We start from the raw sequence: 114,419 nt of genomic DNA, 5'->3' as shown, positions 1-114,419 counted from the left end.
GCAATTCGAACAGGCGCTTGCGCTCGCTGAAACTGCGGGCCGGATCGGGGTCCGGGTCGATGAAGATATGCATATGGTTGAACGCCGCCACCAACTGCAGCGTTTCGGACATCAGCATGCCGTTGCCGAAGACGTCGCCGGCCATGTCGCCGATGCCGATCACGCTGATGCTGTCGGTCTGCACGTCGATCCCGCGTTCGCGGAAATGCCGCTGCACCGAGACCCAGGCGCCGCGCGCGGTGATGCCCATCTTCTTGTGGTCGTAGCCGGCCGAGCCGCCCGAGGCGAAGGCATCGCCGAGCCAGAAGTCGTACTCGGCGGCGATGCCGTTGGCGATGTCCGAGAAGCTCGCGGTGCCCTTGTCCGCGGCGACCACCAGGTAGGGATCGTCATCGTCGTAGCACAGCACGTTGGCTGGCGGCACGACACGGCCTTCCTTGAGGTTGTCGGTCACGTCCAGCAGCGCGCTGATGAATATCCGGTAACAGGCGATGGCTTCGGCCTGGATGTCGTCGCGGCTCCCGTTGCCCGGCAATCGCCGCGGAATGAAGCCGCCCTTGGCGCCACCGGGCACGATCACCGCATTCTTCACCTGCTGGGCCTTGACCAGGCCGAGCACCTCGGTGCGGTAATCCTCCTCGCGGTCGGACCAGCGCAGGCCGCCGCGCGCCACCTTGCCGCCGCGCAGGTGCACCCCTTCCACGCGCGGCGAGTAGACGAAGATCTCGTACAGCGGCGCCGGCCGCGGCATTTCCGGGATTGCTCGCGGATCGAGCTTGAAGCTGAAGTAATCCTTGGCCCGGCCGCTCGCATCCGGCTGGTAGAAGTTGGTGCGCAGCGTCGCCTTGATCAGGTCCAGGTAGCGCCTGAGGATGCGGTCCTCGTTGAGCACTGCCACTTCGTCCAGTGCCCCGAGGATCGCCTGTTCGAGACGCTGCTGCTTGTCGGCGAGATCGTCGTCGCCGAGCTTGCGCGCCAGGTAGAAACGCATCTTGAACAACCGCACCAGTTCGCGGGCGATGTCGGTGTGGTTGAGCAAGGCACTGGCGATGTAGCCCAGGCCGAAGCCCATGCGGATCTGCTTGAGGTAGCGGGCATAGGCCCGCAGCAGCGCCACTTCGCGCCAGGTCAGCCCGGCGGTCAGCACCAGCCGGTTGAAGGCATCGTTCTCGGCGAGCCCGCCGTAGATGTGGATGAAGGCATCCTGCAGCGGCTCGTTGATTTCCAGCAGGTCGATTTCCAGGCCTTCGGCATAGGTGAAGGCGAAATCGTGCATCCAGTATTCGCGGCCGCTCTTGTTGCGCAGCCGGAAGGGGAACTCGCCGATCACCCGCAGCCCGAGGTTTTCCATGATCGGCAGGATGTCGGACAGCGGCAACGGCGTGTCCATGTGGTAGAGCTTGCAGTGCAGGCGGTTTTCATCGGCGGTGGTGATCGGCTGGTAGAAGCTCATCACCAGCGGGCGCTCCTCGTTCAACGCGAGCACGTGCTGCATGTCCACCGTGGCCGACTGCGGCGAGAAGCGCTCGCGATAACCAGCCGGGAACCCCTTGGGAAATTCGCCGAGCAGGTTGGTCCCCTGCGCCTCGCCGAAGCGCTCGACCATCAGGCAGGCATAGTCGTCCTGCCAACTGCGGCAGGCCTGCAGGACTTCCTGCTCGAGGCGCTCCGGGTCGACCTGTATCGGCTTGTTGGGATCCAGGCGCAGGATGAACTGCACCCGCGTCAGCACCGATTCGGAGAAATAGGTGGAGAATTCGCAACCGCTGGCTTCGAGCCGATCCACCAATACCTGCTGGATCTTCAGCCGGGTCTCGGTGGAATAGCTGTCGCGCGGTACGTACACCAGGCAATAGCAGAAACGCCGGTAGGGATCGAAGCGCAGGAACAGGCGCAGCCGGTTGCGCTCCTGAATCTGCACGATGGCGATGGCGTTCTCGAACAGCTCGTCGATCGGCGCCTGGAACAGCTCGTCGCGCGGCAGCACCTCGAGCACCTGCACCAACTCCTTGGCCAGGTGCGCCGAACTGCCGAAGTTGGCGCGCTGCACCACGGCCTCGACCTTGCGCCGGATGAACGGAATGCGCCGCACGCTCTGGGTGTATACCGACGAGGTGAACAGACCGAGGAAGCGGCATTCGCGAACCACCCGGCCCTCCTCGTCGAACTCGCGTACCGAAACGAAGTCCGGATAGGCCGGGCGATGCACGCGGCTGGGCATTGCCGCCTTGGCGAACGACAGCAGCAAGGGCTCGCGCAGGTAGCCGACGGACTGGCTGGTGAGCGACTGCTCCTCCCGCGACAGGCCGGTGCGCATGCTGCGCGACAGGCCCAGCAGCGACCCTTCGTCATAGACGATGCGCCCGCCGTCCGGCTGCTCGACGACGGAGAACTCCTCGTAGCCGAGGAAAGTGAAATGGTCGGCGGCCAGCCAGCGCATGAAGTCCCTGATTTCCTCCAGCTCATCGCCGTCGATGCGCAGGTTCACCCGCTCCAGCCGCGCCTGCAGCTCCTCGGCCTTGCCCTTCATCGCGGCGAAATCGGCGACCACCTGGCGCACGTCGGCCAGCACGCCCTGCAGCGACTGCTCCAGCTCGCGCAATGCAGCGGCACTGGCGCAGCGGTCGATCTCGACGAAAATCAGCGATTCGGCATGGCTGTCCGGCGCCCGACTGTCCTTGGGCAGCAGTTCGAGCAGCGTTCCGTCGGCATCGCGGCGCACCTGCAGCACGCTGGTCTGCAACGTATGGATGCTGTAGCCACGACGGGTCAGCTCGATGCGCACCGAGTCGACCAGGAACGGCATGTCCGGATGCAGCACCTCGACCACGCTATGGGTCGACTGCCAACCGTGCTTTTCGTAATCGGGGTTGAAGACCTGCACCTCGGGCATGGCCGGATCGAAGCGCTCGAGCAGTCGCCAGCTGGCCAGGGTCGAGCCGACCAGGTCGGTCATGCGCCGCTCGGTGAGTTCGCTCAGGGCGACGATGCCGAAGAACTGCTCGGCGAACAGGCCCAGCTGGGGCAGGAGTTGAGGGTCTATGTACTGTGCCAGTGCTGTCTGCAATTGCTGCTGAAAGTCGGCTTTGCTAGCCGCTGAGAAGAACGCCATGTATGGCTCCGCTTGGCTTGCTGAGAAAGGTTTGCCGGTAGTGACTGGCACCACAGGACGAAGGTTCAAGGTTAGTCTAGCCGAGGGCTAATACAGTAAAGTGGCGCATTCCCCTCCGGCCCTCTGCGACCGTTCGTTGCAGCAAGCGGGTCCGTCGACACGGCGGGCCGGGTCGCCGCCATCAGGAAGAAGCGAGACGATGGACCACCGTGAATCGATAATCGCGTTGCGACAGTTCCTTTCCAGCCAGATCCTGGGTCAGGAACGCTTGATCGAGCGCCTGCTGATCGCCCTGCTCGCCGACGGCCACATGCTCGTCGAGGGCGCCCCCGGGCTGGCCAAGACGCGCGCGATCAAGGAGCTGGCCGAAGGCCTGGAGGCCGAGTTCCATCGCATCCAGTTCACGCCGGACCTGCTACCGGCGGACATCACCGGGACCGAGATCTACCGCCCGGAAACCGGCAGCTTCGTCTTCCAGCAGGGGCCGATCTTCCACAACCTGGTGCTCGCCGACGAGATCAACCGCGCCCCGGCCAAGGTGCAGTCGGCGCTGCTGGAGGCCATGGCCGAACGCCAGGTCAGCATCGGGCGCAGCACCTATGACCTGTCGCCGCTGTTCCTGGTGATGGCCACGCAGAACCCCATCGAGCAGGAAGGCACCTACCCGTTGCCCGAGGCGCAGCTCGACCGTTTCCTGCTGCATGTGAAGATCGGTTTCCCGGACGCCTCGGTGGAACGGCGCATCCTGCAGCAGGCCCGTGGCGAGGCGATCAATGGCGAGGCGGCGCCGGAACATCGCGTCAGCCAGCAGGCGATCTTCGCCGCGCGCAAGGACATCCTCGGCCTGTACATGGCCGACGCGGTGGAGGAATACCTGGTGCAGCTGGTCATGGCCACGCGCACGCCGGCCAAGTTCGACGCCGAGCTGGCCGAATGGATCGCCTACGGCGCCAGCCCGCGCGGCTCCATCGCCCTGGATCGTTGCGCGCGGGCGCACGCCTGGCTCGCCGGGCGCGACTTCGTCAGCCCCGAGGACATCCAGGCGATGCTCTTCGACGTGTTGCGCCATCGCATCATCCTTTCGTTCGAGGCGGAGGCCGCCGGCATCGACCAGGACCGCGTCATCCAGCGCGTCCTCGACGTGGTGGCGGTGGCCTGATGCAGGCGCAGGCTCGCGACGCTGGACTGCCGCTGGAAAACGAGGCCGGCGTCCGCGTGACCCTGGCCGAGCTCATCGACATTCGCCACCGGGTCCGCGAAGTCCCGCTGTTCTCGACACCGCACCGGCGCAGCCCGCTGGTGGGCCTGCACCATTCCAAGCTGCGCGGCCGCGGCGTGGACTTCGACCAGGTGCGCATCTACCAGGCCGGCGATGATGTGCGCACCATCGACTGGCGGGTCACCGCGCGTACCCAGGAGCCGCATACCAAGCTCTTCCACGAGGAACGCGAGCGGCCGATCTACATCATCGCCGAACAGAGCCGGCGCCTGTTCTTCGGCAGTGGCCGCGCCTTCAAGTCGGTGCTCGCGGCGCGCGCCGCGAGCCTGATCGGTTGGGCGGCGCTGAGCCACAACGACCGGGTCGGCGGGTTGGTTTTCGGTAGCGCCGAACAGCAGGAAATCAAACCGCGGCGCAGCAAGCAGAGCCTGTTGCAGCTGCTGGACCGGCTGGCCAGGGCCAACCGCCAGCTGAACCCGCAAAGTCCCATCGACCCGGAGGCCTTCAGCCTCGCATTGCGCCGGGCACGCGAGGTGCTGCGCCCCGGCAGCCTCTCGGTGATTCTCTGCGACGAGCGGGCCCTGAGCGATGCCGCCGAGCAACAGCTGAGCCTGCTGGCGCGTCATGTCGACCTGTTACTGCTGCCGCTGTTCGACCCACTCGACCACGCCTTGCCCGCCGCCGGCCTGCTGCGTTTCAGCCAGGACGACGCCCATCTGGAGCTGGATACCCAGGATGCCGCCCTGCACCAGCGCTACCGCCAGCAAGGCGAAGCCCGCAGCGCCCGCTGGCAGCGACTGGCCGACCGCCTGCGGGTGCCCCTGATGCCGCTCGACACCCACTACGATCTGGTCGAACAGTTACGCGAGTATCTGAGCGTGCAGCACCCGAGCGCCCGGCCATGAACTCGCTCGACCAACTGGCGCCGCTGATCGAGCCGGCACCGATCTCCTGGTGGCCGCCGGCACCTGGCTGGTGGTTGCTGGGGCTGCTGCTGGCGCTCGCCCTCGGGGCGCTCTGGCAACTGCTCCGTCATCTGCCGCGACACAAGCCCCGCACGGCGAACGAACCGCCCTTGGACCCGCAGCGCCAGGAGGCCCTCGATGAGCTGGCGCGCCTGAGCAAGCCCTACGGCGGCCAGCCGGCCAGCCACTGGCTGCAACAGCTCAACGCCCTGCTCAAGCGGCTGTGTCGCATCCGCTACCCCGACGATCATCCGCATACGCTGAGCGGGCGCGCCTGGCTGGCATTCCTCGACAACCGCTGTCCGGCGGCCGGCCTGACCCGCTGGATGGTGCTCGTCGAAGGCGCCTACCGCGCCGAATGCCGGCTGGACGACAAGGCCATCGACGGCCTCGAGCAGGCCGTCGATACCTGGATCCGCAAGCATGTTTGAGCTGGCCTGGCCCTGGGTCTTCCTGCTGCTGCCGCTGCCCTGGCTGCTGCGCGGGCTGCTGCCGGCCGCCGACAGCGGCGAGGCGGCCCTGAAGGTGAGCTTCCTCGACGAGCTGCAAAGCCTTTCCGGCCGGCGCGCCCGCGTTGCCCTGCCCGCCTGGCGCCAGCAGTTGCCCTACCTGACCGTCTGGTTGCTGTTGCTGTTCGCCGCGGCCCGCCCGCAATGGCTCGGCGAACCCCTGCCGCTGCCCGTCAGCGGCCGCGACCTGCTGGTGGCGGTGGATGTCTCCGGCTCGATGGATTACCCCGACATGCACTGGGACGACGAGGAAATCACCCGCCTGGAACTGGTCAAGCGCCTGCTCGGCGACTTCATCGAGCAACGCCACGGCGATCGCGTCGGCCTGATCCTGTTCGGCAGCAAGGCCTACCTGCAGGCACCGCTGACCTTCGACCGGCGCACCGTACGCATCTGGCTCGACGAAGCGCTGGTGGGCATCGCCGGCAGCAATACCGCCATCGGCGACGCCATCGGCCTGGCGGTCAAGCGCCTGCGCGAGCGGCCGGCCGACAGCCGAGTACTGGTCCTGGTCACCGATGGCGCCAACAACGGTGGCGAAATCGAGCCCCTGCTGGCGGCGACCCTGGCCGCCGAGGAAGGCGTGCGCATCCACACCATCGGCATCGGCGCCGATGCCGAGGAAGGCGGCGTACTCAGCCGTTTCGGCTTCAACCCCGGGCTGGAGCTGGACGAACCGACGCTGCGCGCCATCGCCGAGCGCACCGGCGGCGAATACTTCCGGGCGCGCACCAGCGCCGAACTCGAAGCGATCGGCGAAACCCTCGATCGCCTCGAGCCGGCCGCCCAGCAACCGACCCAGGCACGCCTCGCCGAAGCGCTATACGTCTGGCCGCTCGCGGCGGCACTGCTGATCAGCCTGCTGCTGGTGGCCGCCAACCTGTGGAGCGCGCCGTTGCAGCACCTCGCCTGGCTTCGGGAGCAGCGTCGATGAGCGACTGGCTGCCGCATCTGCTGCGGCCTTCCTGGCTGCTGGTCGTTCCGCTGCTGCTCTGGCTGCTGTGGCGCCTCTGGCATCGGCAGCGACAGGTTGGCCGCTGGCAACGCCTACTGCCCGAGCCCTTCCATGCCGCCCTGCTGACCCGCGGCCGGCTGCGCAACAGCCGCCTGCCGTGGATCGCCCTGGGTCTGGCCTGGCTGCTGGCCGTACTGGCGCTGCTCGGGCCCAGTTGGCAGCGGCTCGAGCAGCCCAGCCTGAAACGCTCCGACCCGCTGGTCGTGCTGCTGGAACTGACCCCCGCCATGCTCGCCGGCGATGCCCCCCCGACGCGGCTGGACCAGGCCAAGCGCAAGCTGCTCGACCTGCTGGAAAGCCGGCGGGACGTGCAGACCGCCGTGGTGGTCTATGCCGGCAGCGCGCACACGCTGGTGCCGCTGTCGGACGACCTGGCTACCACGCGCAACCTGCTCGCGGCCCTTCGCCCGGCGCTGATGCCCGAGCCCGGGCAGCGCGCCGACCTGGCGGCCGCCCAGGGCCTTGCACTACTGGAGCAGGCCGGCCAGGGCCAGGGCCGACTGTTGCTGATCGGCAGCAGCCTGGACGAACAGGAACGCAGCGGCATCGCCACGCTCATGCGCGGCCAGGGCCAGCGTCTGCTGATCCTCGGCGTCGGCACCGAACAGGGGGCGCCGATCGCCGGAGAGAACGGCAGTTTCCTCAAGGACGAACAGGGCGCGATCCTGATTCCCCGCCTCGACCATGCCGGCCTGCGCCGCTTCGCCAGCGAGCTGGGCGGGCGCTACCAGCAGGCGCGCCTGGGCGACGCCGACCTGATGGCCCTCGGCCTGCTCGATGCAACCGGTGCGCTGCTGCAGCACGACGATGTCACCCGCCTCGAGGCCTGGCTGGATCAGGGCCACTGGCTGCTGCTGCCCCTGCTCCTGCTGGCCGCCTGTGCCGGCCGCCGCGGCTGGCTGTTCTGCCTGCCGCTGTTGCTGCTGCAGCCGCAGCCGGCCAGCGCCTTAGAGATCGAGGATTTCTGGTTGCGCCCCGACCAGCAGGGCCGGCGCCTGCTCGAGGCACAGCAACCGGAGCGAGCCGCCGAACGCTTCACCGATCGCCGCTGGCAGGCGATCGCCCGCTACCGGGCCGGCGACTATCCCGCCGCGGCCAAGCTGTTCGCCGAAGGCCGCAGCGCCGCCGACCATTACAACCGCGGCAATGCCCTGGCCCGTAGCGAAGCCTTCGAGGCGGCCATCGAGGCCTACGATCAAGCGCTGGAACTGCAACCCGACCTGCAGGTGGCGCAGCGCAACAAGGCACTGGTCGAAGAGCTGCTGCGGCAACGCCAGCAACAGCCGCAGGAAGATTCTCGAGCCGCCGAATCGCAAGCCAGTGCGCAGCAACCGCAAGGAAGCACCGAGACCAAGCCGCCGCCACCGGAAAATGCCAACGACGAACCGCCCCGCGAGAGCCGCGACGATGCCTCATCACCAAGCCCTGCCGGCGAGCAACCGGACGAGCCGCAGCCGGCTGCCGCACGACCCCGGGGGCAGGACGAGGCGCTGCCCGACATGGAGCGCCAGCAGGCCACGGAACAATGGTTGCGGCAGATCCCGGACGACCCCGGCGAGCTGCTGCGGCGCAAGTTCCTCTACGAACAACGCAAGCGCCAGGAAGTGAACCGATGATGCGCCTGATGATTCTTCTTCTGCTCAGCGTGCTCGCCGCCCAGGCCGGCGCATCAGGGCTGCTTGCCCGAGTGGACCGCACCCAGCTGAATATCGATGAAACCTTCGAGCTGAGCCTCGAATCCCAGGGCAATACGGTGTTCGGCCGGCCCGACCTGCAGCCCTTGGAACAGCTGTTCGAAATCTTCGACACACGCCAGGTCAACCAGTTGTCCAGCAGCAACGGCGAGACCCGGGCGATCACCCGCTGGCTGATCACGCTGCGCCCGCGACAGACCGGCTACGTCATCATCCCGCCGCTGCAACTCGGCGACTGGCGCAGCGAGCCGATCACCCTGCTGGTACAGGAATCGCGGGCCACGGATGCGAACGACCAGTTGGCGCCGATCTTCATCGATGCCAGCCTCGACCAGGACAGCGTCTACGTGCAGGCCCAGGTCACCCTCACCCTGCGCATCTATCACTCGGTCTCGCTGTACGACGACAGCAGCCTGTCGCCCCTGCAGATGCCCGACGCACTGGTGGAGCGCCTCGGCGAGCCACGCACCTACGAAAAGACCATCAATGGCATCCGCCATGGCGTCATCGAGGTGCGCTATGCGCTGTTCCCGCAGAAAAGCGGCGAGCTGGTCATCCCCGCCCAACTCTTCAGCGCCACCACCGTGGCGGCCGGCAACGACTCGCTGTTCGGCCCGCGCCCGGGCCGCTCGACCCAGGTCAGATCTCCGAGCATCCCGCTGCACGTCAAGGGCAAGCCCGCGGACTATCCCGCCGATGCCCCCTGGCTGCCTGCACGCAGCCTCACGCTGGTGGAAGCCTGGAGCCCCGAACCGGACCGGGCCCAGGCCGGCCAATCGCTGACTCGCAGCCTGCTGCTCAAGGCCGAGGGCCTGACCAGCACCCAGTTGCCAGCCATCGGCTCGCCGCAAAGCGCCGAACTGCGGCGCTATCCGGACCAGCCCAGCCTCGCCAACGAAGTGGCCCCGTCAGGCATCGTCGGCAGCCGGGAACAACGCGAAGCGCTGATTCCCACCCGTAGCGGCAGCCTGCAGCTACCGGCGCTGGAAGTGGTCTGGTGGAACACCGTCGAGGACCGGCTGGAGCGCACCGCCTTGGCCGAACGCAGGCTGCAGGTCGCCGACAATCCGGACCTGCTGCAGCCGCCAGCCGAGCACCCGATCATGGTCCAATCCAGCGCCGAGCCGCCACTGCTCTGGCCATGGCAGCTGAGCACGGCACTGCTCGCGGCCAGCACCCTGGCCGGCTTCGCACTGTGGCTGCATGCACGGCGGCAGCCGGCCGTGCAACGTGCCCTCCAGACCGGACCGACGCCGCGCAGCCTGCTCGACGACCTGCGCCGCGCCTGCCAAGCCAACGATCCCCAGGCCACGCGCCAGGCATTGGACGCCTGGGCACGCCAGCAACCGGAAACCCTCGCCGACATGGCCGCGCGCTTCGTGCCGCTGTCCGACGCACTGGACGGCCTCAACGGCGCGCTGTACAGCGAAACCGGCCAACGCTGGCAAGGCGAAGCGCTGTGGCAGGCGGTCCAGGCGCTGCCAGCGGCAGCCAACCCGGGCGGCGAACAGGAGCAAGGCGCCCTGCCACCGCTGTATCCGCGCTGACACGGCATATCAGCGTAGCCTTTCACCGTCCCGCAGGAACCAGCTTGCCGGCGATCCGGCGATCCGGCGATGCAGGAAGCAAAGCTCGCCAGCAAGCTGGCGCCTACGGAATGCCCACTAGCTGGATCCAGCCCTGGCATATCGCTTGCTACGTTCACGGCAACCCCTGCGCCGCCATCAACCCGCGGCGTATTCGCGCATTTCACAAGGCAGCCAGCATGACCGATTCCCCCACAGCGCCCCGCCACGATGCCCTGGCCTGGGTCGCCGGCAGCGACGCACCGGAAAAGAGCACGGTCAATCTCGGCTTCCTGCCCCTGACCGACGCCGCATCGCTGATCGTCGCCGCCACCCAGGGCTTCGCCCAGCCGTTCGGCCTGACCCTCAACCTGCACCGGCAGAATTCCTGGTCGGGCCTGCGCGACAAGCTGATTGGCGGCGAACTGGACGCGGCCCATGGGTTGTACGGGCTGATCTATGCGGTGCACCTGGGCATCGGCGGCAGCCCGGCGGTGGACATGGCCGTCCTCATGGGGCTGGCGCAGAACGGCCAGAGCATCAGCCTCTCTGCACCATTGAAGGCCGCCGGCGTGACCACTCCCGAGGCATTGCGCGCCTGCGTGCGCCAAAGCGGTGCACGTATCACCCTCGCCCAGACGTTTCCCACCGGCACCCACGCCCTCTGGCTGTATTACTGGCTGGCCGCCTACGGCATTCATCCGCTGGAAGATGTCCGGACCCTGGTGGTGCCGCCATCGCAGATGGTCGCCCACCTGCGCGCGGGACGCATCGACGGTTTCTGTGCCGGCGAACCCTGGGGCGCCCAGGCGATCGTCGAGAATGCCGGCTTTACCCTGGCGACCAGCCAATCGATCTGGCCGGATCACCCGGAAAAGGTCCTCGGCTGCACCCGCGCGTTCATCGAGCAGTACCCCAACACCGCGCGCGCATTGGTGATGGCGGTGCTCGAAGCCAGCCGCTTCATCGACCAGAACCAGGAAAACCGCCGCAGCACGGCCCAGTTGATCGCCGGGCACGAATATGTCGACGCTCCGCTGGCCTCCATCGAACCGCGCTTTCTCGGCCTGTACCAGGACGGCCTCGGCAATACCTGGCAGGACGCCCACCCCCTGCGCTTCTTCGCCGAAGGCACGGTGAACATGCCCTATCACTCCGATGGCCTCTGGTTCATGACCCAGCTGCGGCGCTGGGGCCTGCTGCGCGAGGATCCCGACTACCTCGCCGTCGCCCGCACCGTGCAACAGACCACCCTCTACCGGCAGGCCGCCAGCGCCCTGGGCATCGCCGTTCCCGAAAGCCCGATGCGTACCTCCACCCTGATGGATGGCAGCCACTGGGACGGCAGCGACCCCGCTGGCTACGCCCGCAGCTTCGCCCTGCACGCCATGGCCGACAGCGCCGTGGCGCCGGCACCCTGAAGGAGATCGGCATGTTGCGCATTCTCCTCATCGACGACACCCCGCGTAAGGTCGGCCGGCTGAAGAACGCCCTGATCGAGGCCGGCTTCGAGGTCATCGAAGAGTCCGGCCTGACCATCGATCTGCCCGAACGGGTGGAAGCGGTTCGCCCGGACGTGGTGCTGATCGACACCGACTCGCCCGGCCGCGACGTCATGGAGCAGGTGGTGCTGGTCACGCGCGACCAGCCGCGGCCCATCGTCATGTTCACCGACGACAGCGACCCGGCCGCCATGCGCCAGGCGATCCGCGCCGGCGTCAGCGCCTATATCGTCGAGGGCATCCAGGCCCAGCGCCTGAAGCCGATCCTCGAGGTGGCCATGGCCCGCTTCGAGAGCGACCAGGCCATCCGCGCGCAATTGCAGGCACGCGAGCAGCAACTGGCCGAGCGCAAGCGCATCGAACTGGCCAAGGGCATGCTGATGAAGATGCGCGACTGCAAGGAGGAAGAAGCCTATACCCTCATGCGCCGGCAGGCGATGAGCCGCCAGCAGAAGCTGATCCAGGTCGCCGAACAGATCATCGCAATGAACGAATTGCTCGGGCAGTGAAGGTGCCGGGCTGCAGGGCGTCCTGAAACCTGAAGCCCCCACAAATTTGTAGGTTGGGTTGAGCCTGCGAAGCCCAACGAGCGAGGCCCCAGGCGACACATTCGTAAAGATGGATTTTCCCCGGCGCGCGGGAACCGGCCTTGGCTCCGTGTGATCTCGGGCTTTGCCGCTGCGCGGCCCAACCCGACCTGCGGCTGCAGCACATGGCGCAAGCCCTACTAGCGGTCCGAGCAGCCGAGTCCGGCAAGCAGCCGCTGCACATCCTCGCGGTGGCAAAGCTCGGTCCCCGGGCGCATCACCGTTGCGGCGCCGGCGGCAACGCCGCAACGCACGGCATCGCCGAGTTCACGGCCTTCGGCCAGCGCCAGGACGATGGCCCCGAGCATGCTGTCGCCCGCGCCTACCGCGCTGGTCACCGGAACCTGTGGCGAAGCTATCCGCTGCAGATACCCGTCGCAGGCGACTAACGCGCCCTCCGCGCCCAGCGACAGCACCACGATCTCGGCACAGCCCCGCTGTATCAGGCTGCGCAGCGCCTCCTCCTGCTGGGCCTCGCCTACCACCGGATAGCCCATCAGGCTGGACAGTTCGTTGAGACTCGGCTTCATCAGGTAGGCCCCTCCCTGGCTGGCCGCATGCGCCAGGGGCTCACCGGACAGGTCCACCACCAGCCGGGCGCCGATGCGCCGCGCCAGCAGCAGCAGCTCATCGAAGAAGTCGACGGCCACCCCGGGCGGAAAGCTGCCGCTGAGTACCAGATACTGCGGCGCGGGATGCAGTGCCGCCACGGTATCCAGGCAGCGCTGCAATTCCTCCGCCGCGAGCGATGGCCCGGGCAGCACGAAACGGTATTGCAGCCCCGTCTCCACCTCGTCCACGGTAAAACTTTCCCGCGTGTCGCCCCTGATCGGCACCGGCCTGTGCACCAGGCCGAGTTCGTCCAGCGAACGCTGCAGCAACTCGCCAAAGGGGCCACCCGAGGGGTAGATAGCCAGCGCCTTGCCGCCCAGCGTCTTGACCACCCGCGCGACATTGATGCCGCCGCCCCCCGGATCATGGCGCGGCAGCGAGCAACGCAGCTTGTCGGTACTCACCACCCGGGCCGTACCGACCGAAAGATCCATCGCCGGGTTGAGGGTCAGGGTCGCAATAAAGGGCATCGCTCGTTCCTCGTTTGGCATGCCAAGCCTATCAGCAACCGCAGCGGTCGCGCTTGCCTGCCCCGATTTGGCCCAGGGATGCGCGTTATTCGTGCAGCGGCTCGCATCATCGCCCCGCCCACTGCTCGCCATACCCCCATGCTTCGCGGTATTCGCAAGGCTGGCACGCTAGATGCTTGATCGTTTCCACGGCAGGCCAACGGCGGTCTCCGATACACGACAAAGGCGTCGCAAACACCCTGCCCCGGCAGGCGTGCTGCGACGCCTTTTTGTTTTTCCGCCCCGCTGCCGGGGCGGGCCTGAGCTGCATTCGCGGGCATTGCCGCGCAACGAACGCCCTGGAGCCGATCCGATGAACACGAGTTTCTGGAAAGCCGGCCACACGCCGACCCTGTTTGCATCCTTTCTCTATTTCGACCTGAGCTTCATGGTCTGGTATGTGCTCGGCCCGCTGGGCGTGCAGATTGCCGCCGACCTCGGGCTGACCACCCAGCAACGCGCCTTCATGGTCGCCACGCCGATCCTCGCCGGCGCGGTGCTGCGCCTGGTGCTGGGGATCCTCGCCGACCGCACCTCGCCCAAGACCGCCGGCCTGATCGGCCAGGGCGTGGTGATCGCAGCCCTGGCCGTCGCCTGGCTGCACGGTATCCACAGCTACGAACAGGCCTTGCTGCTGGGACTGTTCCTCGGCATGGCCGGCGCTTCCTTCGCCGTCGCCCTGCCACTGGCCTCGCAGTGGTATCCGCCCCAGCACCAGGGCAAGGCGATGGGCATAGCCGGCGCCGGCAACTCCGGCACGGTGCTGGCGGCGCTGTTCGCCCCGGTGCTGGCCACCCTGTTCGGTTGGAACAATGTCTTCGGCCTGGCACTGATTCCGCTGAGCCTGACCCTGATCCTCTTCGCCAGCGTGGCGAAGAACGCGCCGAACCGTCCCGCGCCGAAGGCGCTGGCCGACTACCTCAAGGCCCTCGGCGATCGCGACAGCTGGTGGTTCATGTTCTTCTACAGCGTGACCTTCGGCGGCTTCCTCGGCCTGGCCAGCACCCTGCCCGGCTACTTCCATGACCAATACGCCTTCGACCCGGTGAAGGCCGGCTACTACACCGCCGCCTGCGTCTTCGCCGGTAGCCTGCTGCGCCCGCTGGGCGGTGCGCTGGCCGATCGCATCGGCGGCATCCGCGCGCTGCTGGTGATGTATACCGTGGCCGCGCTCTGCCTCGCCGTGGTGGGTTTCAACCTGCCCAGCGCCACCGCCGCCCTGGCACTGTTCGTGGTCGCCATGCTCAGCCTCGGTGCCGGCAATGGCGCGGTGTTCCAGCTGGTACCACAGCGCTTCAACAAGGAAATCGGCGTGATGACCGGCCTGGTCGGCATGGCCGGCGGCATCGGCGGCTTCCTGCTGACCGCCGGCCTGGGCGCGATCAAGCAATCGACCGGGGATTACCAGCTCGGCCTCTGGCTGTTCGCCAGCCTCGGCGTGCTGGCCTGGTTCGGCCTGCATGGCGTCAAGCAACGCTGGCGGACCACCTGGGGCTCGGCGGCCGTGACGGCTGCGCGGGTTTGAATCTACTGTAGGCGCACGCAAGTTTGCTCGCGCCTACACCAACCGCACCGGAAGCCCGCATGCCCTTGCAACTCAGTTACGGCGAAGCCAGCGCCGCCGGGCCACGTCCGGAGAACCAGGATGCGATCCGCATCGTCACACCGGCGCCTTCGCTGGCAACCGGCAAGGGCTATCTGTTCGCCCTCGCCGACGGCGTCAGCCAGTGCGCCGACGGTGCGCTGGCCGCCCACACCACCCTGCAGGCACTGGCTTTCGATTACTACGCGACCCCCGAGACCTGGGCCGTAGCGCAATCGCTGGATCGCGTGCTGGTGGCACACAACCGCTGGTTGCAGGCCAATGGCGGCGGACCGCTGCTGACGACGCTGACCGCCCTGGTACTGCGCGGCCGGCGCTTCACCCTCGCCCATGTCGGCGATTGCCGCGCCTACCGCTGGAACGGCACCCAGTTGGAACGTCTCAGCGAGGACCACGTCTGGGAACAGCCGAACATGCAGCACGTGCTCAAGCGCGCGCTGGGGCTGGACCAGCACCTGCTGATGGACTACCTGGACGGCGACCTGCACGAGGGCGACTGCTTCGTGCTGCTGAGCGACGGCGTCTGGTCGAGCATCACCGAGCGGGATCTCGCACACGTATTGCACGACCAACCGGACCTGCCCGCGGCGGCCCGCGCCCTGGTCAATCTCGCCCACCAGAGCGGCAGCCAGGACAATGCCAGCGCGCTGCTGCTGCGCGTCGACAGGTTACCCGAGGCCGTGCTGGCGGACGCCCTGGCGCGGCTGGATCATTGGCCGCTGCCGCCACGCCTGCGCCCCGGCCAGAAATTCGAAGGCTGGCAGGTCGAGGCGCTGCTGGCCGAGTCCAGGCAATCGCTGATCTATCGGGTGCGTGACGCGCAAGCCCAGCCCTGGCTGTTGAAGACGCTACCGACGAGCCGCCAGGACGAACACGAGGCCGCGCCCGCCCTGCTGCAGGAGGAATGGTTCCTGCGCCGGGTCGCCGGACGCAGCTTCGCCGAAGTCCACCCGCTGCCGCAACGCCAGCATCTCTATTACGTGCAGCGCGAATACGCCGGAACGACACTGGCGCAGCGGTTCCAGGCCCAGGGCCCGATGCCGCTCGCCGACTGGCTGCAGCTGGCGCCGCGGCTGATCCGCGCCGTGGGCATGCTGCACCGGCGCAATATCCTGCACCGCGACATCAAACCGGAGAACCTGCACCTGGGCGAGGACGGCGAGCTGCGGATAGTGGATTTCGGCCTGGCCTTCTGCCCGGGCCTGTCCCGCGACCTGCCGCACCAGTTGCCGGGCACGCCCAGCTTCCTTGCTCCCGAGGCCTTTGCCGGAGGCGCACCAGGCACGAGCCACGATCTCTACGCCACCGGCGTGACGCTCTACTACCTGCTGACCGGCCACTATCCCTACGGCGAGATCGAGCCGTTCCAGCACCCGCGCTTCGGCAAGCCGACACCGGCCAGCCGCTATCGCCCGGACGTGCCCCCCTGGCTGGATGCGCTCCTCGAGCAGGCCGTGGCAGCGGACCCACGGCAGCGTTTCGAGACGGCAGAGCAATGGCTGCTGCAACTGGACCAGGGCGAACGCCAGGCGCAGAACCCTCGGCCGCGGCCGTTGCTCGAACGCGAACCGCTCAAGGTGTGGCGCAGCGTGGCGCTGCTTTCCCTGTTGCTGAACCTGGCGCTGCTGATGCTGCTGGCGCGGCTGTCCTGAACGGCGACGATCGGCCTTGCGCGCCGGGAGTCCTCAGTCGGGAACGATGGCATCGGCAAGGCGCCTGGCCTGCCCAGCCCTGGAGGCCAGCCACGCCTCCAGCTTCGCGGGAGGCAGCGGCGCGGAGAAGAGATAGCCCTGCCCGACCCGATACCCCATCCGGGCCAGGATGCACCGCTGCGCCTCGGTTTCGATCCCTTCGGCCACCACCGACAATTGCAGGCTCTCACCGAGACGCAATACCGCCTCGCTCAGGGTCCGGCTGGCAGCATCGCGCTCCAGATCGCAGACGAAGGCGCGATCCAGCTTGAGCTCCTGAACGGGCAGACGGTGCAGGTGGCTCAGGCTGGAAAAGCCGGTGCCGAAATCATCCATCGACAATGAGACACCCTGGGCGTGAATCTCCTGGAGGGTGGCCAGGAACACGGGAGTGGTGTCCATCAGCACGCTTTCGGTTATTTCCAGCGTCAGCTCGGCGGCCGGAACTCCATGCCGGGCGAGCGCGTGCGCAACGGTCGCCGGCAGCTCGGGATTCTGGAAGTTGGAAGGCGACAGGTTGACCGATATCGTCGGAACCGCCAGCCCGCGGCGGCGCCATTCGGCCAGTTGGCGGCAGGCTTCGTGCAGCACCCAGCGCCCGAGTTCGTCTATCAATCCGCACTGCTCGGCCAGGGCAACGAAGTGGGCGGGCGAGATATTTCCCAGTTGCGGATGATGCCAGCGAGCCAGCGCCTCGACCCCGCGCAAGCGGCCATCCTCGAAGCAGACCTGTGGTTGGTAATGCAGCTGCAGCTGGTTCTGTTCGATGGCCATGCGCAGCGCATCTTCCAGCGCCAGGTCCTGGGGCGAGCGCATCTGCTCCTCGCTGAAGAAACAGAAACGCCCCAGGCCACAGGCCTTCGCCCGCTGCAGCGCGATGTCGGCGCGCTGGACCAGCGTATCGATCTCCTCGCCGTCGGTGGGAAACAGGCTGATGCCCAGGCACGCCGACAGCACGAGCGGGACATCGGCGATCCGGCAAGGCCGACTCAGGATCGACAGCAGCCGCTGTGCCGATGCGGCGGCCTGCTCGGCATCGCACCAGGGCAACACCAGCGCGAAGGTATCCGCCGAGAGATGGGCGACGATGTCGCAAATACGCTGCTCCTGCCCGAGGCGCTGGGCGACCAGGCTCAGCAGCTCATCCCCACCGGTTCGGCCGAGGCAATGGTTGATCCGCTTGAAACGGTCCAGATCGACCAGCATCACGGCGAGTGGGCGCTTGTCGCAGCGGGCCTGGACCAGCGTCTGGGCGGCCCGGGTCCCTAGCAGGCTGCGGTTGGGCAATCCGGTCAGGTCATCGTAGAACGCCAGCCGGTCGATACGGGCACGGTTTTCCTCACGCTCCAGGGCCAGCGCGCAGAGCGGCAGGCAGGTCTCGATCAGTTGCCGGTGCAGCGGGGTCGGTGCCGCCGTTTCCTGCGGCTGCACCGCGAGCACGGCGAGCACCCGGCCATCGCCGGACAGTATCGGCGCCGCCCAGAAGCACTTCGTGTCTCGCGATGCGGTGATGGCATGCAGGCTCCGGGGTGTAGCCACCTCGATGGCGGTTGGTGCCGTGCAACCGTACAGACCATCACCGGCCAGGCCCTCCAGCGCCTGGATCTGCCGTGCGGACAGGCCGGAGCCGGCCAGTGGGCGCAACATCCCCTGCTCGTCGATACGCAGAATGAAGGCGATCGCATCCGGCGCTATGCGCTCGATCTCCTGGCAGATCAGGCTCGCCTGCTCCGCCAGGGGGACCGCGCGCAACAGGCTGGCGATTGCCTTCCCGGTGAGGTCCATGAGTTCGCGTGCGCTTGGCATAGGACGATTCGCTGTGATTTGTGGCCGGATGTAGGGCGGATCGCGGCTGGCAGCGGGCCCTAGAGCTTGAAGTGCATCACCATCTCGTTGAGTTCCACCGCCAGGCGTGACAGCTCGTTGCTGGCCGCGCTGGTCTGGTTGGCGCCTGCCGCGGCGCCGGTGGAAAGGTCGCGGATATTGATCAGGTTGCGATCCACCTCGCGTGTCACCTGGGCCTGTTCCTCCGCCGCGCTGGCGATCACCAGGTTGCGCTCGCTGATCTGCATCACGCTCTGGAAGATGTCCTCCAGTGCCTGGCCGGCGCTGCGAGTCGAATCCAGCGAAGACTGCGCCCTGCGGGTGCTGGCCGTCATCGACCCGACGGCCTCGTCGGTGCCGTTGCGGATGCGACCGATCATCTGTTCGATCTCGCCGGTCGACTCCTGGGTTCGCTGGGCCAGGGTGCGCACCTCGTCGGCGACCACGGCGAAGCCGCGCCCGGCCTCACCGGCACGTGCAGCCTCGATGGCGGCATTGAGCGCCAGCAGGTTGGTCTGCTCCGATACGGCACGGATCACATCGAGCACCTTGCCGATGCTGTGTGCCTGCTCGGCCAACTCCCGCACCAGTTGCGACGTGACCTCGATGTCCCGGGTCATCGCTTCCACCTCGGCGAGGGTAGCCTGCACCTGGACGCGGCTCTGCTGCGCCAGTTCATTGGAATCATTCGAAGCCTGCGCCGTGGACACCGCATTGCGCGCCACTTCATCCACGGCGGTGGTCATCTCGTTCACCGCAGTCGCCGCCTGTTCCAGCTCTTGGTGCTGCCGATGCAATCCACGATTGGACTCCTCGGTGACGGCACTGAGCTCTTCGGCGGCCGAGGCCAGTTGGTTCGAGGAATTGGTGATCCTGCCGATGGTTTCCCGCTGGCTTTCCTGCATGCGGGCGAGCGCAGCGAACAGCACGCCGATCTCGTTGGTCGAACGCACCTCGATCCGGCTGGTCAGGTCGCCGCCGGCGATGCGGCCGAAGATGCTGCCGACCTCGCGCAATGGAGCGAACACACGGGTGGCGATAAACCACCAGCAGCCGGCCGCCAGCAACAGGGTGATGGCGGTCAGCAGGATGGCTTCGGTCAGGGCCAGCGCATAACGGTCGTGGGCATCCTGCATGACGGCGGTGATATGCACCTCCATCCGCTTCTCATAGGACTGCATCACCTTGTCGAAATCGTCATTCGCCGCCCGGGCCGTCAGGTTGACTTCGATGTAGCGACTCTGCGAGCCGCCTTGCAGGGCCTGCAGCTGTTCGTCCAGCGCCGCATGGTAAGCGGTGAACGCCTGTAGCAGCTCCTGCTCCAGGCTCTGCCAGGACACCCCGGCGCTGTTTCCGCTGAATGCATCGAAGGCGCTCTCCGCCTCGTCGACCAGTCTCCGGGTAATGGCCAGTGTGGCCTGGGCCTTGTCCAACTCCCCGGCAGTGGTTTCCAGGAACGCCCCGGCCATGCCGACGCGGGCGCGCAACAGACGAGCATAGGCGCGCTGCAGCTGGCCGTTGCGCTCGATGCCTTGCAGATACAGGTTCTGAATCTGCTCCATGCTGATCTTCGCGCCTCTCCAGGCGGTGAAGGTCGACACCAACAAAGCCACGATCAGCGTGCAAAGAACGATCGATATTCCTGTGCGTATTTTCAGGTTGGCCAGCATTCCCTTTCTCCCCACGAAAAACTCCAAGCGGCGCTCTAGATAGCCCGTTGACAGCACAACTATCGCTCTCGGCTGTGACAGGGGTCAACAGAAAAATGACGTTTAACGTCTACCATGTAGACGCTAAACGTCCTTCGCTTGTGGAGCTTGTGCTCAGAAAATAACTCAAAACGTCATATGAAATGACGTGAGAGGCCAAGCGAATGAAGGACAGAGGACTGGTGTACGAAGTAGGCGCGGCGATCGCCGTCCGTCGCAAGGCAAAGGGCCTGACCCAGGCACAGGTAGCAGAAATCATGGGCGTCGAGAAGGAAACGATCAGCCGCATGGAAAACGGAGTGATATCACCGACACTGCCCCGGCTGCAGCAGATCGCCGAAATCCTCGAATGCTCGCCGAGCGATCTTTTCCGCAGCGGCCCCGCCAAAGCGGCCGACCACGCTCAATCCATCGGGGAAATGATTCAGGACCTGCCCGAGAACGAACGGATGCTGGTGGTGAGCTTTGTCAGCGAAGTGGTCAAGGTGTTCAAGGCCAGAGGAACCGCCTGTGGCGATGACGAGCGATAGCCTCGTGTCCGGCAGGCCGCACACAGGCCGGGCCGGGCCAGCTCACCTGAAATCCGCAGCATCAAGCCCACCTCGCACCTGGCATCACGTTCGCCGGGCTTCGCTACGCTCACCCCGACTTGCGAAGCTGGCGTTTCCGGCACCTGTATGCACCCAAGCGTCGCTCATTGCACGAGGATGCCGAAGCCTGCGCGATGGGTTCCGGTTCGCAGGGTGGGCAATGGCGAAGCCTTGCCCACGCGCGACGCGGATCATTCTTTTGCCCACCGTAGGAGGAGCCCGCTTGCGGGCGATCGGACGCAACGCCGATGATCGCGGCAAGGACTCGGCGTCCTCCCGGTCTCCTACGGGTGCGGTATGCACACAGCGGCTTGCTCGGGGAATGATCTGAGGCCGCCCCTGAAACCCGTGCAGACCACTAGCGTCGGACGATCAGCCCCTGGCGTGCCACACGCGTCAGTTCGCGGATGCACTCTTGCAGCGCCTCCGCCGCAGGTGCCTGGATCACCGCCAGGTCGAAGCTGTCGTTGGCGAAACGCGCCAACGACTCATCCGCCGCCGCGAACTGCACGAGCAATGCCCTGGCTTTGCCGTTGCGACGCGGCCAGCCGTCGAGATAACGCAGCAGAGACGGCTGGTGGGCGCCGCCGAGGAGAACTTTCGAATGGGATCGGAACGGCCCGCTGGTGATCGGGGCCAGGCGCAACTGGGTATGCTTCACGTTCATGCTGTTCGACTTCCGCCTCGGGGATTCCGCTGGGCAGCGGTGGGAGGCGACACCGGAACCAGCGCTTTAGCGGTATTTCGAAGCCATCGGCTCCAGGCGCCCCGCAAGTAGCTGACTAAATCGGCGCATGGACCGAACTTTAGGAAGCCGACCGCCGGCTGTCAATCGCCAATATTCCGTCCGAGCACCCGCTGCGCTGCCATTGGCGCCCCCTAGGCGCCCCGGAACTTGCACCATGACGGCGCAAGCCGCTGCATAACGGTGCGCCACATATCCCGCCCTGGCGTGAGTGATCGCATACAAACCCTTGAAAACAAAGGTTTTGCCAAGTTGGCACAGCCTCTGCAATGCGAATGGCGAAGAACATACGACCTGACCCTCAACGTGGAGCGGCAGGTTTCCCGACTGAGCGGGACACGGACAAAGGCGTCCTCACTGGGTAACCAGTGGGACGCCTTTTTTGTTGTTGAAATTTTGGTGCCGGAGCAACGGCAACCAGCAGACCGACCCGGTGCGGAGAACGGCATGAAGAAACTCAAACTGGTGATGATCGGCAACGGCATGGCCGGCGTGCGAACCCTCGAGGAGCTGCTCAAGCTCACCTCCGAGCTCTACGACATCACGGTGTTCGGCGCCGAGCCGCACCCGAACTACAACCGCATCCTGCTTTCCCCCGTCCTGGCCGGCGAGCAACAGTTCGAAGAAATCGTGCTCAATGACCTGAACTGGTATGCCGAGAACGACATCCGCCTGATGCTCAATCGCAAGGTGGTGAAGATCGATCGCGCCCGGCGCCGGGTCATCGCCGACGATGGCAGCGAAGCAGAATACGACCGCCTGCTCATCGCCACTGGCTCCAACCCGTTCATCCTGCCGATCCCCGGCAACAACCTGCAGGGCGTGATCGGCTACCGCGACATCGCCGACACCCAGGTGATGATGGAGACCGCCAAGACCCACAAGCATGCTGTGGTCATCGGTGGCGGGCTGCTCGGCCTCGAGGCGGCCAACGGCCTCAAGCTGCGCGGCATGGACGTCACCGTTGTGCACATCGGCGACTGGCTGATGGAGCGCCAGCTGGACAAGACCGCTGGCACCCTGCTGCAGACCGCGCTGGAAAGCCGGGGGCTGAAGTTCCTCCTGCCCAAGCACACCGCCGAACTGCTGGACAATGGCGAAGGCCGCGTCTGCGCGGTCAAGTTCAAGGACGGCGAGGTGATTCCCGCCGACCTGGTGGTGATGGCCGCCGGCATCCGCCCCAGCAGCGAGCTGGCCGAACAGGCCGGCATCCCCTGCAACCGCGGCATCCTGGTCAACGACACCCTGCAGACCTACGACCCGCGCATCTACGCTGTCGGCGAGTGCGCCAACCACCGCGGCATCGCCTACGGCCTAGTCGCCCCGCTGTTCGAGCAGGCCAAGGTCTGCGCCAACCACCTGGCAATGCTCGGCTTCTCCCGCTACCTGGGTTCGGTGACCTCGACCAAGCTCAAGGTCACCGGTATCGACCTGTTCTCCGCCGGCGACTTCATCGGCAGCGAAGGCACCGAGACCATCACCCTCTCCGACCCCATCGGCGGCGTCTACAAGAAGCTGGTGATCAAGGACGACGTGCTGGTCGGTGCCTGCCTCTACGGCGACACCGCCGACGGCGGCTGGTACTTCCGCCAGGTGCGCGAAGGGCAGAACGTCAGCGAGATCCGCGACCACCTGATGTTCGGCGAGAACGCCATCGGCGATGCCGGCCATCAGGGCCAGAACAAGGCCATGTCGATGCCCGACGACATGGAGGTCTGCGGCTGCAACGGCGTGTGCAAGGGCACCATCGTCAAGGCGATCCAGGAACACGGGCTGTTCTCGGTCGACGAGGTGAAGAAACATACCAAGGCCGCCAGCTCCTGCGGCTCCTGCGCCGGGCTGGTCGAGCAGATCCTGATCAACACCGTCGGCGGCGCCGCCGACGTCAAGCCGAAGAGCGAGAAGGCCATCTGCGGCTGCAGCGACCTCAACCACGGGCAGGTGCGCAAGGCGATTCGCGAACACCACCTGACCAGCATTCCGGCAGCCATGGCCTTCATGGAATGGCGCACGCCCAATGGCTGCGCCACCTGCCGCCCGGCGTTGAACTACTACCTGATCTCCACCTGGCCGGGCGAAGCCAAGGACGATCCGCAGTCGCGCTTCATCAACGAACGCGCCCACGCCAACATCCAGAAGGACGGCACCTATTCGGTGGTGCCGCGGATGTGGGGCGGCGTCACCAATGCCGCCGAGCTGCGGCGCATCGCCGACGTGGCGGACAAGTACCAGGTGCCGATGGTCAAGGTCACCGGCGGCCAGCGCATCGACCTGCTGGGCATCAGGAAAGAAGACCTGCCGGGCGTCTGGAAGGACCTGGACATGCCCTCCGGCCACGCCTACGGCAAGTCCATCCGCACCGTGAAGACCTGTGTCGGCAGCGAATTCTGCCGCTTCGGCACGCAGAACTCGACGCAGATGGGCATCGACCTGGAGCACGCGCTGTTCAACATGTGGTCGCCGCACAAGGTCAAGCTGGCGGTCTCCGGTTGCCCGCGCAACTGCGCCGAATCCGGCATCAAGGACGTCGGCATCATCGGCGTGGACTCCGGCTGGGAGCTGTACATCGGTGGCAACGGCGGCATCAAGACCGAGGCCGGCGAGTTCTTCGTCAAGGTCCGCACCGCCGAGGACGTCATGGAATACAGCCTGGCGTTCCTGCAGCTCTACCGCGAGGAGGCCTTCTATCTCGAACGCACCGTGCACTACCTGCAGCGCGTTGGCATGGACCACATCAAGAAGGCCGTGCTGGACGATGCCGAGCGGCGCAAGGCGCTGCACCAGCGCCTGCTGTTCTCGCTCTCCTTCGAGCAGGACCCGTGGCAGGAGCAGCTCTCCAAGCCACAGCTGAAGAAGGAATTCGAGCGCATCGCGGTCAAGCAGCTGGAAACCGAAAACGCCTGAATATTTGCGGCTTTACCGACTGGAGAAACGACATGAACTGGCTCGATATCTGCGCACTGGATGAGATCAACCCGCTCGGCTCGCGCATCGTCGCCGGCCCCAAGGGCGACATTGCCATTTTCCGCACCTCGGACGATCAGGTCTTCGCCCTCGACGACCGCTGCCCGCACAAGGGCGGTCCGCTGTCGCAGGGGATCATCTACGGCAAGCAGGTCGCCTGCCCGCTGCACAACTGGCAGATCGACCTCGAAAGCGGCGAGGCGCTGGCCCCCGATGTCGGCTGTGCGCATCGCCACGAGGCGCGCATCGAGAACGGCCGCGTGCTGCTGGCGCTGAACATGCGCGGGGAATGCGCAGCGTAGGCTGGGCAACGCTCCGCTTGCCCACCAATTTCTTCGCGCGATGACGGTGGAAAACGCTACGCGGTTTTCCACCCCACGATAACCTCCTGGAGACGACGCCATGCGTATGACAACCGCCTCGACCTGCTGCTACTGCGGTGTCGGCTGTGGCGTGCTGATCGAGCACGACGGCGAGCGCATCCTCGACGTGGCCGGTGACCCCAAGCATCCGGCCAACTTCGGCAAGCTCTGCAGCAAGGGCTCGACCCTGCACCTGACCGGCGATCGCGATGCCCGCGCGCTGTATCCCGAGCTGCGCCTGGGCAAGGCCCTGGCCCGCAGCCGGAGCGACTGGGACAGCGCCCTGGAGCACGCCGCCAACGTATTCGCCGAGACCATCCGCGAGCACGGCCCGGACAGCGTGGCCTTCTACGTCTCCGGCCAGTTGCTGAGCGAGGATTACTACGCCTTCAACAAGCTGGCCCGCGCCTTGGTGGGCACCAACAACATCGACTCCAACTCGCGGCTGTGCATGTCCTCGGCGGTGGTCGGCTACAAGCGCAGCCTGGGCGCCGACGCCCCGCCCTGCTCCTACGAGGACATCGAGCAGAGCGATTGCCTGCTGATCGCCGGCAGCAACATGGCCTACGCGCATCCGGTGCTGTTTCGCCGCCTGGAGGAAGCCAAGGCGCGGCGGCCGGAGATGAAGATCATCGTCGTCGATCCGCGGCGCACCGACACCTGCGAGCTGGCCGACCTGCACCTGGCGATCCAGCCGGGCACCGACGTCGCCCTGTTCCATGGCCTGCTGCACATCCTGATGTGGGAAGGCTGGATCGACCGGCGCTTCATCGATGCCCACACCGAAGGCTTCGACATCCTGAAAAGCCTGGTGCGCGACTACAGTCCGGCGATGGTCGCCGACCTCTGTGGCATCGCCGTCGAAGACCTGCAAAGCTGCGCGCGGCTGATCGGCAGTGCGCCCGCGTTCCTCAGCCTCTGGTGCATGGGGCTGAACCAGTCCACCGCCGGCAGCGCCAAGAACAGCGCGCTGATCAACCTGCACCTGGCCACCGGCCAGATCGGCCGCCCCGGCGCCGGCCCCTTCTCCCTCACCGGCCAGCCGAACGCCATGGGCGGTCGCGAAACCGGCACTCTGGCCAACCTGCTGCCGGGCCATCGCGACGCGGCGAACGCCTCCCACCGCAGTGAAGTCGCCGACCACTGGGGCATCGAGCAGTTGCCGAAGAGCCCCGGGCTGTCCGCCATCGAACTGTTCGAGGCGGTACGCGACGGCAGGATCAAGGCGCTGTGGATCGCCTGCACCAACCCGGCACAATCGCTGCCGGACCAGCAGAAGATCCATGAAGCCCTGGCCGCCTGCCCCTTCGTGGTGGTCCAGGAAGCCTTCTTCACCACCGAGACCTGCCGCCACGCCGACCTGCTGCTGCCCGCCGCCAGCTGGGGCGAGAAGGAAGGCACGGTGACCAATTCCGAACGTCGCGTCAGCCATGTGCGCCGCGCCGTACCGGCGCCGGGCGAGGCGCGCGCCGACTGGGCGATCACCTGCGATTTCGCCCGGCGCCTGGAGCGCCGCCTGCGCCCCGGCCAGCCGAGCCTGTTCGCCTTCGACAGCGCCGAAGCATTGTTCGAGGAGTACAAGCCGCTCACCGCCGGCCGCGATCTCGACTACAGCGGCCTGAGCTATGCGTTGATCGACGCCCTGGGTCCGCAGCAATGGCCCTTCCCGGCCGGCAGCGAACAGGGCACCGCGCGGCTTTATGGCGACGGTGCGTTCCCTACCGCCAATGGCCGGGCGCGCTTTATCGCCGAGCAGTTCCAGGCGCCGAAGGAAAAGCGCGAGGCGCGCTTCCCGCTCACCCTCAACACCGGCCGCCTGCGCGATCAGTGGCATGGCATGAGTCGCACCGGCACCGCGGCGCGGCTGTTCGGCCATGTCGAGGAAGCGCTGCTCGGCATGAGCGGCGACGACATGCGTCGGCGGCGCCTGCTCGATGGCCAACTGGTGAAGGTGAAAAGCCGGCGCGGCAGCCTGATCCTGCCGGTACAAAAGGACGACAGCCTGCGCACCGGCCAGGCGTTCCTGCCGATGCACTGGGGCGATCGCTTCCTCAAGGGTCTGGGCAGCAACGTGCTGACCCTGGCCAGCGTCGACCCACTGTCGAAACAACCCGAGCTCAAGCATGCCGGCATCGAAGTCGAGCCGGTCGAGCTGCCCTGGCAATTCTTCGCCCTGGTGGAAGGCACGGTACAGGAACGCTTCGAGGCGCTGCGGCCGTTGTTCGAGCGCTTCGCCTATGCCAGTTTCAGCCTCGGCGGGCGCGAGCGGCCGGCGCTGCTGATCCGCGCCGCCGGCAACACGGCGCCTGCCGCCGCGGAACTGGAAACCATCGACCGTCTGCTCGGCCTCGACCAGGGCCCAGTGCTGGCCTATGACGACCCCCGCCGCGCCGTCGGCAAGCGCGTGCGCATCGAGGACGGCCGCATCGTCGCCCTGCGCCTGGCCGGCGAGACCGCCGCACGCCAGTGGCTCAGGGGCCTCTGGGAAAACGGCACGGCCGACGCCGAGCTGCGCCGCTGGCTGCTCGCCCCGCTCAGCGCGCCGCCGGGCGGCACGGCTGCCGGCAGCGAACGCACGCTGTGCAACTGCATGAACGTCAGCCAGAGCGCGGTCCGTGCCGGCATCGAGCGCGGTCTCGACCTCGCCGGGCTCAAGCAGGAACTGGGCTGCGGCACCAGCTGCGGCTCGTGCGTCCCCGAGATCAAGCGCCTGCTGGCCAGCCAGCCGGCGCCAGCGCATCCGTAGCTGGAAACACGCAGGGCTTTTCATCCGATACAAACTCCCGCGCGGTCAACGCTTCGCGGTTATCGACCCAACACGAGGATTAGTTCATGAGCGCAAAAGTCTGGCTGGTGGGCGCTGGCCCTGGCGATCCGGAACTGCTGACCCTCAAGGCGGTGCGGGCACTGGGCGAGGCCGACATCGTCATGATCGACGACCTGGTCAACCCCGCCGTCCTCGAGCACTGCCCGAACGCCCGGGTGATCCCGGTGGGCAAGCGCGGCGGCTGCCGCTCCACGCCGCAGGCGTTCATCCACCGGCTGATGCTGCGCTATGCCCGCCAGGGCAAATGCGTGGTGCGCCTCAAGGGCGGCGACCCGTGCATCTTCGGTCGCGGCGGCGAGGAAGCCGAGTGGCTCGGCGCGCGCGGCATCGAGGTCGAGCTGGTCAACGGCATCACCGCCGGGCTGGCTGGCGCCACCCAGTGCGGCATATCCCTGACCCAGCGCGGCGTCGCCCGCAGCGTGACCCTGGTCACCGCGCACACCCTGGATGACAGCAGCCCCGAATGGCAGGCCCTGGCGCAGAGCGGCACCACGCTGGTGGTGTACATGGGGGTGAGCAAACTGGAGCAGGTACAGGCCGGCTTGCTGGAAGGCGGCCTCGCCGCTTCGACACCGGTGGCGATGATCGAAAACGCCTCGTTGCCACAGCAGCGCGAATGCCGCTCCAGCCTGGCCGGCATGTGCCGCGACGCCCGGACGTTCCAGTTGAAGAGCCCGGCGATCCTGGTGATCGGCGAAGTGGCCGCGCAAGCTGCCGTGGCGACCCTCGGCAAACGCGCCGGCTAGAAACCCGGCACCGGCCAGAAACGAAAACGCGGCCCCGAGGGGCCGCGCTTTTTAATTCACCACGACGCTCACGTCTGGCTGACGCAACTTCTCCGGCTTGATCAGGAAGCGCGCCAGGGCCGGCAGCAGCCAGATCGCGCCGACCATGTTCCAGAGGAACATGAAGGTCAGCATCAGGCCCATGTCGGCCTGGAACTTGATCGCCGAGAACACCCAGGTCACCACACCGATGGCCAGGCACACGCCGGTGAAGATCACCGCCTTGCCGGTGGACTTCAGCGTCTGGTAGTAGGCTTCCTGCAGGGTCAGGCCCTGGCGCAGGAAGGACTCCAGGCGGCTGTAGATGTAGATACCGTAGTCCACACCGATACCCACGCCCAGGGCGATCACCGGCAGGGTGGCGACCTTCACGCCGATGCCCATGAAGGCCATCAGCGCGTTGCCGAGGATCGAGGTCAGCACCAGCGGCAGGATCACGCAGAGCGTGGCCGCGACGGAGCGGAACGTCAGCAGGCACATGAAGCTCACTGCCGCGTAGACCGCGATCAGCATGGTGGTTTCCGACTCGGCGATGACCTCGTTGGTGGCCGCCTCGATACCGGCATTACCCGCCGCCAGCACGAACTCCAGCCCTTCGCGGTTGTTTTCCTCGGCGAAATCCTTCGCCGCCGCGACCACGTGCTCCAGCGTCTCGGCCCGGTGATCGTTGAGGAACACCAGCACCGGCGCCAGCGAACAGTCGCTGTTGTACATGCCTTCGGCACGGGCGATGGAGTTGTTCAGTACGTGCTGGTTGCGCGACAGCGTCTCCCATTTGAGGCTGCCCTCGTTCATGCCCTTGATGCCCTGGCGCGCCACCGAGACCATCGACACCGCCGACTGCACGCCCTCGGTGTTCTGCATCTTCCACATCAGCTCGTCCATAGCGGCCAGCGTGTCGTAGTGCGAGCAGCCTTCCGGCGCGGTCTTGACCATCACCACCAGCACGTCGGAACTGGTCGAGTAGTTGCGAATGACGAAGTCGTTGTCCAGGTTGTAGCGCGAGTCCGGGTGCAGCTCCGGGGCGCCCTGGTCGAGGTCGCCGATCTTCAGGTTCTGGCCGTACCAGAGCCCGCCGGCCAGCGCCAGCATGGCGATGACGATGGAGATCGGAGCCACGGTCGGGCTGGCGAAGCTGGACAGCAGGCGCCAGAACGGATGATCGTGCGCCGCCTCTTCGCGGGCCTGCTTGATGGCCTTCTGGCTGATGCCCATGTAGGAAATCGCCACCGGCAGCAGGATGAGGTTGGTCAGGATGATCACCGCCACACCCAGCGAGGCGCCGATGGCCAGTTCGCGGATCACCCCGATATCGATCAGCAGCAGCGTGACGAAGCCCACCGCGTCGGACAGCAGCGCCACCATCCCCGGAACGAACAGCTGGCGGAACGCCAGGCGCGCGGCGGTCACCGAATCGTCGGTATAGCCCGAAGCCATGGCGATGCCGTTGATCTTCTGTACCCCATGGGAAATACCGATGGCGAACACCAGGAACGGCACCAGCATCGAATAGGGGTCGAGACCGAAGCCCAGGGTGTGCAGCAAGCCCAGTTGCCAGGCCACCGCGATCAGGGTGGTGACCACCACCGCAATGGTGCTCTTGAAGCAACGGGTGAACCACAGCAGCAGCGCGAAGGTAATACCGATGGCGACGATGAAGAACAGTGCCACGCCGACCAGGCCATCGATCAGGTCGCCGACCTTCTTGGCGAAGCCGATGATGTGCACCTTCACATTGGGGTTCTGCGCCTGGTACTTGTCGCGGATCTTCTCTTCCAGTTCATGGGAGAACTGCCGGTAATCCAGCTTGATCTGCCTGCCCTGGTCCTCGGGGTCCGGATAGGATTCGAGCAGCGGCACGTCGATGATGCTGGACTTGAAGTTGTTCGCCACCAGGCGGCCGATCTGCCCGGACTTGAGGATGTTGTCGCGCAGGTCCTCGAGGCTCTCGGGCGAGCCGTCGTAGGTCTGCGGAATCACCTCGCCGCCGGCGAAGCCTTCCTCGGTGACCTCGGTCCAGCGCACGCTGGGGCTCCACAGCGACTTCATGTTGGAGCGGTCGACGCCGTGGATGTAGAACACCTCGTCATGGATCTGCCGCAGCGTCTCCATGTACTCCTTGGAGAAGATGTCACCCTCCACGGCCTCCACCGAAATGCGCACGGTGTTGCCGAGGTTGGCCAGATCGTTCTGGTGCTCGAGCATCTTCTGGATATAGGGATGCCCCAGCGGGATCATCTTCTCGAAGCTGGTCTGCGGGCGAACCTGGGCCGCCTGATAGAACAGGAAGACGCTGATCAGCGCGCAGATGACGACCACTGCCGGCCGGTTGTTGAAAATCAGGCGCTCGAGAAACGACGCCGGTTTCTGATGATGCTTGGTCATGCAAACTCTCCCGGCTTATTGTTTTGGGGCCAGATCCGCGCCCGATGGCGAGGCGATGCGCACACCACCCTGCCCTACCAGGATCAGGTTGCCTTCCGAAACGGAGGTGACGCCCGACAGCGAACGACGATCGGGCCGGCTATAGACCTTGAAGGTGCGGCCCTGGTCGTTGCTGGTCAGCACTACGCCGCCATGCCCGACCACCACGATGCGCCCATCGCTCAGCAGGCTGCCGTCGGCCAGGCCGGACTCCAGTGCGTAGCCGTTGCCATTGCTGAGCTCGATCGGGTTCCAGCTATCGCCGAAATCGTCCGAACGGAACAGGTGGCCGCGCAGGCCGAAGGCAATCACCACGCCGGGCTCGGAGCCGCCGACCACGCCGAAGAACGAGCCTTGATAAGGCGACTCGACCGTTTCCCAGGTCTGGCCCAGGTCGCTGGAGCGGAACATGCCGCCCATCTCGCCGACAATGAACAGGCCGGAGCCTTCGATGTGGGCAATGGCGTTCAGGTGAAAGCCGTCCTCGTTATCGAGCCGTTCACTGATGTCGTCCCAACTCTGTCCGCCATCGGTGGTTTCGATCAGCGCGCCGTAGGCGCCGACGGCGATGCCGTGCCGCTCGTTCTCGAACCAGACGTCGAGCAATGGCGCCTCGCGCTCGCGCTCCTCGTACTGCACCGTCCAGCTTTCACCGCCATCGGTGGTGGCCAGTACCAGCGCATCGTGCCCCACCGCCCAGCCGTGCTTGGCGTCGGCGAAGTCGACGGCGGTCAGCAGTTGGCGGGTCGGCACCTTGGCCTGGGTCCAGCTCCTGCCCGCGTCATCGGAATAGAGAATGTGGCCACGATCCCCCGCGGCGACAAGGCGTTCGCCGGCCTGGGTGATATCGAGAAGAAGAGTGGAAACGGCTTTTGCCGACTCGATCGAGTAGCGCGTCTGAGTGTCCGTAGCGGCCTGCACCGCCACCGGTGCCGTGGCCAGCAGCAGAAGCGAGACGACACCGCAGAGCGAGAGCACACTGGCTAGCGACGAATGAAAGCGCGATGCCCCGAGGTGGGTTGCGACCACCGCACGGCCGGATAGTGTGCGCCGCAGAACGGGCTCACTCATACATACCCCCTTTATTCTTATTAGGTAAGGCCTGTTGTGGCAGGCGCAGCCATGCTAGCCAGCTTTATCGAGCGCTTACAATTGGCCGGACGTTATGTTTTGTTAACTCTCAACCGATGATTATCGGCCGATCAGCGACGCTGATGGAGCGAAAGGCCATCACGCAGAGACGGCGTGCGCACACCGCCGCTGTAGCCAGCTGACTGGCGATCGCCGTAACGCCGATGATCGCCAGCAAGGCCTGGGCGTCCCCAAGCCTACAAATCCCGTGGGCTCAGCCCACCGAGGAAGAAGCCGGCCACCCGGCTCACCCTCAACTGCCGGAGCGAACCTCAGGCCAGGCTCTTGCTCACCACTTCGTAGACGTCGCTGGACAGCTCGCCGGAGGCCAGGATGCGCTCCAGCTCATGCTTCATCAGCGCCTGGCGCGCAGCATCGTACTTGCGCCAGCGGGTCAGCGGCGCCAGCAGGCGCGAGGCGATCTGCGGATTCAGCGCGTTGAGCACGATCACCTGTTCGGCGAGGAAGCGGTAGCCCGCGCCATCTGCCCGGTGGAAGTTGACCAGGTTCTGGTTGGCGAAGGCGCCGATCAGCGCGCGGACCTTGTTCGGGTTCTTCAGGGTGAACGCCGGGTGCTTCATCAGCTGCTGGACGCGCTCCAGGCCGCCGGGCAAGGGGTTGCCGGCCTGCACGCTGAACCATTGGTCCATGACCAGCGGGTTGTCCTTGAAGTGCTCGGCGAAGGCCTGCAACGCCTTGTCGCGCTCGGCCTCGAACGGCGAGTTGACCAGCACCGCCAGCGCGGTGAGGCGCTCGGTCATGTTGTCGGCCTGCTCGAACTGCTCCAGGCAAGCCTGCAACACCTGCGGTTTCTCGCCGAGCATCAGGTAGGACAAGGCGATGTTCTGCAGCGCACGGCGGGCGAAGTGGCTGGCCTCGGCCACATAGGGCGTCTGCCGCGATTGCTCGCGGTTGGCCTGATAGCGCTGCCAGAGCGGCTCGAACAGCGCATCGGCGATGCGCTTGCGGGCGAACTCGCGGGCGGCGTGGATGGCATCGACGTCGGCCACCTCGCTGATCTCGGTGAGATAGGCCTCGCTCGGCAGCGAGAGCATCTCGGCGACCATCGCCGCGTCGAGTACCTCGTTCACCAGCACGCTGCGCAGCGCCTGGAGCAGACGCTCGTCCATGACCAGCGGCTCGCCGCGCTGCTGCTGGCCGATCAGTTCCTGCAGCACCTGCACCGACAGCTGCTGGCCGGCCTCCCAGCGGTTGAAACCGTCGGAATCGTGCTGCATGAGGAACATCAACTGGTCGCGGCTGTAGGGGTATTCCAGCTTCACCGGCGCGGAGAAGCCGCGCAGCAGCGACGGCTGCGGCTGCTCGGCGATGTCGACGAAGGTGAAGCTCTGCTCGGCTTCGCTGACCGCCAGTACGCGCGAAGTGCCGCCAGCGGCCGCTTCGCCCTGCAGCCGCAACGGCAGTTCGCGACCATCGGCGGCCAGCAGCCCCAGCGCCACAGGAATCACGAAGGGCTCCTTGGTCGGCTGGCCCGGCGTCGGCGGGCAGCTCTGGCGGAAGGTCAGACGGTAGGTCTGCGCGGCCGCATCGTAGTGCTCGCTGACCGACAGGCGCGGCGTGCCGGCCTGGCTGTACCAGCGCTTGAACTGGCTGAGGTCGACGCCGTTGGCGTCTTCCATGGCCTTGACGAAATCGTCGACGGTCACTGCCTGGCCGTCGTGGCGTTCGAAGTACAGGTCGCTGCCCTTGCGGAAGCCCTCGGCGCCCAGCAGCGTCTGGATCATGCGCACCACTTCGGCGCCCTTCTCGTAGACGGTCAGGGTGTAGAAGTTGGAGATCTCGATGAAGGATTCCGGACGCACCGAATGCGCCATGGGCCCGGCGTCTTCGGCGAACTGGTGGGTGCGCAGGTAGGCGACGTCCTCGATGCGCTTGACCGTCGGCGAATTCATGTCGGCGGAAAACTGCGAGTCGCGGAAGACGGTGAAGCCCTCTTTCAGCGACAGCTGGAACCAGTCGCGGCAGGTCACGCGGTTGCCCGACCAGTTGTGGAAATACTCGTGGGCGACGATCGCCTCGACGCGCTGGTGCGCGGCATCGGTGGCGGTCTCGGCGCGGGCCAGCACGGCGCTGGAGTTGAAGATGTTGAGGCCTTTGTTCTCCATCGCGCCCATGTTGAAGTCGTTGACCGCGACGATCATGAAGATGTCCAGGTCGTACTCGCGACCGTAGGCCTCCTCGTCCCACTTCATGGACTTCTTCAGGCTGTCCATGGCGTGCTGGCACTTGTCGATGTTCTCCGGCTCGACGTAGATGCGCAGCGCCACATCGCGCCCGCTCATCGTGCGGAAGCTGTCCTCGACGCACCAGAGGTCGCCCGCGACCAGGGCGAACAGGTAGGCCGGCTTCTTGAACGGGTCCTCCCAGGTCGCCCAGTGACGGCCATCGTCCTCGCTGCCACTGGCGATCGGATTGCCGTTGGAGAGCAGCACCGGATAGGTCTTCTGCTCGGCGCTCACGGTGGTGGTGAACTTGCTCATCACGTCCGGACGATCGAGGTAGTAGGTGATCTTGCGGAAGCCCTCGGCCTCGCACTGGGTGCAGAACATGCCGCCGGACTTGTACAGCCCCTCCAGCGCGGTGTTGCGTTCCGGGTGGATGCACACGCTGCTGTCGACGACGAAGGCGTCGCTGTCCGGCTGCAGGGTCAGGCAATCCTCGCCGAGCTGATAGTCGCCCAGGCCCAGCTCACGGTCGTTCAGCGCAAGCGACAGCAGTTCCAGCTCCTGGCCATGCAACTCCAGCGGTGGCAGCTTGCCGGCCGGGCGCTCGGGGTTGCGGCGCATCACCAGCTGGGCATGCACCAGGGTGCGGTCCTCGTACAGCTCGAAGGTCAGGTGGGTTTCATCGATCAGGTACTCGGGCGCCTGGTAATCCTTCAGATGAATGACTTTCGGTTGTTCGGTGCGCATGGAAACCTCGTCGGCTGAGCTTCAAGCGGCAAGCTTCAAGCGGGAAAGTGGCGATGGTGCCAGCCCCGTGGGCCGGGCTGCGAATGGTTCGAGCTTAACGTCTGTCGCGGGTGACTTGTAGGGTGGAAAACGGCGCAGCCTTTTCCACGCTGTTGTTCCAGGCCACTCGCTCATCCTTGAGCCTGTTATCGGTGGATAAGCAAAGCGTTATCCACCCTACGCAGTGGCACTGGCGACCACCTGGTAGGCGGTGAACTTGCGGATATTGATCACGCCGGTATCCAGGATCAGGTATTGACCCTTGATGCCCTTGAGCGTGCCCTCCACCACCGGTGTCTTGTCCAGATCGAGACTGACCACCTTGGTCGGGTAGGCCTCCACCGGGTAGCGGATTTCCACCACCTCGGCATCGCTCAGCGGCTGGATCGCCTGTAGGCCGAAACGCTGCTGCAGGTAGCGCAGGCCCTCGGCGCAGGCGTCGAAGATGCGTTCACGGGTCTCGAACAGGTCCACCGGCTCGGCATCGCCCTTGAGCAGCGCGCGCCAGTTGGTGCGATCGGCCACCTGGCTGCGCAGCAGGTCCTCCACCAGGCCTGACTGCTGCCGGGTCGCCACCCGCATGATCGGCAGCGCCTGGCTCGCGCCCTGGTCGAGCCAGCGCGTCGGCAGCTGGCTGGCGCGGGTGATGCCGACCTTGATGCCCGAGGAGTTGGCCAGGTAGACCACGTGGTCGGTCATGCAGAACTGCGTACCCCAGTCCGGATCGCGGCAGGTGCCCAGTTCGTGATGGCATTTCTCCGGGCTGACGATGCAGGTGTCGCACTGCGGCAACTTCTTGAAACAAGGGTAGCAATAGCCCTGGCTGAAGCTCTTGTTGGTCTTGCGCCCGCAATGGCTGCAATGGATGGCGCCGAGGTACTCCAGGCGCAGGGTCTTGCCGATCAGCGGATTGACCGGCACCAGCCCTTCACCGAGGCGAAAGGCGTACTGCACCGGCACGCCCGATTCGAGCTGAACCGACATCTTCTCCAGCGCACCGCGTCCGAGTTCCAGCATCAGTGGCGCGTTCCGGAAGCGGGTGCGAACAGGCTGGTATCGATGGGCGCCTCGGCCTTCTTGCTCTTGGAGCCACACTCCGCCCCGCCCATGTAACCGGTGCGCTCTTCTTCCGGAAGATTCTTCATTTCCCAGGCGATGATCGCCTGCATGCAGGTTTCCTTCTGCTCGGGCGTGAGCTTGCGGCCGTCAGCCCATTTGCCCAGTTCGATGGCCTGCTTGAGGCTCGCGTAGATTTCGGGGGTGATGTTTTCGGCGGTTTGGATAAAGGACGACATGGCCAGCTCCCAGGGAAACGAGCCGGCATTCTAGCGGAAAATAGCGGCATGCTTCAGGCTGGAAGCTGGAAGCATCGGGGTGTCTTGCATCGGAGAGGAACATCGCCCCAAGGGCGGGCCTCCCACAAAAGCGGTAGGTGCACACCGAACCCTGTGGGAGGCACGCCCTCGCAGCGATTGCAGGCGGCAGGACTGCCAAAAGTTCAAAGCATTGCCGAAAGGCGGCGCCGCTACCGCCCGCTCGCCTTGCGCGCCAGCAACCCGCCGATGATGCCGGTGACGCAACCGGCGACCAGCCCGCCGACGTGCGCGGCATTGGCGATCGCCAGCGTGCCGAAACTCAGCACCTCGATCACCCCGCTCAGGCACACCACCAGCCAGATCAGCATCAGCACCACCACGCCTGGCGGCAGCCGGTAGGCGTTGTCCGGGGCGAGCTTCTGGAACAGCCAGCAATGGCCGAGCAGACCGTAGAGCACGCCGGACAGCCCGCCGAAGATACCCGGGCCGCCGAACAGGTACTGGGCGAAATTGGAAACCAGGCCGAACAGCAGGGTCAGCGCCAGCAGCATCCAGGCGCCCTGGCGGAATTCGATGCGCCGCCCCAGCTCCCAGTACCACATGCCGTTCATCGCCAGGTGGAGGATGCCGAAGTGCACGAAGATCGGCGTGATCAACCGCCACCATTGCCCCGCCGCGAGCCCCTGCTCGAGCGTGGCGAAATAGGCGTATTCGCCATCGATGCGGAAGTCCGTGAAGGTCAGCCAGCGGATCACCGTGAAATTCTCGCCGAGCAGGGTAAGCCCCGCGACGACTAGTGTCAGCAGCAGGATCGCCGAGGTGAAGGGATTCGCCCGCAGCGCCGTGCCCAGGCCACCGCGACGGCGGGCCGGCTGCTCGGCGACCAGCGTGCTGTCGCCAGCGGGGTAGCGCGCATAGAGATCACGCACCTGCTCGACCACCGCGGCCGGCACCCGCAGCACCTGCTGGTCGCCTTCCTCCGAGACCCGGCAAGGCACCCGCAGGCGCTGCAGCAGGGCGATGAAGCCACTCAGGTCTTCCGACAACGGCAGGCGCAGGGCCTCGGCCACGGCGGCACTCACCGGAACACCGCGCGGACGTCGACCCAGACGAATTTGGCTGGGTCCAGGCGGGTTTCCTGGTCCAGCCGATAAGCCACCAGCTTGCCGTTCTTCACCGCGCTGTAATCCAGGCAGGCCAGGTTGTCGCGCAGCGGCCCCGGCTGCCCGCGGCGCCAGTAATGGCCGACGAACAGCAGCGGTTCGTCCGGCCCGTAGAGGAACAGGCGGTTCTTCTGCTGCTGCGACAGCGGCAGGCGCGCCGCATGTTCCGGCAAGCCGCCGGGCTGGAAAACCACGTCACCGTAGGTCTGCGGGTTCTCTTCCCAGAACTTGGTGCGGAAGAAGGTCCGCACGAAGCCTTCCTCGCTGGTCAGCGTCATGCCCTGCGGCAGCGGCATGTCGGTGCCGCGCAGCAGGCGGTCCAGCGCCTGGCAGATGAAGCTGCCGGGCAGGCCAGCCTCGCGCAGGATCGCCGGGTTGATCCGTCCCTCGTCGAGGAAGGTACGCAGTCGGGCGATCACATCGCCGTCCCAGCAGGCGTGCACCACGCGGAAACGTTCGTTCTCCAGGTACAGCGGCAGCTCGTAGAACCAGTCGCGAAAGGCCTGCCACTCGGCGGGATGATGCTCGAACTGCTGGAAGGTTTCCTGCAGCAGCCGGGCGAAGCGCGGCGAACGATCGCGCACGAACGCCCGGCCGCTACCGGGCGGCGCCGGCATGTACCAGCCCAGGGCGTTGAATTCGTGGTTGCCCAGGATGCAATGGGCCTGGCCGTGGTCGACCATGTCATGCACCAGGTGCAGCGCCTCGCGGATGTGCGGGCCGCGGTCGATGATGTCGCCGAGGAAGACCGCCTGGCGTCGCGGGTGGCGCCAGATGCCAGCCTGGCGGTGATAGCCGAGGCCCTCCAGCAGACGCGCCAGCGCGTGGGCACAACCATGCACATCGCCGATCAGGTCGTAGCCGCGTTGGGGATCGAGCTGCATCAATCGCCTCCGCCGAGGCGGCTGCCCCAGCCGAGCTTGGTCCGGCAGACCTCGTAGTAGTTGTGGTCCAGCGGATGGATCAGGTGCAGCTTCTGCGGCTTCTTGCGCACCGTGACGGTATCGCCCGGCGCGCAGGTGAAGTGGTTCTGGCCATCGCAGGACACCTGCGGGTAGATCTGCATGTTCGGCGACACCACGATCTTCAGCTCGCTGTTGCCGTCCACCACGATCGGCCGGCTGGACAGCGTGTGCGGGTACATCGGCACGACGACGATGGCGTCCAGCCGCGGGTGCATGATCGGCCCGCCGGCGGACAGGGCATAGGCGGTGGAACCCGTGGGCGTGGCGACGATCAGGCCGTCGGCCTTCTGGCTGCAGACGAACTGGCCGTCGATGTACAGCTCGAACTCGATCATCCGGGTCGACTTGCCCGGGTGCAGCACCACATCGTTGAGCGCATCGCCTTCGCCGATGGATTCCTCCAGGCGGCGCACCTGCGCCTCGAGCAGGAAGCGGTTTTCCAGGGTGTACTGGCCGTTGAGCACCTCGGCGACCTTCTCCTCCAGCTCGTCCGGGCGGATGTCGGTGAGAAAGCCCAGGCTGCCGCGGTTGATCCCCAGCACCGGCACCCGGTGCCTCGCCATCGCCCGGGCGGCGCCGAGCAGGCTGCCGTCGCCGCCGACCACGATCACCAGGTCGCAGGACTCGCCCAGCCGTTGCCGCGAGGAGGTCTGCATGCCATGCCCGGGCAGCACCTCGGCGATGTTCTCCTCGAGGATCACGTGCAGGTGGCGCTCGACGAGAAAGCGCTTCAGCCGGCGAATGGTGTCCAGCACCTGGGAGCTGCCCAGGCGGCCGATGATGCCGATATTGCGGAATTGCTCCATTGGGGCTCCCTGATGTGGCTGCCGAAAGGCGCACGGATGCGGAGTGCGGTGTATGCGCGGGACGCTGAACGTCGCGCGCAGCGTCGCCATTGTGCCAATCGCTTAGAGCGCGTGGTCGGCGCGGCTGTTCAAAATCGCCGAATTATGGGCGAAACCGCGAAGCAGCGGCAAACGCTCCTCGAGCATGCCGCTCAGCTATGCTGCTGGCATGAACCTCCCCGATCTCGCCGAGCTTCTGCCCCGACTCCAGCATCCGCAGGTGCGCGACCTCGCCTGGACGATTCTCGCTCCGCCGCTGCTGCGCGAGGCGCCCCGCACGCAACGCCATCCGCTCGCGGCCAGTCGCTGGGGCCGCGAACCGGGCCTGCTGGCCGACTGGCTGCTGCGCCAGGACGCGGCCCCCTCGCTGCTCGAATCCTGGTTGGGCCGCAGCAGCATTCGCCGGCTGGGGCTGTACTACGAACGCCTCTGGCAATTCATCCTCAGCGAGGCGCCGGACATCCAGTTGCTCGCCGCCAACCTGCCGATCCGCCAGGCCGGGCATACCCTCGGCGAACTGGACCTGTTGCTGCATGATCCGGAAGGCGTACAGCACCTGGAACTGGCCGTGAAGTTCTACCTGGGGCTGGATCGGCACGACGGCCATCAGCACGCCCACTGGCTCGGGCCGGGGAGCCACGACCGGCTCGATATCAAGCTCGATCACCTGTGTCGGCACCAGTTGCCCTTGGCAAGCCGCCCACAGGCGCTGGCGGTGCTCGGCGAACTGACCCGCAGTCCGGTGCACAGCAGCTTCTGGCTCGGCGGCTACCTGTTCGAGCCCTGGCCGCAGGGCTGCACGGCGCCGCAGGGTGCGAATCCGGCCTATCTGCGCGGCCGCTGGCTGCGCCAGGCGCAGTGGTCCCGCTACCAGGCGCGAATGCCCGATGCGCGCTGGCTGCCGCTGCCCCGCCCCGCCTGGCTGGCGCCGGCGCGCATGGAGGCCTCGCAGCTATGGCAAAGCGACCGTTTCGCCGCCTGGCTCGCCACGCAGCCGGCCACAGCCCGGGCCCAGCTGCTGGCTCGCGTGGAGACGACAGCCACGGGTGACTGGCTCGAACAGGAGCGCTTGTTCCTGGTGTCCGATGAGTGGCCACGCGTGCCGGCCTGGTCGCACACCAGCGAGTAATCCGTTCGTCACACGCAGCGGCTAGACTCGCCTGGTCCGCGTGCCCGCTCACTCCATCCGGTAGCTCGATACATGCCCGTTGTCCCGCACGATTCCGGCGAAACCCCGAGGCTCGGCCCCTGGACCGTGTTTCTAATTTTCCTGCGCCTGGGGCTGACCTCATTCGGCGGTCCGGTGGCCCATCTCGGCTATTTCCGCGAAGAATTCGTCCGCCGCCGGCGCTGGCTGGACGAGCACAGCTACGCCGATCTGGTCGCGCTCTGCCAATTTCTGCCCGGCCCCGCCAGTAGCCAGGTGGGCCTGGCGATCGGCCTGCTGCGCGGCGGCTATCGAGGGGCCCTGGCGGCCTGGGCCGGCTTCACCCTGCCCTCGGCCATTGCGCTGGTGCTGTTCGCGCTGGGTATCACCTCCTGGGCCGAAGCGCTGCCGGGCGGTGTGCTGCAAGGCCTGAAGATCGTCGCCGTTGCGGTCGTCGCGCAGGCCGTCTGGGGCATGACGCGCACGCTGTGTACCGATGCCCCGCGCATCGCCATGGCCGTTGCCGCGGCCATCGCCGTCCTGCTGCTGCCTTTCGTCTGGGGCCAGGTCGGTGTCATCGTGCTGGCCGGGGCGATCGGCCTGCTGCTGTTGCACCCCGAACCGAAGAGCACGCATGCGCCGCTGCCCATCGCCATCGGCGGGCGCAGCGCGTTGCTATCGCTGGGGTTGTTCGCCGTACTGCTGCTCGCTCTGCCCGTGCTCGCCCGGAGCGTGGAGAGCCAGGCACTGGCAATGGTCGATGCGTTCTATCGCACCGGGTCGCTGGTATTCGGCGGCGGCCATGTGGTCCTGCCGCTGCTGCAGGCCGAAGTGGTGCCCAGCGGCTGGGTCGACAACGATACCTTCCTCGCCGGCTACGGTGCGGCCCAGGCGGTGCCGGGGCCGCTGTTCACCTTCGCCGCCTTTCTCGGCGCCTCGATGAACGGCGCGCCCAGCGGCTGGCTCGGTGCCGGCTTGTGCCTGGTGGCGGTATTCGCCCCATCGTTCCTGCTGGTGGTGGGCACACTGCCTTTCTGGGAGCGCCTGCGCGCCAGCCGGCATGCCCAGGCGGCGCTCGCCGGAGTGAATGCCGCTGTGGTCGGCCTGCTGCTGGCGGCTCTCTACGACCCGGTGTGGACCAGTGCCATCAAGGGTATCGGGGATTTCGCCCTGGCGCTGCTGGCCCTGGCAGCGCTGATGTTCTGGAAGTTGCCGCCCTGGCTGGTGGTGCTGGCCGGCGGTATCGGCGGCTGGCTGCTGGCATAGCCGCGTTCGAGTATCGCGTGTTGGGCTTCGCTGGCGCTCAACCCAACCTACGCATGCAATGGCGTAGGTTGGGTTGAGGCGCGTCGAGCCGAAGCCCAACGCGCACCAGCATCCAGGCGCTCCCCGGTTCAGGTCTCGAAGGCCAGCAGCACCGCGCTGAGCACCAGGAATCCACTGAACAGCACGCGCAGCAGGCGCTCCGGCAAGGCGTGGGCGAGTCGCACGCCGAGGCTTATGCTGAGCAGCCCGCCGACCGCCAACGGCAACCCCAGCAGCCAGTTGACCTGGCCGTGCAACGCGTAGGTGGCCAGCGTCACCCCGGTGCTGGGCGCGGCGAGTGCCAGCGACAGGCCTTGGGCGACCACCTGCGAGGTGCCGAAGATCGAGGTCAATACCGGCGTGGCGATGACCGCGCCGCCGACACCGAACAACCCGCCGAGCGCACCGGCAAAGGCGCCCAGCACACCGAGCCAGGGCCAGGGATGGCGCAGCTCGCCGTTACCGGCCGCCGGGCGCAGGAACACCCGCAGCAGGGTATAGGCTGCCAACACCAGCAGGAAGCCGACGAAGATCAGCCGCATGCGCCCCGCATCCAGCGAGACCGCGATGGCCGCGCCGAAGATCGCGAAGCAGAAACTGGCGCCGGCCAGCGCCCCGGCATGGCGCCAGTCGATGCGGTTGCGCTGGTGATAGCGCCAGATGGCCAGCAGCACGTTGGGCACCACCATCACCAGCGCGGTGCCCTGGGCCAGTTGCTGGTCGAGCCCGAACAGCACGCCGAGCACCGGAATCGCGATCAGCCCGCCGCCGATGCCGAACAGCCCGCCGAGCGTGCCCAACGCCAGCCCCAGCAGCACATTCAGTCCGATATCCAGCAGCATGCCCCCGTACTCCTAGCCATGACGAAGGCGGCCATGCTACGCGCTCGCGGCTAGCGCCGACATGCAAAGCCACGCAAAATGGCTTTGCCTGATCCGCACAAGCACAGGAAAAAGAATGCAACCCGATGCACTCTCCGCCCAGCTCAGCCTGTTCATCGACGTGCTCGACGCCGGCAGCTTCTCCGCCGCCGCGCGCCGCCATGCGCTGACCCCCTCGGCTGTCGCCAGACGCATCGACGCACTGGAGAAATCGCTGGGCTGCCTGCTGTTCAGCCGCAGCACCCACGCCGTCAGGCCGACGCCGGCGGCGCTGGCCTTCGCCGAGCGGGCGCGGCGGATCGTGCAGGAGCTACACCTGGCCCGCGCCGAAGCCGCATCGCTGGACAGCACCCCGGAAGGCCGCATCCGTATCGACGCGCCCGCGCCGTTCGGCCGTCGGCACCTGGCACCGGCCCTGGCCGAGTTTCTCCAGGCCTATCCAAGCGTGGATATCCAGCTGCGGCTGATCGACAGCTTCGTCGACCTGCACGGCGAGCACCTGGGCGAGGTCGACCTGGTATTGCGCATCGGCCCACTGGCCGATACCCGCCTGGTCGCCACCCCGCTGGCGCCCATGGTACGCATCGTCTGCGCCAGCCCGGCCTACCTCGAACGGCGCGGCATGCCGACCCGGCCGGAGGAGTTGCTCGAACACGATGGCCTGGACTGGGATGCCCTGGCACCGCCACATGCCTGGCGTTTCGCGAGGGACGGCCGGACGCAGGCGTTCCGCCCGCGCCGTCTGCGCATGGTCGCCAACAATGCCGAGGCACTGCTGGCCGGCGCCCTGGCGGGGCTGGGCATCGCCCACCTGCCGACCTGGCTGATCAGCGACTACCTGCTGCGCGGCGAACTGCTGTCGCTGTTCTGCGAAGGCGGCCTGCCGCAACCGGAAGCCAGCGGCATCTATGCCCTGCGCCTGACCCGCGAGGCCGACTCGCGCAGCCGCTTGTTGCTGGAATTCCTGAAAAGCCGCTTCGGCCCGGTCCCGCCGTGGGACCAGGCGCTGCAAAGCGGTTTCAAGAGGGATTGAACGAGGCGCGGGCGATCCGATAACGCGGCAGGTTGGTGCCGAGCGCAGCGAAGCCCAACGGGGATCGGCACGAACGTGTTGGGCTTCGTCGCTTCGCTCCTCAGGCTACGCGCCCCGACCCAACCTACACACTGCGTCGCCAAATCACGGCGACGCTACAGGTTCCGCTCTTCGATCTCCTGGGTGACGCCCCAGCCATCGAGCACGCCGCCCAGGGGCTCGACCAGGTCCTCCAGATCCTGTTCGAAATCACCGATGCCGTCGAACGTCGCGTACATCACCTTGCTGACCTGCAGGTTCCAGGCGCCGTCCTCGCGGGGAAATATCTGCGTATTGATGGTTTCGCCGCGAAAGTTGCGCGCGGCCATTTGCGCGCGGTCCTGCTCCGGGAAGACCGCGTAGAAGTCGATGGGGTGCACGCGGGCGAAATCGAAGCCGCCCTCCTTCATCCTGCGCAGGACGGTGCTGCTGACATCCTCGTGGAAGGTGGTACTCATGAAACAACCTCCTCTCAAGCGTGGATGGTATTTGCCACGTGCTCAGCGGGAGATCGGCCCCGGCGTCGAGACATCGGGCAAACGGGTCGCGACTGCGTGAAGCGAAACGGCGCGAGCATCCTCCCATGCCCACAATGACAAGCTAGCAGGCCGCCAGACCGGTTGCACGGGCAGCGCGCCTGCCCGCCAGATCGACGGCCGCCGCGAAGCAGCCTCTCAATCCAGATAGAACCCCGGTGCCGCCGGCAGTTCAACCAGCATGCGCCGCAGGTTGCTGCACCACTGCCCGCGGATGTCCTCGTAGTAGGCATCGCCTTCCTCGACCCGATAGCCGTCCGGCAGCTGCAGGCTGTCCCTGCGGTAGACCAGCACGTCCAGCGGCATGCCCACCGAGAGGTTGCTGCGGATGGTCGAGTCGAAGGAGATCAGCGCGCAGCGCAGGGCCTGCTCCAGCGCCGTCGAGTGGCGCAGCGCGCGGTCGAGGATGGGCTTGCCGTACTTGCTCTCGCCGATCTGGAAATAGGGCGTGTCGACCGTGGCGCAGATGAAGTTGCCTTGCGGATAGAGGTTGTACAGTTGCGGCGCCTCGCCGGCGATCTGCCCACCGACCAGAAACGAGCTGCTCATGTCGATCCCCGACGCCATGCTCGGCGACGCGTCGTGCTCGACCACTTCGCGCAGCGTATCGCCCACCAGGCGCGCCGCCGCGAACAGCGTCGGCACGTTGTGCAGGTTCGGCCCCTCGCCCAGCAGGCGCTGGCGCAGCAGGCTGACCACGGCCTGGGAGGTGGCCAGGTTGCCGGCGGTCTGCAGCACGATCAGCCGCTCGCCGGGAATGCCGAAACGGTAGAGCTTGCGGAAGGTGGCGATGTGATCGACGCCGGCGTTGGTCCGCGAATCGGAAACGAACACCAGCCCATCGGCCAGGTTCATGGCGACACAGTAGGTCATGGTTCGTGTGGCTCTAGTGGATGAGGAGCTGCCGCAGGCGGCGCGCGGATGGTAACCCAACCGCCGCCCGCCGCAAGCCGGAGCGGCGCACGATCATTGCTGGCCCATCTGCATCGGCATGACCTGCACCCGCGCATGCATCGATTCGCCGCCGCCACCGCGACGCATGCCGCGCACCGGGCAGGCATCGAGGTAATCCAGGCCCACCGCCAGCTTCAGGTGCCGGTCCGGGCGCAGCAGCCGGTTGGAGACGTCGAAGCTGTACCACTGCCCGTCGATCCAGGCCTCGGCCCAGGCATGGCTGGCCAGATGGTCGCTGTCGTCGGTCAGCAGGTAGCCGGATACGTAGCGCGCCGGAATCCCCAGGCTACGGGCGCAGGCGATGAAGGCATGACTATGGTCCTGGCAGACCCCGGCGCCACCGGCGAAGGCCTGCGCCGCGGTGCTTTCCACCTGGGTCGCGCCTGGAGTGTAGAGCATGTGGTCGGCCAGTGCGTGCATCAGCCCGGCCAGGCCGTCGCGCCCGTGGCGGCTGCCGCACTGGCGGCGGGCGAACTCGGCCAGGGCATCGTCGGCCTGGGTCAGCGGGCTGGCGCGCAGGAACGGCAACGGCGAGCCGTCCTCGGCCTCGCATTCGCAGGCTTCGTCGATTTCCACCTGGCCACGGGCGCGGATGACGATCTCATCGTGCGGCTCGTCCAGGGTCAGCACGTGCAGCACGTTGCCGTAGGGGTCGCGCTGCGCCCGCGCTGGCCGCGGCAGTTCCAGTTCCCAGCTGAACACGCGCTGGCGCTGGCTCTGCTGGGGCGTCAGGCGCAGGTACTGGATGCTCGCGCGCACCTGGTCCTGGTAGCGGTAGCTGGTGTCATGGCTGATGGATAGCTTCATGCGGCCTCCAGGTAGGCAGAGTGAATGGCGTTGCCCAGCCGGCCGACCTGCTCGACGTAGGCGGTGATCCAGTCGTGCAGGCCGATTTCCAGCACTTCGTCGATGCTGGTGTAGCGCAGGCCCGCCTCCAGCTCGGAGGCCAGGCGCTGCGCCGGACGGCCGTTGTCCCCCGGCAGACTGGCGAGGATCAGTTGCAGCTCCACCAGGCAGGCGCGCAACGAGCGCGGCACGTCGGCGCGCAACAGCAGCAGCTCGGCGACCTTGGCGGTGCGCGGCGAGCCGCGGTAGATCTCGGCGAAGGCCTCGAACGAGGACAGCGCCCGCAGCAGCGCGCTCCACTGGTAGTAGGCGCGCGCCGAGCGGTCGTCGAGGTTCTCGCTTTCCTCGCCGAGCAGTTCGTGGCGGGCATCGAGCAGGCGCAGGGTGTTGTCGGCGCGTTCGATGAAGGTGCCCAGGCGGATGAAGCGGTAGGCGTCGCTGCGCATGATGGTGCCGACGGTGGCGCCGCGGAACAGGTGCGAACGCTCCTTGACCCATTCGCAGAAACGGCTGATGCCATAGCGCCCCAGGCCCTGTTCGGCGATGCCGCGCATCTCCAGCCAGGCCGCGTTGATGTTCTCCCACATGTCCGAGGTAATGCGTCCGCGCACGGCATGGGCGTTGCTGCGCGCCAGGCGCAGGCAGTTGAACAGGCTCGCCGGGTTGTCTTCGTCGAGGGCGAAGAAGTGCAGCATGCGCTCGGCGTTGAGCTGCCCGTGGCACGCCAGGTAATCGTCCAGCGTGCCGGTGATCAGCAGCGGCATGGCCAGTTCGTCGAGGCCGTCGCCACGGCCGTCCTGCGGCATCAGCGACAGCGAATAGCTGACGTCCAGCATCCGCGCCATGTTCTCGGCGCGTTCCAGGTAGCGGGACATCCAGTACAGATCGGCCGCGGTTCTACTCAGCATTCAGCAATCCTCCACGATCCAGGTGTCCTTGGTGCCGCCGCCCTGCGACGAATTGACCACCAGCGAGCCCTCGCGCAGCGCCACGCGGGTCAACCCGCCGGGCACCAGACGGGTCTCCCGGCCGCTGAGCACGAACGGACGCAGGTCGATATGGCGCGGAGCGATGCCGTTCTCGACGAAGGTCGGGCAGGTCGACAGGCTCAAGGTCGGCTGGGCGATATAGGCGCCGGGATTGGCCTTCAACCGGGCACGGAAGGCCTCGATCTCCTTCGCGCTGGCCGCCGGCCCGACCAGCATGCCGTAGCCGCCGGAGCCCTGGGTTTCCTTGACCACCAGCTGCGGCAGGTGTGCCAGCACGTGGGACAATTCCTCCGGCTTGCGGCATTGCCAGGTCGGCACATTGGCGAGGATCGGCTCCTCGTCCAGGTAGAAGCGGATCATGTCCGGCACGAACGGATAGATCGACTTGTCGTCGGCCACCCCGGTGCCGATGGCGTTGGCCAGCACCAGGTTGCCCGCGCGATAGGCCGACAGCAGGCCGGGCACGCCCAGCGCCGAATCGGGGTTGAACGCCAGCGGGTCGAGGAAGGCGTCGTCGAGCCGGCGGTAGATCACGTCGACCTGGCGCGCGCCGGCGGTGGTGCGCATGTAGACGCGCTCGTCGCGGACGAACAGGTCCGCACCCTCGACCAGTTCCACGCCCATCTCGCGGGCGAGAAAGGCGTGTTCGAAGAAGGCGCTGTTGAAGCGCCCGGGCGTCATCACCACGACGCAGGGATTGTCCAGCGGGCTGGAATGCTTGAGCGTTTCCAGCAACAGGTTGGGGTAATGGTTGATCGGCGCGATGCGCTGCGCGGCGAACAGCTCGGGAAACAGCCGCATCATCATCTTGCGGTCCTCGAGCATGTAGCTGACCCCGCTGGGCGTGCGCAGGTTGTCCTCGAGCACGTAGTAGGTGCCGTCGCCGTCGCGCACCAGGTCGACCCCGGCGATGTGCGCATAGGTGTCGCGATGCAGGTCCAGCCCCTGCATCGCCGGCTGGTAGCCCTCGTTGGCCAGCACCTGTTCCGGCGGGATGACCCCAGCCTTGAGGATACGCTGCCCGTGGTAGAGATCGGCGAGGAACAGGTTGAGCGCCTGCACCCGCTGGATACAGCCGCGCTCCACGGTGCGCCATTCGCTCATCGGGATGGAGCGCGGAATGGTGTCGAAGGGGATCAGCCGTTCGGTGCCCTGCTCGTCGCCATACAGGGTGAAGGTGATGCCGGCGCGATGGAACAGCAGATCCGCCTCGCGCCGCCGTTGTGCCAGCACCTCGGCCGGCGTATCGGAAAGCCAGGCCGAGAAGGCCCGGTAGTGCGGGCGGCATGCGCCGTGCGCGTCGTGCATCTCATCGTAGAAAACGCGGTCCATGCGGAGCCCTCGGACAGTAACCTGCCCAACGACAGTGCAAAGCTCGCGCCACGCCGAATACCCCTTTTAGAACAAGGAATTGGAGATGGAACGAAAGCGGCCCGCACCGTTTCCGGGCGGGCCGCATGAGCTGGATCCTGTGGGTGCCCCGTTATGAGACGCCCATCACGAACGGATCAATCGTTGCTGGGCTTGTTGATCGCCTGCAGCACGTACTGCGGCAGCGCGAACGCGCCCAGGTGGACGTGCGGGTTGTAGTAGCGAGTGACGATGCCACTGCCGGCGAAGCGCTGCAGCAGGGTTTCCAGCGGCAGCTTGCGGCTCTCGGCATTGCAGGCGCCCCAGGCGAAGGTCATGGCGCCGCCGATATAGGTCGGCACCGCCGCCTGGTAGAAGTGCCAGTCGGCGAACAGCCCATGCATGCGCCTGGCGGTGGTCTGTACCTCGCCGAGTTGCATGAACGGCGTGCCGTTCTGGGCGACCAGGATTCCGCCCTCGTTCAGGCAGCGGCGGCAGGCCTGGTAGAAGTTCTCCGAGAACAGCACTTCGGCCGGGCCGATGGGGTCGGTGGAGTCGGAGATGATGACGTCGAACGTCTCTTCGGTGGTGGCGACGAAGTGCATGCCATCGTCGATCACCAGGTTCAGCCGCGGGTCCTCGAAGGCGCCGGCGGAATGGTTCGGCAGGAAGGTCTTGCACATCTCCACCACGGTGCCGTCGATCTCGACCATGGTGATGCGCTCGATGTCGCGATGACGGACGACTTCGCGCAGGATACCGCCGTCGCCGCCGCCGATGATCAGCACGCGGTGCGCCAGTCCGTGGGCGAGTATCGGCACGTGGGCGAGCATCTCGTGGTAGATGAACTCGTCGGCCTCGGTGGTCTGGATCACGCCATCGAGCGCCATCACGCGGCCCATGCGGGCATTCTCGAAGATCACCAGGTGCTGGTGCTCGGTACGCACTTCGTGCAGCAGCTTGTCCATCCGGAACCGCTGGCCGTATCCCTCGTAGAGAGTTTCCTGATAGTCGCTCATAGGGAGTCTCCCTTGGCAGGCGGCCGAAAACACAGGGAATTCAACGGCCTGGTAGCTGGCTGGCGTGACGGGTAGCGCCTGTCGGCCACCCATGGAAAAGGACGCGCATTCTACGTTGGCCGGTGTTACAGGGGGAACCACGCGGGTTTGAAAGCACACTTTGGGGCGACAAGCCGCAGCCCAACCGCTAGGGTCTGCACATGACCGAACCCTTGCACCTGCCCTACCTCGAACCCTGGGACTGGCAACAGTTCCACCACCATTTCGCCCTGCGCCTGCTTCCCGGCGTAGAACGGCTGGACGCCGAGCGCTACAGCCGCAGCCTGCGCCTCGGCACTGTCAGCGGCTGGCTCAGTGTACGGCCGTTGGCCGATCGCCCGGCGCTGGAACTGACGCTCAGCGATTCGCTGCAGCCGGGCCAGCAAGTGCTGGTCGGCAAGGTGCGCAAGATGTTCGATCTCGATGCCGATCCGCAGGCCATCGCCGGGCATTTCGCCGCCGATCCGCTGCTGGGGCCATTGGTCGCCGCCCGTCCCGGGCTGCGCCTGCCGGCGGCCTACGATCCGTTCGAGCAGGCGGTGCGCGCGGTGGTCGGCCAGCAGGTGACGGTCAAGGCGGCGGTGACCATCACCCGGCGCCTGCTGGAACGCCTCGGCGAGCCGCTGGCGGACGCCCCGCCCGGGCTGCATCTGCTGTTCCCCACACCCCAGGCGATCGCCGACGATCCGCTGGAGAACATCGGTATGCCCACCCGACGCGCACAGGCGCTGCGCCGCCTCGCCGCGGCAGTGGCCGAAGGCGCGCTGCAATTGCATGTCGAGGACGGCGCCGACGCCCTGGTCCGGCGCCTGTGCGAACTGCCAGGCATCGGCCCGTGGACGGCCGAATACATCGCGCTGCGCGGTTTCGGCGAGGCGGACGCCTTTCCCGCCGCGGATCTGGGCCTGCTCAAGGCCCCGCTGTGGGGGCTGGATGGCCTGACGGCCAAGGCCCTGACGTTGCGTGCCGAATCCTGGCGCCCCTGGCGCGCCTACGCGGCGATCCATATCTGGGACAACTACGCCAAGGGCGGTTGATCAGCCATGGCGCAATCTATGGCGGTGGGAGGCGGGCAAGGATCCGCGGCGGCACCGCCAGCGGTCGCGCCAGGATCAGCCCCTCACCCGACTGTGGAGAGACGCCGGTAAGCGCTGTGATATTGACCTGATGAGTAACCAGCACCGCCACCTCGCCGGGATCCAGTTCCGCCAGAGCTTCTCGCAGCGCGGCGGTCTGTCGCCGCTCGCTGGCCGGCGAGGCGAAGAACGAATCCAGCGCGGGCAGCGGCTCGACCGGAGCGAGTGCCATCTGATGCGCGGTATCCAGTGCCCGACACCAGCGGCTGCTCAGCAACCTCACCCAGGTCAGGCCTCTATCGCGCAGCAGTTCGCCCCAGCGTCGGCCCTGCGCTCTGCCATGCTCATCGAGGTTGCGTTGGGTACTGCAGTCATCAAGGATGAAGCCAGGCGGATCGCCCAGCCCCGGTGCGTTGGCGTGGCGCAGGAGCAGCAACGCTCGACCTTCGCGCAGCGCCTGCCAGGCTTCGTCATCACTCGCCTGCACCTGCCCGGCGACGAGCAGCAGCACGGTGAGCACCAGGCCGCTGCCACGCATGATTCACAACCGCGCCTTGCCGAACGGCCCGGCCGCCACCGCCCACATGATCAACCCGACCACCGGCAGCAGCATGATGACCAGGCTCCAGATCACCTTGCGGCCGATTTCGATATGGCCGAACCAGACGTGCGCGATGGCCAGCACATCCAGCACCAGTACCATCAGGGCCAGCGGCCCACTCAGGCTGTCCATACTGCGGCGCTCACAGACCGCGCTGATCGGGGCGGTTGCCGCGCGGCCCCATGATGCCCCAGATGATCAGGCCGACGACCGGCAGGATAATGATCAGCAACACCCAGAGCACCTTCTTGCCGGTGGCGCTGTCGCTGCGCACGACGCTGATGATCGCCCAGATATCCAGGATCAGGATGAGCAGGCTGAAGAGACCGCCGAAGGCATCCGACATGGGTACGCTCCTGTAGGGTGAGTACTTAACCTAGGATGCCAGCACAGCGGCAGGGTTCACTGACCTGCTCTTCGCCCTCCGCTCAGACGCGCGCCGGATCGATCAGGGCGAAGCTGGCGACCGTCTCGTGCGCGCCCAGCACGCCGCCCTCGCGCGCCAGGCCGCAGGTCCGCATGCCAGCCTGCTGCGCGGCATCCAGTTCCTCGAGCACATCGGAGAGAAACAGCACCGCTTCGGCCGGCAGGCCGATGGCCGCGGCGATGCGCCGGTAGGATTCGGCCTCGCGCTTGTGCCCGGAGGTGGTGTCGAAGTAGCCGCAGAACAGCGGCGTCAGGTCGCCGGCCTCGGAGCAGCCGAAGATCAGCTTCTGCGCCTGGATCGAGCCGGAGGAATAGACGTAAAGCCCATAGCCTTCCTGCTTCCAGCGTTGCAGCGCCGCCACCGCATCCGGATAGACGTGCCCCTTGAGCTGCCCGGCCCGGTAGCCTTGGGCCCAGACCATGCCCTGCAGCGCCTTGAGCGAGGTGGCCTTGCGGTCGCTGGCGATCCAGCCGAGCAGGATCTCGATCACCCGTTCCAGCTCCGCCGCAGGCTCGCCGGCCTCTTCGCGCACCGCTGCGATCTGCGCCGCCACCGCCGGCTCGCCGGCATGTTCGCGGAGGAAGGCCGGCAGGTGCTCGCGGGCATAGGGGAACAGCACGTCGAAGACGAAGCTGACCGCGCTGGTGGTGCCCTCGATGTCGGTGAGGATGGCCTTGACCGGCATCTCAGTCCTCCAGGCACGGAAAGCGGCTGGCAATGTCGTCGCCGGTGAACTGGGCGACCCAGCCTTCCGGGTTGTTGAACAGGCGGATGGCGACGAAGTGCGGGTTCTCGCCCATGTCGAACCAGTGGCGGGTACCGGCCGGCACCGAGATCAGGTCGTTCTTCTCGCAGAGCACGGCGTAGACCATGTCCTCGATGTGCAGGGTGAACAGACCGCGCCCGGCGACGAAGAAACGCACCTCGTCCTCGGCGTGGCGATGCTCGTCGAGGAACTTGGCGCGCAACTCGGCCTTCTGCGGATGGTCGTCGGTCAGGCTGATGACGTCGACGGTGACGTAGCCGCGCTCGCTCATCAGCTTGTCGATCTGCGGGCGGTAGGCGGCGAGCACCTCTTCCTGGCCGGCGCCGGCGGCGATCGGCGCGCTGGCTTCCCAGCGTTCGAGTTGCACGCCGACTTCGCCCAGGGTCGCGGCGATGTCTTCGATATGGGTCAGCACCTTGAGTGGCTGCTCCGGGCTGTTTTCGTGATAGACGCTGAGGACACTCATCTTGGCTTTCTCGTTGGAAGGGGTGGATGGACGGGATCAGCGGGCTTGCAGCATGCGCAGCTTCAGCTCGCAATCGAAGAGGAACTCGAAGGCCTCGACCTGGCGCAGCGCGTCGCTCATCTTCTCGCCCCAGGTATACAGGCCATGGCCGCGGATCAGGTAGCCGACGCAGTCGGGATGCGCGTCCAGCCAGGGCTGGACCCTGGCCGCCAGCCGGGCGATGTCCTGGTCGTTGTCGAAAATCGGCACCAGCACCTGCGATTCGTGACTCGAGATGCCGCTGAAGGCCTTCTGCAGCTCGTAGTCGGCGAACACCAGCGAATCACCCAGCGCCAGGCGCGAGAGCACCGTGGCGTTGACCGAATGAGTATGCAGCACCGCGCCGATTTCCGGCTTCCAGCGGTACAGCTGGGTATGCAGCAGGGTTTCGGCGGAGGGCTTCTTGCCCTCTTCCAGGCTGTTGCCGGCCATGTCCACGGCGAGCAGGTCGTCCGGCGCCAACTGGCCCTTGTGCTTGCCGGATACGGTGAGCAGCACCTCGGCGCTGGTCAGGCGTGCCGAATAGTTGCTGCTGGTGGCCGGCGACCAGCCACGCCCGTAGAGAAATCGCCCGGCGTCGATGATCGCCTGGACCAGGTGTTCACGCATGGCGGTCATGCCCGGTTCTCCTGCAAACGAAAGGCAATGATAACGGCTGCGGCCAGCGCCGCCAGACTGGCAATGGCGAAGGTCCAGCCCGGCCCCAGGCTGTTCCAGCTGTAGCCCGCGTACAACGCGCCCAGGGCTCCGCCGATGCCGGACAGACTGGCGTACAGCGCCTGGCCCTGGCCCTGCTGGCGGTGGCCGAAGCTGCGCTGGACGAAATGGATGGCCGCGGCATGGAAGCTGCCGAAGGTGGCGGCGTGCATCACCTGGGCGAGCAGCAGCACCGCCAGGTGATCGGCCAGGCTGCCCAGCAACAGCCAGCGCAGGGCAGCGATCAGAAGGCTGGCGGCCAGTACCCGGCGCAGCGAGAAACGCTCGAGCAAGCGCGCCATCGCCAGGAACAGCAGCACCTCCGCCACCACCCCCAGCGCCCACATCAAACCGATGGTGCCGCGGGCATAGCCCAGCGCCTCCAGATGGATGGTGAGGAAGGTGTAGTACGGGCCGTGGGACAACTGCATCAACGCCACGCAACCGTAGAAGGCCAGCACCCCGGGCCGGCGCAGCTGGGCGAGGAAGCCACCCTGCCCCGGCGCCTCGGGGCGCTGTCGCGGCTGGGCATTGGGCACCCAGAGACTGCCGGCGACGATACCGGCCATCACCGCGACCACCGCCAGCGGATACAGGTCCAGGCTCAGGTGCTGGAACGATTGCCCCAGGCCAACCACCGTCCCGATGAAGCCGATGCTGCCCCACAGCCGGATCCGGCTGTAGCGCGCGGCCTGCTCATGCAGGTGCGCCAGGGTGATCACCTCGAACTGCGGCAGTACCGCATGCCAGAAGAACGCGTGCAGGGCCATCACCAGCGCCAGCCAGGCGAAGCTCTTGTCGAAGAAGATCAGCGCGAACGACAGCAACGTGCACAGCGCGCCGAGCCGGACGATCTGCAGCCGCCGCCCGGTGACATCGCCGAGCCAGCCCCAGAGATTGGGCGCGAGGCAGCGCATCAGCATGGGAATCGCGATCAGCTCGCCGATACGCGCCGGGGAAAAACCCAGATGCTCGAAATACAGCCCGAGAAACGGCGCGGTCGCCCCCAGCAGGGCGAAATAGAAGAAGTAGAAGCCGGAGAGGCGCCAGTACGGGACGGATGCAGTCATAAGCGGTAAGCAGAAGCATCTGGTAGGTTGGGTTGAGGAGCACAGCGACGAAGCCCAACGATCGAGGACTCGGCCTGCATATGGTCGAGCCGGGATCGTTGGGCTTCGCTGCGCTCAACCCAACCTACGGCTTCAAGCTCATCGTTGTCCCAACACCGGCGTGCTCACGCGTACCTCGGCGTTCTGCGCGCGGTGGCGCAGCAGGTGGTCCATCAGCACGATGGCCATCATCGCCTCGGCGATCGGCGTGGCACGGATACCCACGCAAGGGTCGTGGCGGCCCTTGGTGATGACCTCCACCGGGTTGCCGTCGACGTCGATGGAACGCCCCGGGGTGGTGATGCTGGAAGTCGGCTTGAGCGCCAGGTGGGCGACGATCGGCTGGCCGGAGGAGATTCCGCCAAGGATGCCGCCGGCGTTGTTGGAGAGGAAGCCCTCCGGGGTCAGCTCGTCGCGATGCTCGGTGCCACGCTGAGCGATGCTGGCGAAGCCGGCGCCGATCTCCACGCCCTTGACCGCGTTGATGCTCATCAGCGCATGGGCGAGTTCCGCGTCGAGACGGTCGAAGATCGGCTCGCCGAGGCCCGGCATCACCCCTTCGGCGATCACGGTGATCTTCGCGCCGACCGAATCCTGGTCGCGGCGCAGCTGGTCCATATAGGCCTCCAGCTCGGGGACTTTATCCGGATCGGGGCTGAAGAAGGCATTCTGCTCGACCGAATCCCAGCTCTTGAACGGAATCTCGATGGGCCCGAGCTGGCTCATGTAGCCGCGAATCACGATGCCCTGGCTGGCCAGATACTTCTTGGCGATGGCGCCGGCCGCCACGCGCATGGCGGTCTCGCGCGCCGAGCTGCGGCCACCGCCGCGGTAGTCGCGGATGCCGTACTTGTGGCGGTAGCTGTAGTCGGCATGGGCCGGGCGGAACAGGTCCTTGATCGCCGAGTAGTCCTTGGACTTCTGGTCGGTGTTGCGGATCAGCAGGCCGATCGGGCAGCCGGTGGTGCGGCCCTCGAACACGCCGGAGAGGATTTCCACCTCATCGGCTTCCTGGCGCTGGGTGGTATGGCGGCTGGTGCCCGGCTTGCGGCGTTCGAGGTCGCGCTGCAGGTCCGCCAGCGACAGTTCCAGCCCCGGTGGGCAGCCGTCGACGATGGCCACCAGTGCCGGGCCATGGCTTTCGCCAGCGGTGGTGACGGTGAACAGCTTGCCGTAGGTATTGCCGGACATGCAGGGCGCTCCGCGATCGACCTAAAAACAGGGCCCGGCAGTATACCTGAGCCGAGGCGGGTTTCATCGCCTGCCATGGGCACGCATACTGGCGAACCTTATCGCGGCCATTGCATCCAATCCGCTTCGTTGCGTTTTTTCGACTCCTCGCCCATGCGCCTCCTGCTGCTTTCACTACTCACCATGCTCGCTCCGCTCGCCCCGGCCCAGACGCTGCTCAACCAGACCCTCTCGCTGGACACCGGCAACGGCGTGCTGCAGGGCAGCCTGCTGCTGCCCAAAAGCGGGCAGCCGCTGCCGGTGGCGCTGCTGATCGCCGGTTCCGGCCCCACCGACCGCAACGGCAACAATCCCGCAGGGCGCAATGACAGCCTCCGGCGCCTGGCCCAGGGCTTGGCGAAACTGGGCGTGGCCAGCCTGCGCTACGACAAGCGCGGCGTCGGCGCCAGCCTGGCCGCCGCGCCGGACGAGCGCGACCTCAGCGTCGAGGCCTATGTCGGCGACGCGCTGGCCTGGAGCGCCAAGCTGCGGGGCGACCCGCGCTTCACCGAACTGATCCTCGTCGGCCACAGCGAGGGGGCGCTGATCGCCAGCCTCGCCGCCCCGCGCGCCGGAGCCGCGGCATTGATCAGCATCGCCGGCAGCGGCCGTCCCATCGATGAGGTCCTGCGCGAACAGTTGCAGGGCCGCCTGCCGCCCGCGCTGCTCGCCAGCAGCCATTACCTGATCGACGAACTCAAGGCCGGGCGCGTCCACGAAGCGGTCCCCGAGCCATTGCAGGTGCTGTTCCGGCCCAGCGTGCAGCCGTATCTGATTTCGCTGTTCGCGCAGGACCCGCTGGCCGCCTTCGCATCGGTCGAGGGGCCGGCGCTGATCGTCCAGGGCCGCAACGACATCCAGGTCGGCATCGAGGATGCACAGGCGCTCGGACGTGCCAAACCGGACGCCCGACTGGCGCTGATCGAGGGGATGAACCATATGCTGCGCATCGTCCCGCCGATCGCTGGCCGGCAGTTGGCCTCCTACGACGACCCGGACCTGCCGATCGCCCGGGCCCTGCTCGAACATATCCGCACATTCCTGCACGATAATGGCATCCTGCCAGCCTCCAGTTAAGCGCCGCGCAGCCGATAGCCCACAGGACAATGGCTCCGATACGGCTCCTGAGCGAGCCGGCGCGCTGGCCAAGGAATGCGCAGATGACCGATACCCAGACCACCGATAACGACCCAGCCGTACCGCCGCAGCACCCGTGGGCCGAACTGATGCCCGACCGTTTCCGCCTGCTGCGCCTGGCGCCGCTGCCCACCGAGCGTGACGGCGGCCCGCGTCCGTTGCGTTTCGTCGAATTCGCCCAGGTCGAGCGGCACACACCCGAGCAGAGCCTGCTGCGCCTGTTCATCAATGTTCCCGGCCAGGTGCGCTCGCGCAAGCACGACGTGCTGGAAGTCTGGGCCGACCATCGCGCCAAGGAAGTGCGTTTCGGTCCGGACTCGGGCCTGCGCGTCACCCTCGGCAATCGCGGGCTCGGCCGTTTCCTGCTCGCTCAGGGTGCCGCCTGGGCGCAGAAGCGCTGGGCCCACTACCTGGTCGAAGGCGGCTCGCTGCCCAAGGACGTGCCCAGCGATGAATACCGCCTGCGTCGCGATCACTGCCTGCGTACCCAGGGCTTCGATGTCGACTATCCCCAGCCGCAGCAGCTCAAGGCCACCTACGGCGCGCCGCGCGTCAGCGCCCTACGCTCGGACTGGAACAGTGAAAAGGTGCAGATCGTCGAACTGCTGGATGCCGCAGCGATGCTCGAACAGGCCGATCGCAACCTGCAGGTGCAGGAAAACGAGATCCGGGAACTCCAGGAGCGTGTCAGCCGCTTCCGTCGCGAGGACGGCGCCCTGCGCTTCACCATCGCCTGCCTGATCGCCCTGGCGCTGTTCCAGGCCGGCCTGCTGATCTGGATGGCGACGCGCTGAGCCTCGCACGGTAAGCCGGCGCTGAAGGTAGGTTGGCGCTGAGCGCAGCGAAGCCCAACGCTCGAGCGCTAGGTATCCTCGCGCAGCGCCTGCAGCGCCACGCCGGCACCTTCCAACCCGGGGTAAGCCGCGGTCACCAGCCATACCGGCAAGCCATCGAAATAAGCGCTCATGCGCCCCTTGTCCCGCAGGCTCCGCGTGAAATCGCTACGCAGGAAGAACTCGGCGAAGCGCGGCACCATGCCGCCGGCGATATAGACGCCTCCGCGCGCGCCCAGCGTCAGCACGCTATCGCCGGCGATGCGCCCCAGCCAGCGGCAGAACTGCTGCAGCACGTCCACCGCATAAGGATCGCCGGCAAGCGCAGCGGCAGTGATGCCTGCCGGCGAATCAAGCGACGCCTCGCGCCCATCCAGCGCACAGCAGGTCCGATACAGCGCCAGCAGCCCCGGCCCGCTGAGCACCGCCTCGGCATTCACATGGCCGAGCGCAGCGTGCAGATGTGCCCAGATCGCCGCCTCGCGCTCGCTTCCGACCGGCAGGCAGACATGTCCGCCCTCCCCCGGCAATGCACGCCAGCCGCCACCTTTCAGCGGCAACAGACCGGCAACCCCAAGCCCGGTACCGGGGCCGATGACCAGGCGCGGTCGGCCCGGCTCGGGCTCACCCGCGCAGACCGTGATGCGCTCGTTCTCGCGCAGGCGCGTCATGCCCAGCGCCATGGCGGCGAAGTCGTTGATCAGCAGCAGCTCGCTCAATCCCAGCGCCTGGCAGAACGCCTTGCGGCTCAGCCGCCAGTGGTTGTTGGTGAAGCGGAAGCTGTCGCCGCTCACCGGCCCGGCGCAGGCCAGGCACACCGCATCGATCGTTTCCAGCGGCTGGTCGATCTCGCCCAGATAGGCCAGGATCGCCAGCTCGGGGCTGGCATGCTCCGCCGTGCGCAGCACGCGGATCTGCTCGAGACACTGGTCGCGCCAGAGAGCGAAACGCGCATTGGTCCCGCCGATGTCGCCGACCAGGGCCGTCTTCACTCGAGTGCCTCCAGGCTTTCGGTGAAGGCGCTGGCGCCCTGCTCGGCGCTGCTGAACGCCGCGCGCATGAAGGCGAACAGCTCGCGGCCGCAGCCGATGCCCAGGTCCGCGGGACGACCGGTCGGCTCCCGCGCGTCCCACACGGCCTGATCCACCAGCGCCATGAGCTCGCCGGTCTCGCCGTCGACCCGGATGATGTCGCCGTCGCGCACCCGCGCCAGCGGCCCGCCATCGAGCGCCTCGGGGCAGACGTGGATCGCCGCCGGGACCTTGCCCGACGCCCCGGACATGCGCCCATCGGTGACCAGCGCCACCCTGTACCCGCGATCCTGCAGTACCCCGAGGAACGGCGTGAGCTTGTGCAACTCCGGCATGCCGTTGGCCTTCGGCCCCTGGAAACGCACCACGGCGACGAAATCGCGCTCCAGTTCGCCGGCCTTGAAGGCCGCCGCCAGTTCACCCTGGTCGACGAACACCCGCGCCGGCGCCTCGACCACGCGGTGCTCGGGCGCCACGGCGGACACCTTGGTCACGCCGCGGCCCAGGTTGCCCTCCAGCAGCCGCAGGCCACCCTCTGGAGAAAACGGCCGCTCGACCGGGCGCAGTATGCTCTCGTCGAGGCTCTGCAGCGGGCCGTCGCGCCAGGCCAGCTTGTCACCATCGAGGAACGGCTCCTGGATGTAGCGCCGCAGGCCCTTGCCAACCACGGTATGCACGTCCTCGTGCAGCAGCCCGGCGTCGAGCAGGGTTCGCACCATGAACGGCACGCCGCCGCAGGCATGGAAATGATTCACGTCGGCCTGGCCGTTGGGATAGACCTTGGCCAGCGTCGGTACCACTTCGGAAAGATCGGCCATGTCCTGCCAGGTCAGCTGGATACCGGCGGCGCGGGCGAAGGCCGGAATGTGCAGGGTATGGTTGGTCGAGCCGCCGGTGGCGTTGAGCGCGACCACGGAATTGACGATGGCTTTCTCGTCGACGATCCGGCACAGCGGCATGTAGTTGCCGGCTTGCGCGGTCAACCGGGTCGCCTGCCGCGCCGCCTCGCGGGTCAGGGCGTCGCGCAGGGGGGTATAGGGATTGACGAAGGAGGCGCCCGGCAGGTGCAGGCCCATGATCTCCATCACCACCTGGTTGGTGTTGGCGGTGCCGTAGAAGGTGCAGGTGCCGGGGCTGTGGTAGGACTTCATCTCCGATTCCAGCAGCTCCTCGCGGCTGGCCTTGCCCTCGGCATAGCGCTGGCGCACCTCGGCCTTTTCCTTGTTGGGGATACCCGACGGCATCGGCCCGCCCGGCACGAAGACCGTCGGCAGGTGGCCGAAGCGCAGCGCGCCGATCATCAGGCCGGGGACGATCTTGTCGCAGATGCCGAGCATCAGCGCGGCGTCGAACATGTTGTGCGACAGCGCCACCGCAGTGCTCATGGCGATCACTTCGCGGCTGGCCAGGCTCATCTCCATGCCCGCCTCGCCCTGGGTCACGCCGTCGCACATGGCCGGCACACCGCCGGCGAACTGGCCCACCGAGCCGATCTCGCGCAGCGCCTGCTTGATCAGTTCGGGGAAATGCTCGTAGGGCTGGTGCGCCGAAAGCATGTCGTTGTAGGCCGAGACGATGGCGACGTTGGCCTCGTTCATCAGGCGTAGGCGCTGCTTGTCCTGCCCCGAGGTGCAACCGGCGACGCCATGGGCGAAGTTGGCGCATTGCAGCTTGCCTCGCTGCGGGCCTTCGCTGGCCGCGGCGGCCATCATCGCCAGGTAGCGCTCACGGGTCTTGCGGCTGCGCTCGACCAGGCGCTCGGTGACTTCCAGAACTCGCGGGTGCATGCCTTACTCCTGTTGCGAAAATCAGCTGTTGGTTGATGGACGACCGTCAGTTGACTCAGACAACCATAAACCATCCAGGGTCGGTTGGCGTTTCGATGCGCCGCCGGATTCGTAGGCTGCGCTCCAAGCACTGCGCAGGCCTCGGTTTTAAGCCCGCACCTTGATTGCTTGCGGGCGATCCGCCGCAACGCCAATGATCGCCGGCAAGCCGGCTACGGTGGTGCACAAAGGGAATCCGCATTCAGGCCCACCAGACGCGTGGGCAAGGCTTCGCCGTTGCCCACCCTACGAACCGGCGCGCACTGGCAGACCTCAGCTTCAAAGCCCGCACCTTGATCGTGTAGCCCGGGGGGACGCCGAGTCCTTGCCGGCGATCGACGCTACGCGCCGCCGCGGTGCGCCCGCTTGCAGGCTCCTGCGGTGGGGCAAGCTCAGTGCGCCGGTTTTTCTTCCTCGGAGGAGGCCTCGACTTCCAGCAGGTCGTCGAAATCGGTCTTGAGCCCCTGCTCCATGCCATCCAGTTCGGCCAGCAGGCTGCGGAAGCTGGTCTGTTCGCGCGGTTCCGCCTCCGTCTCCGCCTCCTGCGCAGCCACGTCGGCGCGCGCCTGTAGCGTGGCGGGCACGGCCGCGTCTTCCTCATCGAGCAGCGGTCGCAGTTCGGGCTCCATCTCGCGCAGCACGGCGAGCGGCGGCAGTTCGTCGAGGTTCTTCAGATTGAAGTGGTCGAGGAACTGGCGGGTGGTGGCGAACATCGCCGGCCGCCCCGGCACGTCGCGATGGCCCACCACGCGAATCCACTCGCGCTCCTGCAGGGTCTTGACGATCTGGCTGTTGACCGCGACGCCGCGGATGTCCTCGATCTCGCCGCGGGTGATCGGCTGGCGGTAGGCGATCAGCGCCAGGGTTTCCAGCAAGGCACGCGAATAGCGTTGCGGCCGCTCTTCCCACAGCCGGCCGACCCAGGGCGAGAAGCGCTCGCGCACCTGCAGGCGGTAGCCGCTGGCGACCTCCTTGAGTTCGAACGCACGCCCCTTGCAGGATTTCTCCAGGGTTTCCAGGGCCTTTTTCAACTGCGCCGACGAGGGCCGCTCGCCCTCTTCGAACAGCTCGCCCAGGCGCTCCAGCGAAAGCGGTTTGCCGCTGGCGAGCAGAAAGGCTTCGAGCAGCGAAGCCAGATCCTTGGGATCGGACAGGTCCACGGGTGACTACCTCAACTGTTCTGTTCGGGCTCGCCGCACCGGGCTACTCGGTGCGACTGCGGACATGGATCGGCGCGAAGGGCTCATTCTGCACCAGCTCGACCAGCGATTCCTTGATCAACTCGAGCACCGCCATGAAGGTCACCACTACGCCGAGGCGCCCCTCCTCGACGCTGAACAGCGTGACGAAGGGAACGAAGCCGCCGCCCTTGAGACGCTCCAGCACTTCGCTCATGCGCTCGCGGGTCGACAGCGCCTCGCGGGTGACCTGGTGGCTCTCGAACATGTCGGCACGACGCAGCACCTCGGCCATGGACACCAGCAGCTCCTCCAGGCTGACGTCCGGCAGCAGCTTGCGCACCCGCGCATGCGGTGCATCGAGGCGTGGCACCTGCAGCTCGCGGCCGACCCGCGGCAACGCATCGAGATCTTCGGCCGCGGCCTTGAAGCGCTCGTATTCCTGCAGACGGCGGATCAGCTCGGCGCGTGGGTCTTCCTCGTCCTCGGCCACTTCGGCCGAGCGCGGCAACAGCATGCGCGACTTGATCTCGGCGAGCATGGCAGCCATCACCAGGTATTCGGCCGCCAGCTCCAGGCGCACGGACTTCATCAGTTCGACATAGCCCATGTACTGGCGGGTGATCTCCGCCACCGGGATATCGAGGATGTCGATATTCTGCTTGCGGATCAGGTACAGCAGCAGGTCCAGCGGGCCCTCGAAGGCCTCGAGGAAGACCTCCAGGGCATCCGGCGGGATGTACAGGTCCAGCGGCAACTCGGTGACCGCCTCGCCATAGACGAGCGCCAGCCGCAACTGCTCGCCGGGCTGGTTTTCGCTGCTGTGGACCTCGTGTTGCTGCATCTGGCTCTCCGCAAAGGGTGCGTGGCGCTGCTCGTCAGCGATAATGCAGGCCCATGGCCTGGCGCACTTCGACCAGGGTCTCGCGGGCCTCGTCGCGGGCATGCTCGGCCCCTTCGGCGAGGATGGCGCGTACCAGGTCGGTATTCTGCTCATAGTCCAGCGCACGCTCCTGCAGCGGCGCCAGCTCGGCCCGGATCGAATCGATCAGCGGCGCCTTGCATTCCAGGCAGCCGATACCGGCACTGCGACAACCCTGTTCGGCCCACTGGCAGACAGCCTCGTCGGAGTGCACCAGATGCATCTGCCAGACCGGGCAGCGCGTCGGCTCGCCGGGGTCGCTGCGGTGCACACGGGCCGGGTCGGTGGGCATGCGGCGGATCTTCTCTTCGATCTCGTTCGGCGTGTCGCGCAGGTAGATGGCGTTGCTGTTGGACTTGGCCATCTTGCCGCCATCGAGCCCGGAAATCTTCGGTACCTCGCCGAGCAGCGCCTGGGGCTCGGGCAGCAGCAGTTTGCCGCAGCCCTCCAGGTAGCCGTACAGCCGCTCCTGGTCGCCGATGGTGATGGTCTGCTGCTCCTTGAGAATGGCGCGGGCAGTGTTCAGCGCTTCGACGTCGCCCTGCTCCTGGTAACTCTTGCGCAGGCTGACGTAGAGCTTGGAGGTTTTCTTGCCGAGCTTGCGGATCGCCGCTTCGGCCTTGTCCTCGAAATCCTCTTCGCGGCCATACAGGTGATTGAAGCGGCGCGCCACGTCGCGGGCGAATTCGATATGTGGCAGCTGGTCGGCACCGACCGGCACCAGCCCGGCGCGATAGAGCAGGATGTCCGCGGCCTGCAGCAACGGGTAGCCGAGGAACCCATAGGTATCCAGGTCCTTGTGCTGCAGGTGCTGCTGCAGCTCCTTGTAGGATGGCACCCGCTCCAACCAGCTCAGCGGGCAGATCATCGACAGCAGCAGATGCAGCTCGGCGTGTTCGGGCACCTGCGACTGGATGAACAGTGTCGCCGAACTCGGGCTGACCCCGGCGGCCAGCCAGTCCACCGCCATGTCCATGACGTTCTGCGAAATATCGCCGGTGGTTTCGTAGTCGGTGGTCAGCGCATGCCAGTCGACGATGCAGAAGAAGCTCTCGTATTCATGCTGCAGTTTGACCCAGTTCTTCAGCACGCCGTGGTAGTGACCGAGGTGAAGCCGGCCGCTCGGACGCATGCCGGAAACCACGCGCCGCTGTGAATCCATGGAACTCAAAAGGGTGTCCTTGATCGTTGTTGTTCGGGCATGTTCGCCTCAGGAGCCGTTCCCGCTTCGGCGCACGCCGCGTCGAAAGGGCAACAGCCCGGCTAGGCCGCGAAGGGTTGCGGATCACCGCAGCCGACGCGCAGCACTTCCGGCCGGTCGTCCACCAGGCTGACCACCGTGGAAGCCTCGACGCCACCGTACCCGCCGTCGATGATCAGGTCTACCTGATGCTCGAGCATCTCGCGCATTTCGTAAGGATCGCTCATCGGCAGTTCCTCGCCGGGCAGGATCAGGCTGACGCTCATCAGCGGCTCGCCCAGCTCCTCCAGCAAGGCCTGGGCGATCGGCTGCGCCGGTACGCGCAGGCCGATGGTGCGGCGCTTGGGATGCAGCAGCATGCGCGGCACCTCGCGCGTGGCCGGCAGGATGATGGTGTACGGCCCCGGCAGGTGCGTCTTGAGCAGGCGGAAGGCAGCGGTATCGACCTTGGCGAACAGCCCCAGCTGCGACAGGTCGCGACAGGCCAAGGTGAAGTTGTGCTTGTCGTCGAGCTGGCGCAGGCGGCGGATGCGCTCGGTCCCCGCCTTGTTGCCGATCGAGCAGCCCAGGGCGTAGCTCGAATCGGTCGGATAGACCACCACCCCGCCCTTGCGGATGATCTCCACGGCCTGCTTGATCAGGCGCGGTTGCGGATTGTCCGGATGGATCTGGAAAAACTGACTCATGGCAACTCCCTGTTCAGCTGGCAGCAGATATGCGGCACTCATGATCGAAATGTCTCCATAAAGGTGACAGATCCTCGGGCAGGGTGCGGTAAAGCCCCAGCTCCGACCAGTCCCCCGGCGCGTGGAAATCGCTGCCCACCGTGGCCATCAGCCCGAACTCGCGCGCCAGGATCGACAATCCGCCCACCTGTTCCAGCGGCTGCATGCCATTGACCACTTCCAGCGCATGCCCGCCGGCCCGGGCAAAATCCACCACCAGCCGACGGCGCTTGCTGCGGGTGAAAGCGTACTGCCAGGGATGTGCGAGGCTGATCCACGCGCCCGCCTCGTGCAATGTCGCCAGCGTCTGCTCGAGACTCGGCCAATGCTGCTTCACATCGCCGAGCTTGCCCGAGCCCAGCCATTTGCGAAACGCCTCGGCACGGTCACGCACATGGCCGGCGCGCACCAGGAATTCGGCGAAATGCGGACGCGCCGGCGCATTGCCGCTGTCGCCGAGCGCCTGCTGAATCGCGCGGGCGCCTTGCAACGCCCCCGGCATGCCCTTGGCCTCGAGCCGCTGGGCAATCAGCTCCGCGCGGCGCCAGCGCCCGTCATGCAGGTCGGCGATCGCCCGCTGCAACGCCGGAGCATCGCTGGCGAAACCGTAACCCAATACATGAATGGTAGCCCCGCTCCACAGGCACGACAGCTCGATCCCGTTGACCAGCCGCATCCCCAGCGCCTGCGCGGCGGCGCGGGCTTCGTCGAGCCCATCGACGGTATCGTGATCGGTGAGCGCCAGCAGTTCGATACCACGGCCATGGGCCCGCTCCACCAGCTTGGCGGGGGCGAGAACACCATCTGAAGCGGTGCTGTGGCAATGCAGATCGACAAACATCCAGTAATGCACTCCAGGAGGTGGGATACCTCGAAACAGGTCATGAGCCAGCGGCCGCAACATCAGCCGGTCCCGGCCCGCCTGCCGATAGGCTGAGTCGATCAGGCACGAACGCCGGCTAGTCTAACGCCGCACCGGGGCTTTGTGCTCGTTCTTGCCGTGAACAGCCAGCAAGCCAGGCGAACTTCCGGTTCGGACCACCGTTGCTTTCGACCACCGTCGTTGCCCGGCGTGCGATGGCCAATCACCCGCCAGGGCCATGTGCGACGCTTTCGCGGCACGCGCGGTTTGCTATGATGCCGCGCTGCATGGCGCATGGCTGCTACCGCGCGACGCAGCTTTAATATTTCTGGGCCATGTAGCCGAATCCAGATATCGAGGAACGACCATGCTGTACGCCGTTATCGCCACCGACGCCCCGAATTCCCTGCAGGACCGCCTGGCTGCCCGCCCGGCCCATCTGGCACGCCTGGAGCAACTCAAGAACGAGGGCCGCCTGGTCCTGGCCGGCCCGCATCCGGCCATCGACAGCAACGACCCCGGCGAAGCCGGCTTCAGCGGCAGCCTGGTGGTGGCCGAGTTCGACTCGCTGGAAGCGGCCCAGCAATGGGCCGACGCCGATCCCTACAAGGCCGCCGGCGTCTACGTGAACGTGCTGGTCAAGCCCTTCAAGAAAGTGCTGCCCTGAGCCGACACAGGGATTGCGAATTCGTCTGGCCGTCGCCACGGCCCCGTAGAAGGAAAAAGGAGTTCCGATGCGCCAAGGCCCGCTTTCCCTGCTGCTTGCCCTGAGCCTGCTCGCCCCCGCGCTGCATGCACAGGAAGAACCCGCTCCGCCGGCGCCCTCGACCGAGCAGGCAGCAGCCGATGCCGAAGAGTACGCCGCGCCCGCAGCGCAACCGGCGGCCGACAGCGAGGCCGTGCAAGGCCTGCTGCTGCGCCTGCGCGAAGAGAACCAGCGCTTGCGCCTGCAATTGCAGGCCGAGCAGGCCAAGGCCACGCCGATGCTGCTGACCGAGCAGCAACAGTGGTTCGCAGTGGGCGGTGGCGTAGGTGTCGTCAGCTTCATCCTCGGCCTGCTGGTGACACGTAGCCGCCGCCGGCGCCAGTGGATCAATTGAGCGTAGCGATCCGACATGAGTGAACTGCTGCTGATCGATGACGACCGTGAACTGTGCGAGCTGCTGGTCAGCTGGCTCGCCCAGGAAGGTTTCGTCGCCCATGCCTGCCATGATGGCCAGAGCGCCCGCGCGGCGCTGACGCAGTACCAGCCCGCCGCGGTAGTACTCGACGTCATGCTGCCCGACGGCAGCGGCCTGGAGCTGCTCAAGCAATTGCGCAACGAACATCCCGACCTGCCGGTGCTCATGCTCTCCGGCCGGGGCGAACCGCTGGACCGCATCCTCGGCCTCGAACTCGGTGCCGACGACTACCTGGCCAAACCCTGCGATCCGCGCGAGCTCACCGCACGCCTGCGCGCGGTACTGCGCCGCAGCCAGCCGGCCGCCAGCCCCAGCCAGCTGGAACTGGGCGACCTGTGCTATAGCCCGGCACGCGGCGTCGCCAGCATCGCCGGCCACGACGTCAGCCTGACGCTGTCCGAAGGGCGGATACTCGAAGCGCTGCTGGCACAGCCCGGCGAGCCGATCGACAAGCAGGCCCTGGCCCAGCATGCGCTGGGTCGCAAGCTGACCCTCTACGATCGCAGCCTGGACATGCACGTCAGCAACCTGCGCCGCAAGCTCGGTCCCCACCCCGATGGCAGCCCGCGCATCGTCGCCTTGCGCAGCCGTGGTTATCTTTACGCCGTCTGATCGTCTTTACCGAGGCTTTACCCTGGCCTGACCGCCCTTGACTTTGCGCTCCGTAGACTGAACTCATCCGGTCGCCGAACCGCTGACGACGAAGCAATCCGAGCGTCGCCGAGGATCGAACCGGTTTCCCGATATAGGAGAGATTCCATGATGCGCAAATCACTTGTTGCCCTGCTGTTCGCCGCTGCCCTGCCCACCCTCGCCTTCGCCATGCCGGGCGGCATGCCTGACGGCCAGCATGGCGGAAAAAGGGGCCCGCACATGTTCCATCAACTGGACCTGAGCAAGGACCAGCAGCGCGAAATGCGCAAGCTGATGGGCGAACAGATGAAGCAACGCCGCGAGATCACCCAGCGCTACCTGGACAAGCTGCCCGAAACCGAGCGCAAGGCCATGCAGGATGAACTCAAGGCCAGCCAGGACAAGACCCACCAGGGCATGCGCGCCCTGCTCAAGCCCGAACAGCAGAAAGCCTTCGACGAAGGCCTGAAGAAAATGGAAGACAAGCGCGCCGAACGCGCCGAGTTCCTCAAGTGGAAGGCCGAGCGCGATCAGCAGAACTGATCGAAGCGGCTGTCCGACAACCCGCCCGGCCAGTTCCCACCGTTGTCCAGGACAACGGTGCGGGCTGACCGGGCTTTGCCGTGGAGAGTCCCGGTGCGATCACTGTTCTGGCGTATACTCGCGACCTTCTGGCTGGCCATCGCACTGGTCGCCGGCCTGGCCATGCTGCTCGGCCATGCCCTGAACCAGGACGCCTGGATTCTCAGCCGCCACCCCTCGGTACAGGGGCTCGCCGAGACCTGGACCCGGGTCTACGAGCAGCACGGCCCACAGGCCGCCCAGCGCCTGCTGGAAGAGCACCGCCACCACTCCCATGTCGACGTACAGGTGCTGGCCGAAAACGGCCAGCCCGTCATCCGCGGCACCTTTCCGGCACGCGCCGCCGCCTACGAGGCCCGCCAACAGGACCGGGACCGCCAGTTGCCCTGGCGCCGCCTGACCGCGGACTACACCAGCCCGAACAGCGGCGAAACCTACCTGTTCATCTACCGGATCCCGTATCCCGAGCTGCAGGCCTGGCATCGCGGCAGCCTGTTCTGGCCGCTCAGCGCACTGGGCATCGCGCTGGTGGTGCTGACCGGTTTCAGCCTGTTGCTGACGCTGTCCATCACCCGCCCGCTGGATCGCCTGCGCGGCGCGGTACACGACCTGGGCCAGACCACCTACCAGCAGCAGTCGCTGGCGCGCCTGGCCAAGCGCCGTGACGAGCTCGGCGTGCTGGCCAACGACTTCAACCGCATGGGCGCACGTCTGCAGACGCTGATCGGCAGCCAGCGCCAGTTGCTGCGCGATGTCTCTCACGAACTGCGCTCGCCACTGGCGCGCCTGCGCATCGCCCTGGCGCTGGCCGAACGCGCCAGTCCGAGCGAACGAGAAGTGATCTGGCCGCGCCTGGCCAAGGAATGCGACCGGCTGGAAGCGCTGATCAGCGAGATTCTCGAACTGTCACGCCTGGATGCCGAACCCGGTGCGGCCAGCAACGTCGACCTGCCATCGATGTTCGAGCAACTGAAGGAGAACGCCCGCATCGTGGCGCCCGGGCAACGCATCGACAGCCAGGTGGAGCCCGGCATCGGCCTGACGGGCTGGCCGGACATGCTCGAGCGTGCCCTGGACAACCTGCTGCGCAATGCGCTGCGCTTCAATCCCGAGGGCATGCCGGTCGAACTGCGCGCGCAACGGGAGGCCGGCAGCCTGGTGCTGAGCGTTCGCGACCACGGCGCCGGCGTGGCCGACGAACATCTGTCGCAACTGAGCGAACCGTTCTTCCGCGCCCCCGGGCAAACCGCCGCCGGCCACGGCCTCGGGCTGGCCATCGCCCGCCGCGCCGCGGAACGCCATGGCGGCCAGTTGCAACTGGCCAATCATCCCGATGGCGGCTTCATCGCCAGCCTGCGCCTGCCCTTGCCAGGCCCTTCGGCCAGGGTGTCAGACGCCGCGGCGGCTCACTGACCGTCCCAGCCGGAAACGAATGTCTGCGGCTCGAGCACCGGAGCGGTACGCACCCGCCCCTCCGGGGTCCCCAGGTAGATGAACCCCAGCAGCCGCTCATGGGCAACCACACCCAGGCCCTGCGTGACGTGCGGGTCGTAGGCGAAATCGCCGGTACGCCACACGGCCCCGATTCCCTGCGCATGCGCGGCGAGCAGAATGCCGTGGGCCGCACAGCCGGCGGCCAGCAACTGCTCGCTTTCCGGCACCTTGGGATGCGCCTGCAAGTGGCCGATGACCACGATCAGCAGCGGCGCGCGCAGGGGCATGTTCCGAGCCTTTTGCAATGCCTCCGCCGACGCGTTCGGCTCACGCGCTCGCAGCGCCGCGGCGAACAGATCACCGAGGCGTTGGCGTGCATCGCCTTCGATGGTCAGGAAACGCCAGGGATGCAACTGCGCGTGATCGGGGGCACGCAGCGCGGCACGGAACAGCAGGTCGAGTTGCGCGGCATCGGGCGCGGGGTCACAGAGCCGCGTGACGGAAACGCGGTTGAGCAGCAGGTCCAGAGCGTCCATCCATTACCTCCTAAACGGGTCGGACATTCTAGAGGCTGTTGAGGTTTCATCGCGAGCGGTGGGAACGACGGGGAATCCGGTGGCGCGAATGTCGCCGGTTTGCGATGAAACGTCAACAGACCCTAGGGTCTGTTGACGTTTCGTTCGTGCCAGCGCCCTGCCGGGCTTCGCTGCGCTCAGCTGCCAACCTACCGCCCGAAAGCCCCGCCATGCCCGCGCTTCAAGCCACCCGATCCGGCGAAAGATGCGGCTGCAACGGTGGCACCAGCGGCGGTAGCCCATGGGCGGCGCGCGCGGCGTCGCAATGCACGTTGTGTTCGCCGTTGGCCCAGGACGCCTCGAATTCGCGGCAGGTGCTCGAACGCTGCTCGTACATGCTGCAACGCACACCGCATCCGACGTCCCCGAGCAACCCCACGCAGCGAGCGGGCTTGGCCTCGGTGCCGAGCATGGCCACATGGAACGGGGAAACCTGAACGGTCAGCTGGTCCGGGACCGCCCCGCCCGAGGATACGCATTCACCGAAATAGAAAGACACACGGAAATACGCGCAGCAGGCGCCGCACGTGAGGCAAGGATTGTCGATGGACATGGAAGGTGAACACCCAGATACCGGAATGGGCCGGCGCCCGGGCGGCTATTCTATTCATCGCCGCAGCCTTGGGAAGAGGCCGCCAGGCGACTGCTGAAAACATTGTTCACACCCCGGACGGGCGGTTTACTGGCTTCGCCACACGAGTAGAATGTCCGCCCCTCTTTTTCGTGCCGAGCACTTCTACATGGCCCTGCCGACTCTGCGTATCATCGGTTTCATTCTCGGCATATTCCTGATCACCCTGGCCGTCAGCATGATCATTCCGATGCTGACGCTGCTGGCATTCGAGCGCACCGATGACCTGCAGGCGTTCATCTGGGCAAGCCTGATCACCTTTTCCTGCGGCTTCGCCCTGGTCGCGCCCGGGCGCCCGGCCAATACCCACCTGCGGCCACGGGACATGTATTTCCTGACCACCGCCAGCTGGGTGGTGGTCTGCTGCTTCGCCGCGCTGCCGCTGATGCTGATCCAGCACATCAGCTACTCGGATGCCTTCTTTGAAACCATGTCCGGCATCACCACCACCGGGGCCACTGTCCTGTCGGGACTGGACAGTGCATCGCCCGGCCTGCTCATGTGGCGTTCGTTGCTGCACTGGCTGGGCGGCATCGGCTTCATCGGCATGGCGATCGCCATCCTGCCACTGCTGCGCGTCGGTGGGATGCGGCTGTTCCAGACCGAGTCCTCCGACTGGTCTGAAAAGGTCATGCCACGCTCGCACGTGGCCGGAAGATACCTGATCGCCATCTACGTGACCTTCACCCTTGCCGCATTCGTTGCATTCGCGCTGACCGGCATGAGCCTGTTCGACGCCATCAACCATGCGATGTCGGCCGTCTCGACGGGGGGCTTCTCCACCTCCGACGCCTCGATGGGCAAGTTCGGGCCGGCGGCCCATTGGGTGGCGATCATCTTCATGCTGCTCGGCAGCCTGCCGTTCACCCTGTACGTCATGATGCTGCGCGGCCACCGCACGGCGTTGGTCAAGGACGAACAGGTGCGGGGGTTCCTGCTGATGCTGACGATCACCAGCCTGCTGTTCAGCGGCTGGTACTGGCTCAATCACGACATCAACATGCTGGATGCGCTGCGTGTCGTGACTTTCAGCGTGGTCTCGGTAGTCACCACCACCGGTTTCGCGGTCGATGACTACACCCAATGGGGCGGCTTCGCGGTGATGGCCTTCTTCTATCTGACCTTCGTCGGCGGCTGCTCGGGGTCCACCTCCGGCGGGCTGAAGATGTTCCGTTTCCAGGTTGCCTACTCGCTGCTGCGTGCCAACTTCAAGCAGCTGATCCACCCACGCGCGGTGATCCGCCAGCAGTACAACGGCCACAACCTCGACGAGGAAATCGTCCGTTCGATCCTCACCTTCTCCTTCTTCATCACCATGACCATCGGCGTGCTGGCGCTATGCCTGGCGCTGCTGGGGCTCGACCCGATCACCGCCCTGACCGGCGCCGCCACCGCCGTGTGCAACGTCGGACCGGGCCTGGGCGATATCATCGGCCCGGCCGGCAACTTCTCCACCCTGCCGGACACCGCCAAATGGCTGCTGTCGGTGGGCATGCTGCTCGGGCGCCTGGAAATCATCACCGTGCTGGTGTTGCTGACTCCGGCATTCTGGCGTCATTGATCGGGTGCAGCCCCGGAGCCACGCCTGAACAGGCGGCCAGCGACCGTCACCAGCGCCAGTACGAGGCCACCGGCAACGATGCCGAACGCCATGTCGAGCAGCGTCGGCAGCAGGCCACCCAGCACCACGCCGACATACGGCAAGCCGAGGGCATCCTGCGCGCTGCTCTCGATGAAGTGATGCACGGCGCGGATGCCGTGGGTGAGGATACCGCCGCCCACCATGAACATCGCCGCGGTGCCGATGATCGACAGTGATTTCATCAGCCAGGGCGCGACACGCAGGATGCCCCGCCCGACGGCGCTGGCCAGGGCGCCGGCGCGCCTGCTCAGGGCCAGCCCGAGGTCGTCGAGCTTGACGATGCCGGCCACCAGGCCATAGACGCCGAGGGTCATGAGAATGGCGATCCCAACCAGCACCGTCACCTGCTGCGAGAACGACGCCCCCGCCACCGTGCCCAGGGTGATGGCGATGATTTCCGCCGAGAGGATGAAATCGGTGCGTATCGCACCGCCGATCTTGCTCCGCTCGAACGCCACCATGTCCACTGCCGGATCGGCCAGCGCCTTCGCCGTTTCGGCGTGCGTCGCGCGGTCGTCGTGAAGAAACCTGTGGGCCAGCTTCTCGAAACCTTCATAGCAGAGGAACGCACCGCCGAGCATCAGCAAAGGCGTGATCGCCCAGGGAACGAAAGCGCTGATCAGCAAAGCGGCGGGCACCAGGATCGCCTTGTTGCGCAGCGAGCCCTTGGCCACGGCCCAGACCACCGGCAGTTCGCGGTCGGCCTTCACCCCGGCTACCTGCTGGGCATTCAGTGCGAGGTCGTCACCGAGCACGCCCGCGGTCTTCTTGGCCGCGACCTTGGTCATGACCGATACGTCGTCCAGGACCGTCGCGATATCGTCGATCAGCGCAAGCAAGCTGGTGGCCAAGGTCAATCTCTCCCCATCGATGAAATGAATGCAGCGGACATGTCGTTACTTATGGCTGCGCGACCTGCCTCCGGTTCCTGGCGCGGTATTCGCCGGGCGTGAGTGCAAACCAGCGCTTGAACGCCCGGTAGAAGTTGCTCGGATCGGCGAAGCCCAGCAGGTAGGCGATTTCCAGCAGGGCCATGTCCGCCTGGGCGAGGTATTGCATCGCCAGGTCGCGGCGTGTGTCGTCGAGCAATTGCTGGAAACTGCTGCCTTCCTCCTGCAGGCGCCGCTGCAGGGTGCGCGCGGACAGGTGCAGCGCCTGCGCCAGCGTCTCGCGCCTGGGCTCGCCCTGCGGCAGCATCCTGCAGAGCACCTGCCGCGCCTGATGCAGGACCCGGCTGCCAGCGAAGCGCGCCAGGTATTCGCCGGCGAAACGGTCATGCAGTTGCGCCAGCGCGTCGTTGGCGGTCGGCAACGGCGTTTCCACGTCGGCCTGGCTGAACACCAGCGCATAACGCGGCGCGTCGAAACGCAGCGGCGCCTGGAACAGCCGGCGATAGGGCTCCAGGTCCTCCGGCGCTCGCCCCTGGAAGCTCACCTCCAGCGGCTGCAGCGCCCTCCCGGTCAGCCAGCGACAGAAGGTCAGGCAACCGGCGAGCGAGCCTTCGGCGCTCTGCCGCGCCGGCGGCAGGCGGTCGCCGTGGATTGCCAGGCTCAGCCGATAGCCCTGCGTGCAAGGCTGGAAATCCAGATCGGCCCCCTCGGCGATGATCCGCTGGTAACGCACCAGCCGTGCGAAGCCTTCCTTGAGGTTGCGGCTGGACATCAGCGCGTAGCCGACCACGTGCAGGGCCGCCGGTCGCGCCTCGCGCGCCATGTCCAGGCCGATGGCCGGATTGCCGGAGACTTCCACCGCCCGCAGCCACAGGCGCGTCATGTCGTCCTGGGCGAAACGCGCATCCGGGTCGCCCAGCGCCGCATAGTCCAGGCCCAGTTCGGCAAACAGCTGATGGCAGTCGATGTCCGCCGCTTCCAGCGCCTGGACGATGCCCTGCGCCCAGCTCGAGGATGTGGTGCGTTCGCTCATGGTGCTTCTTGTTCTGGAATGGGGTGGCGGCCACGGGGCCCCAAGGCTACTAAACTGGCACTCATTGTCACTGCCCCGCAAGACGCGGCGCGCCTAAACTGGCCGGGACAATAACAGGAGGTACGCCATGCGCACGCAAACCGCCGAACGCTTCACCCGCTTTGCCGATTTCTATCCGTTCTACCTGGCCGAGCACAGCAACCCGACCTGCCGTCGCCTGCATTACGTCGGCAGCCTGCTGGTACTGGCCATCCTGGGCTACGCCCTGTTCACCCAGCAGTGGTGGTGGCTGCTGGCAATGCCGATCGCGGGCTACGGTTTCGCCTGGGTTGGCCACTTCGTCTTCGAGAAGAATCGTCCGGCAACGTTCCAGTATCCGCTCTACAGCTTCCTCGGCGACTGGGTCATGCTCAAGGATATGCTCACCGGGCGCATCCGCTTCTGAGGGCCATTCCACGATCTGCTGCGCGCCGGCCCCGCCGCGTAAAAACGGGCCCGCAGTGCCCGGCGGCCCCCACGATCCAGCGCTGATTGCGAACTGCTGTTTGGCGATGCGCCGCTGCTTGGTTATGATCAGCCGGCTGCTGCACGGGCCGGCCAATCGCCGAGCAGGCACGCTGTAGCCGCGAGACTGAACGCCGTTGACTCCGCTCGCTTGCCGGTTCCTGCGCGGCGGGTCCAGCTTCAGTCTGCAAGGCGCATAGAAAAAGGCGTCGAAAAACGACCAGGGATCGTACGCATACATGACTTCCATCATGGTGGAGCGCCGTAATGGCCTCGCCACTCGCCCATTGCGCGAGTATTACTCCCGCGTGCTCGCCTATCTGGCCTGCGCGGCGACACTCGCTGCAGGCACCTATACCCAATATTTTTCGATGGACCTGTTGTGGATGGTCCCCTATGCGTTGCTCTATCCACACCTGGCCTACCACCTGAGCTATCGTTTCAAGCGCGATCACCCGGAACGCACCTCGCAGGTCCTGCTCTGCCTGGACGCGCTGAATGCCGGTTTCGGCATTCTGCTGCTGGGTTTCTCGGTGGTGCCGAGTCTGATGTTCCTGCTCACCCTCGGTTTCAGCGCCCTGGTCATCGGCAGCCTGCGCAACCTGACGCTGGCGCTGCCCTGCGTGGCACTCGGCATCGCCCTGGCCAGCCTGCAGTTCCCCCTCGAATTCAAGGACACGACGCCCGTTCTGGTTTCACTGGTCAGCATCCTGTTCACCACTTTCTACGTGTGCGCCACCGCCTACTACGTCCACCAGCAGGGGCTGCGCCTGGCCCAGGCGCGCAAGGAAATCGAAATGGAACAGGCCAAGGCCGCCCGCCTGGCCCGCAATCTGGCCAAGTACCTGTCTCCACAGGTCTGGGAATCGATTTTCTCTGGCAAGCGCAGCGTGCGCCTGGAAACCCAGCGCAAGCGGCTGACGGTGTTCTTCTCGGACATCAAGGGCTTCACCGAACTGTCCGAAGAGCTGGAGGCCGAAGCCCTGACCGACCTGCTCAACAACTACCTCAACGAAATGTCGAAGATCGCCCTCAAGTATGGCGGCACCATCGACAAGTTCGTCGGTGACTGCGTGATGGTGTTCTTCGGCGACCCGACCAGCCAGGGCGCCAAGAAAGATGCGGTGGCCGCAGTGTCCATGGCCATCGCGATGCGCAAGCACATGAAGGTGTTGCGCCAGCAATGGCGCGCCCAGGGCATCACCCGCCCGATGGAAATCCGCATGGGCATCAACACCGGTTATTGCACGGTGGGCAACTTCGGTGCCGACACGCGCATGGACTACACCATCATCGGCCGCGAAGTGAACCTCGCCAGCCGCCTGGAGAGCGCCGCCGAGGCCAGCGAGATTCTCATTTCCCATGAGACCTATTCGCTGATCAAGGACGTGATCATGTGCCGCGACAAGGGCCAGATCTCGGTAAAGGGCTTCTCCCGCCCGGTGCAGATTTACCAGGTGGTCGATTTCCGCCGCGATCTCGGCGCCACCTGCAGCTTCGTCGAGCATGAGCTGCCGGGGTTCTCCATGTACCTCGACACCAACGGCATACAGAACTTCGACAAGGAGCGTGTGATCCAGGCATTGCAGCAGGCCGCCGAGAAACTGCGCGACAAGGTCATTCTCTGACCGGCGGGCTGGCCCAGGCCTTCCGGAGAGCGCCATACCGATGCTTTCGCTTCGTCATTACAACCACGACCTGATCGCCCACAGCCACGGGCACGCACAACTGGTGTTCGGCCTGAAGGGGCTGCTGGAGTTCGAGATGGCCGGGCGTGGCAGCCGCGTCGCCCAGCAATGCCTGGCGGTGGTCCCGTCAGCCACGCATCACGCCTGCGGCAGCGCCACCGGCAGCCATTGCCTGGTGCTGGACATCCCTTCGGAAAACTGGGTGCGCGAACGCCTTGGCCACCACACCGCCCCCAGCCTGCGCTTGCTCGATCGCCCGGACACGCTACGCCTGGCGCCCGTCCAGCAGCAGCTCGTCGAGTGGCTGGCGGCCAGCCCGATTAATGATGCGCTGATCGCCGAACAGGGTGCCGTGCTGCTACTGGCGAGCCTGGCCGGCAACGACGAGGCGCCGAGGATGCCGCCCCCTCTTCCGCTCGCGGCGATCGCCGCGCATGTCGACCGGCACCTTGCCCATCCGCTTCAGGTCGCCGACCTGGCCCGTATCGCCGGGCTTTCGGTGGCGCGCCTGCATGCCCGCTTCCTCAGCGAAACCGGGCGCACGCCCATGGAATACGTGCGCCAGCGACGCCTGCAGCGGGGCGAGGCGCTGCTCCACGACAGCCGACTGCCGATCGGCGAAATAGCCGCACGGGTAGGCTATGCCTCGCAAAGCGCCTTCACCGCGGCCATCGTTCGCGCACGCGGGTGCACGCCACGCGAGCTACGACGCGAGTTGCGCGACAAAATCGGCGACTGACGCGACAGACAATGGAGCGGACGTTGCCTAGCATCGTCCGCTCCGCCATCCCCAGGTAGCCTCATGCCCGCTCCCGCAACACCCCTGTCCCGGCGACGCACCCCCGGTGGAAGCGAATGACACCGCGCAACGCCTTGCTGGCGATCCACCTCGGCGCGCTGATGTTCGGGCTCTCCGGCGTGCTCGGGAAGTTGGCCGACAGCACGCCGCTGATCATCACCTTCGGGCGGGCATTTTTCGCCGTCCTGGCCCTGCTGCTGGTCGCCCGCTTGCTTCCGGCCAGCGGCGCCCGCCCTGACTGGCGGCAGCGCTGCGGCCTGGCATTCGGCGGCCTGCTGCTCGGCGCGCACTGGCTGACCTTCTTCGTCGCGGTGAAAATCGCCGGCGTCGGCATCGCCACGCTGGGCTTCGCCAGCTTCCCCGCCTTCACAGTGCTGCTCGAGGGGCTGCTGTTTCGCGAACGCACCCGTGTAGTGGAGTTCGCCATGGTCGCCCTGGTATGCACGGGGCTGCTGCTGGTGACGCCGCAATTCGACCTGGCCAGCGGCCCCACCGCCGGCCTGTTCTACGGTGTGCTTTCCGGTCTGCTGTTCGCCCTGCTGTCGCTGCTCAACCGCGCGGTCACCCGCGGCCTCGATCCGGTGCGGGCGGCGCTCTGGCAGAATCTGGCGATCCTTGTCGGCCTGCTGCCGTTCAGCTGGGCAGCGGTGCCCGCCGTGCCCGCGCAGGACTGGCTCTGGCTGGCGCTGCTGGGGGTGCTCTGCACCGGCCTCGCCCACAGCCTGTTCGTCGCCAGCCTGCGTGTGCTGAAGGCGCGCACCACCTCGGTGATCTTCGCCCTGGAGCCGGTCTACGGCATTGCCTTCGCCTGGTGGCTGTTCGATGAGCAGCCGACGCTGCGCATGCTGCTGGGCGGCACCCTGATCATCGTCGCCAGCATCGTCACCAGCCGCCTGAAGAGCGCGCCGCCGAACCCTGCGACCTGACGCTCAGCGGTCGTTGTGCCCCAGCGAACGCTGTGGATCGATCTCGTCGCGCACGCGCTGCTTGAGCTCCTTCGCTTCGGGAAAGCCACCGTCGCGCTTGCGCTCCCAGATCTGCACGCCATCGCAGGTGATGTGGAACGTCCCGCCGCTGGCGGGCACCAGGCAGACGCGACCCAAGTCCTCGGCGAAGGTCGAGAGCAGTTCCTGGGCCAGCCAGGCCGCGCGCAGCAGCCATTGGCACTGGGTGCAATAGGTGATGACGATTTCCGGTTTCGCGTCGGCCATGCGGGCAGCTCCGAGAGTTTTGCGGCGGCCTATAATAGCCCTCCTTCTTCATCCCCACCCGGTTCGATCATGCTCCGCCTGCTCATTGCCCTGCTGTTGCTGCTTCCTTCGTTCTGCTTCGCCGTCGAGCAAACGGCGCTGCCGAAGACCGGCCTGGTGCTGTCCGGCGGGGCTGCACGCGGGCTGGCCCACATCGGCGTGCTCAAGGCGCTGGAAGAACAGGGTGTGCGTATCGATGCCATTGCCGGAACCAGCATGGGCGCGGTGGTCGGTGGGCTGTACGCGGCCGGCTACAGCGTCGCGGAACTGGAACGGCTGGCGCTGACGCTCGACTGGCAGCAGGTGCTTTCCGATGACCCGCCCCGCCAGGACATCCCCTATCGGCGCAAACAGGACGACCGCGACTTCCTGATCAAGCGCAAGCTGAGCTTTCGCGACGATGGCAGCCTCGGCCTGCCGCTCGGCGTGATCCAGGGGCAGAACCTCGCCCTGTTGCTGGAGCGCCTGCTGGTGCACGCCAGCGATACCCGCGACTTCGACCAGTTGCCGATCCCCTTCCGCGCCGTGGCCACGGACATCGCCAACGACGAAAAGGTGGTCTTCCGCAGCGGTCACCTGCCCCAGGTCATTCGCGCCAGCATGTCGATTCCCGCGGTCTTCGCACCGGTGGAAGTCGAAGGCCATCTGCTGGTGGACGGCGGCATGGTCGACAACATCCCGATGGATGTGGCCCGCAGCATGGGCGTCGACCGCCTCATCGTGGTGGACATCGGCACGCCGCTGAAGCCGCGCAAGGAATTGCTCACGGTGGTCGATGTGCTCAACCAGTCGATCACCATGATGACCCGGCGCAACTCCGAAGCGCAGCTGGCCACCCTGCTGCCCCAGGACCTGCTGATCCAGCCGCCGCTGGCCGGCTACGGCTCGACCGACTTCGGCCGCGCCGAACAGCTGGTCGACGCCGGCTACCGCGCCACGTTCGCACTCGAAGGCCGCCTGGCCGAGATGCGCAGCACCACCGGCGGCAGCCCGGCACTGAGCCTGGCCCGCTCGGGCGACCCGCGCACCCCGGTGATCACCGCGATCAGGGTGGAAAACGATTCGAAGGTCAGCGATGCGGTGATCCGCCGGCATATCCGCCAACGGCTCGGCGAACCGCTGGACCTGGAAGACCTGCAGAAGGACATGGGCACGCTCTATGGCCTGGACTACTTCGAGCGCGTCGAATACCGCGTGCAGCGACGCAAGCTCGGCAACACCCTGGTGATCAGCGCGCGGGAGAAGCGTACGGGCACCGACTACCTGCGCCTGGGCCTCAGCCTGTCCGACGATTTCCAGGGCGACAGCGTGTTCAACCTGGGCGCCAGCTACCGCAAGAACGGCATCAACCAGCTCGGCGCCGAATGGCTCACGCGCCTGCAGCTGGGCGACCGCCAGGAACTCTTCAGCGAGTTCTACCAGCCGCTGGATGCCGGCTCGCGCTGGTTCGTCGCCCCCAATGCCTTTATCGAGGCGCAGAACGTCGAGGCCATTCTCGATAACGACCCGATTGCCGAATATCGCCTGCAGCGCTACGGCTATGGCCTCAATCTCGGCCGGCAGATCGCCAACAACGGCGAGATCCGCTTCGGCATCGGCCAGGCCTGGGGAGAAGCCGACGTGCGGGTCGGCGAGCGCGACCTGCCGGATTTCAGCTTCACCGAGGGCTATTACGCGCTGCAGTATTCGTTCGACACGCTGGACAACGTCGACTTCCCGCGCGAGGGCGAGGATATCCGCCTGACCCTGCGCCAGTACGACCCGAGCCTGAGCTCCGACCAGCGCTACCGGCAATGGAACCTCGCGCTGGACAAGGCCATCAGCCATGACGCCAATACCTGGGTGCTCGGCGGCCGCTACGGGCGCACGCTGGACGATGCCGAGGTGGTGACGTCGAGCTTCCTGCTCGGCGGCGCACGGCAGCTGTCCGGCTTTCGCCAGGATGCGCTGTCGGGGCAGAACATCAGCCTGGCGCGCGTGGTCTACTACCGCCGCATGACACCGCGCGCGTTCCTGCCGCTGGATTTCCCGGTCTACCTGGGTGGATCGCTCGAACGCGGTCGCGCCTGGAACAACGACAACGCGTTCGACAGCGGCTACATCAATGCGGCCAGCATCTTCCTCGGCTACGACACCCCGCTGGGCCCGCTGAATTTCAGCTATGGGGTCAACGACGAAGACGAGCAGGCGCTCTATCTGAACCTGGGGCGCAGCTTCTAAGGCGAACGAGGGCCGGCAGGCCACCGAGGTCGGGGCGCCTGCCAACGAGCACCGCCCGCCCGGCGAATCAGGATCGCCCGACGAACGTGCAGCCAGGAACATGCGGCCAGGCCATTGATTCGGCCGTCGCAGGGCTTGTCGCGCAGTCTGGTGTTGGGCTTCCGCTGCGCTCAACCAGTGCGCAGATAACGCTCAGCGCTTGTCCAGATTGGCGAGGATGCGCGCATGCACCTGCTGGCACTTGCGCAGGTCTTCCTCGTCGATGCCGGCGAACGCCTCGTGGCGAACCTGGGTGGAAATCGCCTCGATCTTCTCGATCAGCGGCAACGCCGGTGCGCCAAGGGACACGCGCTTGGCCCGCCGGTCCTCGGGGGACGCCTTGCGATGCACCAGGCCCTGGGCCTCGAGGCTGTCGAGCAGGCGCGCCAGGGTCGGCCCCTCCACCGCCACGCTCTGCGCCAGCTCGCGCTGGGTCGGCTCATGATCGAAACGGGCAAGGTGCAGCAGCACCAGCCAGCGTGCCTGGGACAGCCCCAGATCGGCCAGGCGCCGATCCAGTTCGGCGCGCCAGCCACGCGAGAGTTGCGCCAACTGCATGGCGAAGCGATGTTGCTCGGCGTACATGTAACGTGCATTCCTGCAGAAACTAATTATTAGTGAGCTAATCACAGCTCCGGAATGCAGGCAAGACGACCTTCGGCCGGTGATAGGTGTCGAAAAGGCCAAATGATGGCGCGCGCCCCCAGCGCAACCGCCAACCCAGCGCGTCCGGGGCATGGCCAGCCCGGGCAGCGGATGCAGCTGGTTACAATTCGAACTCGACCTGCAACGCGGCGCGCACGCAATACAGCACCTGTTCCGGCACGCGGCCGACGAACTGCTCGGCCACCGCCGCCACCGGCGGCAGCTCGCCCTCGCCATCGAGGAAGGCCTCCTGGATTTCGCCAAGCAGATCCTCGGGCAGGTCCAGCGCCTGTTCCAGGCTCAACTGTTGCTGGCCGATGGCCTCGGCGAGCATGGCGTAGACATTCTTCTCGCTGCAGTCGAGCTGGCGCGCGATCTGCGCCGGGGTCATGCCGGCCCGCGCCAGGGTGATCAGTTCGTGGCGCAGATCCGCCGGCGACCTGGCGGCCTCGGCGCCGCCCTGCAGCACATCGAGGAACGCCTGGCCATAACGCTCCAGCTTGCGCGCACCGACGCCACTGATGGAGGCCATGTCCGCCAACGATGCCGGCTGGCTGCGCAGCATCTCCAGCAGCGTGGCATCCGGGAAGATGACGTAGGGTGGCACGGCATGCTCCTCCGCCAGCTTGCGGCGCAGGGCCCGCAGGGCCTCCCAGGTCTCGCGCTCCTCGCCGCGCACCAGCTGGCTGGCGGGACTCTTCGACTGGCCTTTGGAGGTCTGCTGCGGCTTGAGATCGCGGCGCAACTCAAGGCTGACTTCGCCGCGCAGCAACGGCCGGCAGCTGTCGGACAGGCGCAGGCCACCGAAGCCGTCCAGGTCGACGTCCGCCAGCCCGCGCGCAACCAGTTGGCGGAACAGCGTGCGCCACTCGCCTTCGCTCAGCGCCTTGCCGACACCGAATACGGACAGATGCTGATGGCCGAAACCACGCACCTTGTCGTTGTCGCGGCCCAACAGGATATCCACCAGATGACCGACGCCATAACGCTGGCCGCTGCGGTAGATGGCCGACAACGCCTGGCGCGCCGGCTCGGTGGCATCCCAGGTCTGCACGCCGTCGGCACAGTTGTCGCAGTGTCCGCAGGGCGTGGGCAACTCTTCGTCGAAGTACGCCAGCAGCGCCTGACGGCGGCAACGGGTTTCCTCGCACAGTGCCAGCATGGCATCGAGCTTGTGCTGCTCGACCCGCTTGTGGCGCTCGTCGCCCTCGGAGTTGTTGAGCATCTGCTTGAGGAAGATCACGTCCTGCAGGCCGTAGGCCATCCAGGCATCGGCCGGTAGCCCGTCGCGCCCGGCGCGGCCGGTTTCCTGGTAATAGGCCTCCAGCGACTTGGGCAGGTCGAGGTGGGCGACGAAGCGCACGTTGGGCTTGTCTATGCCCATGCCGAAGGCGATGGTCGCCACCATGATCAGCCCTTCCTCGTTGAGGAAGCGCTTCTGGTGGTAGGCACGCAGGTCGTTGGGCAGCCCGGCGTGATAGGGCAGCGCCGGGAAGCCCTGCTCGGTGAGGAATGCCGCCAGGTCGTCGACCTTCTTGCGCGACATGCAGTAGACGATGCCGGCATCGCCCCGGCGCTCGGCGAGAAAGCCCAGCAGCTGCTTGCGCGGCTGTTCCTTGGGCACGATGCGGTAGAAGATGTTCGGCCGGTCGAAGCTGGAGAGGAAGCGCTCGGCGTTTTCCAGATGCAGGCGCTGGACGATCTCCTCGCGCGTGCGCTTGTCCGCCGTGGCGGTCAGGGCGATGCGCGGCACATTGGGAAACAGCTCGGCCAACTGACCCAGTTGCAGGTATTCGGGGCGGAAATCATGGCCCCACTGGGACACGCAATGCGCCTCGTCGATGGCGAACAACGCGACATTCAGTCGCTGCAGGAACGCCAGCATGCGCGGCTGCACCAGGCGCTCGGGTGCCAGGTAGAGCATCTTGATCTCGTTGCGGCGGATACGCTCGGCGATATCGCGCTGCTCCTCGGGGCTCAGCGTCGAGTTCAGCGCCACGGCCGAAACACCCAGCTCGTCGAGCGTCGCCACCTGGTCGTCCATCAGCGCGATCAGCGGCGATACCACCACCGCCAGGCCTTCGCGCAGCAGTGCCGGCACCTGATAGCACAGCGACTTGCCGCCGCCGGTGGGCATCAGCACCAGGGCGTCGCCACCGCTGCCGACACGCTCGATGATCGCGCCCTGGTTGCCGCGAAAGGCGTCGTAGCCGAATACGTCTTTGAGGATGCGCTGTGCCTGGTCGAGCATGCCGGTCTCCGAAACAAGGCGCGCAGTATACGCCAGCAGCCGCTGGAGTTCAGGACCGGACTTCGGACGCCAGGGAAGTGCCGCCGTTCATGCGCCTTCGCGGAACGCTTGAGTAGCCTGAGCCCCGCGCCTCGTCTAGAATCCCGGTTGTCCTCACACCCCAAGGTAGTTCCCGATGTCTTTCGCCGAGCAACTCGCCCGCCTGCAAGTGTTTCTTGATGCCGATGACCTGCATGAAGAGGCACTGGATTACATCGCCGCCCATGGCTACCTGACTGCGCTGTGCATCTGCTCCGAGCAGGTACCCGAACGCGAATGGATCGACGCGCTGTTCTCCGAGCCGCCGAAGTACCGGGACGACACCGAGCGCGACGCCATCGAGGCCACGCTGATCCAGCTCAAGGCCCATATTTCCCGTCAGTTGGCCAGCGACGAGGACATGGAGCTGCCCTGCGACCTGGACCTCGGCGAGGAGCCGGACGATTCCGACCTGCGCGGCTGGTGCATCGGTTTCATGGAAGGCGTGTTCATGCGCGAGGCGGTCTGGTTCGAGGACTCCGAAGAGGAAGTCAGCGAGCTGCTGCTGCCGATCATGGTCGGCTCGGGGCTGTTCGACGAGCAGCCGGAATTCGCCGAGATCGCCGAGAACGACGAACTGGTGGACGAGATGGTGAGCCAGATTCCCGAACTGCTCACCGCGCTCTACCTGATCTGCCATGCTCCCGAGGAAAAGCCGGCGCTGCTCAAGCCGCGCCGCCATTGATTAGCGAAGCGATGTAGCCTCGTGGCTCACCGCGACACCCGGCAGCACCGCAGCCCTCTGGTTCGCTCGATCCTGCTTGTCATCGGCTGGCTCGCAGTGTTGCTGGGGGTGATCGGTATCTTCCTGCCGGTATTGCCGACCACGCCATTCCTGCTGCTCGCCGCCGCCTGTTTCGTACGCAGCTCGCAGCGGTTCTACGACTGGCTGGTCGGCCATCCACGCCTCGGCCCATGGTTTCGCGATTATCTCGAGGGCAACGGCATCCCGCTCAAGGGCAAGGCTTATGCAATCGCCACGATGTGGGTCAGCATTGGCGTTTCCTGCTGGCTGGTTCCGCTATTCTGGGCACGCATCGGCATGTTGCTGAGTGCATCGCTGGTGACCCTGTACATCCTCCGGCAGAAAACCTTGCCGGTCGACAGGCTGAATCAGCGACACTGAAGGCCCACAGCCGAACTTCCGGATCGCTCGCTGGAGTTCCATCAATGCAGGCTTCCCAGCACGGCACTGACCGCCCCGCTCGCCTGGCAGCGCTGGCGCTTGCGCTGCTGCTGGGGCCGCTGGGCTGGGTACCCGCCGTTCTGGCGGACTGGCAGGCGTGGGACTTCAGCCGCATCTTTCTTACCGCCGAGCAGCGCTATGGCCCGCTCGACGAGGCCCGCAACCGCATCGAGGCCTGGCGCGACCTGCTGGACCAGGCCGCGGCATTGGACGAGCGGGAAAAACTCGACCAGGTGAACCGCTTCTTCAACCGCCACATCGCCTTCAGTGACGACATGCACGTCTGGCAGCAGGAAGACTACTGGGCGACGCCGGTCGAAGCGCTGCTCAAGGGCGCCGGCGACTGCGAAGACTATGCCCTGGCCAAATACTTCACCCTGCGCCGGCTCGGCATTCCCAGCGAGCGCATGCGAATCACCTACGTCAAGGCGCTGCGCCTCAACCAGGCACACATGGTGCTGACCTACTACCCGAGCCCGGCCGCGGACCCGCTGGTACTGGACAACATCGACGGCGTCATCCGCCCGGCCTCGCAGCGCAACGACCTGCTTCCCGTCTACGCCTTCAACGCCGAGGGGCTTTTCTTACCGGGCGCCACAGGCGGCAAACGTAGCGGAGATAGCAAAAGGCTGTCACGCTGGCAGGACGTCCTGCTGAAGATGCGTGCCGAAGGTTTTCTCATTGGTGAGGGCTAGGGTCCGCTGCCGTTTCGTCGCGAACCGCTGATGAATGCAGCAGCCTCGAGGGGGAAGTATGTCGTTACTCAAGCAGCTGTTTCTCGCCATCTGCCTGTTCCTGGTCGTGGCCTTCACCGGCAGCTTCATTGCCAGCGTGGAGAACTCCCGCGAGCAGTCGCTCAACCAGTTGCGCTCCCATGCCCAGGATGCGGCAACCGCCTTGGCGCTGTCGATGACGCCCCATGTGGACGACCCGGTGATGCTGGAATTGCTGGTGAACTCGATCTTCGACAGCGGCTATTTCAGCAGCATCCGTGTGCTGCGCATCACCGACGGCAGTCCCATCGTCGAGCGAACCGCGAATATCCAGGTGCAGCAGGTACCGGACTGGTTCGCCGCGCTGGTCGATCTGCCTGCCCAGGGCGGCGATGCCCTGATCATGCGGGGCTGGGAGCAGGCGGCACGGATCGAGGTCGTCAGCCATCCGCAGTTCGCCTTGGCCAAGCTGTGGGACAGCACCGTCGCCACCCTGCTCTGGCTGCTGGCCTGCGGTTTGGCCAGCGCACTGCTCGGCGGCTGGTTGCTGCGCAGCCAGCTGCGGCCCCTGGACCGAATGGTCGACCAGGCACATGCCATCACCCAGCGCGAATTCGTCACCTTGCCGCATCTGCCCCGCACGCCCGAGTTGCGCCGCGTCGTGCAGGCGATGAACCAGATGGTCGAGAAGCTCAAGATGCTGTTCGCCGAAGAAGCCGAGCGCAGCGAGAAGCTTCGCCAGCAGGCCTATCAGGATGACCTTACCGGGCTTGCCAACCGCCGTCTGCTGGAGCTGCGCCTGGCCACGCAACTGTCGCCAGCGGAACACCATGCCGAAGGCTATCTGCTGCTGCTCCAGATACACGACCTCAACGGCCTCAACCAGCGTTACGGTGGCCAGTTCAGCGACCGCCTCATCGTTGCCATCGGCGAACTGCTGATGCGCCTGAAGACCCGCCACGGGCGCGCCGAGTGGCTGGCTGCCCGCAACCGCGGCAGCGAGTTCGTACTGCTCGCCCCCGGCCTGCACCGGGACGAGGTCGCGCCGCTGGTCACAGCGCTCTGCGCCGAACTGGAAACCCTGCGCCCCACCGGCTCGAGCGACGGCATCCCGGTCGCCCATATCGGCGTGGCGGCCTTCCGCCCGGGGGAGGAGCCGCATGATGTGCTCGAGCGGGCCGACCAGGCGCTGAGCCAGGCGCAAGCCGGCGATAGCGGCTGGCTGTTGCTCGAAGGCCACTGGACGCAACCGCTGCACGACCAGCACGGCTGGCATGACGCACTGAACCAGGCTCTGAGCGAGAGTGCGCTGCTGCTCTATGTGCAGCCGGTGGCCCTGGCGGCCGAGCCGGGGCGAATCCTCCACCACAAGGTCCTGGCGCGGCTGCCCGTTTCCTCCGGCGAGCCGCTCAGCGCCGGACAGTTCCTGCCCTGGCTCGAACGGCTGGGCTGGGCGGCGCGCTTCGACCAGATCATGCTGGAGCTGGTGCTCACACGCCTGAAGACGACCCCGCAGCCACTGGCGCTCAGCCTGTCCGCCGCCACGCTACGGGATGCCCGGCACCTGCAGCAGGTGTTAGCCATGTTGCGCAGCAATCCGGCCGAGGCCGGCATGCTGACCCTCGAACTGAACGCACACGACCTGCCCATCGACACGCACCTGCAGCAATGGAGCCAGAAGATCCGGGCGACCGGCACCCGCCTGGGCTTGCAGCATTTCGGTGGCGACTTCAGCAAGATCGGCAACCTTGCCCACCTCGGGCTGGCCCATGTGAAGATCGACGGTGCCTATATCCGCGCCATCGACCAGGACGAGGACAAACGCCTGTTCATCGAAGCGATCTATCGCACCACCAACAGCATCGACCTGCCGCTGATCGCTGAAATGGTGGAAACCGACGGAGAACTGCAGGTGCTGGCCGGTATGGGCGTGCGCGGAGTCATGGGCCACCTGATCGGCGCCCCTCGCCTCTGGGAAGCCCGCCTTAAGCAGGATTCGGCGTCGGACTCCTGACTCGGCAGGCTCATTAGATGAGCGGCTGCTCGTCATCCTCCAGAAGCGTACTGAGGCCGCCCAGCCGCGCGCGGGTCTGGGCGCGGGCGTGCAGCTTGCGCTGTGCCGCCTCGGGCAGATCGGTAAAGCGAATGACGCCCCGCGCCACCAGCACGCCGACCAGATCCTCCAGCACGCGCGCCATATCCTGATCCGACCCCTGCAAGCCGGCCAGTTGCGTGTTCGCATCATCATGGGTCGCCAACCAGCGCTGAGCTTCGTCGCTATCGGCCCGCAACGTCCCGGTCATCCCGTCGAACGGCGCCGGCTCGACGCGGCACAACATTCCGTGCTCGTCTCGCGCGATGTAGAGCATATCCTTCTCCGCAAAAAGGCCCGCTACCCGTCATGGGCAGCGGGCCAGCCACCGGGCGAGATCAGCCGTTGTCGACCTTCAGCGCTCCGTCGTCGATCAGGTTGTCGATGACATCGGCGACGTTGTCCGTGCCATAGAACGCGCTCAGGTCCACGCCGCTGAGGGTGATGTCCTGAACCGGCGCACCGCCCGGAGTCAGGCTCACCGAGATGGTCGTCGAGTCCCCGCCAAAGGCGAAGTCCAGATAGTCGCCCAGCGTCGCGGCGTCCTCGCTCACGCCGACGAGCAGTTGCGAGAGATCGATGACATCCGAGCCGGCCCCGTCGGGGTCGATATGGAAGTCGGTGATCGTGTCGGCGCCCCCCTCGTCGCCGAGGCGCCAGACAAAGCTGTCACGACCGGCACCCCCAGTCAGCATGTCGTCGCCCAGCCCGCCGACGAGGACGTCATCGCCTTCGCCACCGAACAGCATGTCGTTGCCGGCACCACCGTCGAGGTAATTGTCGGATTCATCGCCGACCAGACTGTCATCGCCTGCGCCGCCCAGGACATTCTCGATACCCGAGAGCACATCGCCCTGCGCCTCGCCACCACTTCCGCTGCCGGTCTGCAGGTTGACCGTGATACCGGCAGTATCGCTATGGTAATCCACCGTATCGATGCCACTACCACCATCGAGCACATCGGCACCCGCGCCGCCCACCAGCACGTCGTCACCCGCCTCGCCATAAAGGTAATCGTCTCCGGCGCCACCGATCAGCGTATCGTTTCCTCCCCCGCCGACAAGCTGGTCGCTCCCCATGTTGCCGGCCAGGTAATTGTCGGACTCATCGCCGACCAGGTAGTCATCGCCGGCGCCACCGATGAGGCCCTCGATGCCGGCATAGCTATCCCCCGCCGCGCCCAGCATGCCCGTTCCGGCAGCCAGGCTGGCCTGGATATCGGCAGTCGCGTCGCTGTAGTCGACGATATCGAAGCCGGCTTTGCCGTCGATCACGTCAATCGCGCTGCTGGCTGCGATCACATCGTCGCCCAGCGAACCATCAAGCACGAACGTTCCTGCCGAGTTGGCGGCCGTGATCTGCACGTCGAGTGAAACCGTATTGCTGAGGTCGCCATCGCCGTCCTGTGCGACGACGGCGAACGACAGGCTCTGGTCGTCCGGAAGAACTTCTCGCGTATAGGAGAAATCCTGCACCCGGATGCCGCCGCTGGAGCTGCCCTCCACATCGACGCGCACGACGAGGTTCTCGAACGAGATACCGGGATCGATCACAACCCAGCCATCCGCGGTCAAGGCGATGCTCTGCGAACTGACGGCCAGAGGCGTACCGCCAACGGTGCCTCCATACGCAGCCCAGGTTATGTAGACGGTGCCCTTGCCTTCGACGTTGGACGAAACATCGGCATAGAACCGCAGGCTGTCGGCGCCGCCGTCCTGGGTATAGAGGAAACCACCGTTGTCCGGGACCGATTGCGCACTGCCCAGCCCGAACCCATTCCCCGACACATTGAGCAGATCGCTGTTCGAGCCGCTACCGCTGTTCGGGTTCGTGAAATCGGTGGGAGAAGTCCCGGTAAATTTCAGACCGTCGAATGTCCAGCCGTGATCGGGGCTGCTTATGACGGAAACCGGTGCGCCCGGCTCCAGGCTGGAAAAATCGATGGCTTGCGTGTAGCCGGCTTCAGGAGCGATCAGGTTGAAGCTGTAGGTGCCATCGGCACTCACCGTCAATGTAAACACCGGGTCGTTGGTCGCTGTCAGCGCGGTCAGCGTCGTACTGACGAAGGTGCTGCCGTCGAAGTTGTCGGTCGTTTGATAGGTGACGCCATTCAGCTCGGGCCCGGTGATCTCGAACCCACTCAGCCCATCCGCTCCCGGCACGACCGAGAACGTACCGTTCACCGAGCCGATCTCGTTGGAGATTACCGCGTTGATGAAGCTGCCCAGCGTCGGGACATCATCGACCACCCCGATGACCAGGCTCGCCGAGGCCGAGGCCGTGCCGTCCGAGACGCTGACGGCGAAGGTGTCGCTCTCCAGCGCGTCGGCCACGTCGGTGGTCGGGCTGGTCAGCTGGTACTGGTAGCTCGCCACGCCCGTGGCCGCGTCGTAGCCGGTCACGCTCAGGGTGCCGTGGGCGCCGGCGAAGTCGCTGCCGACCAGGCTGCCGATGGCCACCGTCACGCCGTTGATGGTCACGCTCTGGATGTCGTCCAAGCCGTCCACGTCGCCGACGGTGAAGCTGCCGCTGGCGTATTCGCTGCTGGCCGCGGCGTCCGAGCCAGCCGGCAGGCCCGCTTCGTATACGGTCGCGCCCACCACGGCCAGGGTCGGCGCGTCGTTGCTGCCGTGGATGGTGATGGTGATCTGCGCCGTCGACGGGTCGCCGTCGGCGTCCTGCAGGGTGTAGCTGAAGGTCTCGCTCAGGCTTTCACCGCTGTCCAGGCCCTGCACCGACGGCAGGCCGGTGTTCAGCTCGTAGCTGAAAGTGCCGTCGGCATTGAGCGTCAGGGTGCCGTAGTTGCCGTCCTGCGCGCCCGGGTTGCTGACGCTGCCCGCCACGTCGGCGCCGACGGTGTCGTTGTCCAGCACGTTACCGCTGGCCGAGGCGCTGTCTTCGCTCAGGTCGAAGCTGTCGTCCTGCGCGCTCGGGACGTCGTCGACGATGGTGATGACCAGGTCGCCCGAGGCCGAGGCCGTGCCGTCCGAGACGCTGACGGCGAAGGTGTCGCTCTCCAGCGCGTCGGCCACGTCGGTGGTCGGGCTGGTCAGCTGGTACTGGTAGCTCGCCACGCCCGTGGCCGCGTCGTAGCCGGTCACGCTCAGGGTGCCGTGGGCGCCGGCGAAGTCGCTGCCGACCAGGCTGCCGATGGCCACCGTCACGCCGTTGATGGTCACGCTCTGGATGTCGTCCAAGCCGTCCACGTCGCCGACGGTGAAGCTGCCGCTGGCGTATTCGCTGCTGGCCGCGGCGTCCGAGCCAGCCGGCAGGCCCGCTTCGTATACGGTCGCGCCCACCACGGCCAGGGTCGGCGCGTCGTTGCTGCCGTGGATGGTGATGGTGATCTGCGCCGTCGACGGATCGCCGTCGGCGTCCTGCAGGGTGTAGCTGAAGGTCTCGCTCAGGCTTTCACCGCTGTCCAGGCCCTGCACCGCCGGTAGGCCGGTGTTCAGCACGTAGCTGAAAGTGCCGTCGGCGGAGAGGATCAACTGACCATAGACACCTTGCTGAGTGCCTACGGTAACGACCGAAATACCGCCATCCGGTCCGGGAAGATCGTTGCTCAGAACGTTACCCGCCACGCTCGGAGTATCTTCATCCAGAGCGGCAGCATCGTCGATTGCCGTCGGCACTCCGTTCACCGGTTGCTCATCCTGGAGCAGCGCATCGGTCACCAGACCGGGATATTCCGGTACGGCGCCAAGCCCTTGCGTCGCAAAGCCGATCGCCGGATCGATCACGCCCCCCACCTCGTTGAGCAAGACGAAGGAGTTCCCCCCTCCGGCGCCACCCGCTCCGCCGGCGGCCGGGCCGGCAGCGGTAGCCGGTGCTGCCTGGGTGGGGTCTTCACCCGCCGCAATGGCTTGCTGCAGTGCCTCGACTTCGGCCAGGTCCACCGCAGACGGCGCCGTCGCAACGGCAGGGCCATGCGCATCGCCCAGCAACTGCTCGGTCAGCGCTAATTCCGATCCTCGCCCGATGGCCAGGTCGCCACCCTGTACGAGGTCGATATCTATCGCGCCACCAGCGGTGATGACCCGCTCACCGGCATAGACACGATCCCCTTCGATGAGAAGGCGGCGAACGCCATCGTCGCCCACCACGAATGCCTCGCCAACTACCTGCCTGACAGTTCCGATCAACTTAGCCATTTCATCCTCCGAATCGCCTGCAGTGCGGCAAGGCCGTGCAGCCGTTGTCGCTGATGGCGTTTTGCTTCATTTAGTAGCCAGTAAATAGTTTTTAACTATCAAAAGACTAATAAAAAAGGCCGGCTCCGCTCCATTGGCGAGCATTCGATCAATTTCAAATTAGCACTCTTTTCTACAAGCAAAACGTACTTCATAAAAAATTTCAGTCACTGATCAAAATCAATAAAAACCCCGTGCCACGCAGCCTGGGATGTAATAGCAAGTCGCTATGAAGGCATATAGCCTTACTCTCTTTTCGCATAGGCGACGAGAAAAACTTGCTCCTATACTCGCTAAATACAAGCAAACAATTAATCCATGCACAGCCTTCATTTGATTAGTTTTATCAATAGATAGCTATCCAGTCACACTGACAAGCAGGGACCCAAAATGCGCAAACTGACCCCTCTCTGGAGTGCAATGCTGATGGCCATGGCTTGCTCTCAGGCACAGGCGATGAATCTCACCGAAGCGATTCAGAGCACCCTGAACAACCACCCGGAATTGCGCGCCGACATCAACAGCCGACTGACGGCCGATGAACAGGCCAAGATGGCCAAGGGTGGCTATCTACCCACCGTGGACCTGCTGCTTGCCTATGGACGCGAGCACACCGACAGCCCGACCACCCGTGCCCTGGGCGACCACAACACCGAAACCCTCAATGCACGCGATGCCGAGGTGCGTCTGCGGCAGATGCTGTTCGACGGTTTCAATACGCCGAACGAAGTGGACCGCACCGAGGCCGTCGTGAATGCGCGGGCCTACCAGGTTCTGGGCACGACCGAAAGCCTGGCGCTGCGCACCGTCCAGGTCTATCTGGAAGTATTGAAGCGGCGCGAGATGGTGGCCCTGGCGGAGAACAATCTGCAGGCACACCTGCGCATCAACGATCAGATCGGCTTGCGTCGCCAGCGTGGCGTCGGCAGCAGTGCCGATGTCGATCAGTCCGAGGCCCGCCGCGCCCTGGCGGAGAACAACCTGTATACCGAACAGGTGAACCTGGCCGATGCCGAAGCGAACTTCATCAGCGTCGTCGGCCGTATTCCCGACGAGCTGGAGGCACCGGTTTCGCTGCGGGGTGAATTGCCGGCCGACGTTCTCGAGGCACGGCAGCGCGTGGTGGAAAACAACCCGTACCTGAAATCGGCCCAGGCGGATGTCCACGCGGCGGAGAAGCAGTACGAAATCGCCAAGTCGCCGTTCTACCCACGCTTCGACGTCGAGCTGGCCAGCGGCGCGAACGACGACGTGGGTGGCCAGGAGGGGCACTACAACACCTGGCGCGCCGCGGTGGTGATGAACTACAACCTGTTCAACGGCAACCGCGACACCGCCCGCCTGCGTGGCGCAGCGCACCAGATAAACCAGGCGATGGACATCCGCAACAATGCCCTGCGCCAGCTCAACGAGAACCTCTCGCTGGCCTGGAACGCCATGGAGAACGCCCGCCTGCAGACGCCCAAAGCCCGGGAATATGCCGATTACACCCGCAACGTGCGCGAGGCCTATCAGCAGCAGTTCGGCCTGGGCCAACGCACCCTGCTCGACCTGCTGGACAGCGAGAACGAGCTGTTCACCGCCAACCGACGCTACACCGACGTGCGCTACACCGAGGAATACTCGATGTACCGCGTGGTCGCGGCGATGGGCGATCTGGCGCGCACCAAGAACATCGTGGTCCCCATTGAAGCCACTGCTCTTTCCGAAGTGAGGAGCGAGGCCCGTTTGCCGGAACTGCGATAGCCCCGCACAGGAGGCCGCCGACTTGACGACCATGGAACGGGTAGCCCCGTCGAGCGATCCGCGGCTCAGCCACGACGATCCGTTGCTCGACGGGCTGCTGATCCTGTGCAAACAGCACGGCTGCGTTGCCAGCCGTGCCAGCCTGAGCGCAGGCCTGCCGATGCCCGATCAGCGCCTGAGCGCCCCCCTGCTCCCCCGCGCGGCCGCCCGCGCCGGACTGCAGGGGCGGGTGATCAAACGCAAGCTGGCGGCAATCTCCCCGCTCAACCTGCCGGTCCTGCTTTTGCTCAAGAACGGCCGCAGTGCCGTGCTGGCACGATGGGGCGACGACAACCGGGCCCTGATTCTGCCGAGCGAAGCGGAAGGCGGCGAACAATGGGTGGCCGGCGACGTCCTGGCGGAGGATTACAGCGGCGAGGCGTTCTTCGCCCGCCCCCGCCACGAACTGGAGGAAACCCGCAACCCGCTGCTGCCCAGGGTGCATGCCTGGTTTCGCGACACGCTCAAGCTGTCGCGCTGGCTGTATGCCGACGCCATGGTCGCGACCTTGCTGGTCAACACCCTGGGGCTGATGGTCCCGCTGTTCGTCATGCAGACCTATGACCGCGTGGTTCCCAACCAGGCCACTGCCACGCTCTGGGTACTGGCCATCGGCCTGTTCATCGGCACGTCCTTCGAGCTGCTGTTGCGCGTACTGCGCGCACATCTGCTGGATACGGCCGGCAAGAAGACCGACGTGGTGCTCTCGGCCACGCTGTTCGAACGCATCACCGGCATGACGATGAAGGCCCGGCCGGCGACCATCGGCGGCTTCGCGCAAAGCATCCACGACTTCCAGGGCCTGCGGGACTTTCTCACGGCGGTAACCCTGACCAGCCTGATCGACCTGCCCTTCGCCCTGCTGATCATCCTGGTCATCGGCCTGATCGGCGGCTGGCTGGTGGTGATCCCGCTACTGGCATTTCCCATTACCGCGCTGTTCGCCTTCATCATCCAGACACGCCTGCGGGACACGGTGCAGAAGAGCCTGGCCCTCGCGGCCGAGCGCCAGGCCCTGCTGGTGGAAACGCTGGGCGGCCTGGAGACGCTCAAGGCCTGCGGCGGCGAAAGCGAGCGCCAGCATCGCTGGGAGAAAACCCACGGCGCGCTCACCCGCCTGGACAGCCACGCCCGGATGCTCTCGGCGATCGCCATGAACGGCACGCTGTTCCTGCAGCAGTTCGCCGGCATGGCGACCATCGTCGGCGGCGTCTACAGCATCATCGCCGGCGATCTCAGCGTCGGCGCCCTGGTGGCCTGCTACATGCTCGGCAGCCGCGTACTGTCGCCGCTGGGCCAGATCGCCAGCCTGATCACCCGCCTGCAGCAGGCACGGCTGACGATGAAAAGCACGGACGCGCTGATGGCCCTGCCCCAGGAGCGCCAGGAGCAGCAGCGGCCGCTGGAGCGCACCCACCTACACGGCGCGCTGGACCTGCATCAGCTGACGTTCAGCTATCCCGGACTGGCCAGCCCGTCGCTGCGCAACATCAGCCTGCGCATCGCCCCCGGGGAGCGTGTCGGCATCATCGGCCGCAGTGGCTCCGGCAAGAGCACCCTGGCGCGCCTGATCATGGGGCTTTACACGCCGGACGAAGGACAGATCCTGCTGGATGGCCTGGATCTGCGGCAGATCGACGTCGCCGACCTGCGCAGCCAGATCGGCTACGTCTCCCACGACATGCCGCTGCTGGCGGGCAGCCTGCGCGACAACATGACCCTGGGCGCACGCTACGTCAGCGACGAGCGCATGCTCGAAGTCGCCCAGCTCACAGGCGCCCACGAGCTGGCGCGCCAGCATCCGCTCGGCTTCGATCGTCCAGTAGGCGAACGCGGCCAGCTGCTATCCGGCGGCCAGCGGCAGCTTGTGCTCATGGCCCGCGCCCTGCTGCTCGACCCGCCCATCCTGCTGCTCGACGAGCCCACCAGCGCCATGGACAACAGCAGCGAAGATGCGCTGCGCCACCACCTGCAGGGCTGGTCCCAGGGCAAGACGATGCTGCTGATTACCCATCGCATGTCGATGCTCAGCCTGGTGGAGCGGCTGATCGTGCTGGACAACGGCCGGGTCGTCGCCGACGGCCCCAAGGCTGCGGTCATCGAGGCATTGCGCAAGGGCCACGTAGGACCGGCATCGGTATGAGAGATACCGGCATGACATATCGCGGGGCGGCGCCTGTAGCCGCCGCCCATTCCGGAGTCTGGCAATGATGCATGTGCCCTGGATCTTTTTCGGCAAGACCGGCCGCAGCCGGCAGGACACCGAGTACATGCCCGAGATCCAGGGCGCGATCCTCGAGGATTCGCCCTGGCTGGCCCGCCTGACCGTCTGGCTGACCGCCCTGCTGCTGGGGGCGATCCTGGTATGGGCCAACTACGCCGTGCTCGAGGAGGTCACTACCGGCGAAGGCAAGGCGATCCCTTCCAGCAAGATCCAGACGGTCCAGAACCTGGAAGGCGGCATCGTCGCGCAGATCTTCGTCCGCGAGGGCCAGGTGGTGAACAAGGGGGATACCCTGCTGCGCCTGGACAACACGCGTTTTCTTTCCAACCAGGAAGAAACCGAGGTCGAGCGGTTGTCGCTGCTGGCACGGGTCGAACGCCTGGCAGCCGAGGCGGAAGGCCGGCCGCTGGCCTTGCCCGAGGAAATCGTTCGCAACGCGCCGCAACTGGCCGATGACGAACGCGCCCTCTACGAGTCGCGCCAGCAGCGCCTGCAGAGCGAGCAGCGGGTCCTGGGCGAGCAGCTGACGCAGAAACGGCAGGAAGTCGCCGAATTCCGCTCCAAACAGCAGCAGTATCGTTCCAGCCTGTCGCTCATCCAGCAGGAGCTGAACATGTCGAGCCCGCTGGTGACCACCGGCGCGATTTCACAGGTCGAAATCCTGCGCCTGCGGCGCAGCATGGTGGATGTACGCGGTGCGCTCGATGCCACCACCCTTGCCCTGCCTCGGGCGGAGGCGGCAGCCAGCGAGATCCAGAGCCGGATCGAGCAATCGGAGCTGGCGTTCCGCGCCGACGCTTTCAAGGAACTCAATGCCGCCCGCACCCTGTTGCAGAAGATCACCGCCAGCAGTGTCGCCATCGAGGACCGGGTAAGCCGCACGACGGTCCAGTCACCGGTGCATGGGGTGATCAAACAGCTACGGGTCAACACCATCGGTGGCGTGGTGCAGCCCGGCAGCGACCTGCTGGAGATCGTGCCGCTGGAGGACAGCCTGCTGATCGAGGCGAAGGTGCGGCCACAGGACATCGCCTTCCTGCATCCCGGGCAAAAGGCGATGGTGAAATTCTCCGCCTACGACTACACCATCTACGGCGGCCTGAAGGCCAACCTGGAACTGATCAGCGCCGACACCATCACCGACAAGGACGGCCGCAGCTTCTACCTGATACAGGTCCGCACGGAAAAGAACTACCTGGGACCCCCCGAGCATCCGCTGGTGATCATCCCGGGAATGGTCGCCACCGTCGACATCATCACCGGGGAGAAGAGCGTACTGGACTACATGCTCAAACCCATCCTCAAAGCCCGGCACGAGGCGTTGCGCGAACGCTAGGACTGCGTACCGGCGTGGTTGCGCTCGTAGGTCTCCACGCCCATCGCCTCGATCTGCCCGTCGATCAGCGCATCGAACGGACGAAGCAGCTCCTCGAAGCGCCCACCGGGGCCTTCGAGAATATTCAACGCCGCCACGATCGCCTCCAGGGTCGACAGAGCCCCCGCCATCGGCGCCTTGCGCAGCCGGTAGCGGGAGCTCAGCCCTTGCGGCAACGCCACACGCGGCAGACTCGCCAGCCACGGGTTGACGTGCAGAAGCTTGCGCGCCTTGCGCCAGGTGCCATCGGGCACGATCAGGCGCAACGGCTCGCTGCTGTCGGCAAGGCTCGTCAGCGCAATGGCGTCATCGCCCGGGAACAGCAGGTAGCTTTGCCGGCCATCGTCAGGCTCTGCGGCGAAGCGCTCTCCAATCTGCAGCTGCGCATTGCGCAGACCCAGCGCGGCCAACCGTGCGGTATTCAGCGCATGCCCCGCTTCGCTGCGGTGCTGCAGGATCAGTAGCCGCGTCCGGCTATCGAGCGCCGGGATCAGCGCACACAGGCAGTGCTGCAAGGGGCGCTGGCAACGTGGGCAGCGGGTACGGGACATGGTTCTCACCTCGGCGGCGCAGTCTGCCACAGCGGGCAAGGGCGTGCAGCCCGTCTATGCTTGCCGCGAACCGACACGAGGAGCCGCCATGATCACCGTTCACCATCTGGATCACTCTCGCTCGACCCGCGTTCTCTGGTTGCTGGAGGAGCTGGAGCTGCCCTACGAGCTGATACGCTATCGGCGCGACCCAAGAACCATGCTCGCGCCGCCCGAGCTCAAGGCCGTGCATCCGCTCGGCAAGTCTCCGGTGATCACCGACGACGAACTGACCCTGGCCGAGTCGGGCGCGATTCTGGAGTATCTGCTGGAACGCTACGGCAACGGTCGGCTGGCACCCGCAAGCGGAACTCCCGAGCATCTGCGGTTTCGCCACTGGATGCATTACGCCGAAGGCTCGGCCATGCCGCCGCTGTTGTTGAAACTGGTCTTCGATCGTGTCGCGGATGGCCCCATGCCCTTCTTCATCCGCCCCGTTGCGCGGACGATCGCCAAAGGCGCCTATACCGCATTCATCGGGCCACAACTCAAGACACATCTGGACTATATGGAATCGGAACTGGGCAAGTCAGCCTGGTTCGCCGGCGACGACTTCAGCGCAGCCGACATCCAGATGAGCTTCCCCGTCGAGGCTGCACGATCACGCGCGGGTCTGGACGAAAGCTATCCGCAGCTGATGGACTTTCTCCAACGCATCCATGGGCGCCCTGCCTATCAGCGAGCCGTGGAGCGCGGTGGCGCGGCATTGCCGGAGCGGTGAGATGCGCTTCGCCGGTCCGGCCGTGCGGCTCAGCGTCGACGTTGGGCCGGCTGCATGCGCTGGGCGCGAACCGGGATGGGTTGCATACGAGGCGGCTCGATAAAGCCAAGAGTCACCGCCAGCTTCCAGAACACCTCATTGAGCCATGCTTTCATGGTCGAACCCTCCTGCTTGATAACGGGCCACATCGGAGCCATGCGGGCTTCGTCAACAGAATAATCCAAGTTCCACGCCAGCGCTCGCACGCCTGGCAGATAAAAGCCGCCAATTCGCCCGGCTTTGTTACGCCCCTTTACAACATGCGACCCACTGGCGGCCTGGCCGTTCATGTCGACAACAGTGCCCGGCTGGCCCTCAAGGCTGCTGGCCGCCCTTGCGCCGGTAAGGGAAGACATCGATCACCTTGCCGCCGCGGATGGCCTCCTGCAGCCCCTTCCAGTAATCGGCATCGTACAACTCGCCATGCAGGCTGGCGAACAGCCGGCGCTGGGCGTGATCGGCGAAGAGGAACCGCGGGAACTCCTCGGGGAAGACGTCGTTCGGCCCGACCGAATACCAGGGCTCGGAGGCCATTTCATCCTCGGGGTAGCGTGGCGGCGGGATATGGCGGAAGTTCACCTCGGTGAGGAAGCAGATCTCGTCGTAGTCGTAGAACACCACGCGCCCGTGACGGGTGACGCCGAAGTTCTTCAGCAGCATGTCGCCGGGGAAGATATTGGCCGCCGCCAGTTGCTTGATCGCCAGGCCATAGTCTTCGAGTACCTCGCGCACCTGCTGCTCGCTGGCGTGCTCCAGGTAGATGTTCAGCGGCGTCATCCGGCGCTCGGTCCAGCAGTGGCGCACCAGTACCGTGTCCCCCTGCACTTCGACCGTCGACGGTGCGACCTCCAGCAGTTCGGCGAGGCATTCGGGCTCGAACTTGGATCGGGGGAAGCGGAAATCGGCGAACTCCTGGGTATCGGCCATGCGCCCGACCCGGTCGACGCTCTTCACCAGGCGGTACTTCTCCACCACCGTGGCACGGTCGACGTTCTTGGCATGGGAGAAACGGTCCTTGATGATCTTGAAGACGGTATTGAAGCCAGGCAGGGTGAACACGCTCATCACCATGCCACGCACGCCCGGCGCCATGATGAAGCGGTCATCGGTGCTGGCCAGATGGTTGATCAGGGCCCGATAGAACTCCGACTTGCCGTGCTTGTAGAAGCCGATCGAGGTGTAGAGTTCGGCGATGTGCTTGCCCGGCAGGATGCGCCTGAGAAAACCGACGAATTCCGCGGGAATCGGCACTTCGACCATGAAGTACGAACGGGTGAAGGAGAAGATGATCGACACCTCCGCCTCATCGGTGATCAGCGCGTCGGCGACGATGCCGTCGCCTTCATGGTGCAGCAGCGGTACCACCAGCGGCCACTGCTCGTCGCGGGTGAAGATTCGTCCCAGCAGGTAGGCGCCCTTGTTGCGATAGAGCACCGAGACGAACACCTCCACGGTCAACTCTGGGTCCTTGCAGACCCAGTCCGGCAGCGTCTCCTGCAACTGCGCCTGCAGCCGCCGCAGGTCGCCCGGCAGATCGGCGTAGGGCACGGTGAAGGCGTAATCGTGCAGTATCCGCTCCAGCATCCCGGCCAGATCGCCCATCGGCCGGTAGGTACGCGTCTGCGCCATCCGCTCGTGGGCGCGGGCCGACGGCCGGGTGGTATGGATGAACATAGTGCCGTCGCTGATGCAGTCGTGGCTGAACAGCCCGCAGAAGATCGAGTTGTACCAGGTCTCGGACAGCTCATCGTCGTAACGCGGGTTGATCTGATCGATATAGGCGCTTTTCACCTGCGGCCAATAATCGACCTGGAGCAGTTCGTTCTTGTCGAAGTGCGCCAGCAACCGATGGCGGGTTTCACTGGCCTTTTCCTCGTAGAGGCTGATCCGCGCCGCGGATGCCCGTTGCGCTTCCTGCCACTGCGCCTGCTCGAAACGGGCCCTGGCGCCTTCGGTGATCAGGCGGAACTGTTCGCGATAGTCGTCGAAACCAAGAAGGATCTGCCGAGCGATCTCGGCTGCCGGCCATTGCTGCGCCATGAGGGATCTCTGCGGAGAGTGAAAAGATATGAAGGTCGCCCCGACGTGGCCGCGGCCCCGTCGGGCGGAAAACCGCGAGGCGTTTTCCAGCCGGCCACGTGCAAGTCAATCGCGAGCAAGCTCGCTCCTACACAAGCGCATGCGCCAACACGCGCTCCTGTAGGAGCCGGCTTGCCGGCGATCATATTCGCAGCGCGCCCTACGCATCATGCGTGCGGCCCGCCAGCCACCTGAGCGGCGACCTACTGCACCATCTCCTGCTCGCTGAACAAGTCGGCGAACAGCATGGTGGACAGGTAGCGCTCGCCGGAGTCCGGCAGGATCACCACGATGTTCTTGCCCTGCATTTCCGGCCGCTCGGCCAGGCGCACCGCGACCGCCATCGCCGCGCCACCGGAAATGCCGCAGAGGATGCCCTCCTCGCGCATCAGGCGCAGGGCCATCTGCTTGGCCTGTTCGTCATCGACCAGCTCGACCCGGTCGACCAGCGACAGGTCGAGGTTCTTCGGCACGAAGCCGGCGCCGATGCCCTGGATCTTGTGCGGGCTGGGCTTGACCTCCTCCCCGGCCAGCGTCTGGCTGATCACCGGCGAGCCGCTGGGTTCGACCGCGACGCTGAGGATCTGCTTGCCCTTGGTGTTCTTGATGTAGCGCGACACACCGGTGATGGTGCCACCGGTGCCGACGCCGGCGACCAGCACATCGACGCCGCCATCGGTGTCGTTCCAGATTTCCGGACCGGTGGTCTTCTCGTGGATGGCCGGATTCGACGGGTTGTCGAACTGCTGCGGCATGTAGTACTGCTGCGGATCGGAGGCGGCGATCTCGCTGGCCTTCTCGATCGCGCCCTTCATGCCCTTGGCCGGCTCGGTCAACACCAGCTCGGCCCCGAGCGCCTTGAGTACCTTGCGCCGCTCGAGGCTCATCGATGCCGGCATCGTCAGGATCAGCTTGTAGCCACGGGCAGCGGCGACGAAGGCCAGGCCGATACCGGTATTGCCCGAGGTCGGCTCCACCAGTGTCATCCCGGGCTTGAGCCGACCGCTCTCCTCGGCATCCCAGATCATGCCGGCGCCAATCCGGCACTTGACCGAATAGGCCGGGTTGCGGCCTTCGATCTTGGCCATGATGCTGACCCCCTTGGGGCCCAGGCGGTTGATCATCACCAGCGGCGTATTGCCGATGGAGCGTGCATTGTCTGCGAAGATGCGACTCATGGATGTATCCCTGCTGAAGAGAAGCCTGACCCATGAGCCTATGCGCAGTCTCCCCACCAGTCCAGCCGAACTCGCACATGCGGCGCAGGGTCCACCACTAGACCTCCAACCGGATCTGCACAGTCATGAGACGCCGCTACCTGCCACTGTGGATTCTGCTGTCGCTCGCACTGCTGCTGTTGCTGCTGCACCTGGCGCTGCCACACCTGGTACGCAATTACCTGAACGAGAAGATGGCGGACATGGGCGACTACCAGGGCCACATCGAGGATGTCGACCTGGCCTGGTGGCGCGGCGGCTATCGGATCGAAGCGCTGAACATCGAAAAGAAGGGCAAGAAGGTCCAGGCGCCGTTGCTCAAGGCGCCGGTCATCGATATCGCCATCAGCTGGCGTGCCCTGCTGCGCGAGCAGGCCGTGGTCGGCAGAGTCACCTTCAGGCGACCCGAGCTGAATTTCGTCGATGGCGGCGCCCGCGGCGAGTCGCAAACCGGCGAAGGAGTGGACTGGCGTGAGCAGCTCGACGCCCTGCTGCCCATCACGCTGAACGAGGTCCGCGTGATCGACGGACAACTATCGTTTCGCAACTTCACCGCCGATCCGCAGGTGCACGTCTACGCCAACGCCATCGAGGCGAGCCTGTACAACCTGACCAACACCGCCGACGACCGCGGGCGCAGGGTCGCCACCTTCGAGGGCACCGGCAAGCTGTTCAACCAGGCGCCGATCGAGGCCGGCGCCCGTTTCGATCCGTTCACCGACTGGGAAGACTTCGAGGTGAGCCTGCGCGTTACCGGGGTTCCGCTCAAACAGCTCAACGACTTCAGCCGCGCCTACGGCAAGTTCGATTTCGCCGCCGGCGACGGCGACCTGGTGCTCGAGGTGGAAGCCACCGATAGCCGCCTGGACGGCTACATCAAGCCACTGCTGCGCAACGTCGAGATATTCGATTTCCAGCAGGATATCGCCAACGAGGACAAGGGCTTCTTCCGTGGCATCTGGGAAGCGCTGGTCGGCACCGGCGAAGAGACCCTGCAGAACCAGCGCAAGGACCAGTTCGCCACGCGTATCGAGCTATCCGGCAGCACCCGCGATACCGAAGTCAGTGCCTTCCAGGCCTTCATCGCGATTCTGCGCAATGCCTTTGTCGAGGCGTTCTCGACCCGTTTCGAGCGCTCGCTGGTAGAGGATCGGGGCTGATGCGCAGCTGGCTACAGAACCGCCACCGCTGACCATTCAGTGACTGAATAATGCCCTCGCGTTCACAGTCGAGGCCGCATCACTTATAGTCGGCCTCCTGTTCCCATGACGCCTGCGTGCCAGGCCCCGGCCCAAGGAATCTCCGATGAAATTCGAAGGCACCCAGTCCTACGTCGCCACCGACGACCTCAAGCTCGCCGTCAACGCCGCCATTACCCTGCAGCGCCCGCTGCTGGTCAAGGGCGAGCCCGGCACGGGCAAGACCATGCTTGCCGAGCAGTTGGCCGAATCCTTCGGCGCCAAGCTGATCACCTGGCACATCAAGTCCACCACCAAGGCGCACCAGGGCCTCTACGAATACGATGCGGTGAGCCGCCTGCGCGACTCGCAGCTGGGCGTGGACAAGGTTCACGACGTCAGGAACTACATCAAGAAAGGCAAGCTGTGGGAGGCCTTCGAGAGCGAGGAGCGGGTCATCCTGCTGATCGACGAGATCGACAAGGCCGACATCGAGTTCCCCAACGACCTGCTGCAGGAGCTCGACAGGATGGAGTTCTACGTCTACGAGACCAACGAAACCATCAAGGCGACCCAGCGGCCGATCATCATCATCACCTCCAACAACGAGAAGGAACTGCCCGACGCCTTCCTGCGTCGCTGCTTCTTCCACTACATCGCCTTCCCCGACCGCGAAACGCTGCAGAAGATCGTCGACGTGCACTATCCCGGCATCAAGCAATCGCTGGTCAGCGAGGCGCTGGACGTTTTCTTCGACGTACGCAAGGTACCGGGGCTGAAGAAGAAACCCTCCACCTCCGAACTGGTCGATTGGTTGAAGCTGCTGATGGCCGATGACATCGGCGAAGCGGTGTTGCGCGAGCGCGATCCGACGCGCGCGATTCCGCCGCTGGCCGGTGCCCTGGTGAAGAACGAGCAGGACGTGATGCTACTCGAGCGCCTGGCCTTCATGAGTCGCCGCGCCGGCAGCCGCTGATCGGTGCCGGTTCCGCCACGGAACCGGCTGCGCCACTCACGGGAGAACAACCATGCAAACGCATACCGGTAGTTGCCTCTGCGGCGTCGTGCGCTATCGCATCGACGCGCCCATCGACGAACTGACCCACTGCCATTGCAAGATGTGCCGCAAGGCCCACGGCAGCGCCTTCGCCAGCTATGCGAGCGTGCCGCTGGAGGCCTTCCATTTCATGTCGGGCAAGGACCAGTTGGGCGTCTACCACTCCTCCGAGCACGTGACGCGCACCTTCTGCATCCGTTGCGGTTCCAACCTGCAGTTCGTCGACAACCGTGAGCACGAGCTTGGCGTGGCCGTCGGCACGCTCGATTCACCACTGCCCGCCCCACCGCAGTCGCACATCTTCGCCGACTCCAAGGCCGACTGGTACGAGATTCGCGACGGGCTCCCCCAATACAACGGCGACAGCCCCCGCTGATCGCCCCGAACGTCGCGCGCCGGCCAGCGGCGCGCCAGAGGTTTCGCCATGCTGCTTGGCCTGTTCAATGAGATGCGTGCGGCCAAGGTGCCGGTATCGGTCCGCGAGCTGCTGGATCTGATCGATGCCCTGAAGCACCGCGTCGTGTTCACCGACATGGAAGAGTTCTACTTCCTGGCGCGCACGGTGATGGTCAAGGACGAACGTCACTTCGACAAGTTCGACCGGGCCTTCGGCGCCTACTTCCAGGGCCTGGAGAACCTCGACCGGCACATCGAGGCCCTGATCCCGGAAGACTGGCTGCGCAAGGAGTTCGAACGCAGCCTGAGCGACGAGGAGCGCGCACAGATCCAGTCGCTCGGAGGCCTGGACAAGCTGATCGAGGAATTCAAGAAACGTCTCGAGGAACAGAAGGAGCGCCATGCCGGCGGCAACAAGTGGATCGGTACCGGCGGTACCAGCCCGTTCGGCTCGGGCGGCTACAACCCCGAGGGCATCCGCATCGGCGACGCCGGCAAGCGCCAGGGCAAGGCGGTCAAGGTCTGGGACCAACGCGAGTACAAGAACCTCGACGACCAGGTCGAGCTGGGCACGCGCAACATCAAGATCGCCCTGCGCCGCCTGCGCAAGTTCGCCCGCCAGGGCGCCGCGGACGAGCTGGACATCGATGGCACCATCGACCACACCGCGCGCGACGCCGGCCTGCTCAACATCCAGATGCGCCCCGAGCGGCGCAACGCGGTGAAGCTGCTGATCCTGTTCGATATCGGCGGCTCGATGGATGCCCACGTGAAGGTCTGCGAAGAGCTGTTCTCGGCCTGCAAGACCGAGTTCAAGCACCTCGAGTACTTCTACTTCCACAACTTCATCTACGAGTCGGTGTGGAAGAACAACTTCCGCCGCATGTCCGAGCGCACCGCGACGCTGGATGTGCTGCACAAGTATGGCGCGGACTACAAGGTGGTGTTCGTCGGCGACGCGGCGATGGCGCCCTACGAGGTCACCCAGCCGGGCGGCAGCGTCGAACACTGGAACGAGGAAGCCGGCTACGTCTGGATGCAGCGCTTCATGGAGAAGTACAAGAAGCTCATCTGGATCAATCCCTACCCCAAGGACACCTGGGGCTACACCACCTCCACCGGCATCATTCGCGAACTGGTGGAGGACCGCATGTACCCGCTGACCTTGAGCGGGCTGGAAGAAGGGATGAAATTCCTGGCGAAGTGAAAATGCCGGCGAATCAGCGCCGGCGCAAGCGATAGCTGCGCCGGGGCCACAGCACGCTGGCCAATGCCATGCCCAGCGCCTCCACCACCCAGGCCAGTGCCAGCGCGCAGCTGATGCCCCAGGCGATGGCCTCCGGCGCCAGCAGGACCTGGAAGCGATAGCCGTTCCAGACCTGTGCCCGCAAGCTGTGCTCGGCACCTACCAGGACATGCCAGGCGCGTGCGTACCAGGGGCGCTGCAGCGCCTGCCATTCCCGCTCGAGCAACGTCGCGCGCGCCACCAGGGCACGCACGCTCTGCGCATCGCTCTGGATGACCGGGTCCTCGCTGTTTCGATAATGCTCGACCAGTGCATCCAGGTCGCCCTCGAAGAAGCGCCGCGCGGTTTCCTCGAAGCCCTGCAACCCCTGCTGCGCCTCCAGCCGGCGCGCCTCGACATGCTGCGCATAGGCCTCGATGAAACCGGGCACCTGGATACCGACCAGCAGGCCCAGGGCAAACAGCGCCAGCCGCAGATAGCTTCTCAACATACCGACACCCCTGGCACCCGCCCCTGGGCGACGCATTCCCCCAGCCGCCACAGGCTCCACTGCCCGGGCTCGTGACAGGTCCATTGCTCGTTGTCGGTCAACGGCTCGGTCGCCAGCACGGTCACCACATCCCTTGGGGTCGTCTCGGCCTGGAAATTCACCGTGAGGTCGGCGTCCTTGAGCTGCGCCGGGCCGAACGGCGCGCGCCGGGTGATCTGCGCCAGCTTGCTGCTGCAGAAGCTGAACAGCCATTCACCGTTGCTCAGCAGGCAGTTGAACACACCCCTGGCACGGTATTGCGCACAGGCATCGAGCAACACTGGCAGCAGCTGTTCGGCACTGGAGCGCTCGGGGAAATCCAGGCGAATCCGGTTCAGCAGATCGCAAAACGCCGCCTCGCTATCGGTATCGCCGACCGGGCGATAGAAACCTGGCGAAGGGTGGAAATCGGCCAGCTGGCCGTTATGCGCGAAGCACCAGTGCTGCCCCCACAGTTCGCGCACGAACGGGTGGGTATTGACCAGCGCGACCTTGCCGACGTTGGCGTGGCGAATATGGCCGATCACCACTTCGCTCTTGATCAGGTAGCGCTGCACCATCTTCGCCACCTCGGACTCGCAACTGGCGACCGGGTCCTGAAACAGCCGCAGGCCACGTCCCTCATAAAAAGCGATGCCCCAGCCATCCTTGTGCGGGCCGGTCTTGCCGCCACGCTGCATGAGACCGGTGAAGCTGAAAACGATATCGGTGGGAACGTTGGCGCTCATGCCAAGCAGCTCGCACATGCCTGATCTCCGGAGTGTGCTCGTGGCTACAAGCGTGGCTCGGTCCGCAGCCGGCCACGCAATGGCGGGTAGTCATCATCCTCCTGCTCATCCTCGAGGCGCTCGCGCAACGTGCGCGGATCATCCGCCTCGGCGGTTTCGACCGCGCGCCGCTTCAGCCTGCGCTCGATGGGCCAGCGGATCGCGACCAGCAGCATGTACAGCCCGAAGGCGATGAGCCCGTACAGGGCCAGGTCGGCAACCGCCCGCCAGGCGTTGTTGCCCACCTTGAATAGCATGTCCATCGCCGTAATGGCCACCGCCGGCGCGAACAGTTCCTTCGCCGGATCGACGATGGTGGGCGTCAGCAACAGCACGGCGGCCGCCAGCCGCAAGGGCTCGCGCAACCAACGCCACATCCAGCGGGTCACCCGGAACCAGAACAGCAGGCAGCCCAGCGCTGCCACGCCATAGAGGGCCCAGGCGAGGGAATAATCGGAGTCGAACATCAGCATGGTGGTATCTCGATAACAGCCCGTTTCGACGGCTTGATAAGTCGGAACTGCGCTGCGGCAGTAAAGGCAGCCATGATAGCAGCCCATTGGCGGGCACCGTCATCGATGGTGACAACAAGACACTGGCGCCCCCCGGAACAAGGTGTATAACCTGCTTGAAACGAAGGGGTTATCCCTGGACTCTGTTCCCGCTTCGCGAACACGCAACAGAGCCGCATAATCCGTCGGCGAAGGCCAGGCCACTGGCGACCGGCACCCAAGGAGGATTCACCATGCCCTACCAACATATTCTGGTCGCGATCGACCTGACCGAGGAGTGCCACCCGGTCGTGGCCCGCGCCCAAGCCCTGGCCAGTGCCACGGGTGCCCGGCTCAGCCTGGTACATATCATCGAACCCATGGCGATGGCCTTCGGCGGCGACGTACCGATGGACCTCTCCATGCTGCAGCAGCAGCAATTCGACCAGGCCCGCGAGCGCATGGACGGCTTCGCCGACAGCTACCCGAGCCTCACGCCGGAACAACGCCACCTGGCCTACGGCCAGCCGCGCCAGGAAGTGCATCGCCTGGCCAAGGAGCAAGGCTGCGACCTGATCGTGGTTGGCAGCCATGGCCGTCACGGGCTGGCGCTGCTGCTCGGTTCCACGGCCAACGACATCCTGCACGGCGCCCCCTGCGACGTGCTGGCGGTGCGCCTGAAGAAGCCTGAGTAGAATTCCTTGACTTTACAGGCCTCAGACCCTGGCAGGCCTGCGGCCTGCAATCGCCGCGAGGGCGCGCCTGCCACAGGGTTCGCGGGGGCTGCCGCTCTTGTGGGAGATGCCCCCGGGGCGATGCTCCTGGGCTTCAGGCTTCCAGCGCCTAGGCGGTTTCGACGCCCTCGCCTGCGCTCATGACCAGCGGGCGGATCTTCTGCAGCTGAGTCTCCAGCGAATAGGTCAGGCTGGACGCCATGGAAAAGAAGGTGAGGAAGGCCTTGAGGTTGGAATCGCCATGGCAGGTATCGTGGATGCGCTGCCAGAACGCCTGGTTGACCAGTTGCAACTGCTGGAAGGAACGCACCAGGCCACGGAGCTCCCAGTCGGCATGCCGGCCTTCGCGCAGATTGAAATACTGCCGGGCCAGGTACAGCGAGACCGCACGCAGGACGAACTCGCGGTTGTTGGCAAAGGGCAGATGCTGCTGCGCCATGGGCTTCAAGCGGCCCAGTACGGGACAGGCGCTGGTAGCCATGATCACGCCCAGCAGGGCACGCAGTCCCTCGTCCAGCCCGACCAGCTTGGTGTACTCGCGCTCGGGCGTGCGGACCCAGACCAGCGCCTTCTGGATCGCCGGCAGCCCCTGGAAATCCTCGATGACCCGATGCAGGTCCACCGCGGCCGGGCAGTGGCTGAAGTCATCCTTGCTCAAGGGGCAATTGCTACAGCGCTGGTGCTCGAGCCGCGTCCATTTCGGCGCCTGGGCGGCCGTTTCCGCGTCGTAGCCACGATCCAGCTCGATCCGATAGCTGAAGTCATGTTCATCGTCCAGGGTGATGCGATATTCAATAGCCATTAACGCTCCATCATGACGGCCGATCCAATGTCGATACTTAACTACGCGCCAGGCCGCATGGCATTGATCCATCTCATGAGGCTTCGCCTTCTCGACGGCCTGCGGCACAGGCCTCTACGACATCGGGGCCGGTTTGTTTTGTTCGCACCTGCCTGGCAGGAACCGTTGTAGCAGCCGGCCAGCGTCCCACCTACTCTTCCAGCTCCGCCCAGCGCTCCAGCAGCCCGTCCAGTTCCTGCTGCAGGGCCTCCAGGCGAGCCAGGGCCGCACCGGTGACCTCGACCGGTTGCTGATAGAACGCCGGTTGCGAAATCTCCGCCTGCAGTGCTTCGATGCGCTGCTCCACCTCGTCGATCCGGCCCGGCAGCGCTTCCAGCTCACGTTGCAGCTTGTAGCTGAGCTTCTTCTTCGCCGGCGCGGCCTCGGATGGCACTGGCGCGACGACTGCCGCCTGCGCGCTGGCCTTGGCCTCCTTCGCCTCGGCGACGGTTTCGGCGACGCCCAGCAGACGCGGTGAGCCACCCTGGCGCAGCCAGTCCTGATAACCGCCGACGTATTCGCGCACCACGCCGTTGCCCTGGAATACCAGGGTGCTGGTGACCACGTTGTCGAGGAAGGCCCGGTCGTGGCTGACCATCAGCACCGTGCCCTGGAAGCCAAGCAGCACCTCCTCGAGCAGCTCCAGCGTTTCCACGTCCAGGTCGTTGGTCGGCTCGTCGAGCACCAGCAGGTTGGCCGGCTTGCTGAACAGCTTGGCGAGCAAGAGCCGTGCCCGTTCGCCGCCGGACAACGCCTTGACCGGCGTGCGCGCCCGTTGCGGGCTGAACAGGAAGTCGCCGAGGTAGCTCAGCACATGGCGGTTCTGGCCATCGATGGTGATGAATTCGCGGCCCTCGGCGAGGTTGTCGACCACGGTCTTTTCCAGCTCCAGCTGGTGACGCAATTGGTCGAAATACGCCACTTCGAGCTTGGTGCCGATCTCGATGACGCCGCTGCTGGGCTGCAGTTCGCCCAGCAGCAGCTTGAGCAGCGTGGTCTTGCCGGTGCCGTTGGCGCCGAGCAGGCCGATACGGTCGCCACGCTGGATCACCATGGAGAAATCGCGGATCAGCGGCTCGCCGCCGGGATGGGCGAAGCTCACGTGCTCGGCGACGATCACCTGCTTGCCGGACTTCTCCGCCACCTCCACCTGGAAGCTGGCCTTGCCCTGCCGCTCGCGGCGTTCGCTGCGCTCGACACGCAGCGCCTTGAGCGCGCGCACGCGGCCTTCATTACGGGTACGCCGGGCCTTGATGCCCTGGCGAATCCACACCTCCTCCTGGGCCAACTTCTTGTCGAACAGCGCGTTGGCGGTTTCTTCGGCGGCCAGTTGTTGTTCCTTGTGTACCAGGAAGCTGGCGTAGTCGCCGTTCCAGTCGATCAGGCGACCACGGTCGAGTTCGAGAATGCGCGTCGCCAGGTTCTGCAGGAAGGCCCGGTCGTGGGTGATGAACAGCACGGCGCCGTTGAAACCGGTCAGCGCCTCTTCCAGCCAGGCGATGGCGCCGATGTCCAGGTGGTTGGTGGGCTCGTCGAGCAGCAGCAGGTCGGGCTCGGACACCAGCGCCTGGGCCAGCAGCACGCGCCGCCGCCAGCCGCCGGACAGCTCGGCCAGGGTGCGGTCGGCCGGCAGCTGCAGGCGGCTCAGGGTGCTGTCCACCAGCTGCTGCAAACGCCAGCCGTCCTTCGCTTCGAGGGCCTGCTGGACGTGCATCAGCTTCTCCAGGTCGGCATCGTCGCGGATGTTCTGGCTCAGGTGATGGTATTCGGCGAGCAGCTCGCCGACCCCGGCCAGCCCTTCGGCCACCACATCGAATACCGTGCGGTCGTCCGCGCGCGGCAGTTCCTGCGGCAGTTCGCCGATCTTCAGCCCCGGCGCGCGCCAGATCTCGCCGTCATCGGCAGCCCGGTCGCCCTTGACCAGCCGCAGCATGCTCGACTTGCCGGTGCCGTTGCGGCCGATGATGCAGACCCGCTCGCCCCGCGCGATCTGCCAGGACACTCCATCCAGCAACGGCATGGTGCCGTAGGCCAGGGACACATCGGTGAACTTGAGCAGGGTCATGGCTACCTCCGGAAAACAGGGCGCGCATTCTAGCAGAAGACGCCCGGCAACCCGGCCGCCATCGGTACGCGCGCTCCGGCTTCGGCGACGCCTGCGCCAGAGCGGTCTTCGAGCATCCAAACCCGCGCCGGAAGGCTATGCTCTTCCGGCAAGATCGCGCCCCGGTCCGATGAGAGAGGCTTCACTTGGCCCCTGCAAGCAAACGCCCATCCGAGATCACTCCCGAAACGCTGCGCCAGCTGGCATTCGATCAAGCCATACGCTGGTCGAGCCGCAACGACGATATCTGGCAGGTCATCGACAATGAGCTCTGGCAGCTCACGCACAACCCCAGCCTGGTGCTCAGCACCGTTCCGGAGCAGGCGCTCGACGAGCTGTTGAACCGCAGCGACTGCCACCAGCTGGTACAGGACATCGTCCAGGAGCAACGGGCCAGGCTGGAGCGGCCGACCTGGTTCGCCGGCCAGGCGCACGCGCAGACGCTCGGACGGGTCGCCTACTTCTCCATGGAATACATGCTCAGCGAGGCCCTACCGATCTACTCCGGCGGGCTCGGCAACGTCGCCGGCGACCAGCTCAAGGCGGCCAGCGATCTCGGCGTGCCGGTCACCGCCGTGGGCATGCTCTGGCAGCATGGCTACTTCCGCCAGGGCATCGGCCCGGATGGCAGCCAGCAGGAGCTGTATCCGGTCAACGACACGCGGCAGTTACCCATCGAGCCGCTGCGCGACGCCACCGGCAAGCCGCTGCGGCTGGCGATCCATCTGCCCGGCGTGCAAATCTGGCTGCGCGGCTGGCAGGCCATCGTCGGCCGCAACCGGCTGCTGCTGCTCGATACCAACGACCCGGCGAACCCGCCGCTGGCGCGGCTGATCAGCAGCGAGCTGTACGGCGGCGACAACGAGATGCGCCTGCGCCAGGAACTGGTGCTGGGCATCGGCGGCTGGCGCTTGCTGGAAGCCGCCGGGCTGCAGCCCGACGTGCTCCACCTGAACGACGGGCACGCGGCGTTCGCAGTGCTGGAGCGGGCCCGCAGCCACATGGTGCGCGAGCAGGTCTCCTTCGCCGTCGCCCTCGGCGCGACCCGCGCGGGCAACCTGTTCACCACCCATACGCCGGTGGAGGCCGGTTTCGATCGCTTCCCCGCCGAGCTGGTCGGCAAGTACCTGGGGCGCTACGCCAAGTACGAACTGGGCATTTCGCTGCAGGCCCTGCTGGCGATGGGCCGCAAGCAGCCACAGGACCCGCGCGAACCGTTCAACATGGCCTATCTGGCCACGCGCGGGGCCGGAGCCGTCAACGCGGTCAGCCAACTGCACGGCCACACCAGCCGCTTCATCTTCCGCGAGCTGTTCCCGCGCTGGCCGATCGACGCGGTGCCCGTCGGCCACGTCACCAATGGCATTCACCTGCCGACCTGGGTTTCACCGAACGCCGAAGCCCACTGGCACGAGCTGCACGGTGACGACACGCCCTGGCGCGGTACCGACAAGGTATCGGTGGCCGAACTGCTCGCCAGGGTCGACGACCGCTGGCTATGGCAGATTCGCCAGCACGCCCGTAGCGACCTGCTCGCCTTCGTCCGCAGCCACCTGGCGCGCAGCCTCGCCGTGCACGGCGCCTCGCCGAGCGAAATCGAAATGGCCGGCACCCGCCTGCATCCGGAGCGCCTGACGCTCGGCTTCGCCCGCCGCTTCGCCAGCTACAAACGGCCCAACCTGCTGCTGCACGACCCGCAACGGCTGGCGCGCATCCTCACCCACACGCAACACCCCGTGCAGCTGCTGGTCGCCGGCAAGGCGCACCCGGCCGACCGTGCCGGCCAGGCGCTGCTGAGCGAGTGGCAGCGCTTCGCTGCGCGTGCCGATATCGCCGGCCGCGTGGTGTTCCTCGAGGACTACGACATGCGTATCGCGCGGCATCTGGTACAGGGCGTCGACGTCTGGCTGAACACGCCGCGACGGCCCTGGGAGGCCAGCGGCACGAGCGGCATGAAGGTGCTGGCCAACGGCGGGCTGAACCTTTCCCAGCTCGACGGCTGGTGGGCCGAAGCCTATGCGGCCGACCTCGGCTGGGCGGTGGGCGACGGCCTGGAGCACGAACCCGCCCACGACGCGATGGACGCCGAACAGCTCTACCGGCTGCTCGAGGAGGAAATCGTGCCCGCCTTCTATACACGCGATGCGGACGGTACGCCTAACGCCTGGGTGCAACGCATGCGGCGCAGCATGAGCGCCCTGGTGGAACGCTTCTCCGCCGACCGCACGGTGCGCGAATACACCGAGCGCTACTACCTGCCACTGGCCATGGCCTATCGCGAGCGCTGTGCCGAAGGCTCGGCGCGGGCCCGCGAACTGGCGCGCCAGGTGACCTGCCTGCGTGGCTACTGGCACGAGCTGGCCTTCACCCGGCTGGAATGGCTGACCGCAGGCGATCGCTACCGGGTCGAGGCGCGGCTGCACCTGGGCCACATCGAGCCACAGCAGATCGCCGTCCAGCTGTTTGCCGAACCGGGCGAGATCCGGCCGCTCGATCTGGTCCAGCACGACGGTCCGTTCGCCGTCTTCCAGGGCGAGCTGCCCGTCACCCGTCCGGCCGCGGACTACACCGCGCGGGTGGTCCCCAGCGCCGACCTGGGATTGAACGTGCCGCTGGAGCTTGCGCTGATTCTCTGGCAGCGGTGACGCACGGCACGGGCTGCCCGCGGTTCAGGCATCGACCACCAGGTGATAGCCGACCCCGGCTTCGGTCACGATGTACCGCGGCGCGGCGGGATCGTCGCCGAGCTTGCGCCGGAGATGGCCGATCACCACCCGCAAATAGTGGCTGTCGCCGCTGTGGCTCGGCCCCCAGATATCCTTCAGCAACTGCTGCTGGGTCACGACCCGGCCGCCATGGCGCGCCAGCTCCGCCAGCACCGCATACTCCTTGCGCGTAAGGCTCATTTCGCGGTCGTGCAGGCTGACACGCCGATAGGCGAAGTCGATGCACAACGGCCCGGCAACCACCTGGGCCGCCATGCCGGCGGAAGATTGCGGCTGGCGCAGCAGCGCCCGTACCCGAGCGAGGAATTCCTGGATGCCGAAAGGCTTGGTGACGTAATCATTGGCGCCGGCATCGAGCGCCATGACCTTCTCCGCCTCGCTGGAGCGCACCGACAGCACGATCACCGGTACCTGGCTCCAGCCGCGCAGCTCCCGCAGGACGGCCTGGCCATCCATATCCGGCAGGCCGAGGTCGAGCACTACCAGGTCCGGCTGGTCCAGCGCGGCGCGGGCCAGGCCGTCGCGGCCGTCGCTTCCCTCGACGACCCGGTAACCCTGCGAACCGAGGCTGATGCGCAGGAATTTCCGGATCT

At 66.1% G+C, this 114,419-nt stretch carries 100 protein-coding genes (2 of these 100 only partly in view); 46 read left to right on the top strand and 54 right to left on the bottom strand.

What is annotated here, in order from left to right:
* Positions 1-3,112: the 5' portion of an NAD-glutamate dehydrogenase gene (locus CXK94_RS06915; RefSeq protein ID WP_102893755.1), read on the bottom strand. It extends 1,742 nt beyond the left edge of the window; 3,112 of the gene's 4,854 nt are visible here — the first part of the coding sequence; its start codon is at positions 3,110-3,112; its stop codon lies beyond the left edge, outside the window.
* A gap of 199 nt (positions 3,113-3,311) precedes the next feature.
* Between CXK94_RS06915 and CXK94_RS06910 the strand changes: the two genes are divergently transcribed.
* The 8 genes from CXK94_RS06910 (at position 3,312) to CXK94_RS06875 (ending at position 12,090) form a co-directional block, all read left to right on the top strand.
* Positions 3,312-4,271, top strand: a complete 960-nt coding sequence (locus tag CXK94_RS06910; RefSeq protein ID WP_102893754.1) for an AAA family ATPase — start codon at positions 3,312-3,314, stop codon at positions 4,269-4,271.
* Positions 4,271-5,236, top strand: a complete 966-nt coding sequence (locus tag CXK94_RS06905) for a DUF58 domain-containing protein (protein WP_102893753.1) — start codon at positions 4,271-4,273, stop codon at positions 5,234-5,236. Before CXK94_RS06910 ends, CXK94_RS06905 begins: the two co-directional genes overlap by 1 nt.
* The gene (locus tag CXK94_RS06900; protein ID WP_102893752.1) at positions 5,233-5,727 is read left to right on the top strand and encodes a DUF4381 domain-containing protein; all 495 of its coding nucleotides are present in this window, start codon (positions 5,233-5,235) and stop codon (positions 5,725-5,727) included. Before CXK94_RS06905 ends, CXK94_RS06900 begins: the two co-directional genes overlap by 4 nt.
* Positions 5,720-6,739, top strand: coding sequence for a vWA domain-containing protein (locus CXK94_RS06895; protein ID WP_102893751.1), 1,020 nt, complete (start codon positions 5,720-5,722; stop codon positions 6,737-6,739). The genes CXK94_RS06900 and CXK94_RS06895 overlap by 8 nt, the downstream gene beginning before the upstream one ends.
* Positions 6,736-8,436 (top strand): VWA domain-containing protein, encoded by a 1,701-nt coding sequence (locus CXK94_RS06890; protein ID WP_102893750.1) that lies wholly within the window; start codon positions 6,736-6,738, stop codon positions 8,434-8,436. Before CXK94_RS06895 ends, CXK94_RS06890 begins: the two co-directional genes overlap by 4 nt.
* Positions 8,433-10,061 (top strand): BatD family protein, encoded by a 1,629-nt coding sequence (locus CXK94_RS06885; protein WP_102893749.1) that lies wholly within the window; start codon positions 8,433-8,435, stop codon positions 10,059-10,061. Before CXK94_RS06890 ends, CXK94_RS06885 begins: the two co-directional genes overlap by 4 nt.
* Before the next feature lie 218 nt (positions 10,062-10,279).
* A complete protein-coding gene (locus CXK94_RS06880) occupies positions 10,280-11,500 on the top strand; it encodes a CmpA/NrtA family ABC transporter substrate-binding protein (protein ID WP_102893748.1) in 1,221 nt (406 codons plus the stop codon).
* A gap of 11 nt (positions 11,501-11,511) precedes the next feature.
* Entirely contained in the window at positions 11,512-12,090 is a 579-nt protein-coding gene (locus CXK94_RS06875) for an ANTAR domain-containing response regulator (protein WP_037036986.1), read from the top strand.
* Positions 12,091-12,308: 218 nt separating this feature from the next.
* On the opposite strand, the gene CXK94_RS06870 is transcribed toward CXK94_RS06875, so the two are convergent.
* Entirely contained in the window at positions 12,309-13,250 is a 942-nt protein-coding gene (locus tag CXK94_RS06870; protein ID WP_102893747.1) for a 1-phosphofructokinase family hexose kinase, read from the bottom strand.
* A 352-nt stretch (positions 13,251-13,602) separates the two neighbouring features.
* On the opposite strand from CXK94_RS06870, the gene CXK94_RS06865 reads away from it, so the two are divergent.
* Together CXK94_RS06865 and CXK94_RS06860 are read left to right on the top strand one after the other, a co-directional pair.
* Entirely contained in the window at positions 13,603-14,814 is a 1,212-nt protein-coding gene (locus CXK94_RS06865; protein WP_037036981.1) for a nitrate/nitrite transporter, read from the top strand.
* 59 nt (positions 14,815-14,873) lie between these two features.
* Complete coding sequence (locus tag CXK94_RS06860; RefSeq protein WP_102893746.1) at positions 14,874-16,544, top strand: bifunctional protein-serine/threonine kinase/phosphatase; 1,671 nt, start codon at positions 14,874-14,876, stop codon at positions 16,542-16,544.
* 33 nt (positions 16,545-16,577) lie between these two features.
* On the opposite strand, the gene CXK94_RS06855 is transcribed toward CXK94_RS06860, so the two are convergent.
* Positions 16,578-18,389 carry a putative bifunctional diguanylate cyclase/phosphodiesterase gene (locus tag CXK94_RS06855; RefSeq protein WP_102893745.1) on the bottom strand — a complete coding sequence of 604 codons (1,812 nt, stop codon included), beginning with the start codon at positions 18,387-18,389 and terminating at the stop codon, positions 16,578-16,580.
* A gap of 59 nt (positions 18,390-18,448) precedes the next feature.
* A complete protein-coding gene (locus CXK94_RS06850) occupies positions 18,449-20,077 on the bottom strand; it encodes a methyl-accepting chemotaxis protein (protein ID WP_102893744.1) in 1,629 nt (542 codons plus the stop codon).
* A 221-nt stretch (positions 20,078-20,298) separates the two neighbouring features.
* Here CXK94_RS06850 and CXK94_RS06845 point away from each other — a divergent pair, with 221 nt between their 5' ends.
* On the top strand, positions 20,299-20,646 hold the full coding sequence (locus tag CXK94_RS06845; RefSeq protein WP_256046061.1) for a helix-turn-helix domain-containing protein: 348 nt from the start codon (positions 20,299-20,301) through the stop codon (positions 20,644-20,646).
* 418 nt (positions 20,647-21,064) lie between these two features.
* Here the strand turns inward: CXK94_RS06845 and CXK94_RS06840 are convergent, their stop codons facing one another.
* Positions 21,065-21,373, bottom strand: coding sequence for a hypothetical protein (locus CXK94_RS06840; protein WP_102893742.1), 309 nt, complete (start codon positions 21,371-21,373; stop codon positions 21,065-21,067).
* A gap of 525 nt (positions 21,374-21,898) precedes the next feature.
* On the opposite strand from CXK94_RS06840, the gene nirB reads away from it, so the two are divergent.
* From nirB to cobA, 4 genes are all read left to right on the top strand, one after another.
* Positions 21,899-24,355 carry a nitrite reductase large subunit NirB gene (gene nirB / locus CXK94_RS06835; protein WP_037036969.1) on the top strand — a complete coding sequence of 819 codons (2,457 nt, stop codon included), beginning with the start codon at positions 21,899-21,901 and terminating at the stop codon, positions 24,353-24,355.
* A gap of 32 nt (positions 24,356-24,387) precedes the next feature.
* A complete protein-coding gene (nirD, locus tag CXK94_RS06830) occupies positions 24,388-24,717 on the top strand; it encodes a nitrite reductase small subunit NirD (RefSeq protein ID WP_037036966.1) in 330 nt (109 codons plus the stop codon).
* 100 nt (positions 24,718-24,817) lie between these two features.
* On the top strand, positions 24,818-27,523 hold the full coding sequence (locus CXK94_RS06825; protein ID WP_102893741.1) for a nitrate reductase: 2,706 nt from the start codon (positions 24,818-24,820) through the stop codon (positions 27,521-27,523).
* Positions 27,524-27,609: 86 nt separating this feature from the next.
* Complete coding sequence (gene cobA, locus CXK94_RS06820) at positions 27,610-28,350, top strand: uroporphyrinogen-III C-methyltransferase (RefSeq protein ID WP_102893740.1); 741 nt, start codon at positions 27,610-27,612, stop codon at positions 28,348-28,350.
* Between the two features lie 51 nt (positions 28,351-28,401).
* Here cobA and CXK94_RS06815 read toward each other — a convergent pair whose 3' ends face one another.
* The 8 genes from CXK94_RS06815 to CXK94_RS06780 all read right to left on the bottom strand — a co-directional run bounded on the left by CXK94_RS06815 (position 28,402) and on the right by CXK94_RS06780 (position 39,166).
* Complete coding sequence (locus CXK94_RS06815; RefSeq protein WP_102893739.1) at positions 28,402-30,774, bottom strand: efflux RND transporter permease subunit; 2,373 nt, start codon at positions 30,772-30,774, stop codon at positions 28,402-28,404.
* A gap of 15 nt (positions 30,775-30,789) precedes the next feature.
* A complete protein-coding gene (locus CXK94_RS06810) occupies positions 30,790-31,791 on the bottom strand; it encodes a WD40/YVTN/BNR-like repeat-containing protein (RefSeq protein WP_256046063.1) in 1,002 nt (333 codons plus the stop codon).
* Positions 31,792-32,216: 425 nt separating this feature from the next.
* Positions 32,217-34,877 (bottom strand): aminopeptidase N, encoded by a 2,661-nt coding sequence (gene pepN, locus CXK94_RS06805; RefSeq protein WP_102893737.1) that lies wholly within the window; start codon positions 34,875-34,877, stop codon positions 32,217-32,219.
* Positions 34,878-35,093: 216 nt separating this feature from the next.
* Positions 35,094-35,933 carry a DUF2797 domain-containing protein gene (locus CXK94_RS06800; protein WP_102893736.1) on the bottom strand — a complete coding sequence of 280 codons (840 nt, stop codon included), beginning with the start codon at positions 35,931-35,933 and terminating at the stop codon, positions 35,094-35,096.
* Positions 35,933-36,211 (bottom strand): YeaC family protein, encoded by a 279-nt coding sequence (locus CXK94_RS06795; protein WP_102893735.1) that lies wholly within the window; start codon positions 36,209-36,211, stop codon positions 35,933-35,935. The genes CXK94_RS06800 and CXK94_RS06795 overlap by 1 nt, the downstream gene beginning before the upstream one ends.
* 230 nt (positions 36,212-36,441) lie before the next feature.
* Positions 36,442-37,314, bottom strand: coding sequence for a rhomboid family intramembrane serine protease (locus CXK94_RS06790; RefSeq protein WP_102893734.1), 873 nt, complete (start codon positions 37,312-37,314; stop codon positions 36,442-36,444).
* Entirely contained in the window at positions 37,311-38,279 is a 969-nt protein-coding gene (locus tag CXK94_RS06785) for a metallophosphoesterase (protein ID WP_102893733.1), read from the bottom strand. Before CXK94_RS06785 ends, CXK94_RS06790 begins: the two co-directional genes overlap by 4 nt.
* Positions 38,279-39,166: an NAD(+) kinase gene (locus tag CXK94_RS06780; protein ID WP_037036952.1), complete on the bottom strand. Its 888-nt coding sequence runs from the start codon at positions 39,164-39,166 to the stop codon at positions 38,279-38,281. The genes CXK94_RS06785 and CXK94_RS06780 overlap by 1 nt, the downstream gene beginning before the upstream one ends.
* Positions 39,167-39,374: 208 nt before the next feature.
* Here CXK94_RS06780 and CXK94_RS06775 point away from each other — a divergent pair, with 208 nt between their 5' ends.
* Together CXK94_RS06775 and chrA are read left to right on the top strand one after the other, a co-directional pair.
* Positions 39,375-40,334 (top strand): DUF1853 family protein, encoded by a 960-nt coding sequence (locus CXK94_RS06775; protein WP_102893806.1) that lies wholly within the window; start codon positions 39,375-39,377, stop codon positions 40,332-40,334.
* A gap of 72 nt (positions 40,335-40,406) precedes the next feature.
* On the top strand, positions 40,407-41,618 hold the full coding sequence (gene chrA, locus CXK94_RS06770) for a chromate efflux transporter (protein WP_102893732.1): 1,212 nt from the start codon (positions 40,407-40,409) through the stop codon (positions 41,616-41,618).
* 128 nt (positions 41,619-41,746) lie between these two features.
* Here chrA and CXK94_RS06765 read toward each other — a convergent pair whose 3' ends face one another.
* Positions 41,747-42,499: a sulfite exporter TauE/SafE family protein gene (locus CXK94_RS06765; RefSeq protein WP_102893731.1), complete on the bottom strand. Its 753-nt coding sequence runs from the start codon at positions 42,497-42,499 to the stop codon at positions 41,747-41,749.
* 115 nt (positions 42,500-42,614) lie between these two features.
* On the opposite strand from CXK94_RS06765, the gene CXK94_RS06760 reads away from it, so the two are divergent.
* Complete coding sequence (locus CXK94_RS06760) at positions 42,615-43,571, top strand: LysR family transcriptional regulator (protein WP_102893730.1); 957 nt, start codon at positions 42,615-42,617, stop codon at positions 43,569-43,571.
* A gap of 155 nt (positions 43,572-43,726) precedes the next feature.
* Here the strand turns inward: CXK94_RS06760 and CXK94_RS06755 are convergent, their stop codons facing one another.
* The 6 genes from CXK94_RS06755 to speE form a co-directional block, all read right to left on the bottom strand.
* Complete coding sequence (locus CXK94_RS06755; RefSeq protein ID WP_102893729.1) at positions 43,727-44,068, bottom strand: ribonuclease E inhibitor RraB; 342 nt, start codon at positions 44,066-44,068, stop codon at positions 43,727-43,729.
* A 216-nt stretch (positions 44,069-44,284) separates the two neighbouring features.
* On the bottom strand, positions 44,285-45,019 hold the full coding sequence (locus CXK94_RS06750; RefSeq protein WP_102893728.1) for a proteasome-type protease: 735 nt from the start codon (positions 45,017-45,019) through the stop codon (positions 44,285-44,287).
* Positions 45,020-45,112: 93 nt separating this feature from the next.
* A complete protein-coding gene (locus tag CXK94_RS06745) occupies positions 45,113-45,907 on the bottom strand; it encodes a transglutaminase family protein (protein WP_102893727.1) in 795 nt (264 codons plus the stop codon).
* Entirely contained in the window at positions 45,904-46,854 is a 951-nt protein-coding gene (locus CXK94_RS06740) for an alpha-E domain-containing protein (protein WP_102893726.1), read from the bottom strand. The genes CXK94_RS06745 and CXK94_RS06740 overlap by 4 nt, the downstream gene beginning before the upstream one ends.
* Positions 46,855-48,267: a circularly permuted type 2 ATP-grasp protein gene (locus CXK94_RS06735; RefSeq protein WP_102893725.1), complete on the bottom strand. Its 1,413-nt coding sequence runs from the start codon at positions 48,265-48,267 to the stop codon at positions 46,855-46,857.
* 176 nt (positions 48,268-48,443) lie between these two features.
* A complete protein-coding gene (speE, locus tag CXK94_RS06730) occupies positions 48,444-49,304 on the bottom strand; it encodes a polyamine aminopropyltransferase (RefSeq protein WP_102893724.1) in 861 nt (286 codons plus the stop codon).
* Positions 49,305-49,504: 200 nt separating this feature from the next.
* Between speE and CXK94_RS06725 the strand changes: the two genes are divergently transcribed.
* A complete protein-coding gene (locus CXK94_RS06725) occupies positions 49,505-50,380 on the top strand; it encodes a DNA-3-methyladenine glycosylase family protein (RefSeq protein WP_102893723.1) in 876 nt (291 codons plus the stop codon).
* A gap of 16 nt (positions 50,381-50,396) precedes the next feature.
* Here the strand turns inward: CXK94_RS06725 and CXK94_RS06720 are convergent, their stop codons facing one another.
* The 8 genes from CXK94_RS06720 to aroC form a co-directional block, all read right to left on the bottom strand.
* Positions 50,397-50,957 carry a histidine phosphatase family protein gene (locus CXK94_RS06720; RefSeq protein ID WP_102893722.1) on the bottom strand — a complete coding sequence of 187 codons (561 nt, stop codon included), beginning with the start codon at positions 50,955-50,957 and terminating at the stop codon, positions 50,397-50,399.
* Between the two features lie 3 nt (positions 50,958-50,960).
* Positions 50,961-51,152 (bottom strand): PLDc N-terminal domain-containing protein, encoded by a 192-nt coding sequence (locus tag CXK94_RS06715; RefSeq protein ID WP_102893721.1) that lies wholly within the window; start codon positions 51,150-51,152, stop codon positions 50,961-50,963.
* A 10-nt stretch (positions 51,153-51,162) separates the two neighbouring features.
* Positions 51,163-51,366: a PLDc N-terminal domain-containing protein gene (locus tag CXK94_RS06710; protein WP_037036914.1), complete on the bottom strand. Its 204-nt coding sequence runs from the start codon at positions 51,364-51,366 to the stop codon at positions 51,163-51,165.
* A gap of 82 nt (positions 51,367-51,448) precedes the next feature.
* Positions 51,449-52,132: an acireductone synthase gene (gene mtnC, locus CXK94_RS06705; RefSeq protein WP_102893720.1), complete on the bottom strand. Its 684-nt coding sequence runs from the start codon at positions 52,130-52,132 to the stop codon at positions 51,449-51,451.
* Position 52,133: 1 nt separating this feature from the next.
* Positions 52,134-52,679: a 1,2-dihydroxy-3-keto-5-methylthiopentene dioxygenase gene (locus CXK94_RS06700; RefSeq protein WP_102893719.1), complete on the bottom strand. Its 546-nt coding sequence runs from the start codon at positions 52,677-52,679 to the stop codon at positions 52,134-52,136.
* 36 nt (positions 52,680-52,715) lie between these two features.
* Positions 52,716-53,336, bottom strand: coding sequence for a methylthioribulose 1-phosphate dehydratase (locus CXK94_RS06695; RefSeq protein ID WP_102893718.1), 621 nt, complete (start codon positions 53,334-53,336; stop codon positions 52,716-52,718).
* A complete protein-coding gene (locus tag CXK94_RS06690) occupies positions 53,333-54,484 on the bottom strand; it encodes an MFS transporter (protein WP_102893717.1) in 1,152 nt (383 codons plus the stop codon). Before CXK94_RS06690 ends, CXK94_RS06695 begins: the two co-directional genes overlap by 4 nt.
* Positions 54,485-54,622: 138 nt before the next feature.
* Positions 54,623-55,714 (bottom strand): chorismate synthase, encoded by a 1,092-nt coding sequence (aroC, locus tag CXK94_RS06685; protein WP_102893716.1) that lies wholly within the window; start codon positions 55,712-55,714, stop codon positions 54,623-54,625.
* Positions 55,715-55,867: 153 nt separating this feature from the next.
* Here aroC and CXK94_RS06680 point away from each other — a divergent pair, with 153 nt between their 5' ends.
* Positions 55,868-56,830, top strand: coding sequence for an alpha/beta hydrolase (locus tag CXK94_RS06680; protein ID WP_102893805.1), 963 nt, complete (start codon positions 55,868-55,870; stop codon positions 56,828-56,830).
* An 83-nt stretch (positions 56,831-56,913) separates the two neighbouring features.
* On the top strand, positions 56,914-57,684 hold the full coding sequence (locus CXK94_RS06675) for a hypothetical protein (RefSeq protein ID WP_102893715.1): 771 nt from the start codon (positions 56,914-56,916) through the stop codon (positions 57,682-57,684).
* A 68-nt stretch (positions 57,685-57,752) separates the two neighbouring features.
* Here the strand turns inward: CXK94_RS06675 and CXK94_RS06670 are convergent, their stop codons facing one another.
* The 7 genes from CXK94_RS06670 to CXK94_RS06640 form a co-directional block, all read right to left on the bottom strand.
* A complete protein-coding gene (locus tag CXK94_RS06670) occupies positions 57,753-58,715 on the bottom strand; it encodes a glucokinase (protein ID WP_102893714.1) in 963 nt (320 codons plus the stop codon).
* Positions 58,712-60,541 carry a phosphogluconate dehydratase gene (edd, locus tag CXK94_RS06665; protein ID WP_102893713.1) on the bottom strand — a complete coding sequence of 610 codons (1,830 nt, stop codon included), beginning with the start codon at positions 60,539-60,541 and terminating at the stop codon, positions 58,712-58,714. The genes CXK94_RS06670 and edd overlap by 4 nt, the downstream gene beginning before the upstream one ends.
* 431 nt (positions 60,542-60,972) lie before the next feature.
* Positions 60,973-61,740, bottom strand: a complete 768-nt coding sequence (gene scpB / locus CXK94_RS06660; protein ID WP_102893712.1) for an SMC-Scp complex subunit ScpB — start codon at positions 61,738-61,740, stop codon at positions 60,973-60,975.
* Positions 61,741-61,783: 43 nt separating this feature from the next.
* Complete coding sequence (locus CXK94_RS06655) at positions 61,784-62,602, bottom strand: segregation and condensation protein A (RefSeq protein ID WP_037036901.1); 819 nt, start codon at positions 62,600-62,602, stop codon at positions 61,784-61,786.
* 34 nt (positions 62,603-62,636) lie between these two features.
* The gene (locus tag CXK94_RS06650) at positions 62,637-63,842 is read right to left on the bottom strand and encodes a tryptophan--tRNA ligase (RefSeq protein WP_180984393.1); all 1,206 of its coding nucleotides are present in this window, start codon (positions 63,840-63,842) and stop codon (positions 62,637-62,639) included.
* A gap of 101 nt (positions 63,843-63,943) precedes the next feature.
* Positions 63,944-64,567 (bottom strand): L-threonylcarbamoyladenylate synthase, encoded by a 624-nt coding sequence (locus CXK94_RS06645; RefSeq protein ID WP_102893710.1) that lies wholly within the window; start codon positions 64,565-64,567, stop codon positions 63,944-63,946.
* A 13-nt stretch (positions 64,568-64,580) separates the two neighbouring features.
* Positions 64,581-65,447 carry a PHP domain-containing protein gene (locus tag CXK94_RS06640; RefSeq protein WP_102893709.1) on the bottom strand — a complete coding sequence of 289 codons (867 nt, stop codon included), beginning with the start codon at positions 65,445-65,447 and terminating at the stop codon, positions 64,581-64,583.
* A 388-nt stretch (positions 65,448-65,835) separates the two neighbouring features.
* On the opposite strand from CXK94_RS06640, the gene CXK94_RS06635 reads away from it, so the two are divergent.
* The 5 genes from CXK94_RS06635 (at position 65,836) to CXK94_RS06615 (ending at position 69,277) form a co-directional block, all read left to right on the top strand.
* Positions 65,836-66,135 (top strand): YciI family protein, encoded by a 300-nt coding sequence (locus tag CXK94_RS06635; protein WP_037036896.1) that lies wholly within the window; start codon positions 65,836-65,838, stop codon positions 66,133-66,135.
* 67 nt (positions 66,136-66,202) lie between these two features.
* Positions 66,203-66,568, top strand: a complete 366-nt coding sequence (locus CXK94_RS06630; protein ID WP_102893708.1) for a hypothetical protein — start codon at positions 66,203-66,205, stop codon at positions 66,566-66,568.
* 15 nt (positions 66,569-66,583) lie between these two features.
* On the top strand, positions 66,584-67,261 hold the full coding sequence (locus CXK94_RS06625; RefSeq protein WP_037036891.1) for a response regulator transcription factor: 678 nt from the start codon (positions 66,584-66,586) through the stop codon (positions 67,259-67,261).
* 150 nt (positions 67,262-67,411) lie between these two features.
* Positions 67,412-67,825: a periplasmic heavy metal sensor gene (locus CXK94_RS06620; RefSeq protein WP_102893804.1), complete on the top strand. Its 414-nt coding sequence runs from the start codon at positions 67,412-67,414 to the stop codon at positions 67,823-67,825.
* A gap of 93 nt (positions 67,826-67,918) precedes the next feature.
* On the top strand, positions 67,919-69,277 hold the full coding sequence (locus tag CXK94_RS06615; RefSeq protein ID WP_102893707.1) for a sensor histidine kinase: 1,359 nt from the start codon (positions 67,919-67,921) through the stop codon (positions 69,275-69,277).
* On the opposite strand, the gene CXK94_RS06610 is transcribed toward CXK94_RS06615, so the two are convergent.
* Together CXK94_RS06610 and CXK94_RS06605 are read right to left on the bottom strand one after the other, a co-directional pair.
* The gene (locus CXK94_RS06610; RefSeq protein WP_037036869.1) at positions 69,271-69,834 is read right to left on the bottom strand and encodes an NAD(P)H nitroreductase; all 564 of its coding nucleotides are present in this window, start codon (positions 69,832-69,834) and stop codon (positions 69,271-69,273) included. The two genes, CXK94_RS06615 and CXK94_RS06610, sit on opposite strands and share 7 nt — an antisense overlap.
* A 220-nt stretch (positions 69,835-70,054) precedes the next feature.
* Positions 70,055-70,426: a YkgJ family cysteine cluster protein gene (locus CXK94_RS06605; RefSeq protein WP_037036868.1), complete on the bottom strand. Its 372-nt coding sequence runs from the start codon at positions 70,424-70,426 to the stop codon at positions 70,055-70,057.
* Between the two features lie 187 nt (positions 70,427-70,613).
* On the opposite strand from CXK94_RS06605, the gene CXK94_RS06600 reads away from it, so the two are divergent.
* On the top strand, positions 70,614-72,065 hold the full coding sequence (locus tag CXK94_RS06600) for a TrkH family potassium uptake protein (RefSeq protein ID WP_037037179.1): 1,452 nt from the start codon (positions 70,614-70,616) through the stop codon (positions 72,063-72,065).
* Here the strand turns inward: CXK94_RS06600 and CXK94_RS06595 are convergent.
* Both CXK94_RS06595 and CXK94_RS06590 read right to left on the bottom strand, forming a co-directional pair.
* Complete coding sequence (locus CXK94_RS06595) at positions 72,059-72,997, bottom strand: DUF808 domain-containing protein (protein ID WP_037037177.1); 939 nt, start codon at positions 72,995-72,997, stop codon at positions 72,059-72,061. The two genes, CXK94_RS06600 and CXK94_RS06595, sit on opposite strands and share 7 nt — an antisense overlap.
* A 49-nt stretch (positions 72,998-73,046) precedes the next feature.
* Complete coding sequence (locus CXK94_RS06590) at positions 73,047-74,069, bottom strand: AraC family transcriptional regulator (protein WP_037036865.1); 1,023 nt, start codon at positions 74,067-74,069, stop codon at positions 73,047-73,049.
* 127 nt (positions 74,070-74,196) lie between these two features.
* On the opposite strand from CXK94_RS06590, the gene CXK94_RS06585 reads away from it, so the two are divergent.
* The 4 genes from CXK94_RS06585 to CXK94_RS06570 all read left to right on the top strand — a co-directional run bounded on the left by CXK94_RS06585 (position 74,197) and on the right by CXK94_RS06570 (position 77,986).
* The gene (locus CXK94_RS06585; protein WP_037036863.1) at positions 74,197-74,514 is read left to right on the top strand and encodes an Mpo1-like protein; all 318 of its coding nucleotides are present in this window, start codon (positions 74,197-74,199) and stop codon (positions 74,512-74,514) included.
* 298 nt (positions 74,515-74,812) lie between these two features.
* Positions 74,813-76,201 carry an adenylate/guanylate cyclase domain-containing protein gene (locus CXK94_RS06580; protein ID WP_037036860.1) on the top strand — a complete coding sequence of 463 codons (1,389 nt, stop codon included), beginning with the start codon at positions 74,813-74,815 and terminating at the stop codon, positions 76,199-76,201.
* A gap of 40 nt (positions 76,202-76,241) precedes the next feature.
* Positions 76,242-77,000 (top strand): AraC family transcriptional regulator, encoded by a 759-nt coding sequence (locus CXK94_RS06575; RefSeq protein ID WP_102893706.1) that lies wholly within the window; start codon positions 76,242-76,244, stop codon positions 76,998-77,000.
* A 116-nt stretch (positions 77,001-77,116) separates the two neighbouring features.
* On the top strand, positions 77,117-77,986 hold the full coding sequence (locus CXK94_RS06570) for a DMT family transporter (protein ID WP_102893705.1): 870 nt from the start codon (positions 77,117-77,119) through the stop codon (positions 77,984-77,986).
* 3 nt (positions 77,987-77,989) lie between these two features.
* On the opposite strand, the gene CXK94_RS06565 is transcribed toward CXK94_RS06570, so the two are convergent.
* Positions 77,990-78,271, bottom strand: a complete 282-nt coding sequence (locus CXK94_RS06565) for a SelT/SelW/SelH family protein (RefSeq protein WP_102893704.1) — start codon at positions 78,269-78,271, stop codon at positions 77,990-77,992.
* Positions 78,272-78,340: 69 nt separating this feature from the next.
* Here CXK94_RS06565 and CXK94_RS06560 point away from each other — a divergent pair, with 69 nt between their 5' ends.
* On the top strand, positions 78,341-80,530 hold the full coding sequence (locus CXK94_RS06560; RefSeq protein WP_102893703.1) for a patatin-like phospholipase family protein: 2,190 nt from the start codon (positions 78,341-78,343) through the stop codon (positions 80,528-80,530).
* A gap of 192 nt (positions 80,531-80,722) precedes the next feature.
* Here CXK94_RS06560 and CXK94_RS06555 read toward each other — a convergent pair whose 3' ends face one another.
* A complete protein-coding gene (locus tag CXK94_RS06555; protein ID WP_037036847.1) occupies positions 80,723-81,154 on the bottom strand; it encodes a MarR family transcriptional regulator in 432 nt (143 codons plus the stop codon).
* Between the two features lie 181 nt (positions 81,155-81,335).
* Positions 81,336-83,465, bottom strand: a complete 2,130-nt coding sequence (gene recQ / locus CXK94_RS06550; RefSeq protein ID WP_102893702.1) for a DNA helicase RecQ — start codon at positions 83,463-83,465, stop codon at positions 81,336-81,338.
* A 175-nt stretch (positions 83,466-83,640) separates the two neighbouring features.
* On the opposite strand from recQ, the gene CXK94_RS06545 reads away from it, so the two are divergent.
* Genes CXK94_RS06545 through lapD form a run of 4 tightly spaced genes read left to right on the top strand, consistent with a single transcriptional unit; the run spans position 83,641 to position 87,456 of the window.
* Positions 83,641-84,228, top strand: coding sequence for a YecA family protein (locus CXK94_RS06545; protein WP_037036843.1), 588 nt, complete (start codon positions 83,641-83,643; stop codon positions 84,226-84,228).
* A 21-nt stretch (positions 84,229-84,249) separates the two neighbouring features.
* Positions 84,250-84,669: a YbaN family protein gene (locus CXK94_RS06540; RefSeq protein ID WP_102893701.1), complete on the top strand. Its 420-nt coding sequence runs from the start codon at positions 84,250-84,252 to the stop codon at positions 84,667-84,669.
* A 44-nt stretch (positions 84,670-84,713) separates the two neighbouring features.
* The gene (gene lapG, locus CXK94_RS06535) at positions 84,714-85,424 is read left to right on the top strand and encodes a cysteine protease LapG (RefSeq protein WP_102893700.1); all 711 of its coding nucleotides are present in this window, start codon (positions 84,714-84,716) and stop codon (positions 85,422-85,424) included.
* 58 nt (positions 85,425-85,482) lie between these two features.
* Positions 85,483-87,456 carry a cyclic di-GMP receptor LapD gene (lapD, locus tag CXK94_RS06530; protein ID WP_102893699.1) on the top strand — a complete coding sequence of 658 codons (1,974 nt, stop codon included), beginning with the start codon at positions 85,483-85,485 and terminating at the stop codon, positions 87,454-87,456.
* A gap of 13 nt (positions 87,457-87,469) precedes the next feature.
* Here the strand turns inward: lapD and CXK94_RS06525 are convergent, their stop codons facing one another.
* Both CXK94_RS06525 and CXK94_RS06520 read right to left on the bottom strand, forming a co-directional pair.
* Positions 87,470-87,811, bottom strand: coding sequence for a tryptophan synthase subunit beta (locus CXK94_RS06525; RefSeq protein WP_102893698.1), 342 nt, complete (start codon positions 87,809-87,811; stop codon positions 87,470-87,472).
* Between the two features lie 61 nt (positions 87,812-87,872).
* Entirely contained in the window at positions 87,873-91,688 is a 3,816-nt protein-coding gene (locus CXK94_RS06520; RefSeq protein ID WP_102893697.1) for a retention module-containing protein, read from the bottom strand.
* Between the two features lie 429 nt (positions 91,689-92,117).
* On the opposite strand from CXK94_RS06520, the gene CXK94_RS06515 reads away from it, so the two are divergent.
* The 3 genes from CXK94_RS06515 (at position 92,118) to CXK94_RS06505 (ending at position 97,072) form a co-directional block, all read left to right on the top strand.
* Positions 92,118-93,473, top strand: a complete 1,356-nt coding sequence (locus CXK94_RS06515; protein ID WP_102893696.1) for a TolC family outer membrane protein — start codon at positions 92,118-92,120, stop codon at positions 93,471-93,473.
* Positions 93,474-93,504: 31 nt separating this feature from the next.
* Positions 93,505-95,655 carry a type I secretion system permease/ATPase gene (locus tag CXK94_RS06510; RefSeq protein ID WP_102893695.1) on the top strand — a complete coding sequence of 717 codons (2,151 nt, stop codon included), beginning with the start codon at positions 93,505-93,507 and terminating at the stop codon, positions 95,653-95,655.
* A gap of 64 nt (positions 95,656-95,719) precedes the next feature.
* Complete coding sequence (locus CXK94_RS06505) at positions 95,720-97,072, top strand: HlyD family type I secretion periplasmic adaptor subunit (protein ID WP_102893694.1); 1,353 nt, start codon at positions 95,720-95,722, stop codon at positions 97,070-97,072.
* Here CXK94_RS06505 and CXK94_RS06500 read toward each other — a convergent pair.
* The gene (locus CXK94_RS06500) at positions 97,069-97,662 is read right to left on the bottom strand and encodes a tRNA-uridine aminocarboxypropyltransferase (RefSeq protein ID WP_102893693.1); all 594 of its coding nucleotides are present in this window, start codon (positions 97,660-97,662) and stop codon (positions 97,069-97,071) included. The genes CXK94_RS06505 and CXK94_RS06500 overlap by 4 nt on opposite strands.
* Before the next feature lie 88 nt (positions 97,663-97,750).
* On the opposite strand from CXK94_RS06500, the gene CXK94_RS06495 reads away from it, so the two are divergent.
* Positions 97,751-98,422, top strand: a complete 672-nt coding sequence (locus tag CXK94_RS06495; protein WP_102893692.1) for a glutathione S-transferase — start codon at positions 97,751-97,753, stop codon at positions 98,420-98,422.
* 29 nt (positions 98,423-98,451) lie between these two features.
* Here CXK94_RS06495 and CXK94_RS22820 read toward each other — a convergent pair whose 3' ends face one another.
* From CXK94_RS22820 to cysK, 3 genes are all read right to left on the bottom strand, one after another.
* Positions 98,452-98,577, bottom strand: a complete 126-nt coding sequence (locus CXK94_RS22820) for a PA1414 family protein (protein WP_336435469.1) — start codon at positions 98,575-98,577, stop codon at positions 98,452-98,454.
* A gap of 199 nt (positions 98,578-98,776) precedes the next feature.
* A complete protein-coding gene (gene aceK, locus CXK94_RS06485) occupies positions 98,777-100,501 on the bottom strand; it encodes a bifunctional isocitrate dehydrogenase kinase/phosphatase (RefSeq protein ID WP_102893690.1) in 1,725 nt (574 codons plus the stop codon).
* Between the two features lie 242 nt (positions 100,502-100,743).
* Positions 100,744-101,718, bottom strand: a complete 975-nt coding sequence (gene cysK, locus CXK94_RS06480) for a cysteine synthase A (protein WP_102893689.1) — start codon at positions 101,716-101,718, stop codon at positions 100,744-100,746.
* 125 nt (positions 101,719-101,843) lie between these two features.
* On the opposite strand from cysK, the gene CXK94_RS06475 reads away from it, so the two are divergent.
* The 4 genes from CXK94_RS06475 (at position 101,844) to CXK94_RS06460 (ending at position 105,595) form a co-directional block, all read left to right on the top strand.
* A complete protein-coding gene (locus CXK94_RS06475; protein WP_102893688.1) occupies positions 101,844-102,917 on the top strand; it encodes a DUF748 domain-containing protein in 1,074 nt (357 codons plus the stop codon).
* Between the two features lie 145 nt (positions 102,918-103,062).
* Positions 103,063-103,911, top strand: a complete 849-nt coding sequence (locus CXK94_RS06470) for an AAA family ATPase (protein ID WP_102893687.1) — start codon at positions 103,063-103,065, stop codon at positions 103,909-103,911.
* A 52-nt stretch (positions 103,912-103,963) separates the two neighbouring features.
* A complete protein-coding gene (locus CXK94_RS06465; protein ID WP_037036824.1) occupies positions 103,964-104,368 on the top strand; it encodes a GFA family protein in 405 nt (134 codons plus the stop codon).
* A gap of 48 nt (positions 104,369-104,416) precedes the next feature.
* On the top strand, positions 104,417-105,595 hold the full coding sequence (locus tag CXK94_RS06460; protein ID WP_102893686.1) for a vWA domain-containing protein: 1,179 nt from the start codon (positions 104,417-104,419) through the stop codon (positions 105,593-105,595).
* Between the two features lie 13 nt (positions 105,596-105,608).
* Here the strand turns inward: CXK94_RS06460 and CXK94_RS06455 are convergent, their stop codons facing one another.
* Genes CXK94_RS06455 through CXK94_RS06445 form a run of 3 tightly spaced genes read right to left on the bottom strand, consistent with a single transcriptional unit; the run spans position 105,609 to position 107,403 of the window.
* Complete coding sequence (locus tag CXK94_RS06455; protein ID WP_037036817.1) at positions 105,609-106,124, bottom strand: DUF2937 family protein; 516 nt, start codon at positions 106,122-106,124, stop codon at positions 105,609-105,611.
* Positions 106,118-106,909 (bottom strand): class II glutamine amidotransferase, encoded by a 792-nt coding sequence (locus tag CXK94_RS06450; RefSeq protein WP_037036816.1) that lies wholly within the window; start codon positions 106,907-106,909, stop codon positions 106,118-106,120. Before CXK94_RS06450 ends, CXK94_RS06455 begins: the two co-directional genes overlap by 7 nt.
* A gap of 26 nt (positions 106,910-106,935) precedes the next feature.
* Complete coding sequence (locus CXK94_RS06445) at positions 106,936-107,403, bottom strand: hypothetical protein (RefSeq protein WP_037036814.1); 468 nt, start codon at positions 107,401-107,403, stop codon at positions 106,936-106,938.
* A 272-nt stretch (positions 107,404-107,675) separates the two neighbouring features.
* Here CXK94_RS06445 and CXK94_RS06440 point away from each other — a divergent pair, with 272 nt between their 5' ends.
* Positions 107,676-108,116, top strand: a complete 441-nt coding sequence (locus CXK94_RS06440; RefSeq protein WP_037036813.1) for a universal stress protein — start codon at positions 107,676-107,678, stop codon at positions 108,114-108,116.
* A 148-nt stretch (positions 108,117-108,264) separates the two neighbouring features.
* On the opposite strand, the gene CXK94_RS06435 is transcribed toward CXK94_RS06440, so the two are convergent.
* Positions 108,265-108,957, bottom strand: a complete 693-nt coding sequence (locus tag CXK94_RS06435; protein ID WP_102893685.1) for a DUF6901 family protein — start codon at positions 108,955-108,957, stop codon at positions 108,265-108,267.
* A gap of 190 nt (positions 108,958-109,147) precedes the next feature.
* A complete protein-coding gene (locus CXK94_RS06430) occupies positions 109,148-111,061 on the bottom strand; it encodes an ATP-binding cassette domain-containing protein (RefSeq protein WP_102893684.1) in 1,914 nt (637 codons plus the stop codon).
* A gap of 185 nt (positions 111,062-111,246) precedes the next feature.
* Here CXK94_RS06430 and glgP point away from each other — a divergent pair, with 185 nt between their 5' ends.
* Positions 111,247-113,745, top strand: coding sequence for an alpha-glucan family phosphorylase (gene glgP / locus CXK94_RS06425; RefSeq protein ID WP_102893683.1), 2,499 nt, complete (start codon positions 111,247-111,249; stop codon positions 113,743-113,745).
* A 24-nt stretch (positions 113,746-113,769) separates the two neighbouring features.
* Here the strand turns inward: glgP and CXK94_RS06420 are convergent, their stop codons facing one another.
* Positions 113,770-114,419 carry the 3' portion of a response regulator gene (locus CXK94_RS06420; RefSeq protein WP_102893682.1) on the bottom strand. The gene runs 46 nt beyond the window's last position, so only the last 650 of its 696 coding nucleotides appear in the window; its start codon lies beyond the right edge, outside the window — the gene reads right to left on this strand; its stop codon occupies positions 113,770-113,772.

It is taken from the genome of Stutzerimonas stutzeri (assembly GCF_002890915.1).
In the GTDB taxonomy this organism is placed as follows: Bacteria; Pseudomonadota; Gammaproteobacteria; order Pseudomonadales; family Pseudomonadaceae; genus Stutzerimonas; species Stutzerimonas stutzeri_AF.
Note: the sequence above shows the minus strand (reverse complement) of the source record. Positions and strands in the feature narration are given on the sequence as shown.

Bases quoted from the DNA above. Each gene is read 5' to 3' on its own strand.
- CXK94_RS06575 (WP_102893706.1), top strand. From the start codon at position 76,242: ATGCTTTCGCTTCGTCATTACAACCACGACCTGATCGCCCACAGCCAC.
- CXK94_RS06465 (WP_037036824.1), top strand. From the start codon at position 103,964: ATGCAAACGCATACCGGTAGTTGCCTCTGCGGCGTCGTGCGCTATCGC.
- CXK94_RS06565 (WP_102893704.1), bottom strand. From the start codon at position 78,271: ATGGCCGACGCGAAACCGGAAATCGTCATCACCTATTGCACCCAGTGC.
- CXK94_RS06740 (WP_102893726.1), bottom strand. From the start codon at position 46,854: ATGCTGAGTAGAACCGCGGCCGATCTGTACTGGATGTCCCGCTACCTG.
- CXK94_RS06680 (WP_102893805.1), top strand. From the start codon at position 55,868: ATGCGCCTCCTGCTGCTTTCACTACTCACCATGCTCGCTCCGCTCGCC.
- CXK94_RS06510 (WP_102893695.1), top strand. From the start codon at position 93,505: ATGGAACGGGTAGCCCCGTCGAGCGATCCGCGGCTCAGCCACGACGAT.
- lapG (WP_102893700.1), top strand. From the start codon at position 84,714: ATGCAGGCTTCCCAGCACGGCACTGACCGCCCCGCTCGCCTGGCAGCG.
- CXK94_RS06505 (WP_102893694.1), top strand. From the start codon at position 95,720: ATGATGCATGTGCCCTGGATCTTTTTCGGCAAGACCGGCCGCAGCCGG.
- CXK94_RS06910 (WP_102893754.1), top strand. From the start codon at position 3,312: ATGGACCACCGTGAATCGATAATCGCGTTGCGACAGTTCCTTTCCAGC.
- CXK94_RS06720 (WP_102893722.1), bottom strand. From the start codon at position 50,957: ATGCGTGGCAGCGGCCTGGTGCTCACCGTGCTGCTGCTCGTCGCCGGG.
- CXK94_RS06655 (WP_037036901.1), bottom strand. From the start codon at position 62,602: ATGCAGCAACACGAGGTCCACAGCAGCGAAAACCAGCCCGGCGAGCAG.
- CXK94_RS06800 (WP_102893736.1), bottom strand. From the start codon at position 35,933: ATGCTGGAACTCGGACGCGGTGCGCTGGAGAAGATGTCGGTTCAGCTC.
- CXK94_RS06710 (WP_037036914.1), bottom strand. From the start codon at position 51,366: ATGTCGGATGCCTTCGGCGGTCTCTTCAGCCTGCTCATCCTGATCCTG.
- CXK94_RS06590 (WP_037036865.1), bottom strand. From the start codon at position 74,069: ATGAGCGAACGCACCACATCCTCGAGCTGGGCGCAGGGCATCGTCCAG.
- CXK94_RS06645 (WP_102893710.1), bottom strand. From the start codon at position 64,567: ATGAGTCAGTTTTTCCAGATCCATCCGGACAATCCGCAACCGCGCCTG.
- CXK94_RS06630 (WP_102893708.1), top strand. From the start codon at position 66,203: ATGCGCCAAGGCCCGCTTTCCCTGCTGCTTGCCCTGAGCCTGCTCGCC.
- edd (WP_102893713.1), bottom strand. From the start codon at position 60,541: ATGCACCCGCGAGTTCTGGAAGTCACCGAGCGCCTGGTCGAGCGCAGC.
- CXK94_RS06585 (WP_037036863.1), top strand. From the start codon at position 74,197: ATGCGCACGCAAACCGCCGAACGCTTCACCCGCTTTGCCGATTTCTAT.
- chrA (WP_102893732.1), top strand. From the start codon at position 40,407: ATGCCCGTTGTCCCGCACGATTCCGGCGAAACCCCGAGGCTCGGCCCC.
- CXK94_RS06870 (WP_102893747.1), bottom strand. From the start codon at position 13,250: ATGCCCTTTATTGCGACCCTGACCCTCAACCCGGCGATGGATCTTTCG.
- CXK94_RS06775 (WP_102893806.1), top strand. From the start codon at position 39,375: ATGAACCTCCCCGATCTCGCCGAGCTTCTGCCCCGACTCCAGCATCCG.
- CXK94_RS06625 (WP_037036891.1), top strand. From the start codon at position 66,584: ATGAGTGAACTGCTGCTGATCGATGACGACCGTGAACTGTGCGAGCTG.
- CXK94_RS06860 (WP_102893746.1), top strand. From the start codon at position 14,874: ATGCCCTTGCAACTCAGTTACGGCGAAGCCAGCGCCGCCGGGCCACGT.
- CXK94_RS06735 (WP_102893725.1), bottom strand. From the start codon at position 48,267: ATGGACCGCGTTTTCTACGATGAGATGCACGACGCGCACGGCGCATGC.
- CXK94_RS06450 (WP_037036816.1), bottom strand. From the start codon at position 106,909: ATGTGCGAGCTGCTTGGCATGAGCGCCAACGTTCCCACCGATATCGTT.
- CXK94_RS06780 (WP_037036952.1), bottom strand. From the start codon at position 39,166: ATGGAGCAATTCCGCAATATCGGCATCATCGGCCGCCTGGGCAGCTCC.
- CXK94_RS06475 (WP_102893688.1), top strand. From the start codon at position 101,844: ATGAGACGCCGCTACCTGCCACTGTGGATTCTGCTGTCGCTCGCACTG.
- CXK94_RS06855 (WP_102893745.1), bottom strand. From the start codon at position 18,389: ATGCCAAGCGCACGCGAACTCATGGACCTCACCGGGAAGGCAATCGCC.
- CXK94_RS06545 (WP_037036843.1), top strand. From the start codon at position 83,641: ATGTCTTTCGCCGAGCAACTCGCCCGCCTGCAAGTGTTTCTTGATGCC.
- CXK94_RS06580 (WP_037036860.1), top strand. From the start codon at position 74,813: ATGACTTCCATCATGGTGGAGCGCCGTAATGGCCTCGCCACTCGCCCA.
- CXK94_RS06850 (WP_102893744.1), bottom strand. From the start codon at position 20,077: ATGCTGGCCAACCTGAAAATACGCACAGGAATATCGATCGTTCTTTGC.
- CXK94_RS06435 (WP_102893685.1), bottom strand. From the start codon at position 108,957: ATGGCTATTGAATATCGCATCACCCTGGACGATGAACATGACTTCAGC.
- CXK94_RS06445 (WP_037036814.1), bottom strand. From the start codon at position 107,403: ATGCTGATGTTCGACTCCGATTATTCCCTCGCCTGGGCCCTCTATGGC.
- CXK94_RS06905 (WP_102893753.1), top strand. From the start codon at position 4,271: ATGCAGGCGCAGGCTCGCGACGCTGGACTGCCGCTGGAAAACGAGGCC.
- CXK94_RS06700 (WP_102893719.1), bottom strand. From the start codon at position 52,679: ATGAGTGTCCTCAGCGTCTATCACGAAAACAGCCCGGAGCAGCCACTC.
- mtnC (WP_102893720.1), bottom strand. From the start codon at position 52,132: ATGCCGGTCAAGGCCATCCTCACCGACATCGAGGGCACCACCAGCGCG.
- CXK94_RS06560 (WP_102893703.1), top strand. From the start codon at position 78,341: ATGCTCCGCCTGCTCATTGCCCTGCTGTTGCTGCTTCCTTCGTTCTGC.
- cobA (WP_102893740.1), top strand. From the start codon at position 27,610: ATGAGCGCAAAAGTCTGGCTGGTGGGCGCTGGCCCTGGCGATCCGGAA.
- CXK94_RS06725 (WP_102893723.1), top strand. From the start codon at position 49,505: ATGACCGAACCCTTGCACCTGCCCTACCTCGAACCCTGGGACTGGCAA.
- cysK (WP_102893689.1), bottom strand. From the start codon at position 101,718: ATGAGTCGCATCTTCGCAGACAATGCACGCTCCATCGGCAATACGCCG.
- CXK94_RS06815 (WP_102893739.1), bottom strand. From the start codon at position 30,774: ATGACCAAGCATCATCAGAAACCGGCGTCGTTTCTCGAGCGCCTGATT.
- CXK94_RS06495 (WP_102893692.1), top strand. From the start codon at position 97,751: ATGATCACCGTTCACCATCTGGATCACTCTCGCTCGACCCGCGTTCTC.
- lapD (WP_102893699.1), top strand. From the start codon at position 85,483: ATGTCGTTACTCAAGCAGCTGTTTCTCGCCATCTGCCTGTTCCTGGTC.
- CXK94_RS06520 (WP_102893697.1), bottom strand. From the start codon at position 91,688: ATGGCTAAGTTGATCGGAACTGTCAGGCAGGTAGTTGGCGAGGCATTC.
- nirD (WP_037036966.1), top strand. From the start codon at position 24,388: ATGAACTGGCTCGATATCTGCGCACTGGATGAGATCAACCCGCTCGGC.
- CXK94_RS06695 (WP_102893718.1), bottom strand. From the start codon at position 53,336: ATGACCGCCATGCGTGAACACCTGGTCCAGGCGATCATCGACGCCGGG.
- CXK94_RS06690 (WP_102893717.1), bottom strand. From the start codon at position 54,484: ATGACTGCATCCGTCCCGTACTGGCGCCTCTCCGGCTTCTACTTCTTC.
- CXK94_RS06675 (WP_102893715.1), top strand. From the start codon at position 56,914: ATGACCGATACCCAGACCACCGATAACGACCCAGCCGTACCGCCGCAG.
- recQ (WP_102893702.1), bottom strand. From the start codon at position 83,465: ATGCTCGACCAGGCACAGCGCATCCTCAAAGACGTATTCGGCTACGAC.
- CXK94_RS06875 (WP_037036986.1), top strand. From the start codon at position 11,512: ATGTTGCGCATTCTCCTCATCGACGACACCCCGCGTAAGGTCGGCCGG.
- CXK94_RS22820 (WP_336435469.1), bottom strand. From the start codon at position 98,577: ATGAAAGCATGGCTCAATGAGGTGTTCTGGAAGCTGGCGGTGACTCTT.
- CXK94_RS06895 (WP_102893751.1), top strand. From the start codon at position 5,720: ATGTTTGAGCTGGCCTGGCCCTGGGTCTTCCTGCTGCTGCCGCTGCCC.
- CXK94_RS06555 (WP_037036847.1), bottom strand. From the start codon at position 81,154: ATGTACGCCGAGCAACATCGCTTCGCCATGCAGTTGGCGCAACTCTCG.
- CXK94_RS06440 (WP_037036813.1), top strand. From the start codon at position 107,676: ATGCCCTACCAACATATTCTGGTCGCGATCGACCTGACCGAGGAGTGC.
- CXK94_RS06715 (WP_102893721.1), bottom strand. From the start codon at position 51,152: ATGGACAGCCTGAGTGGGCCGCTGGCCCTGATGGTACTGGTGCTGGAT.
- CXK94_RS06785 (WP_102893733.1), bottom strand. From the start codon at position 38,279: ATGCAGCTCGATCCCCAACGCGGCTACGACCTGATCGGCGATGTGCAT.
- CXK94_RS06600 (WP_037037179.1), top strand. From the start codon at position 70,614: ATGGCCCTGCCGACTCTGCGTATCATCGGTTTCATTCTCGGCATATTC.
- CXK94_RS06430 (WP_102893684.1), bottom strand. From the start codon at position 111,061: ATGACCCTGCTCAAGTTCACCGATGTGTCCCTGGCCTACGGCACCATG.
- aceK (WP_102893690.1), bottom strand. From the start codon at position 100,501: ATGGCGCAGCAATGGCCGGCAGCCGAGATCGCTCGGCAGATCCTTCTT.
- CXK94_RS06750 (WP_102893728.1), bottom strand. From the start codon at position 45,019: ATGACCTACTGTGTCGCCATGAACCTGGCCGATGGGCTGGTGTTCGTT.
- CXK94_RS06570 (WP_102893705.1), top strand. From the start codon at position 77,117: ATGACACCGCGCAACGCCTTGCTGGCGATCCACCTCGGCGCGCTGATG.
- CXK94_RS06840 (WP_102893742.1), bottom strand. From the start codon at position 21,373: ATGAACGTGAAGCATACCCAGTTGCGCCTGGCCCCGATCACCAGCGGG.
- CXK94_RS06515 (WP_102893696.1), top strand. From the start codon at position 92,118: ATGCGCAAACTGACCCCTCTCTGGAGTGCAATGCTGATGGCCATGGCT.
- CXK94_RS06500 (WP_102893693.1), bottom strand. From the start codon at position 97,662: ATGTCCCGTACCCGCTGCCCACGTTGCCAGCGCCCCTTGCAGCACTGC.
- CXK94_RS06640 (WP_102893709.1), bottom strand. From the start codon at position 65,447: ATGTTTGTCGATCTGCATTGCCACAGCACCGCTTCAGATGGTGTTCTC.
- CXK94_RS06650 (WP_180984393.1), bottom strand. From the start codon at position 63,842: ATGGATTCACAGCGGCGCGTGGTTTCCGGCATGCGTCCGAGCGGCCGG.
- CXK94_RS06760 (WP_102893730.1), top strand. From the start codon at position 42,615: ATGCAACCCGATGCACTCTCCGCCCAGCTCAGCCTGTTCATCGACGTG.
- CXK94_RS06795 (WP_102893735.1), bottom strand. From the start codon at position 36,211: ATGTCGTCCTTTATCCAAACCGCCGAAAACATCACCCCCGAAATCTAC.
- CXK94_RS06605 (WP_037036868.1), bottom strand. From the start codon at position 70,426: ATGTCCATCGACAATCCTTGCCTCACGTGCGGCGCCTGCTGCGCGTAT.
- nirB (WP_037036969.1), top strand. From the start codon at position 21,899: ATGAAGAAACTCAAACTGGTGATGATCGGCAACGGCATGGCCGGCGTG.
- CXK94_RS06745 (WP_102893727.1), bottom strand. From the start codon at position 45,907: ATGAAGCTATCCATCAGCCATGACACCAGCTACCGCTACCAGGACCAG.
- aroC (WP_102893716.1), bottom strand. From the start codon at position 55,714: ATGTCCGGCAATACCTACGGCAAGCTGTTCACCGTCACCACCGCTGGC.
- CXK94_RS06825 (WP_102893741.1), top strand. From the start codon at position 24,818: ATGCGTATGACAACCGCCTCGACCTGCTGCTACTGCGGTGTCGGCTGT.
- speE (WP_102893724.1), bottom strand. From the start codon at position 49,304: ATGAGCGACTATCAGGAAACTCTCTACGAGGGATACGGCCAGCGGTTC.
- CXK94_RS06885 (WP_102893749.1), top strand. From the start codon at position 8,433: ATGATGCGCCTGATGATTCTTCTTCTGCTCAGCGTGCTCGCCGCCCAG.
- CXK94_RS06460 (WP_102893686.1), top strand. From the start codon at position 104,417: ATGCTGCTTGGCCTGTTCAATGAGATGCGTGCGGCCAAGGTGCCGGTA.
- CXK94_RS06610 (WP_037036869.1), bottom strand. From the start codon at position 69,834: ATGGACGCTCTGGACCTGCTGCTCAACCGCGTTTCCGTCACGCGGCTC.
- pepN (WP_102893737.1), bottom strand. From the start codon at position 34,877: ATGCGCACCGAACAACCGAAAGTCATTCATCTGAAGGATTACCAGGCG.
- CXK94_RS06865 (WP_037036981.1), top strand. From the start codon at position 13,603: ATGAACACGAGTTTCTGGAAAGCCGGCCACACGCCGACCCTGTTTGCA.
- CXK94_RS06525 (WP_102893698.1), bottom strand. From the start codon at position 87,811: ATGCTCTACATCGCGCGAGACGAGCACGGAATGTTGTGCCGCGTCGAG.
- CXK94_RS06620 (WP_102893804.1), top strand. From the start codon at position 67,412: ATGCGCAAATCACTTGTTGCCCTGCTGTTCGCCGCTGCCCTGCCCACC.
- CXK94_RS06455 (WP_037036817.1), bottom strand. From the start codon at position 106,124: ATGTTGAGAAGCTATCTGCGGCTGGCGCTGTTTGCCCTGGGCCTGCTG.
- CXK94_RS06755 (WP_102893729.1), bottom strand. From the start codon at position 44,068: ATGAGTACCACCTTCCACGAGGATGTCAGCAGCACCGTCCTGCGCAGG.
- CXK94_RS06470 (WP_102893687.1), top strand. From the start codon at position 103,063: ATGAAATTCGAAGGCACCCAGTCCTACGTCGCCACCGACGACCTCAAG.
- CXK94_RS06890 (WP_102893750.1), top strand. From the start codon at position 6,736: ATGAGCGACTGGCTGCCGCATCTGCTGCGGCCTTCCTGGCTGCTGGTC.
- CXK94_RS06765 (WP_102893731.1), bottom strand. From the start codon at position 42,499: ATGCTGCTGGATATCGGACTGAATGTGCTGCTGGGGCTGGCGTTGGGC.
- CXK94_RS06880 (WP_102893748.1), top strand. From the start codon at position 10,280: ATGACCGATTCCCCCACAGCGCCCCGCCACGATGCCCTGGCCTGGGTC.
- CXK94_RS06900 (WP_102893752.1), top strand. From the start codon at position 5,233: ATGAACTCGCTCGACCAACTGGCGCCGCTGATCGAGCCGGCACCGATC.
- CXK94_RS06635 (WP_037036896.1), top strand. From the start codon at position 65,836: ATGCTGTACGCCGTTATCGCCACCGACGCCCCGAATTCCCTGCAGGAC.